The 110,662-nt window shown below is 68.9% G+C and carries 113 protein-coding genes, 3 tRNA genes and 3 pseudogenes (2 of these 119 only partly in view); 46 read left to right on the top strand and 73 right to left on the bottom strand.

All coding sequences use genetic code 11. From position 1 onward, the window contains the following. Positions 1-9, top strand: the 3' end of a protein-coding gene (locus ACWEF2_RS07145) for a hypothetical protein (protein WP_453812704.1). Its footprint begins 888 nt before the window's first position; the window shows 9 of its 897 coding nt (coding positions 889-897); the start codon falls outside the window, past its left edge; the stop codon is at positions 7-9. A 120-nt stretch (positions 10-129) separates the two neighbouring features. Here ACWEF2_RS07145 and ACWEF2_RS07150 read toward each other — a convergent pair whose 3' ends face one another. Then, positions 130-1,221 carry an acyltransferase family protein gene (locus tag ACWEF2_RS07150; RefSeq protein WP_453812706.1) on the bottom strand — a complete coding sequence of 364 codons (1,092 nt, stop codon included), beginning with the start codon at positions 1,219-1,221 and terminating at the stop codon, positions 130-132. A 346-nt stretch (positions 1,222-1,567) separates the two neighbouring features. Here ACWEF2_RS07150 and ACWEF2_RS07155 point away from each other — a divergent pair, with 346 nt between their 5' ends. From ACWEF2_RS07155 to ACWEF2_RS07165, 3 genes are all read left to right on the top strand, one after another. Continuing rightward, entirely contained in the window at positions 1,568-2,473 is a 906-nt protein-coding gene (locus tag ACWEF2_RS07155) for a hypothetical protein (protein ID WP_453812708.1), read from the top strand. Between the two features lie 162 nt (positions 2,474-2,635). Then, entirely contained in the window at positions 2,636-3,388 is a 753-nt protein-coding gene (locus tag ACWEF2_RS07160; RefSeq protein ID WP_453812710.1) for a hypothetical protein, read from the top strand. Positions 3,389-3,393: 5 nt separating this feature from the next. Then, on the top strand, positions 3,394-4,839 hold the full coding sequence (locus tag ACWEF2_RS07165) for an O-antigen ligase family protein (protein WP_453812712.1): 1,446 nt from the start codon (positions 3,394-3,396) through the stop codon (positions 4,837-4,839). Between the two features lie 25 nt (positions 4,840-4,864). On the opposite strand, the gene ACWEF2_RS07170 is transcribed toward ACWEF2_RS07165, so the two are convergent. The 3 genes from ACWEF2_RS07170 to ACWEF2_RS07180 all read right to left on the bottom strand — a co-directional run bounded on the left by ACWEF2_RS07170 (position 4,865) and on the right by ACWEF2_RS07180 (position 8,340). After that, positions 4,865-6,514, bottom strand: a complete 1,650-nt coding sequence (locus ACWEF2_RS07170) for a DUF4082 domain-containing protein (RefSeq protein ID WP_453812714.1) — start codon at positions 6,512-6,514, stop codon at positions 4,865-4,867. Positions 6,515-6,840: 326 nt separating this feature from the next. Then, the gene (locus ACWEF2_RS07175; protein WP_453812716.1) at positions 6,841-7,746 is read right to left on the bottom strand and encodes a right-handed parallel beta-helix repeat-containing protein; all 906 of its coding nucleotides are present in this window, start codon (positions 7,744-7,746) and stop codon (positions 6,841-6,843) included. Between the two features lie 6 nt (positions 7,747-7,752). Further along, a complete protein-coding gene (locus ACWEF2_RS07180) occupies positions 7,753-8,340 on the bottom strand; it encodes a dTDP-4-dehydrorhamnose 3,5-epimerase family protein (RefSeq protein ID WP_453812718.1) in 588 nt (195 codons plus the stop codon). Between the two features lie 37 nt (positions 8,341-8,377). Between ACWEF2_RS07180 and ACWEF2_RS07185 the strand changes: the two genes are divergently transcribed. Next, positions 8,378-9,304 (top strand): glycosyltransferase, encoded by a 927-nt coding sequence (locus ACWEF2_RS07185; RefSeq protein ID WP_453812720.1) that lies wholly within the window; start codon positions 8,378-8,380, stop codon positions 9,302-9,304. Between the two features lie 58 nt (positions 9,305-9,362). Here ACWEF2_RS07185 and ACWEF2_RS07190 read toward each other — a convergent pair whose 3' ends face one another. From ACWEF2_RS07190 to ACWEF2_RS07240, 11 genes are all read right to left on the bottom strand, one after another. After that, a complete protein-coding gene (locus ACWEF2_RS07190) occupies positions 9,363-10,157 on the bottom strand; it encodes a class I SAM-dependent methyltransferase (RefSeq protein WP_453812722.1) in 795 nt (264 codons plus the stop codon). Between the two features lie 77 nt (positions 10,158-10,234). Continuing rightward, positions 10,235-11,413 carry a glycosyltransferase family 4 protein gene (locus tag ACWEF2_RS07195; protein ID WP_453812724.1) on the bottom strand — a complete coding sequence of 393 codons (1,179 nt, stop codon included), beginning with the start codon at positions 11,411-11,413 and terminating at the stop codon, positions 10,235-10,237. Next, positions 11,403-12,719, bottom strand: a complete 1,317-nt coding sequence (locus ACWEF2_RS07200) for a nucleotide sugar dehydrogenase (protein ID WP_355594611.1) — start codon at positions 12,717-12,719, stop codon at positions 11,403-11,405. The genes ACWEF2_RS07195 and ACWEF2_RS07200 overlap by 11 nt, the downstream gene beginning before the upstream one ends. Positions 12,720-12,871: 152 nt before the next feature. Further along, the gene (locus ACWEF2_RS07205) at positions 12,872-13,987 is read right to left on the bottom strand and encodes a GNAT family N-acetyltransferase (protein WP_453812727.1); all 1,116 of its coding nucleotides are present in this window, start codon (positions 13,985-13,987) and stop codon (positions 12,872-12,874) included. Between the two features lie 25 nt (positions 13,988-14,012). Then, on the bottom strand, positions 14,013-14,936 hold the full coding sequence (locus tag ACWEF2_RS07210; RefSeq protein WP_453812729.1) for a glycosyltransferase family 2 protein: 924 nt from the start codon (positions 14,934-14,936) through the stop codon (positions 14,013-14,015). Positions 14,937-15,019: 83 nt separating this feature from the next. Beyond that, positions 15,020-15,685 (bottom strand): polysaccharide deacetylase family protein, encoded by a 666-nt coding sequence (locus ACWEF2_RS07215; RefSeq protein WP_453812731.1) that lies wholly within the window; start codon positions 15,683-15,685, stop codon positions 15,020-15,022. 196 nt (positions 15,686-15,881) lie between these two features. After that, complete coding sequence (locus ACWEF2_RS07220; RefSeq protein WP_453812733.1) at positions 15,882-16,856, bottom strand: NAD-dependent epimerase/dehydratase family protein; 975 nt, start codon at positions 16,854-16,856, stop codon at positions 15,882-15,884. Positions 16,857-17,027: 171 nt separating this feature from the next. Beyond that, positions 17,028-18,077 (bottom strand): 2-oxoacid:ferredoxin oxidoreductase subunit beta, encoded by a 1,050-nt coding sequence (locus ACWEF2_RS07225; RefSeq protein ID WP_453812735.1) that lies wholly within the window; start codon positions 18,075-18,077, stop codon positions 17,028-17,030. Further along, the gene (locus tag ACWEF2_RS07230; RefSeq protein WP_453812737.1) at positions 18,070-19,923 is read right to left on the bottom strand and encodes a 2-oxoacid:acceptor oxidoreductase subunit alpha; all 1,854 of its coding nucleotides are present in this window, start codon (positions 19,921-19,923) and stop codon (positions 18,070-18,072) included. Before ACWEF2_RS07230 ends, ACWEF2_RS07225 begins: the two co-directional genes overlap by 8 nt. A gap of 204 nt (positions 19,924-20,127) precedes the next feature. Next, positions 20,128-20,217, bottom strand: a complete 90-nt coding sequence (locus tag ACWEF2_RS07235; protein WP_355594626.1) for a putative leader peptide — start codon at positions 20,215-20,217, stop codon at positions 20,128-20,130. 202 nt (positions 20,218-20,419) lie between these two features. Next, a complete protein-coding gene (locus tag ACWEF2_RS07240) occupies positions 20,420-21,937 on the bottom strand; it encodes a polysaccharide deacetylase family protein (protein WP_453812740.1) in 1,518 nt (505 codons plus the stop codon). A 234-nt stretch (positions 21,938-22,171) separates the two neighbouring features. On the opposite strand from ACWEF2_RS07240, the gene ACWEF2_RS07245 reads away from it, so the two are divergent. The 5 genes from ACWEF2_RS07245 to ACWEF2_RS07265 all read left to right on the top strand — a co-directional run bounded on the left by ACWEF2_RS07245 (position 22,172) and on the right by ACWEF2_RS07265 (position 25,834). Continuing rightward, complete coding sequence (locus ACWEF2_RS07245; protein WP_355594630.1) at positions 22,172-22,543, top strand: NADH-quinone oxidoreductase subunit A; 372 nt, start codon at positions 22,172-22,174, stop codon at positions 22,541-22,543. 38 nt (positions 22,544-22,581) lie between these two features. Continuing rightward, positions 22,582-23,079, top strand: coding sequence for an NADH-quinone oxidoreductase subunit B (locus tag ACWEF2_RS07250; RefSeq protein WP_453812742.1), 498 nt, complete (start codon positions 22,582-22,584; stop codon positions 23,077-23,079). Further along, complete coding sequence (locus ACWEF2_RS07255; RefSeq protein ID WP_453812744.1) at positions 23,072-23,665, top strand: NADH-quinone oxidoreductase subunit C; 594 nt, start codon at positions 23,072-23,074, stop codon at positions 23,663-23,665. The genes ACWEF2_RS07250 and ACWEF2_RS07255 overlap by 8 nt, the downstream gene beginning before the upstream one ends. A 15-nt stretch (positions 23,666-23,680) precedes the next feature. After that, the gene (gene nuoH, locus ACWEF2_RS07260) at positions 23,681-24,634 is read left to right on the top strand and encodes an NADH-quinone oxidoreductase subunit NuoH (RefSeq protein ID WP_453812746.1); all 954 of its coding nucleotides are present in this window, start codon (positions 23,681-23,683) and stop codon (positions 24,632-24,634) included. Between the two features lie 261 nt (positions 24,635-24,895). Then, on the top strand, positions 24,896-25,834 hold the full coding sequence (locus tag ACWEF2_RS07265) for a hypothetical protein (RefSeq protein WP_453812748.1): 939 nt from the start codon (positions 24,896-24,898) through the stop codon (positions 25,832-25,834). Here the strand turns inward: ACWEF2_RS07265 and ACWEF2_RS07270 are convergent. Then, positions 25,831-27,114, bottom strand: a complete 1,284-nt coding sequence (locus tag ACWEF2_RS07270; RefSeq protein ID WP_453812750.1) for a serine/threonine-protein kinase — start codon at positions 27,112-27,114, stop codon at positions 25,831-25,833. The genes ACWEF2_RS07265 and ACWEF2_RS07270 overlap by 4 nt on opposite strands. Positions 27,115-27,542: 428 nt before the next feature. Here ACWEF2_RS07270 and ACWEF2_RS07275 point away from each other — a divergent pair, with 428 nt between their 5' ends. The 7 genes and pseudogenes from ACWEF2_RS07275 to htpX all read left to right on the top strand — a co-directional run bounded on the left by ACWEF2_RS07275 (position 27,543) and on the right by htpX (position 36,794). Beyond that, positions 27,543-28,832 (top strand): 4Fe-4S binding protein, encoded by a 1,290-nt coding sequence (locus tag ACWEF2_RS07275; protein WP_453812941.1) that lies wholly within the window; start codon positions 27,543-27,545, stop codon positions 28,830-28,832. Then, positions 28,829-29,365, top strand: a complete 537-nt coding sequence (locus ACWEF2_RS07280) for an NADH-quinone oxidoreductase subunit J family protein (protein ID WP_453812751.1) — start codon at positions 28,829-28,831, stop codon at positions 29,363-29,365. The genes ACWEF2_RS07275 and ACWEF2_RS07280 overlap by 4 nt, the downstream gene beginning before the upstream one ends. 1 nt (position 29,366) lies before the next feature. Beyond that, positions 29,367-29,669 (top strand): annotated as a pseudogene (gene nuoK / locus ACWEF2_RS07285) (NADH-quinone oxidoreductase subunit NuoK); the annotation flags it as partial. A 209-nt stretch (positions 29,670-29,878) separates the two neighbouring features. Further along, the gene (locus tag ACWEF2_RS07290) at positions 29,879-31,864 is read left to right on the top strand and encodes an NADH-quinone oxidoreductase subunit 5 family protein (protein ID WP_453812752.1); all 1,986 of its coding nucleotides are present in this window, start codon (positions 29,879-29,881) and stop codon (positions 31,862-31,864) included. Positions 31,865-32,108: 244 nt separating this feature from the next. Further along, positions 32,109-33,737: a complex I subunit 4 family protein gene (locus tag ACWEF2_RS07295; RefSeq protein ID WP_453812754.1), complete on the top strand. Its 1,629-nt coding sequence runs from the start codon at positions 32,109-32,111 to the stop codon at positions 33,735-33,737. A 100-nt stretch (positions 33,738-33,837) separates the two neighbouring features. Next, positions 33,838-35,838: an NADH-quinone oxidoreductase subunit N gene (locus tag ACWEF2_RS07300; RefSeq protein WP_453812756.1), complete on the top strand. Its 2,001-nt coding sequence runs from the start codon at positions 33,838-33,840 to the stop codon at positions 35,836-35,838. Between the two features lie 104 nt (positions 35,839-35,942). After that, on the top strand, positions 35,943-36,794 hold the full coding sequence (gene htpX / locus ACWEF2_RS07305; RefSeq protein WP_453812758.1) for a zinc metalloprotease HtpX: 852 nt from the start codon (positions 35,943-35,945) through the stop codon (positions 36,792-36,794). Positions 36,795-36,909: 115 nt separating this feature from the next. Here the strand turns inward: htpX and ACWEF2_RS07310 are convergent, their stop codons facing one another. Both ACWEF2_RS07310 and ACWEF2_RS07315 read right to left on the bottom strand, forming a co-directional pair. After that, positions 36,910-37,485 (bottom strand): pyridoxamine 5'-phosphate oxidase family protein, encoded by a 576-nt coding sequence (locus ACWEF2_RS07310; protein ID WP_453812760.1) that lies wholly within the window; start codon positions 37,483-37,485, stop codon positions 36,910-36,912. 21 nt (positions 37,486-37,506) lie between these two features. Further along, positions 37,507-38,517, bottom strand: coding sequence for a hypothetical protein (locus ACWEF2_RS07315; protein ID WP_453812762.1), 1,011 nt, complete (start codon positions 38,515-38,517; stop codon positions 37,507-37,509). A 345-nt stretch (positions 38,518-38,862) separates the two neighbouring features. On the opposite strand from ACWEF2_RS07315, the gene ACWEF2_RS07320 reads away from it, so the two are divergent. Continuing rightward, positions 38,863-39,708 carry an alpha/beta fold hydrolase gene (locus tag ACWEF2_RS07320; protein ID WP_453812764.1) on the top strand — a complete coding sequence of 282 codons (846 nt, stop codon included), beginning with the start codon at positions 38,863-38,865 and terminating at the stop codon, positions 39,706-39,708. A 385-nt stretch (positions 39,709-40,093) separates the two neighbouring features. Here ACWEF2_RS07320 and ACWEF2_RS07325 read toward each other — a convergent pair whose 3' ends face one another. After that, positions 40,094-40,588, bottom strand: a complete 495-nt coding sequence (locus ACWEF2_RS07325) for a YajQ family cyclic di-GMP-binding protein (RefSeq protein ID WP_355594658.1) — start codon at positions 40,586-40,588, stop codon at positions 40,094-40,096. A 439-nt stretch (positions 40,589-41,027) separates the two neighbouring features. On the opposite strand from ACWEF2_RS07325, the gene ACWEF2_RS07330 reads away from it, so the two are divergent. Next, a tRNA-Tyr gene (locus tag ACWEF2_RS07330) sits at positions 41,028-41,109 on the top strand. 124 nt (positions 41,110-41,233) lie between these two features. Here the strand turns inward: ACWEF2_RS07330 and ACWEF2_RS07335 are convergent. From ACWEF2_RS07335 to ACWEF2_RS07400, 14 genes are all read right to left on the bottom strand, one after another. Continuing rightward, complete coding sequence (locus tag ACWEF2_RS07335) at positions 41,234-42,616, bottom strand: tyrosine-type recombinase/integrase (protein ID WP_453812767.1); 1,383 nt, start codon at positions 42,614-42,616, stop codon at positions 41,234-41,236. Continuing rightward, complete coding sequence (locus tag ACWEF2_RS07340) at positions 42,616-42,801, bottom strand: helix-turn-helix transcriptional regulator (protein ID WP_453812769.1); 186 nt, start codon at positions 42,799-42,801, stop codon at positions 42,616-42,618. Before ACWEF2_RS07340 ends, ACWEF2_RS07335 begins: the two co-directional genes overlap by 1 nt. Positions 42,802-42,920: 119 nt before the next feature. Next, positions 42,921-44,159: a DUF3631 domain-containing protein gene (locus tag ACWEF2_RS07345; RefSeq protein WP_453812771.1), complete on the bottom strand. Its 1,239-nt coding sequence runs from the start codon at positions 44,157-44,159 to the stop codon at positions 42,921-42,923. A gap of 32 nt (positions 44,160-44,191) precedes the next feature. Next, entirely contained in the window at positions 44,192-45,094 is a 903-nt protein-coding gene (locus ACWEF2_RS07350; RefSeq protein WP_453812772.1) for a bifunctional DNA primase/polymerase, read from the bottom strand. Next, on the bottom strand, positions 45,091-45,813 hold the full coding sequence (locus ACWEF2_RS07355) for a DNA cytosine methyltransferase (RefSeq protein ID WP_453812774.1): 723 nt from the start codon (positions 45,811-45,813) through the stop codon (positions 45,091-45,093). The genes ACWEF2_RS07350 and ACWEF2_RS07355 overlap by 4 nt, the downstream gene beginning before the upstream one ends. A gap of 147 nt (positions 45,814-45,960) precedes the next feature. Next, on the bottom strand, positions 45,961-48,000 hold the full coding sequence (gene traB, locus ACWEF2_RS07360; protein WP_453812776.1) for a plasmid transfer protein TraB: 2,040 nt from the start codon (positions 47,998-48,000) through the stop codon (positions 45,961-45,963). 20 nt (positions 48,001-48,020) lie between these two features. Continuing rightward, the gene (gene traA / locus ACWEF2_RS07365) at positions 48,021-48,473 is read right to left on the bottom strand and encodes a plasmid transfer protein TraA (protein WP_453812778.1); all 453 of its coding nucleotides are present in this window, start codon (positions 48,471-48,473) and stop codon (positions 48,021-48,023) included. Further along, positions 48,466-49,383: a hypothetical protein gene (locus ACWEF2_RS07370; protein ID WP_453812780.1), complete on the bottom strand. Its 918-nt coding sequence runs from the start codon at positions 49,381-49,383 to the stop codon at positions 48,466-48,468. The genes traA and ACWEF2_RS07370 overlap by 8 nt, the downstream gene beginning before the upstream one ends. Further along, positions 49,380-49,766, bottom strand: coding sequence for an RRQRL motif-containing zinc-binding protein (locus ACWEF2_RS07375; RefSeq protein ID WP_453812782.1), 387 nt, complete (start codon positions 49,764-49,766; stop codon positions 49,380-49,382). The genes ACWEF2_RS07370 and ACWEF2_RS07375 overlap by 4 nt, the downstream gene beginning before the upstream one ends. Beyond that, positions 49,766-50,506 (bottom strand): M48 family metalloprotease, encoded by a 741-nt coding sequence (locus ACWEF2_RS07380; protein ID WP_453812784.1) that lies wholly within the window; start codon positions 50,504-50,506, stop codon positions 49,766-49,768. The genes ACWEF2_RS07375 and ACWEF2_RS07380 overlap by 1 nt, the downstream gene beginning before the upstream one ends. A 13-nt stretch (positions 50,507-50,519) precedes the next feature. Then, positions 50,520-50,690 carry a hypothetical protein gene (locus ACWEF2_RS07385; protein WP_453812786.1) on the bottom strand — a complete coding sequence of 57 codons (171 nt, stop codon included), beginning with the start codon at positions 50,688-50,690 and terminating at the stop codon, positions 50,520-50,522. Beyond that, a complete protein-coding gene (locus tag ACWEF2_RS07390; protein WP_453812787.1) occupies positions 50,690-51,013 on the bottom strand; it encodes a WhiB family transcriptional regulator in 324 nt (107 codons plus the stop codon). Before ACWEF2_RS07390 ends, ACWEF2_RS07385 begins: the two co-directional genes overlap by 1 nt. Next, positions 51,010-51,147, bottom strand: a complete 138-nt coding sequence (locus ACWEF2_RS07395) for a hypothetical protein (RefSeq protein ID WP_453812789.1) — start codon at positions 51,145-51,147, stop codon at positions 51,010-51,012. The genes ACWEF2_RS07390 and ACWEF2_RS07395 overlap by 4 nt, the downstream gene beginning before the upstream one ends. Positions 51,148-51,228: 81 nt before the next feature. Next, positions 51,229-51,399, bottom strand: coding sequence for a hypothetical protein (locus ACWEF2_RS07400; RefSeq protein ID WP_453812791.1), 171 nt, complete (start codon positions 51,397-51,399; stop codon positions 51,229-51,231). 113 nt (positions 51,400-51,512) lie between these two features. Between ACWEF2_RS07400 and ACWEF2_RS07405 the strand changes: the two genes are divergently transcribed. From ACWEF2_RS07405 to ACWEF2_RS07415, 3 genes are all read left to right on the top strand, one after another. Then, complete coding sequence (locus tag ACWEF2_RS07405; protein WP_453812793.1) at positions 51,513-51,923, top strand: GntR family transcriptional regulator; 411 nt, start codon at positions 51,513-51,515, stop codon at positions 51,921-51,923. Positions 51,924-52,009: 86 nt separating this feature from the next. Continuing rightward, positions 52,010-53,185: a helix-turn-helix domain-containing protein gene (locus ACWEF2_RS07410; RefSeq protein WP_453812795.1), complete on the top strand. Its 1,176-nt coding sequence runs from the start codon at positions 52,010-52,012 to the stop codon at positions 53,183-53,185. A gap of 4 nt (positions 53,186-53,189) precedes the next feature. Then, on the top strand, positions 53,190-53,750 hold the full coding sequence (locus ACWEF2_RS07415; protein WP_453812797.1) for a cysteine hydrolase: 561 nt from the start codon (positions 53,190-53,192) through the stop codon (positions 53,748-53,750). A gap of 269 nt (positions 53,751-54,019) precedes the next feature. On the opposite strand, the gene ACWEF2_RS07420 is transcribed toward ACWEF2_RS07415, so the two are convergent. The 12 genes from ACWEF2_RS07420 to ACWEF2_RS07475 all read right to left on the bottom strand — a co-directional run bounded on the left by ACWEF2_RS07420 (position 54,020) and on the right by ACWEF2_RS07475 (position 63,457). Then, positions 54,020-54,745 carry a hypothetical protein gene (locus tag ACWEF2_RS07420; RefSeq protein WP_453812799.1) on the bottom strand — a complete coding sequence of 242 codons (726 nt, stop codon included), beginning with the start codon at positions 54,743-54,745 and terminating at the stop codon, positions 54,020-54,022. Positions 54,746-55,433: 688 nt separating this feature from the next. Further along, on the bottom strand, positions 55,434-56,798 hold the full coding sequence (locus ACWEF2_RS07425; protein WP_453812800.1) for a tyrosine-type recombinase/integrase: 1,365 nt from the start codon (positions 56,796-56,798) through the stop codon (positions 55,434-55,436). Beyond that, the gene (locus ACWEF2_RS07430; protein ID WP_453812802.1) at positions 56,795-56,989 is read right to left on the bottom strand and encodes a helix-turn-helix transcriptional regulator; all 195 of its coding nucleotides are present in this window, start codon (positions 56,987-56,989) and stop codon (positions 56,795-56,797) included. Before ACWEF2_RS07430 ends, ACWEF2_RS07425 begins: the two co-directional genes overlap by 4 nt. Continuing rightward, positions 56,986-58,770 carry a replication initiator gene (locus ACWEF2_RS07435; protein ID WP_453812943.1) on the bottom strand — a complete coding sequence of 595 codons (1,785 nt, stop codon included), beginning with the start codon at positions 58,768-58,770 and terminating at the stop codon, positions 56,986-56,988. The genes ACWEF2_RS07430 and ACWEF2_RS07435 overlap by 4 nt, the downstream gene beginning before the upstream one ends. 5 nt (positions 58,771-58,775) lie before the next feature. Next, positions 58,776-58,958, bottom strand: coding sequence for a hypothetical protein (locus ACWEF2_RS07440; RefSeq protein ID WP_453812804.1), 183 nt, complete (start codon positions 58,956-58,958; stop codon positions 58,776-58,778). Beyond that, on the bottom strand, positions 58,958-60,400 hold the full coding sequence (locus ACWEF2_RS07445; RefSeq protein ID WP_453812805.1) for an FtsK/SpoIIIE domain-containing protein: 1,443 nt from the start codon (positions 60,398-60,400) through the stop codon (positions 58,958-58,960). Before ACWEF2_RS07445 ends, ACWEF2_RS07440 begins: the two co-directional genes overlap by 1 nt. An 89-nt stretch (positions 60,401-60,489) precedes the next feature. Next, positions 60,490-60,822: a hypothetical protein gene (locus tag ACWEF2_RS07450; RefSeq protein ID WP_453812807.1), complete on the bottom strand. Its 333-nt coding sequence runs from the start codon at positions 60,820-60,822 to the stop codon at positions 60,490-60,492. Beyond that, positions 60,819-61,280 carry a plasmid replication, integration and excision activator gene (locus tag ACWEF2_RS07455; RefSeq protein ID WP_453812809.1) on the bottom strand — a complete coding sequence of 154 codons (462 nt, stop codon included), beginning with the start codon at positions 61,278-61,280 and terminating at the stop codon, positions 60,819-60,821. The genes ACWEF2_RS07450 and ACWEF2_RS07455 overlap by 4 nt, the downstream gene beginning before the upstream one ends. 151 nt (positions 61,281-61,431) lie before the next feature. After that, positions 61,432-61,920 carry a hypothetical protein gene (locus tag ACWEF2_RS07460; protein ID WP_453812810.1) on the bottom strand — a complete coding sequence of 163 codons (489 nt, stop codon included), beginning with the start codon at positions 61,918-61,920 and terminating at the stop codon, positions 61,432-61,434. 19 nt (positions 61,921-61,939) lie between these two features. Next, entirely contained in the window at positions 61,940-62,656 is a 717-nt protein-coding gene (locus ACWEF2_RS07465; RefSeq protein ID WP_453812812.1) for a GntR family transcriptional regulator, read from the bottom strand. A 91-nt stretch (positions 62,657-62,747) separates the two neighbouring features. Then, entirely contained in the window at positions 62,748-63,050 is a 303-nt protein-coding gene (locus ACWEF2_RS07470) for a hypothetical protein (protein WP_453812814.1), read from the bottom strand. Further along, positions 63,047-63,457, bottom strand: coding sequence for a hypothetical protein (locus ACWEF2_RS07475; protein WP_355599768.1), 411 nt, complete (start codon positions 63,455-63,457; stop codon positions 63,047-63,049). Before ACWEF2_RS07475 ends, ACWEF2_RS07470 begins: the two co-directional genes overlap by 4 nt. A gap of 215 nt (positions 63,458-63,672) precedes the next feature. Here ACWEF2_RS07475 and ACWEF2_RS07480 point away from each other — a divergent pair, with 215 nt between their 5' ends. Then, positions 63,673-64,794, top strand: coding sequence for an XRE family transcriptional regulator (locus ACWEF2_RS07480; protein WP_453812816.1), 1,122 nt, complete (start codon positions 63,673-63,675; stop codon positions 64,792-64,794). Here the strand turns inward: ACWEF2_RS07480 and ACWEF2_RS07485 are convergent. The 5 genes and pseudogenes from ACWEF2_RS07485 to ACWEF2_RS07505 all read right to left on the bottom strand — a co-directional run bounded on the left by ACWEF2_RS07485 (position 64,775) and on the right by ACWEF2_RS07505 (position 70,115). Further along, a complete protein-coding gene (locus ACWEF2_RS07485; RefSeq protein WP_453812818.1) occupies positions 64,775-65,335 on the bottom strand; it encodes an NUDIX hydrolase in 561 nt (186 codons plus the stop codon). The genes ACWEF2_RS07480 and ACWEF2_RS07485 overlap by 20 nt on opposite strands. A gap of 588 nt (positions 65,336-65,923) precedes the next feature. Continuing rightward, on the bottom strand, positions 65,924-66,907 hold the full coding sequence (locus ACWEF2_RS07490; RefSeq protein ID WP_453812820.1) for a hypothetical protein: 984 nt from the start codon (positions 66,905-66,907) through the stop codon (positions 65,924-65,926). A 407-nt stretch (positions 66,908-67,314) separates the two neighbouring features. Next, positions 67,315-68,065: pseudogene (locus ACWEF2_RS07495) on the bottom strand (transposase family protein). A gap of 165 nt (positions 68,066-68,230) precedes the next feature. Beyond that, positions 68,231-68,767: a hypothetical protein gene (locus ACWEF2_RS07500; RefSeq protein ID WP_453812822.1), complete on the bottom strand. Its 537-nt coding sequence runs from the start codon at positions 68,765-68,767 to the stop codon at positions 68,231-68,233. 142 nt (positions 68,768-68,909) lie between these two features. After that, on the bottom strand, positions 68,910-70,115 hold the full coding sequence (locus ACWEF2_RS07505; protein ID WP_453812823.1) for a hypothetical protein: 1,206 nt from the start codon (positions 70,113-70,115) through the stop codon (positions 68,910-68,912). Positions 70,116-70,292: 177 nt separating this feature from the next. Here ACWEF2_RS07505 and ACWEF2_RS07510 point away from each other — a divergent pair. Next, positions 70,293-70,787 (top strand): annotated as a pseudogene (locus ACWEF2_RS07510) (transposase family protein); the annotation flags it as partial. 12 nt (positions 70,788-70,799) lie between these two features. Continuing rightward, positions 70,800-71,051, top strand: a complete 252-nt coding sequence (locus ACWEF2_RS07515; protein ID WP_453812826.1) for a hypothetical protein — start codon at positions 70,800-70,802, stop codon at positions 71,049-71,051. 483 nt (positions 71,052-71,534) lie between these two features. Here the strand turns inward: ACWEF2_RS07515 and ACWEF2_RS07520 are convergent, their stop codons facing one another. Beyond that, positions 71,535-71,768, bottom strand: a complete 234-nt coding sequence (locus ACWEF2_RS07520) for a hypothetical protein (protein WP_453812828.1) — start codon at positions 71,766-71,768, stop codon at positions 71,535-71,537. Positions 71,769-71,806: 38 nt separating this feature from the next. Continuing rightward, positions 71,807-72,478, bottom strand: coding sequence for a DNA alkylation repair protein (locus ACWEF2_RS07525; RefSeq protein ID WP_453812945.1), 672 nt, complete (start codon positions 72,476-72,478; stop codon positions 71,807-71,809). 263 nt (positions 72,479-72,741) lie between these two features. Between ACWEF2_RS07525 and ACWEF2_RS07530 the strand changes: the two genes are divergently transcribed. Beyond that, complete coding sequence (locus ACWEF2_RS07530) at positions 72,742-72,975, top strand: hypothetical protein (protein ID WP_453812830.1); 234 nt, start codon at positions 72,742-72,744, stop codon at positions 72,973-72,975. Between the two features lie 513 nt (positions 72,976-73,488). Here ACWEF2_RS07530 and ACWEF2_RS07535 read toward each other — a convergent pair. From ACWEF2_RS07535 to ACWEF2_RS07560, 6 genes are all read right to left on the bottom strand, one after another. Continuing rightward, positions 73,489-73,968: a pyridoxamine 5'-phosphate oxidase family protein gene (locus ACWEF2_RS07535; protein WP_453812832.1), complete on the bottom strand. Its 480-nt coding sequence runs from the start codon at positions 73,966-73,968 to the stop codon at positions 73,489-73,491. Positions 73,969-74,585: 617 nt separating this feature from the next. Further along, positions 74,586-74,897, bottom strand: coding sequence for a hypothetical protein (locus tag ACWEF2_RS07540; protein ID WP_355594686.1), 312 nt, complete (start codon positions 74,895-74,897; stop codon positions 74,586-74,588). A 188-nt stretch (positions 74,898-75,085) separates the two neighbouring features. Next, on the bottom strand, positions 75,086-75,727 hold the full coding sequence (locus ACWEF2_RS07545; protein WP_453812835.1) for a hemerythrin domain-containing protein: 642 nt from the start codon (positions 75,725-75,727) through the stop codon (positions 75,086-75,088). Positions 75,728-75,869: 142 nt separating this feature from the next. Next, positions 75,870-76,289 (bottom strand): VOC family protein, encoded by a 420-nt coding sequence (locus ACWEF2_RS07550; RefSeq protein ID WP_453812837.1) that lies wholly within the window; start codon positions 76,287-76,289, stop codon positions 75,870-75,872. Between the two features lie 266 nt (positions 76,290-76,555). Continuing rightward, positions 76,556-77,044 carry a DUF6326 family protein gene (locus ACWEF2_RS07555; protein ID WP_453812839.1) on the bottom strand — a complete coding sequence of 163 codons (489 nt, stop codon included), beginning with the start codon at positions 77,042-77,044 and terminating at the stop codon, positions 76,556-76,558. 96 nt (positions 77,045-77,140) lie between these two features. Beyond that, positions 77,141-77,626 (bottom strand): hypothetical protein, encoded by a 486-nt coding sequence (locus ACWEF2_RS07560; RefSeq protein ID WP_453812841.1) that lies wholly within the window; start codon positions 77,624-77,626, stop codon positions 77,141-77,143. A gap of 197 nt (positions 77,627-77,823) precedes the next feature. Here ACWEF2_RS07560 and ACWEF2_RS07565 point away from each other — a divergent pair, with 197 nt between their 5' ends. The 8 genes from ACWEF2_RS07565 (at position 77,824) to ACWEF2_RS07600 (ending at position 81,845) form a co-directional block, all read left to right on the top strand. Beyond that, entirely contained in the window at positions 77,824-78,438 is a 615-nt protein-coding gene (locus ACWEF2_RS07565; RefSeq protein WP_453812843.1) for a TetR/AcrR family transcriptional regulator, read from the top strand. A gap of 130 nt (positions 78,439-78,568) precedes the next feature. Further along, positions 78,569-79,063, top strand: coding sequence for a transposase (locus tag ACWEF2_RS07570; protein WP_453812845.1), 495 nt, complete (start codon positions 78,569-78,571; stop codon positions 79,061-79,063). Between the two features lie 127 nt (positions 79,064-79,190). Continuing rightward, positions 79,191-79,631, top strand: a complete 441-nt coding sequence (locus tag ACWEF2_RS07575) for a hypothetical protein (RefSeq protein WP_453812847.1) — start codon at positions 79,191-79,193, stop codon at positions 79,629-79,631. A 485-nt stretch (positions 79,632-80,116) separates the two neighbouring features. Continuing rightward, positions 80,117-80,189: transfer RNA gene (locus ACWEF2_RS07580), tRNA-Thr, on the top strand. A gap of 202 nt (positions 80,190-80,391) precedes the next feature. Beyond that, positions 80,392-80,465 (top strand) — tRNA-Met (locus ACWEF2_RS07585). A gap of 75 nt (positions 80,466-80,540) precedes the next feature. Further along, on the top strand, positions 80,541-80,705 hold the full coding sequence (rpmG, locus tag ACWEF2_RS07590) for a 50S ribosomal protein L33 (protein WP_030921771.1): 165 nt from the start codon (positions 80,541-80,543) through the stop codon (positions 80,703-80,705). Between the two features lie 263 nt (positions 80,706-80,968). After that, a complete protein-coding gene (locus ACWEF2_RS07595; RefSeq protein WP_355594692.1) occupies positions 80,969-81,415 on the top strand; it encodes a MaoC family dehydratase N-terminal domain-containing protein in 447 nt (148 codons plus the stop codon). A gap of 1 nt (position 81,416) precedes the next feature. After that, a complete protein-coding gene (locus ACWEF2_RS07600) occupies positions 81,417-81,845 on the top strand; it encodes a MaoC family dehydratase (RefSeq protein ID WP_453812850.1) in 429 nt (142 codons plus the stop codon). Positions 81,846-81,957: 112 nt separating this feature from the next. Here the strand turns inward: ACWEF2_RS07600 and ACWEF2_RS07605 are convergent, their stop codons facing one another. From ACWEF2_RS07605 to sigK, 4 genes are all read right to left on the bottom strand, one after another. Beyond that, a complete protein-coding gene (locus tag ACWEF2_RS07605) occupies positions 81,958-82,575 on the bottom strand; it encodes a fasciclin domain-containing protein (RefSeq protein ID WP_453812947.1) in 618 nt (205 codons plus the stop codon). Between the two features lie 61 nt (positions 82,576-82,636). Further along, a complete protein-coding gene (locus ACWEF2_RS07610) occupies positions 82,637-84,343 on the bottom strand; it encodes a molybdopterin-dependent oxidoreductase (protein WP_453812852.1) in 1,707 nt (568 codons plus the stop codon). A gap of 151 nt (positions 84,344-84,494) precedes the next feature. Beyond that, positions 84,495-85,268, bottom strand: coding sequence for an anti-sigma factor (locus ACWEF2_RS07615; protein WP_453812854.1), 774 nt, complete (start codon positions 85,266-85,268; stop codon positions 84,495-84,497). Beyond that, positions 85,265-85,864, bottom strand: coding sequence for an ECF RNA polymerase sigma factor SigK (gene sigK / locus ACWEF2_RS07620; protein WP_453812856.1), 600 nt, complete (start codon positions 85,862-85,864; stop codon positions 85,265-85,267). The genes ACWEF2_RS07615 and sigK overlap by 4 nt, the downstream gene beginning before the upstream one ends. Before the next feature lie 192 nt (positions 85,865-86,056). Here sigK and ACWEF2_RS07625 point away from each other — a divergent pair, with 192 nt between their 5' ends. Then, complete coding sequence (locus ACWEF2_RS07625) at positions 86,057-87,094, top strand: UDP-N-acetylmuramate dehydrogenase (protein ID WP_453812857.1); 1,038 nt, start codon at positions 86,057-86,059, stop codon at positions 87,092-87,094. 276 nt (positions 87,095-87,370) lie between these two features. After that, a complete protein-coding gene (locus tag ACWEF2_RS07630; protein WP_453812859.1) occupies positions 87,371-87,946 on the top strand; it encodes a TMEM165/GDT1 family protein in 576 nt (191 codons plus the stop codon). A gap of 61 nt (positions 87,947-88,007) precedes the next feature. Here the strand turns inward: ACWEF2_RS07630 and ACWEF2_RS07635 are convergent, their stop codons facing one another. After that, positions 88,008-88,250 (bottom strand): glutaredoxin family protein, encoded by a 243-nt coding sequence (locus ACWEF2_RS07635; protein WP_453812862.1) that lies wholly within the window; start codon positions 88,248-88,250, stop codon positions 88,008-88,010. A 128-nt stretch (positions 88,251-88,378) separates the two neighbouring features. Between ACWEF2_RS07635 and ACWEF2_RS07640 the strand changes: the two genes are divergently transcribed. The 5 genes from ACWEF2_RS07640 to ACWEF2_RS07660 are packed head-to-tail and all read left to right on the top strand — an operon-like array spanning position 88,379 to position 95,669. Beyond that, on the top strand, positions 88,379-90,025 hold the full coding sequence (locus ACWEF2_RS07640) for an ABC transporter substrate-binding protein (RefSeq protein ID WP_453812864.1): 1,647 nt from the start codon (positions 88,379-88,381) through the stop codon (positions 90,023-90,025). Next, positions 90,022-92,052 (top strand): alpha/beta hydrolase family protein, encoded by a 2,031-nt coding sequence (locus ACWEF2_RS07645; RefSeq protein WP_453812866.1) that lies wholly within the window; start codon positions 90,022-90,024, stop codon positions 92,050-92,052. Before ACWEF2_RS07640 ends, ACWEF2_RS07645 begins: the two co-directional genes overlap by 4 nt. Continuing rightward, a complete protein-coding gene (locus tag ACWEF2_RS07650; protein WP_453812868.1) occupies positions 92,052-93,014 on the top strand; it encodes an ABC transporter permease in 963 nt (320 codons plus the stop codon). Before ACWEF2_RS07645 ends, ACWEF2_RS07650 begins: the two co-directional genes overlap by 1 nt. Beyond that, positions 93,011-93,823, top strand: coding sequence for an ABC transporter permease (locus ACWEF2_RS07655; RefSeq protein WP_453812870.1), 813 nt, complete (start codon positions 93,011-93,013; stop codon positions 93,821-93,823). Before ACWEF2_RS07650 ends, ACWEF2_RS07655 begins: the two co-directional genes overlap by 4 nt. A 1-nt stretch (position 93,824) precedes the next feature. Continuing rightward, positions 93,825-95,669, top strand: a complete 1,845-nt coding sequence (locus ACWEF2_RS07660; RefSeq protein ID WP_453812872.1) for an ABC transporter ATP-binding protein — start codon at positions 93,825-93,827, stop codon at positions 95,667-95,669. A 28-nt stretch (positions 95,670-95,697) separates the two neighbouring features. Here the strand turns inward: ACWEF2_RS07660 and ACWEF2_RS07665 are convergent, their stop codons facing one another. After that, a complete protein-coding gene (locus ACWEF2_RS07665) occupies positions 95,698-96,027 on the bottom strand; it encodes a hypothetical protein (RefSeq protein WP_453812874.1) in 330 nt (109 codons plus the stop codon). Beyond that, entirely contained in the window at positions 96,024-96,443 is a 420-nt protein-coding gene (locus ACWEF2_RS07670; RefSeq protein WP_453812876.1) for a hypothetical protein, read from the bottom strand. Before ACWEF2_RS07670 ends, ACWEF2_RS07665 begins: the two co-directional genes overlap by 4 nt. Positions 96,444-96,581: 138 nt before the next feature. On the opposite strand from ACWEF2_RS07670, the gene ACWEF2_RS07675 reads away from it, so the two are divergent. Continuing rightward, on the top strand, positions 96,582-97,535 hold the full coding sequence (locus ACWEF2_RS07675) for a helix-turn-helix domain-containing protein (protein ID WP_453812878.1): 954 nt from the start codon (positions 96,582-96,584) through the stop codon (positions 97,533-97,535). Positions 97,536-97,809: 274 nt separating this feature from the next. On the opposite strand, the gene ACWEF2_RS07680 is transcribed toward ACWEF2_RS07675, so the two are convergent. From ACWEF2_RS07680 to ACWEF2_RS07700, 5 genes are all read right to left on the bottom strand, one after another. After that, positions 97,810-98,202: a hypothetical protein gene (locus ACWEF2_RS07680; protein WP_453812880.1), complete on the bottom strand. Its 393-nt coding sequence runs from the start codon at positions 98,200-98,202 to the stop codon at positions 97,810-97,812. Positions 98,203-98,332: 130 nt separating this feature from the next. Continuing rightward, on the bottom strand, positions 98,333-99,586 hold the full coding sequence (locus ACWEF2_RS07685) for a helix-turn-helix domain-containing protein (protein ID WP_453812882.1): 1,254 nt from the start codon (positions 99,584-99,586) through the stop codon (positions 98,333-98,335). Positions 99,587-99,847: 261 nt separating this feature from the next. Then, a complete protein-coding gene (locus tag ACWEF2_RS07690) occupies positions 99,848-100,447 on the bottom strand; it encodes a helix-turn-helix domain-containing protein (RefSeq protein ID WP_453812884.1) in 600 nt (199 codons plus the stop codon). A 44-nt stretch (positions 100,448-100,491) separates the two neighbouring features. Further along, the gene (locus tag ACWEF2_RS07695; protein WP_453812886.1) at positions 100,492-103,362 is read right to left on the bottom strand and encodes a helix-turn-helix transcriptional regulator; all 2,871 of its coding nucleotides are present in this window, start codon (positions 103,360-103,362) and stop codon (positions 100,492-100,494) included. A 118-nt stretch (positions 103,363-103,480) separates the two neighbouring features. Further along, positions 103,481-103,654, bottom strand: a complete 174-nt coding sequence (locus ACWEF2_RS07700) for a hypothetical protein (protein WP_453812888.1) — start codon at positions 103,652-103,654, stop codon at positions 103,481-103,483. A 379-nt stretch (positions 103,655-104,033) separates the two neighbouring features. On the opposite strand from ACWEF2_RS07700, the gene deoC reads away from it, so the two are divergent. The 4 genes from deoC to ACWEF2_RS07720 are packed head-to-tail and all read left to right on the top strand — an operon-like array spanning position 104,034 to position 107,644. Continuing rightward, on the top strand, positions 104,034-105,014 hold the full coding sequence (gene deoC / locus ACWEF2_RS07705) for a deoxyribose-phosphate aldolase (RefSeq protein ID WP_453812890.1): 981 nt from the start codon (positions 104,034-104,036) through the stop codon (positions 105,012-105,014). Between the two features lie 9 nt (positions 105,015-105,023). Beyond that, on the top strand, positions 105,024-106,451 hold the full coding sequence (locus ACWEF2_RS07710; RefSeq protein WP_453812892.1) for an aldehyde dehydrogenase family protein: 1,428 nt from the start codon (positions 105,024-105,026) through the stop codon (positions 106,449-106,451). Then, entirely contained in the window at positions 106,444-106,641 is a 198-nt protein-coding gene (locus ACWEF2_RS07715) for a hypothetical protein (RefSeq protein WP_453812894.1), read from the top strand. The genes ACWEF2_RS07710 and ACWEF2_RS07715 overlap by 8 nt, the downstream gene beginning before the upstream one ends. After that, positions 106,634-107,644, top strand: coding sequence for an aldehyde dehydrogenase family protein (locus ACWEF2_RS07720; protein ID WP_453812896.1), 1,011 nt, complete (start codon positions 106,634-106,636; stop codon positions 107,642-107,644). Before ACWEF2_RS07715 ends, ACWEF2_RS07720 begins: the two co-directional genes overlap by 8 nt. Positions 107,645-107,709: 65 nt before the next feature. Here ACWEF2_RS07720 and ACWEF2_RS07725 read toward each other — a convergent pair whose 3' ends face one another. The 3 genes from ACWEF2_RS07725 to ACWEF2_RS07735 form a co-directional block, all read right to left on the bottom strand. Continuing rightward, positions 107,710-107,907, bottom strand: coding sequence for a hypothetical protein (locus ACWEF2_RS07725; protein ID WP_453812898.1), 198 nt, complete (start codon positions 107,905-107,907; stop codon positions 107,710-107,712). Next, positions 107,900-108,751 (bottom strand): SPFH domain-containing protein, encoded by an 852-nt coding sequence (locus ACWEF2_RS07730; protein WP_453812900.1) that lies wholly within the window; start codon positions 108,749-108,751, stop codon positions 107,900-107,902. The genes ACWEF2_RS07725 and ACWEF2_RS07730 overlap by 8 nt, the downstream gene beginning before the upstream one ends. A 146-nt stretch (positions 108,752-108,897) precedes the next feature. Continuing rightward, positions 108,898-110,662 carry the 3' portion of an ATP-dependent RNA helicase gene (locus ACWEF2_RS07735; protein WP_453812902.1) on the bottom strand. 968 nt of this gene lie beyond the right edge of the window, so only the last 1,765 of its 2,733 coding nucleotides appear in the window; its start codon lies off the right edge, out of view — the gene reads right to left on this strand; it ends in the stop codon at positions 108,898-108,900.

The raw sequence follows: 110,662 nt of genomic DNA on the forward strand, positions 1-110,662 counted from the left end.
CTGGGCTGACGCCCTCCGGCCCCCGCACTCCGCCGGCCCCGCACTCCATGGCGCGGGGCCGCACCTCGAAAACAGGGATTCCGGCGAGGCCGCCGCCGCCGCCCGCGCCCGGTGGCGCGGGGCCGCGGGCTACGGCGCGGGGCGCACCGCCGCGCGCCTCCGGGACAGCCTGGCCCGTGCGGCACCGTGGAGTTCGGGCCAGCTCCGGTACCGCTGGAACGGGAGCTCGAAGACCGCCGCGAACAGCCGCGCGGTGAGCAGGGCCGCCGGTACGGCCAGCGCGAGGACGGCCAGGAACGCCGGCAGCCCGGCGGCCACCCGCGGGGCGACGACCAGCTGGTATATCGCCACCACGATCGGGGCGTGCACCAGGTAGAGCGTGTAGGAGAAGGAGCCCAGGCTCCGGATCGGCCGCAGGTCGAGCAGCCGCACCAGGGGCGCCGGTCGGCCCGTCGCCACCGCCGCCAGCAGCAGGGCCACCGAGGGGCCGAGCGCGATGTCGATCCAGAAGTAGTTCCCCACCGTCCAGACGGAGCCCTGTACGGCGATCACCGCGAACACCGGGACGGCGGCGAGCGGCGCGGCCCAGTGCCAGGGCAGCCGCCGTACCCGCTCCCCGGCGCCGAGCACACCGGCGGCGACCACGCCCAGCGCGAACAGCACGGCGAACTGGGGGGTCAGCCGGATCAGCAGGTGCACCAGGGGCACACCGGGGGCGAGCAGGCCGATCGCCGCCACGACCACGGTGACGGCCCCGAGCATCACGGGCGCGCCCGCCCTGCGCAGGATCAGCAGCAGCAGCGGGAAGGCGAGGTAGAGCTGTGCCTCGACGGCGATGGACCAGAAGGCCCCGTTGGGGCTCGGCGCGCCGAAGAGGTCCTGGAGCAGCAGGCCGTAGACGGCCACCGACTTGACCGTGGGCGGCGCCTCACCCGGCTGGCCGACCAGGGTCCAGGCGACCACCAGGCTGAACGCCAGGGCCGCCCAGTAGGGGGGGAGGATGCGCCAGGCGCGGCGCCGGGCGAAGCGCCTCACGCCGCCCAGCCGCCACCGCGACCTGGCGGGGGACACCGCCAGCGAGAAGCCCGACAGCACGATGAACACGACCACCGCGAAGTGCCCGTAGAGCAGCCAGTGGAGCCAGCCGGGACCGGTGGCGGCCGGATAGCCGGGAAAGGAGAGCAGCCAGCAGTGGTGGACCATGACGAAAAGGGCGGCCACGCCGCGGATTCCGTCCAGTCCCGCCAGCCTGCCACGTGGTTCCCCCGGTGGCGTCGACGGGGGAGTGTTCGTGGGACGATCCAGGACATCCTCACCAGAGGAATCCATCTGTTCAACCCCCGTCTTGGGCCGACGCCGGGCCCTTATATCTGCCATATTTTGGCCTATCGACGGGTCTATCGCTGTATGGTCGCCAGACGTAACATGCCGGAGAGGAGATACCGGCGGTATCTTCTCCCGGCCCGACGATGTAACCGATGTAACGGCAGGCGGGCGCCTGTCGATTGGTAACTGTATTGTCTCGGGGGTTTTGCTGTGCCCCGGCATGAATAGGGGGCGGAGGCGCATGGACTTCTGGAAGACCATTTTCGGCCTCGTCAGGCGGAGAGCGATAGGGCCCCCTCTGGGCGCTCTCGGACTCGCCGCCGCGGCCCTGGTCTTCTTCCTCGTGCCGACCTACTACGTGTCGACCGCGTCCATGGTGCTGACCACCCCGGCGACGGGGGGGACGCTCTCCACCGACCCCACCAGGCCGATCGGGCTGACCAACCCACTGCTGCAGTTCAGTGACGGGCTCCGCGTCACGGCGGGCATCCTCATCCTCTCCATGAACACCCCCGAGGTGCTGGCCGAGCTGGGGGTGGCGGAGAACGGCACCACCAAGGTCACCGTCAACGACGGCCGTACCAACCCGGACCTGCTGGGCATCAGCACCAACGGCCCGTTCGTCTACGTGGAGGTGGAGGGCCGGGACGCCGCCGAGGCCCAGAGCGTCGTGCTGCGGGCCAAGGAGCGCATCCGCAAGGAACTGGCCGACCGCCAGCAGGCGCTCAGGGCGCCCCGCTCCACCTTCATCTCGATCGTCGACGTGGTGCCCTCCTCCGTCCCCACCGCCAAGATGTCCGGCAAGCTGATGGCCGCCGGCGGGGCGCTCTTCCTCGTGCTCCTCGTCGGCCTGGGCATCGCCTACAGCCTGGCCTACCGGCGGGCGGACGGACGGCCGGGCGACCACGCCGGGCCTCCGGAGGCCGAGGAGAGGCGCGGCGACCCGGGCGACGGCGACGTGGTGGCCGGGCCCGAGGGCGCCGCCCCTCCGGCTCCGGCCGGAAAAGGACCGTTCCAAGACGACTCGGCGGAGCTCATCGTGGTGGTGGAGGACGACGACGAGGAGTCGTTCGCGCACGGCGGTGACCACGGGGCGGACACCGTCGTGTTCATGCGCGCCGGTGGGCGGGACGAGCCCGAGAAGTGACCGGCGGGCGGGACGAGTGCCGGAGAGCGAAGGCGGCGGCCCACGGACCACGGGTCCCGACCGGCCGCCGGATGTCGGAGTAACACCCCGCCCGGGTGCGGGCGATGACCATTGGCGGGTTCGGGCCCGGCTGCCCGCCGTACGGCTGGGGGGAGGAAACTCATGGACTTCTGGGGGACGGTCGTCGTCCTGTTCCGGCGTTGGTACGTCGTCGTGCCGGCGTTCGCGCTCTCCCTCGCCGCCGCGGCGGGCGTCTACTCGACGGTGCCCACGACCTACACGTCGGGCGCGGTCCTCGTCCTGACCACGCCGACCACCGGCGGCAGCCTGCCGACCAACCCGCGCATCCCCAACGGCCTGACCAATCCGCTGCTCAACTTCGACCGAGGGCTGAACGTCTCGGCCTCGATCCTCATCGCGGTGATGGGGACGCCGGACATGGCGGCCGAGCTCGGCGCGGTGGAGGGCGGTGACACCTCCTACGCGGTCACCAACGGCGGCAGCAACCTGGAGTCGCTGGCCACGGGGCCGTACCTCTTCATCGAGGGCGAGAGTTCGTCGCCGCAGGCCGCGCGGGACATCGTGACGCGGATCATCGCCCGGGCCAAGCTTGAGCTGGTCAACCGTCAGAGGGCGGTGAAGGCGCCTCCGGCGACCTACATCACCACCTACGAGGCGGTGCCGCCGACCGTCGCGCTGCCGCAGCGCGGCAAGAAGCTGCGCGCCGTCGCCACGGCGGTGGGCATCGGCGTCGCGGCGGGTATCTGCGCGGCCTTCGCCGCCGAGAGCTTCCTCCAGTCCCGCAAGGCCCGGCGCGGTGCCGTCAGGCGCCGGGGCGCGGAGGAGACGCCGCCGGCGCCGGAGCCCGCACTCAACGGCCGGTCGCCGGCCGACAGTCCGGCTGTGAGGCGCTGACGTCCGTGACACCATCCCCATCCCAGGCCCCGTCTCCCGCGGCCCCCTCGGCGTCCGTGCCCCCGGCGGCCCGGGGCGCCGCCCTGCCGGTCCGCAGGCGGGCCGACGGCGCGACCCTGGTCTGCTTCTTCGTCGTGGCCCTGTTGATCATCCCGGCCCGTCTCGTCTTCCGGGCGTTGCCGCTCTCGCTCACCCCGGCCAACTTCGCGGCCCTGGTCGCCACCCTGTGCTGGCTGTGCGCGCACTTCACCGTCACGCTGGGCATGGCGAAGGGCCGCACACCGGTGCGGACCGCGCTGTTCGTCTTCCTGACCGCGATGATGGCCACCTTCGGCTACGCCACCTACGGTTACCTGCCCGCCGACGAGCTCAACCTCGCCGACCACGCCCTCATCCTGCTGGTGGCCGGCGCCGGGCTCGCGCTCATGGTGTGCGACGGGGTCCGCGGTGTCGACCGCCTGGACTTCGTGCTCAAGGTCGTCGTGCTGGCCGGCGCGGCCATCGCGGTGATCGGGGCCTGCCAGTTCCTGTTCGAGCTGGACCTCACCCGCTACCTGGCGCTGCCCGGCCTCCGCTACACCTCGGAGGACGGGTTCATCAGCGCGAGGTCGGACTTCCGCCGGGTCGCCGCGACGACCGGCCACGCCATCGAGTTCGGCGTCGTGTGCGCGATGCTCCTGCCGCTCGCCGCCCACTACGGCTTCAAGGCCCGCGAACGCGGGGAGCCCGCCCTGCGCTGGTGGCTCTGCGCCGGTCTGATCGGGATGGGGCTGATGTTCTCGGTCTCCCGATCGGCGGTGCTGAGCCTGGGCGGCGTGGCGATCGTGCTGTTCCTCGGCTGGCCGGCGCGCCGGCGGATCCAGGCGCTGAGCGTCACGGTCGGGTTCCTGGTGCTGATGCGGATCATGGTGCCGGGGCTCATCGGCGCCTTCTACAGCCTGTTCGCGAACGTCGGCACCGACGACAGCGTCCGCTACCGCACGCACGACTACGAGGTCGCCGCCTACGAGGTCGCCAAGCATCTGTGGCTGGGACGCGGAGCCGGCACGTGGTACGCCCCCAAACACCAGGTCTTCGACAACCAGTACCTTCTCTCCGCGGTGGAGACCGGCCTGGTCGGCATCACCGCGATCGTCGCGATGTTCGTGTGCGGGATCTACTCCGGGCTCCGGGTCCGCCGTCTGAGCGCCGACCCCGGCACGCGCGACCTCGGGCTCACCCTGGCCGCCTGCCTGGTGGTCCCGCTGATCGGCGCGGCCACCTTCGACCTGCTCTCCTTCGCCACCGTCACGGGCCTGTCGTTCCTGCTGATCGGCGCCGCCGGGTCGCTGCTGAGGAGCACGGTCGCGGTGGCCGCCGAGCGGCCCCGTGAACCCGCGGCCCCCTGGCGGGCCCGGGTCGGCACCGCGACCAGGGGGTTGTTCCGCAGGCCCGGCGGGGCGGGCGGCTGACGCGCCACCCGCCCCGCCGGGGTCGTCACTTGCAGGGCAGCGGGCCGACGGTCGAGGTGATGCGGTAGTTCTTGTCGATCGTGACCAGCGTGTTTCCGGCCCAGTCGATCTTGGCGCAGTCGGACTCGACCGGCGCGTACTCCCAGGACTTGTCGACCAGTCTGTTGTCGCGCACGACCAGCTTCCCTCGGCCGTTCCTCAGCTGGATGCTGTAGGTGCCGCCCATGATGAGGTTGTTGGTGACGCTGGCGTTCACGATCTGGCTGTCGGTCAGGAAGATCGGCGCGGTGATGTCCTTGGCGTCGCGCTGGTCGACGGTGTTGTGGTCGAAGATCAGGTTTTCGCCGGTGTGGTAGGTCTGGATGCCGTCGGAGTGGTCGTCGGGGTTGGAGCACAGGTGGACGTAGGAGTCCCGGATGACCACGTCGTCTCCGGCGGCCCGGAAGCCGTCCCCGTGGTTGCGGATGTGCACGCGGAGCGCGGTGTACTTGTCCTGCCCGATGCCCGGCAGGGTCTCGCAGCCGGTGGGCGGTCCGACGGTCGAGTCGGTGATGGTGAACCGGAAGGTCTTGGGCCCGTTCGCGTTGATCACGGTGCCGTCGATCCGGCTGTTTCTGATCGTGACGTTGTCGGCGTGGATGAGCAGGTCACCCCGGATGTGCTTGCCGTCCAGCACGGCCCCCGGGCTGGTGACGCGGTAGGCGGCGTTGTCCTCGTTCAAGGCCAGCTCGGCGAGCTTCACGCCCGGCGGCACGCCGGTGCAGGCCGGAGTCGGATAGGCGCAGGCGCCGTCGTCCGGGATCGGGGAGTGCGAGGGGTCGACCGTCAGCGTCGGCAGGGGGGTGCTCCGGGTGGGTGTCGGAGAGGCTGTGGGCGTCGGGGGGACGGGGGGCGGGGTGCGCGTGACGGTCGGGCTGGGAGCCGGGGTGGCCGTCTCACTCGGGGTCGTGCTCGGCGTCGGCTCGGGGCTGCCGGGCAGGCTCGGCGTCGGCTCGATGGTGCTCGGACCCGGGGTGGCCTCGGGTTCCTGGCTCTCGCTCGTGGTCGCCGAGGGGGAGGGCGGCGGTTCCGGTGACGGGGTGTTGTGTCCCGGCGGGCGGTGGTGCCAGCGGAAGATGACGTCCACCCAGTAGTTGTAGCCCTTGGGGTTCGAGCGCCGGGGGAAGACGCTGCCGCCGTATCCGAACACCCCGGGGGTGCGGGTCGCCGTGGTCAGCGGGCCCGAGCGGGTGGCGCCGAAGCCCCGGCTGCCCACGTAGGTGCCGTTCTCGCTGTGGTAGGAGACCGTGTAGACCCGGGTGGCCTCCAGCCGTACCGGGGAGGCGAAGCGGGCCTCCTGCCAGCCCGAGGGCCTCTCCCCGGCGAACGAGACCTGTGCCAGGCGTCGTCCGCGGCTGTCCCAGAGGCTTCCGGTGTGCCTGCCCTTCTCTCCGCGCGCCTTGTAGAACCGCACTCCGGTCACCCAGCCGCCCTGGGCCGGGGTGAAGCGCATGCCCAGCTCTATGGGCGTGCGGTCGGCGTGCGCCGGCGCCTTCACCGTGGTGGCGGCCGACCAGAAACCGGTCTCCTTCGGTGCGCCGAGCTCCGAGCCGGACTCGGGCCGGGCCGCGGACGCCTGCCTCACCGTGACCTCGCCACGGTTGAGCAGCCAGACGGCCGGGACGGATATCGCCACAAGGGCAACGATCAGGATTGCTACCAGGCCTGGCTGCGACCTTCGACGGACGGGGTGGTCACCCGTACGTTTCTCGTCGCCGTGTGGGGGGTGCGTACTGGCCATTTCTCTGACCTCCGCGCCGATCGACGATCGGCTTGACGATGTGTCGTTCTGGTCCTCGTACGGAGGCCATTGTTGCGACTGAGGTCGTGGCCGGGCAGGGGTTTCGCGACTATTTCCCTGCAAGTGATATTAAATGACGATTGTCCTACTATGTCGCGACTTGCCTATTCGGTTGGGAGAAAAGCAACGGCCGGGCGCCGAAAAGGATTCGAATATGAAGATCAGCCTACACAGTTCAGCGGGCCGACGGTCGAGGTGACGCGGTACTTCTCGTCGATCGTCACCAGCGTGTTTCCGGCCCAGTCGATGGACGCGCAGTCGGCCGCGACCGGTCCGTAAGCCCAGGACTTGTCGACCAGTCTGTTGTCGCGCACCACGAGTCTTCCCCGCCCGTTCTGCACCTGAATGCTGTAGGTGCCGCCCATGACGAGGTTGTTGGTGACGCTGGCGTTCACGATCTGGCTGTCGGTCAGGAAGATCGGCGCGGTGATGTCCTTGGCGTCGCGCTGGTCGACGGTGTTGTGGTCGAAGATCAGATTTTTGCCGGTGTGGTAGGTCTGGATGCCGTCGGAGTGGTCGCCGGGGTTGGAGCACAGGTGGACGTAGGAGTCCCGGATGACCACGTCGTCTCCGGCGGCCCGGAAGCCGTCCCCGTGGCCGCGGACGTGCACGCGGAGCGCGGTGTACTTGTCCTGCCCGATGCCCGGCAGGGTCTGGCAGGTGTCGGCGCGGCCGACGGTCGAGTCGACGATGGTGAACCGGAAGGTCTTGGGTCCGGCGGCGTTGACGACCAGGCCGTCGATCCGGCTGTTCTTGATTGTGACGTCGTCGGCGTGGACGAGCAGGTCACCCGGGATGTGCACGCCGTCCAGCACGGTCCCCGGGGTCCTGACGCGGTAGGCGGCGTTGTCCTCGTTCAAGGCCAGCTCGGTGAGTTTCACGCCGGGTGGCACGCCGGTGCAGTCGGGGGCCGGATAGGCGGGACACCGCGCGGCGCCGGCCGCGGGGCCGCCTGTGGATCCGGCGGGGGGACCCTCCGCCGGACCTCCGGCGGAGGAGGCGGCGCATCCCGCCGCGAGCGTCATGGCGGCCGTCGAGAGGGCGGCGAGCAGTCTGGCCCATCGCATCGTCGTTCACTCCATCGCAGTCGGAATCGCAGGTGTCGTCGTATCGGTACCGCGGAGCCGCTCCCGCAATCGTGCCCACGATCCGGCCGACAGATCCCGCCCGCTGATCGCGGACACCGGCAGCGGCCAGTCGATCCGCAGTTCGGGGTCGTCGTAGCGGACCGACAGGTCCTCGGCCGGGTCGTGCTCGCGGTCGATGCGGTAACAGACGTCGGTCTGCTCGGTCAGCGCCTGGAAGCCGTGCAGCATGCCGGGGGGCACGTAGAGGGTGGTGAACGTCTCGTCGTCGAGCAGCACGGACGTCCGCTCGCCGAAGGTGGGCGAATCCGGGCGCGCGTCGATCAGCACGTCGTGCACCGCGCCGCGCGCGCAGCGCACCAGCTTCGCCTCGCCCCGGCCGGAGCGGCCGTGCATTCCGCGGATCGTGCCCCGCCGGGAGCGGGACTGGCTGTCCTGCACGAAACTCGCCGGGTCCAGCCCGAACCTCTCGGCGGTGACCCGGTCGAAGGTCCGGGTGAACAGCCCCCGGTCATCACGGTGCGGCGTCGGTATGAATAACAACACCCCGTCTATTCCGGTTCGTTCTACTCTCATGTCGTCAATCCTTCAGAGGTGATCGGGAGGCGTTCCGGTGAACGGCCCTGTGGATGAGGACGGCCCCGCGGACGAGGGCATTCCGGTGTCCGCCGCGAGTTCCGGCGGGCGACGGCCGGTCGTCGGCGTGGTCGTGCCGGCCCACAACGAGGAGGCCGTGATCGCGGGCGGTCTCGACCGGCTGCTCGCCGGCACCGCGCCCGGCGAGTTCGACGTGGTGGTGGTCGCCAACGCCTGCTCCGACCGGACGGCACAGGCCGCCAGGCGGGCCGGGGTGCGCGTCCTGGAGACACCCGTGCCGGGCAAGGCCAACGCGCTGCGGCTCGGCGACGAGGTCTGCCGGACCTTTCCGAGGGTGTACCTGGACGCCGACGTCGAGCTGGACGCCGGGGCGGTACGCGCGCTGGCCGCCGCGGCGGGCAGGCCCGGCGTGCTCGCCTGCGCCCCGGACTCGGTGCTGAACCTGGACGGGGTCGGCCGGATCGCCCGCCGCGTGCACACCGTGCAGGACCTGCTGGTCGCCCCGTTCCGCGCGCTGGCCGGGGTCGGGGTCTACGTCCTCACCGAGGAGGGGCACGCCAGGGTCTTCCCCATGCCGTCCGACGTGATCTCCGACGACGGCTGGGTGCACGGCAGCTTCGCCCCGCACGAGCGGGTCGTGGTGCCCGAGGCCCGCTCCGTGGTGCGCCCGCCCAAGACCGTCTCGGCGCACCTGAGGCGGCGGGTGAGGGTGCGCCTGGGCAACCGGCAGCTCGCCGTCCTGGGCCGGTCCGCGCCCGAGGGCCGCCTGCGGCTGAGCTCCCTGGGCGCCCTGGTGGCCGGGCGGCGGGTGAGCCCGCTCGACGCGGGCTGCTATCTCGCCGTCATGCTCCTGGACCGGGCGCTGACCCGGATACGCGCCTTCCGCGGGGGCGGGGTCCAGTGGGGCATGGACGTCGGCAGCCGGTCCCGCGCGGGCGGGTGACCCACCCGGCCCCGCCCCGCCGGGCCGTACGGCGCCGCCGGGCGGAAGCCGGGTCCGCTCAGGCACCGGCCCGCTCGGAGACGGTGTATATCCGGATCCAGTCGAACGGGCTGTCCGGCCGGGCCTTGCGCTTCGCCTTCAGCGTGCGCACGTGGTGGAAGCGGCCGGTGCTCAGCAGGAGGTCCTCCTCCGTCGGGTTGAGGTAGATCACCGTGACCGGGCGCGGGTTCCGGTCCACGGTCGCCAGCAGTCTCGTGATCACGGTGGCGAACGTCTCACCCCGGAAGGGGTTGTTGAGGAAGACCACGCTGACGTCCTCGGGGATCTCGTAGTCGAGCACGTCCGACTGGACGAGCTCGACGTTCTCGCAGCGGAGCCGGAGACGGGTGCCGATGATGTTCTGCCGGGCGATGTCGTTCAGCTCCCCGGACAGCTCGACCCCGATCACCTTCTTGAACGGGTACCGCCACGCGGCCTCCAGCACCATGCGTCCCATGCCGGAGCCCAGGTCGATGAAGACGTCGTTCTCGCCGACGGCACGCCTGGGCAGCGTGCGCCGCAGCAGCTGCCAGCTGGCCGCCACGTAGTCGACCCGCTCCTCACCGGCGAGCCCGAGCCGCGCGAGGCTCACCGTGTCCGAGGTCCGCACGCCGTACCGGCGCTCGAACAGCAGGCGGACGGCGCCGCTGCGCAGCCATCGATAGGGGCGCTGGAGCGGTCCCAGCACCGTGCCCACCGCAGTCGCCACGACCTCCACGGCCACTTCCAGCACGGTCGCGACGAGCTCCGCGGCCGTCTCCACGGCGGGTGTGATCTCTCCGCCGACGGCGACGGCCTGGAGAAGTGGGCCCATGGCAACCACCTTTCTCTGATCGGATGGGACGACCGGCCGGTTCTCTCCTCCCGGCGTCCCGTGAACTCTCTCCGGTCCTACCGGCTCACGGCCGCGTAGGCGGCCAGCAGCGCGCTCCTGGAACGCTCCCAGGACAGCGGGCCGCTGACGCGGGCCCGGCCGATCTCCCCCATCCGGTGACGCTCGTCGGGGTCGTCGAGCAGGCGGGCGATCAGCTTGGCGAACTCCGACTCGTCGTTGGCCGGCGCGTACACCGCGGCGTTCCCGGCCGAGACCCTGGCCTCCTTCAGGTCGAAGGAGACGATCGGACGGGACATCGCCATGTACTCCATGATCTTGTTCATGGTGGAGACGTCGTTGAGGGGGTTGAGCGGGTCGGGCGCCAGGCAGATGTCCGCCGCCGACAGGTAGCGCACCAGGTCCTTGTCCGGGATCCGGCCGGTGAACTCGACGCGGTCGGAGAGCCCCAGCCGGCGGGAGAGCGCGACCATGTCCTCGAAGGTGTCCCCGCTGCCGACGAACACCGCGTGCCAGTCCGTACGGCTCAGCTCGTCGCGGAGTCTGGCCAGTGAGCGCAGCGCGTAGTCCACGCCGTCCTGCGGGCCCATCACGCCCAGGTAGCACAGCAGGTGCGGCTTGCCCCGCCTGAGCGACTCCTCGACGGGAACCTGGTGGAAGCGCTCGACCGCGGGCGCGCTGCGCACCACGAACACCTCCTCGGGCTTCTTGCCGCCCCGGTTGACCGCGACGTCGCGGTAGCTCTCGTTGGTCGCGATGACCACGTCGGCCACCCGGTAGGTGAGCTGTTCGAGCCGGCACACGGCCCGGTAGAGGAGGTCCTTGCCCCGGTCGAAGCGGGACAGGTAGAGCTCGGGAACGAGGTCGTGCTGGTCGAACACGAACCGCGCGCCGTGCCGCTTGAGCATCAGCGCCACCAGGAACAGCAGATCCGGCGGGTTGCAGGCGTGCACGACGTCCACGGGGCCGATCCGCCGGGCCAGCCGGAAGGTGTGCCAGAGCGCCGAGCCGTACTCCCGCAGATAGCCGAGCGGCCCGCCGGTCGCGGCCCGCAGGGGATAGCGATAGATCTTCACCCCGTCTATCTCGATCCGCGGCTCGGTGTCCCGCTTGGTGCCGAGAGGGCAGATGACGTGCACCTCCCATCCGGCGTCGCGCAGCGTGGTGCTCTCCTGCCACACCCGCCGGTCGAACGGGACGGAGAGGTTCTCGACGAGAATGAGTGCTTTACCAGCCAAGGCCCACGTATCCAGGGTGTGCCCGGCGCGTGTCGGCGTCGGGGAGTCGGACGAGATCGATGATTGTGCGGTCTTCCGCGCCGTCGAGCGCGCTCAGCACGGCCGGATCCTGGCAGCCGACGACGCAGACGTCGGCGTGCGCGAGCACGTCGTCGGCGGAGTTGGTCAGCAGGTCGCCCAGGTGCGGCAACCTGCTCTCCATGTAGTCCCTGTTGGCTCCCATCAAGCGTGACAGGGTGACGTTGGCGTCGTAGATGCGCAGGTCGAAGCCCTTGCCGAGCAGGCGCTCCGCCAGCTCCACCAGCGGGCTCTCCCGCAGGTCGTCGGTGCCCGGCTTGAACGACAGCCCGAACAGCCCGACCTTGCGGCTGCCCGCCGCGGCCACCAGCTCGAAGGCGCGCCGCAGGTGGTCCTCGTTGGACGGCAGGACGTGCGAGAGCAGCGGCACCGAGACGTCGGCCTGCCGGGCCGCGTAGACCAGGCCCCTGAGATCCTTGGGCAGGCACGAGCCGCCGAAGGCGAACCCGGGGCGCAGGTAGGCCGTGCTGATGTTGAGCTTGCGGTCGGCGAGGAAGACGTCCATGACCCGGTGCGAGTCCAGGCCGAGCGCCTGGCAGATCGCCCCGATCTCGTTCGCGAAGCCGATCTTCAGGCCGTGGAAGGCGTTGTCGGCGTACTTCGTCATCTCGGCCACCGCCACCGGCACCCGGAAGACCTCGCCGGGCAGCCCCTCGTACAGCGCGGCGACCGGGTCGCCGCTCGCCGCGTCGAACTCGCCGATGACCGTCTTGGGCGGCTCGAAGAAGTCGCGCACGCTCGTGCCCTCGCGGAGGAACTCCGGGTTCACCGCCACGCCGAACCCGGTTCCGGCGGTCAGCCCCGACGCCCGCTCAAGGATCGGGACGAGCAGGTCGGTGCAGGTGCCGGGGAGCATGGTGCTGCGGAAGACGACCGTGTGCCGCCCCTCCTTGGCCGCCAGCGCCCGGCCGATCTCCTCGGCCACCCGCTCCAGGTAGACGGTGGACAGGCTGCCGTTCGAGGCGGACGGCGTGCCCACGCAGACCAGGGAGATCTCGGTCGCGCCGACGGCCTCGGCGACGTCGGTGGTGGCCCGCAGCGCGCCGCTCCGCACCACCTCGGAGGTCAGCTCGCCGATCCGCTCCTCAACGACGGGCGCCTGCCCGCGGGCGATGAGTTCGACCTTGAGCGGATTGACGTCTACCCCGATCACCTCGTGCCCGCTGGCCGCAAGACAGGCCGCGGAAACGCAGCCGACATAGCCGAGCCCGAACACGCTGATTCTCATTTGTGTTTTGCCTCCGTCGCGTCACGTGCCGTTTGGTCGTGAGGCAGGAGGAACGCTTTCTCAAGCCTCGTCTGACTCATCCGCCGGCCGGATGACTTATTGTGATCACTGCGATTTCGAGAAGCAATTATCGCCGGAAATTCCGGATGCGATCAACGGTTCAACATCCGGAATCCACGGGCAATCCTTCGCAGGGCGGGGCCGAGCGCGGACGACTTGGCCGCGTCGATCACGGAGGTGCGAGCGCGCCGTAGTGCCTGCAAGGCGGAGCTGCGCGTCACGATTCCCTGGCACACCAGCGTTTCGCCGGTCTTGGCGCGTCGTTTGTATTCGTCCTCACCCCGGCCGAGGTCGATGCGGGTGATTCCGAGGGCGGGAGCGGCGGCGACGAGTTCGCGCAGCAGCATCCACCCGGGGGAAAGATTCGCGAAGGCGGGATCGTAGACCGGAAACCACCAGTGCAGCACCTTTCCGGAACGTAATCCGAAATGCGCCGCGATCAGATGCGGACCGGCGTGCAGAGTGGACAGCACACCGCCGAAGGCGGAGTCGCGGGTGTGCAGCAGTCGCGTCAGCAGTTCACGGCGATCCGGTTCGGCGAAATAGTCCCTGGCCCCGGTGGCGGCGTACTGCCCGCGTTTGAGCTCCACCACCCGGGCCAGTGCCTCCCGGTCGAGTGAGTCGGCGACGAACCGCACCGTGCCGTGGGTCCGCTCCGTCTTCGCGATACGGCGGCGGGCCTGCCCCATGTTGTCCTTGCCGCTCCGTGACACGCGGCCCAGATATCCCTCCAGGCCGCCGGAGACGTCCAGGAACGGCGACGGGCGGCGCGACTCCACCCACGGCTCGAAGCCGGGGTGGCCCTCGATGAGATGGTCGAACGCGAAGCCGCGGACCCCGCCGGTGAGCAGGCTCAGCGGGGAGAAGGAGGAGCCGGGGGCCAGTACCGGCCCCTGGAAGTCCGCCGCGGGCCAGCCCGCGGGCCTGATCAGCGACCGCTCACGGTGATGGGGCAGCAGGGCCAGCACCCGGCCCGCCCGGTCCCTGCCCACCGCGACCCGCACCCGGCGCCCACTGGCGTGCACGGCCGCGGCGAAGCCGGGGTGGAAGTAGGGGCTGTCCAGCAGCGGATTGGCCGCCCGCAGCAGATGCCAGGCGTCGAGTTCCTCCGTGCCGAGCGCCTCGAACCCGACCGTCCTCATCGCCGTGGGCCGGTCGGGTTCACCGGCACCCGGCTCGCCGACCGTCTCGCTCGCGGGCATGCTCATCGTTGTCCCTCCTCGGGAGGCCGGGTCAGTCCGCGAGCTTCTGGAGCCGGCGTGACGGCCGCAGGAGCGCCATGACCGAGGCTCTTGAGGTGCGGCGCCCCGCGAGCGCGCGTACCGTCTCGCCGAGCATGACCGCGAGATAGTAGGCGAACGAGGCGAGAGTGCCCCGGCGCCGGTGGAAAAGCGCCACCTTGTTGACGGTGAGCAGCGCGGCGAGGGTGGGATTGACGCCGGAGTCGCCGCCGATGTGCTCGACCAGCGCCGTCGGCTCGTACCAGAACATCCAGCCGTGGTCTCTGGCGCGCAGCGCGAACTCGGTCTCCTCGCTGTAGAGCAGGAAGGACTCGTCCCACGCGCCGATCTCCTTGATGGTCTTGGTCGAGACGAGCATGGCCGCGCCGGTCGCCCAGGCCACGAAACCGGCTCTGCCGTACTCGCGAGGGTCGGTGACCATCTCTCCCAGGGTGCCGATCCGGCCCGCGAGGTTCCCGCCGATCACCGCCTCGGCCAGCGCCCTGCCCACGGTGGGCATCCTGCGCAGCGAGGGCTGCAGGCTGCCGTCGGGGTTGAGCAGCCGGGGCGCGGCGATGCCGCACCCCGGCCGCCGCAGCGCCTCGGCGAGCGGGAGGATCGAGCCCGGCCGCAGCCTGCAGTCGGGGTTGATCACCATGACGGCGTCGAGGTCCTCGATGTCCAGGACGTCGATGCCGGCGTTGACCGCCGCGGCGTAGCCGGCGTTCCGCCCCACCTGGACGATCCGCATCGGAAGGCCGGTCGCCTCCCCGGCGAGCTTGAGCGACTCGTCCTTCGAGGCGTTGTCGGCTACCACGACGTGCGCGAGATGGACGCCCCGTGCTCCGTCCCCCAGGGAGCGCAGACACCCTTCGAGCACCTGCGCGCTGTTGTAGGTGACGATCACTATGGCGATCCGGGGGGTACCAGGCGTCATATACCGGTCATCCTCATATGCGGGTCATCTCCGACGGCAGGGGGCTGTTACCTCGTTCCAAAGCGTGGTCGTGACTCCGGCCCTCAGCCACGGACACGCTTGAACGCCCTCGCGGCGAGCCGCCGGGCGCGCAGGGACAGAGAGGGGGCACCGTTCAGGACGTCCGAGATCCAGGCGGCGTCAAGGTCACGGCGGAGGCTGTCACGCGACTGCAGCCAGGTGCCCGGCTGGGCGCGACCGCCGTCGCTGGTGTAGGCGCACGTCACCCGCGCCCGGCGCATCATGCCGAGCACGCGTCTGTCGTAGGAGCCGAAGGGGATGGCCACCCTCGACACCTGCCGTCCGGTGAGCTCGCTGAGGAGCCGGTGGGAGTCGGTGAACTCCTGGTCCACCTGCTCAGGGGTCAGCTTCCGCCAGTCACGGTGCGCCCAGCCGTGCGAGCCGACCCGCATACCCGCGCCCACCAGCTCCCTGACCCCGTCCGAGTCCAGCCTGCCCGGCTCACCGAGCAGTCCGGCCGGCACGAAGAACTCCGCGGTGAGACCGCGTTCCAGCAGCCGGGGGAGGGCGATCTCCACATCCGACGAGTTGCCGTCGTCGAAGGTGATGTGGACGTCCTGGCGGCCCACCACCGCGTCGAGCACCTGCTCGAACTGCTCCACGCCGACCCAGAAGTCGCCCTCGCCCGGGTCCAGCTCGTGGCTGATCGGACCGATCCCGTGCACCGTGAGATTGACGACCGACTGCACCAGCACCCTCGTTTCTGGTCCGGCACTCCGACGGAGGGAGTGGTGCCCGCACGATGTCTGATTCCCGATTGATATCGGGTTCCAGAGCGTCTCGTTACAGGCTTTTTCCCGTAAAGACGGTTGATCGCCTCGGAACCGTCGCGCCGGAGGTCGTCCGGGCACTTCGCCGCACGAGGAGCGGCCCCGGACGGCTCGGCTAACCCGCCGGGTGCGTCCCGAGCCGGTCGGCGTACCAGGCCGCGGTGAGCCGGAGCCCCTCCTCCAGCCCGACCTCGGGACACCAGCCGAGCGTCTCGGCGGCGGACGTGATGTCGGCGATCCGCGCGCTGTCCAGCGGCCGGTCGGAGATCGCGCCGTACCGGGGGCGAGGCGAACCGCCGACGATCCGGCTCAGCAGCTCCACGGTGTCCCGGATGGACGTCCGCGTCCCCGTGCCGATGTCGAAGCTCCGCCCGGCCGCCTGAGGGGTCGTGCCCGCGGCGAGGAAGGCGTCGACCACGTCGTCGACGTAGACCCAGTCCAGCTGGCGTGTCCCGCTGCTGAGACGGGGCTCCTCACCGCGGAGCAGCGCGAGCGTCACGTACGGCACCAGCTTCGTGATGTCCTGCTGGCCCGGCCCGTAGACCATGCCGATCCGCAGGGTGGTCACCGAGACGTCCCACAGCTCGTGGAACATCCGCGCGTAGCCGCCGGCGGCCCATTTGGCGACCGCGTAGGGCGAGGACGGGGTCGTCTCACCGTCACCCGGCCGCGGCTCCTCAAGCGAGCCGGCGAGCACCACCCGGGTGCCCGGCATGTCGGTGACGGTGGTCAGCAGGTTGACCACGCCGGCGAGGTTGCTCTCCAGCATCGGCCGGACGAGCCGGGGGTCCCGGGCGCCGGCGACCTCGCTGGCGAGGTGGAACACGACGGCGGGCCGGGTGGAAAGGAGGAGGCGTTCGATCGCCTCGGGGTCGCTGACGTCGGCGACGTGCCAGGTCTCCCCGGGGCCGCCTCCCTCCCTGGGGCTGCGGCTGACCGCGTGCACCAGCGCGCCGAGCGCGCCCAGACGCCGCACCAGGTGGGCCCCTATGAAGCCGGTGGCGCCCGTCACCAGCACGGATGCTCCATGCCAGCCGTGCCCCTCCTGACGCCGGACGAGGGTTTCGGTGGATGCCGGCGCGGTAAGCATGGGCGTTCTCCTCGTGGGTGTGACGAGTTCCGTCGGATGCTCTGGTCGGCGGCTCCCGGCTGGCAGGTCCGCGCGTGTCATAGCTTGTCGGACCAATAGCCATGGATCGTGTTAATTTCCCGAAAAAGCAACGGGGCCGCTCGGATGAGCGGCCCCGTGGTCTTCGTGTGATCAGTCGATGCGCCAGGTGTCTCCGGCCAGCAGCAGGTCGTCCAGGTCACCGGGGCCGCCCCGGTCGACGGCCTCCGTCAGCTGCCCGGCCATCAGCTCGTCGTAGGAGGGGCGTTCGACGGAGCGGAAGACGCCGATCGGGACGTGCTCGAAGGCGGGCTCGTCCAGGCGGGAGAGCGCGAAGGCCAGGGAGGGGTCGGGGCGGTGGGCGTCGTGGAGGAGGATCTCGTCCTCGCCCACCGTGGAGCGCGGGACGACCTCGATGCCGCCGTCGGCGGCGCGCCGTACCGCCTTGGAGGCCGAGACGATCGGCCGGCCGTGCTCCAGGCGCAGGGTGACGTCGTCGCGCTGCTCGGGGTCCTTCAGCGGGTCGAAGGCGTTGTCGTTGAAGATGTTGCAGTTCTGGTAGATCTCGACCAGGGAGGTGCCGCGGTGGGCGGCGGCCTCGCGCAGCACCGACTGCAGGTGCTTGCGGTCGGAGTCGATGGTCCTGGCCACGAAGGAGGCCTCGGCGCCGATCGCCAGTGAGATCGGGTTGAACGGCCTGTCCAGCGAGCCCATCGGGGTGGACTTGGTGATCTTGCCGATCTCGGAGGTGGGGGAGTACTGACCCTTGGTCAGGCCGTAGATGCGGTTGTTGAACAGCAGGATGTTCAGGTTGACGTTGCGGCGCAGCGCGTGGATCAGGTGGTTGCCGCCGATGGAGAGCGCGTCGCCGTCACCGGTGATCACCCAGACCGACAGGTCGGGGCGGGAGGCGGCCAGGCCGGTGGCGATCGCCGGGGCGCGGCCGTGGATGGAGTGGAACCCGTAGGTGTTCATGTAGTACGGGAACCGGGACGAGCAGCCGATGCCCGAGACGAACACCATGTTCTCGCGCTTGAGGCCGAGCTCGGGGACGAACGACTGGACCGCGGCCAGGATGGCGTAGTCGCCGCAGCCGGGGCACCAGCGGACCTCCTGGTCGGACTTGAAGTCCTTCATCCCCAGCTTGACGTCGGTCTTCGGGACCAGGGACAGCCCCCGGCCGTTGCCGATGGTCTCACTCACTGTCGATCACGTCCTGGATCACGCCGGCCAGCTCCTCGGCCTTGAACGGAAGACCGCGCACGCGGTTGTAGCTGATGATGTCGACCAGGAAGCGGGCGCGGAGCAGCAGCGCGAGCTGGCCGAGGTTGATCTCGGGGAGCAGCACCCTGTCGTAGGAGCGCAGCACCTCGCCGGTGTTGGCCGGCAGCGGGTTGAGGTGACGCAGGTGGGCCTGGGCGACCTTGCCGCCGGCCTTCCTGATCCGCCGTACCGCGGCCGCGATCGGGCCGTAGGTGGAGCCCCAGCCGATGACCAGCACGCGGGCGTCCCCGTCGAGGTCGTCCACCTCCAGCGGCGGGATGTCCCGGGCGATCCCGTCGATCTTGGCCTGGCGGAGCCGGACCATCCGGTCGTGGTTGCCGGGGTCGTAGGAGATGTTGCCGGTGCCCTCGGCCTTCTCGATGCCGCCGATCCGGTGCTCCAGGCCCGCGGTGCCCGGGATGGCCCAGGGCCGGGCGAGGGTCTCGGCGTCCCGCTTGAACGGCAGGAAGGTCACCCCGTCCTCGCCGTTCGGCGCGTCGGCGAACGCGGTGGTGATGTCCGGCAGATCGGCCGCGCCGGGCACCCGCCACGGCTCGGAGCCGTTGGCCAGGTAGCCGTCGGAGAGCAGCATGACCGGGGTGCGGTACTTCACCGCGATCCGGGCCGCCTCGATGGCCGCGTCGAAGCAGTCGGACGGGGTGGACGGCGCCACGATCGGCACCGGCGACTCGCCGTTGCGGCCGTACATGGCCATCAGCAGGTCGGTCTGCTCGGTCTTGGTGGGCATGCCGGTGCTCGGCCCGGCCCGCTGCACGTCCACCACGATCAGCGGCAGCTCGGTGGTCACCGCCAGGCCGACGGTCTCGGCCTTGAGCGCGACCCCGGGGCCACTGGTGGTGGTGACGCCCAGCGCGCCGCCGAAGGCCGCCCCCAGGGCGGCGCCGACGCCCGCGATCTCGTCTTCGGCCTGGAAGGTGCGGATGCCGAACCGCTTGTGCCTGGAGAGCTCGTGCAGGATGTCGGAGGCCGGGGTGATCGGGTAGGAGCCGAGGAAGAGCGGCAGCCTCGACTGCACGGAGGCGGCGATCAGGCCGTAGGCGAGCGCCTGGTTCCCGGAGATGTTCCGGTAGACGCCGGGGAGGAGCCTGGCCGGCTTGACCTCGTAGGAGACCGAGAAGGACTCGGTGGTCTCGCCGTAGTTCCAGCCCGCCTGGAAGGCCGCGATGTTGGCCTTGGCGATGTCCGGGCTCTTGGCGAACTTGTTCTCCAGGAACTTGATCGTCGCCTCGGTCGGCCGGTGGTAGAGCCAGCTCAGCAGGCCGAGGGCGAACATGTTCTTGGAGCGCTCGGCGTCCTTCTTGGAGAGGGCGAAGCCCTCCAGGGCCCTGACCGTCAGCGAGGTCAGCGGCACCCGGTGCACCCGCCACTCGGCGAGCGAGTCGTCCTCAAGCGGGTCGCCCTCGTAGCCCACCTTCTGCAGGTTGCGCCGGGTGAACTCGTCGGTGTTGGCGATGATGTCGGCCCCGCGCGGCAGGTCGCCGAGGTTGGCCTTCAGCGCGGCGGGGTTCATGGCGACCAGGACGTTGGGGGCGTCGCCGGGGGTGAGGATGTCGTGGTCGGCGAAGTGGAGCTGGAAGCTCGACACGCCGGGCAGGGTCCCCGCGGGGGCGCGGATCTCGGCGGGGAAGTTGGGAAGGGTCGACAGGTCGTTGCCGAACTCCGCCGTCCCGGCCGTGAATCGATCACCGGTCAGCTGCATGCCGTCGCCGGAGTCGCCGGCGAACCGGATGATCACGCGGTCGAGTTGCTGAACCTGCTTGGTCACAGCTCAGTCCTCCTCGACGCGACTGGGCGCCGTTGATGTTGGCACGTTCTCAGTTCCATGCTAGATCCCTCGGAGTAACGCGTGGTCTTTCGCGTTCCACTCGGCGGAAGAGTGTGACGTAAGTCGCAGATCCTCGGCGGCCGCTGAGTTGGAGTGTGGGGCGGGCGGTGCGAGCCGCGGCCGGATGACATGGCCGCTGCGGGGTCACGATCGCGAGCGGTTGGCCCAACACAGAGCGGCGGCGAGCCGGCACAGGTCCACGTGCAGACGGCCGAAGAGGACGGTTAGGGTCACGTTGCCTAACTATATGTCCCGCCGGGCGGCCAGGTTCATCGGCTCGGGCCATGTGCTCATAACTCCTGGCCACGACAGTCCCGGCCCCCGGCCCCCGGCCACGGCACCGTCGGCTCCCGATCACGGCTCTCCCGGTCACGGCGCTGCCGGCTTCCGATCACGGCTCTCCCGGTCATGGCGCCGCCGGCCGCGGAGGCGCCGGCTAGGGCCTCGCCGGTCTGCCCGGTGCCGCGGGGCCGCCCTCGGAGCCGTAGATCCCGCCGGCCCGCATCCCCTGCGAGCCGTACAGCTCGGGGACGGTCACGAAGGTGTAGCCCTTGCGTCCCAGACGTCGCAGGATGTCCGGGGTCGCCTCGACGGCCGAGTCGCGGACGTCGTGCAGCAGGATGACCGATCCCCGTCCGGCCCCGGCGACGGCCCGGTCGGCGACGGTCCTCGCGTCCGCGCCGCGCTCGTCCCCGGTGTCCACGCTCCAGCCGACCAGCGTCAGGCCCAGCCTGCCCGCGACGGAGGCGGTCCGGCCGTCGGTCACGCCGTACGGCGGGCGCAGCAGGCCGGGCGCCTGCCCGATCGCCCGGGTGATCGCGCACTGGGCCCGGTCGATCTGGTCGGTGGCCTTGCTGTCGGTGAGGGCGGTCAGGTCGCGGTGGGACCAGGTGTGGTTGCCCACCAGGTGTCCCTCCCGCATCATCCGCCTGAGCAGCTCGGGGTGGGCGGAGGCGTTGGTGCCGGTGCTGAAGAAGGTGGCCCTGGCGCGGTGTCCGCCGAGGATGTCCAGCAGCCGTCCGGTGCCCGGCCCCGGCCCGTCGTCGTAGGTGAGCGCCACGCACTTGGCCTTGGCGCAGTCCACGCTGCCCGCCTGCGAGCTCTCCGCCCGGGGCCTGGGGGCCGACGTCTCCCTGATGGTCCGCTGCGGGGAGACGGCGCCCATCCCGGCCACCGCCTTCACGGCCGCCCGCTGCGCCCGCACCCCGGTCGCCGACAGCAGCGGCCCGACCTCGGAGGCGGGTACGGCCACCGCCACCCGGCCGTGGGAGGCCGAGGCCACCTGGTGGTCGTCGAACTCCACGACGAGGTCGCCGCGCGGGTTGAAGGCCAGGGAGTCGAACAGCTCCGCCTCAGGCCCGATCGCGCCCGGGTTCACCTCGGGCCTTGAGCCGGCCAGCCGCCCCTTGACGAGCACGGCCAGCTCGGCCAGCTCGGGACGGCCCCGGAGCAGGGCGTCGGAGTCCAGGGCGCGCCTGTCCACCCGGTCGTACCAGACGGTGGTGCGGGACTCCACCCAGTCGGCCCCGGCCGACCGGCCGATGCGCAGCCGTACCCCGATCACCTGGCTGGACACGGCGGCGAGCTGCCAGTCGACGTTGAACTCGGGGTGGGCGGGGGAGACGGTCTCCCAGGCCTTCTCCCCGGGGGCGTTTCCCAGGATGCCGTGGTTGAACCGGTCGAGCCATTCGGCCACCGTACGCTGGAGTTTCCCGGTGAGGCGGGGGGCGCCTTCGAGCGAGGGGTACACGGCGTGCACACGCTGGTCACCGGGGCCGCCTCCGGTTACGGTATGTACATTCAGCCCGTTCACCTGGGATGGATCCCCATAGTTGATCATCGTGGGTTCCGACGGGACGAGGTCTTCCGCACTGGAGGACGCGGTGGTCGGGCCGCACCCGGCGACCGTGGCGGCGAAGATCGCGATTCCTCCGGCGAATCGCATAATGGGCATAGATGTAACGCTATATGTGATATAGCACACTTTACTGCCCCTTGGGACGAAAGGTGCGGAGGTTTGGACTATGTCGGGTTTGGCGGTTCCGCTGGGTGACGGAGACGGCGGATTCCGCTACGGCTGGTGCGAGGGAGGCTCAGGCGAAGAGACCTCCGGGCCCTCGGCGCCGCCGGCCCGTCCGGCCCCTTCGACACATCCAGCGCGTTCGATACGCCCGGCGGCGGAGGGCCCGTGAACGGATACTTCGGCTCCTACGCGGTGGTCCTCGCCCTGTTCGCGCTCGGGGTGGCGATCGTGGCCGGGATGCTGTTCGCCAACCGGATGCTCCGCCCCACCCATTCGACCCCCGACAAGCTGCTCACCTACGAGTGCGGCGTCGACCCGGTCGGCGCCGGGTGGGCCCAGTCGCAGGTCCGCTACTACGTCTTCACCTACCTCTACGTGGTGTTCGCGGTGGACGCCGTCTTCCTCTTCCCCTGGGCCCTGGTCTTCGACGCCCCCGGGTTCGGGACGACCACCCTGGTGGAGATGTTCGTCTTCCTGGGCTTCATCGCCCTCGGCATCCTGTACGCCTGGCGCAAACGCGTGCTCGTCTGGACCTGACGGCCGACTTCGGAGGAGACGGGAGGAGAATGGGTGTCATGGCAGACCTTCCGATGCCCACTCTGGGGCCGGTCTCCCGGCTGGCCCCCAAGCCCATGCGCTTCATCCTCAACTGGGGGCGGCGCTACTCGTTGTGGGCGTTCAACTTCGGCCTGGCCTGCTGCGCGATCGAGTTCATCGCGACCTCGATGAGCCGGCACGACTTCATCAGGTTCGGGGTCATCCCGTTCGCCAACGGCCCCCGTCAGGCCGACCTGATGATCGTCTCCGGCACGGTGACCGACAAGATGGCCCCCGCGGTCAAGCGGCTGTACGAGCAGATGCCCGACCCGAAGTACGTGATCTCCTTCGGCGCCTGCTCCAACTCCGGCGGACCCTACTGGGACTCCTACTGCGTGACCAAGGGCGTCGACCAGATCATTCCGGTGGACGTCTACGTCCCCGGCTGCCCGCCCCGGCCCGAGGCCCTGCTCCACGGCATCATGATGCTCCAGGAGAAGATCGCCGCGGAGAACCTGGGGGAGCGGTATGCCTGACCTCGCGGACGGCCGGGCGCGAGACCGGCAGGCGGTCGTCGCCGCGATCCGGGAACGGTACGGCACGCGCGCCGAGGTGTCGGAGTCGTTCGGGGAGACCACCGCGACCGTCCAGGCCGGCGACTGGATCGACCTGCTGACCTTCGCCCGCTCCCGGGGGTACGAGTTCTTCGACTGGCTGACCGCGGTGGACGACCCGCCGGACGGGTTCGGGGTCGTCGCCCACGTGTTCGACCCCGTCTCACACGGACGTCTGCTGCTGCGCACCCGGGTGCCGCGCGCCGAGCCCCGGCTGCCCAGCGCCGTCGGCGTCTTCCGGGGCGCCGACTGGCACGAGCGTGAGACCTTCGAGATGTTCGGCGTGATCTTCGAGGGGCACCCGAACCTGGTCCCGCTGCTGCTGCCGGAGGGCTTCGAGGGTTTTCCGCTGCGCAAGGACTTCGTGCTGGCCGCCCGGGTCGCCAAGGCGTGGCCCGGGGCCAAGGAGCCCGGCGAGTCCGACCACGGCTCGCCGAGCCGCCGTAAGACGCTCCCGCCGGGTGTGCCCGCCGACTGGGGCCGTGACGACGGCCGGGACGCCCGCTGATCGGAGGATGTGATCATGGCCGAGGTGCTCGACGTCGCCGTCCGGCTCGTTGTGATCGTCGCGGCCTTCCTGGTGCTGCCGCTGATCGCCGGGCAGGCCGAGCACAAGGTCATGGCCCACATGCAGGGACGCCTCGGCCCGATGTACGCCGGGGGCTTCCACGGCTGGGCCCAGCTGATCGCCGACGGGGTCAAGTTCGCCCAGAAGGAGGACGTGGTGCCGGCCGCCGCCGACCGGCGGGTCTTCGTCCTCGCGCCGGGCGTGGCGCTGATCCCCTACCTCGTGGTGATGGTGGTCATCCCCGTCGGTCCCGGCCTGGCCGGGGTGGACCTGGACGCCGGGCTGTTCTTCATCCTGGCCGTGATGGGGGTCGGCGTGCTCGGCTCGATCATGGCCGGGTGGTCGTCGGGCAACAAGTACTCCCTGCTGGGCGGGGTGCGTTCGGCCGCCCAGCTCATGGCCTACGAGCTGCCACTGGTCCTCGCCGCCTCCAGCGTCGCGATGGCGGCGGGCACGCTCTCCCTGCAGGGCATCGTGGAGTCCTGGCAGTGGTGGTGGCTGCCCTGGCAGGCGATCGGCGGCGTGGTCTTCTTCACCGCGGGGCTCGCCGAGCTGCGCCGCCCGCCGTTCGACATGCCGATCGCGGACTCCGAGATCATCATGGGCCCGATGACCGAGTACACCGGGATCAGGTTCGCCCTGTTCATGCTGGCCGAGTACGCCGGGATCATCGTGATCGCCGCGCTCACCGCCACGCTGTTCCTGGGCGGCTGGCACGGCCCTCTCCTGCCGGGACCCGCGTGGATGCTCGTCAAGGTGTTCCTCCTGGTGTTCGTGGTGATCTGGGTCCGGGTGAGCTACCCCCGGCTCCGTGAGGACCAGCTCCAGAAGCTCGCCTGGGTCGGCCTGGTGCCGCTGGCGCTGGTCCAGCTCGCGCTGACCGGAGTCGTCAAGGTCCTCACCGGGTGACCCGTCCGGGGGGCGGATGCGGCCTGACCGGAGTCCGTATCGGCCGGTCGGCCGATGTTCGAAGCGCGCGCACCGGGCATGGAGGACGAGGAGAGGTGCGGTGACCACGTACCTTTGCCGGGAAGCGGGAAAGTGGCCTGTTCGCCGCGCCGGTGTGGCGAGTGGTGCCGCCGACCCGACCGGCGCCGGTGAACCACACGCGGCCCGGTGAACACTCGTGGTCACCGCACCGGGTGACATCGGCGGCCAAGGACGGAACACATGACCCTCACGCTTGCCGTGGACAACGGCGACCTGGTCGTCGAGGTGCCGGAACATCCACCGGCACGGCTGCCCCTCGCCGGCCCGGACAGGGCGAGCACGCTGCTCTTCTTCGGTTACCCCGGCCGGGGCAGGACGAGGTACGGCCTGGCGGTGCTGGACGACTCCGGCCTGGTGATGCTGGAGGCGCCGGGCTCCCGCTCGCGCCGCGAGGTGGAGGCGTTCGCCACCGGCAGCGGCCTGACGTTCGAGCTCCGGCGGTTCGCCACCGGGGAGGAGGCCAGGACGGCGCTCGCCCGCAGATCGCCCGCCTGGCGCGCGGTGACCTGGCGCCGGTCGCCCTCCGCCCTGCCCCGGCTGCGGGTGCCCGGGGTGCGGAGCCTGCGGCCGCCCAGGGGGTCGCCGAGGGTCTGGTGGCGCGAGCAGCTGCTCTACGGGCTCATGTGGCTGGTGCTCGCCTACGGCGTCGCCTTCGTGACGCTGGTCGTTCTGAACATGAGGAACCCCGGCGGTGACGTCAGCCGGGGGATGGGCGTGCTCGGGGTCGCCGCCCTGGTGCTGGCCGGGCTGACCGTCCTGGGCGCCGGTGTCGTGGTCGGGATCGGCCGGAGGCGGGCCCGTCACCGGTCCGCCGACGGCCGCGTGCTCGGACGGCGGGGCGAGCCCCACTGCCGCCTGGTGGCCGTGCACGGCCGGTTGCTGCTGGAGACCGCGCGCCGGACCCGCGAGATCGACGCGTCCAGGCTGCTGCTCTACTCGGCCGACCCCGGAATGACCGGCCTGGTGGTCGGGGACGGCCTGCTCCACCTGCCGGGGCACTGGGACCACGAGGAGACGGACCGCTTCGCCGTACGGAACGGGCTGGAGCTGGAGACCCGGACGCTGACCCGTCAGGAGTATCTCGACCTGACGGCCCGGGTGAGGGACGCGGTGCCCTAATGCACGATCCGCAGCATGATGTCGGCGGCCGTGGGCCGGTTGCCGGGGTGCTTGTCCAGGCACGCGGCGGCCAGTGGGCGCAGTGACGGGGGCAGGGCCGTCAGGTCGGGGTGGTGATTGATCACACGGTTGAGGATCGCGGGAATGGTGTCGTCACCGAAGGCGGCACGGCCGGAGGCCGAGAAGATCATGGTGGCCGCCCAGCTGAACACGTCGGTCTCCGGGCCGATCGCACCTCCGCCGAGCTGTTCGGGGGACATGTAGGCGGGGGTGCCCATGATGTTGCCCGAGGTCGCGGTGACCTGGTCGAGCGCGCGGGCGATGCCGAAGTCGATCACGCGTGGCCCGTCGGCGCCGATCAGCACGTTGGCCGGTTTGAAATCCCGGTGCACCACGCCCGCTCGGTGGATCGCGGCCAGCGCGCCCGCCGTGGACAGCGCCAGCCGGGTCAGGCCGTCCTCGTCGCGCGGCCCCTGGTCGCGGACGAGCTGCTCCAGTGAGACGCCGTCCACGTACTCGCTGACGATGTACGCCTGGTCGTCGGTGATGTTCACGTCGAGCACCCGGGCGGTGGAGAAGGTCGCCACCTTGCGCGTCGCCTCCACCTCCCGCAGGAATCGCTCCCGGACCACCCGGTTGCCGGTGAGGTGCTGGTGCAGGACCTTGATCGCCACTTTCCGCCCCTGCGGGGTGAGGGCCAGGTGGACCGTGCCCTGACCGCCCTTCCCCAGGTTGCCGATCAGCCGGTACGGCCCCAGCCAGTCCTGGGGCGTATGCGACGACCGGGTGTGGCCGGGGTGGGCGGGAGCCGGTGGGTGGCCCGCCGGCGCGTGGGTCGCCTGCGTGTGCCGGGGGCGGTTCCAGGTGTGGTGGGGCTGGTGCGTGTTCGAGGGGAGGGTGGGGGCGGTCGGGTACGGCGCGGCCTGAGACGCGGCGGGGACGGGGAAGGGGCCCTGGAGGGGGTGCTGCCCGGGGAAGGGCGGCGGTCCCTGGAACACCGGCGTGTCCTGCCGGAACACCGCGCCCCTGATGATCAGCGCGTGGCCCAGCCCGCCGAGCCAGCTGCCGAACAGCCCGATCATCATGACGGTGTCCAGCCAGACCGGGATCCGGTCGGAGTCGCCGTAGACCCCGGCGCCGACGACGAACACCCCGGCGCTGAGGCCGTAGAGGACGGTGGCGAGGGCCAGCATCGGGCTCCGCAGCCGACGGGCCGCGTGGCCCATGATGAACGGCGTCCCCAGACCGCAGGTGAACAGCGGGACCAATGTCCACGCCACGCTCAATCCCGTGTTGGATCGCTGGGGCGGCCGGCTCTGCCAGGCGGGACCGTACTGGTGGGACATGTGGCGAAGAATACGTATTTCTAGGGTTTCCTGCAGTCACCTTCGCGGGTGATTCCGTTGCCGAGGGCGGAACTCGAACACACAGACTGTGGATAAGTGTTGTGGATAACTTGGGGATTTCGGGATCGTTCCTGTCCGGAACCCACTTCACGGGACCGCCGCATTCCCGGAGGGGCACCCATGCGCCATTATGTTGAGTTGTGGCACGGATACCAGGAGTGGGGTTGGCGAAAGGGCTCTCCGTCACCCTTCGCCACATGCTGAGCAGATCGGTGACTCAGCGGTACCCCGAAGTCCAGCCCGAACTGCCCCCGCGGAGCCGGGGGGTGATCGGCCTGGTCGAGGAGAACTGCACGGTGTGCATGCTCTGTGCCCGGGAGTGCCCCGACTGGTGCATCTACATCGACTCCCACAAGGAGACCGTCCCGGCGCCCGAGGGGGGCCGCCCCCGCGCCCGCAACATGCTCGACCGTTTCGCGATCGACTTCTCCCTCTGCATGTACTGCGGGATCTGCATCGAGGTCTGCCCGTTCGACGCCCTGTTCTGGTCCCCGGAGTTCGAGTACGCCGAGGGGGACATCCGAAACCTTCTCCATGAGAAGGACAGACTGACCGAGTGGGCCCGGACCGTCCCCCCGCCCCCGGCCCACGAGCCCGGCGCCGATCCCCCCAAGGAGTTCGCGGCGACCTCCCGCCCCACCCGCCCCGCTCCTCCTCCGGGTCCCCTCTCCGTTCCCGCCGGGACGGTCCGCCCCGCGCCCCGCCCCGCCGACGCCCCCTCCACCGCCTCTCCGGCCTCCCCGCCTGGAGTTTCGCCGGCCGGACTCTCCGGCCCGCCTGAAGACGGAACCGACACGGCGGGCCGGATAACCGCAGGCCCTGGCGCCGCAGGCCCCGACGCGGCGGGTCCCGACACGGCAGGCCGGGCGACCGGCGCCGATGCAACGAGCGGCACGATCGGTACGTCCGGTACGTCCGACAGCGCGCCCGCCGGATCCGGCGCGGCAGGCCGCGTGGCAGATGGCGCGAGTGGGACGAACGGTTCCGGTACGGAGGAGGGTCCGAGGGGGACGGATGCCTCTACTCCGAGGAGGACGGATGCCTCTACGGAGGAGAGTCCGAGAGGGACGGATACCTCCGAATCCGGTGGCGGGATCGAGGCTTCCTCCGGGACACCCGGTCACCCGCCCGCCCCCCCGAGCACCGACGCCCCCGACGTCTCCTCTGGCGCTGCCGCCCCGCAGTCCGCGACAGACGGTTCCGGCGCGGGGGACAGAGCCGATACGACGGGAACGGGTGGGTCCGCTGCCACGGGCAGGCCGGATGCGGCGGGGGCGCGGTCCGGCCGGAGACCGGAGCGACCGGCACGGCGAGCCTCGGTCGGCCACGCGAGCGTCCGGGCCATCCGGCCGCCGGGAGCCCTCCCCAAGAAGAACGATCCACCCGCGGAGAGTCCCCTGGCCGACACGTCGTCCACGGACGGTCCGCCGGACGGCACACCCACGGATGGGGCATCCGCCGACGACTTATCCACAGGCGGGCCGTCTGCCGAGAAGTTATCCACAGGTGAGGGTGGCGTGTCCCCGGCAGGGGCCACATCGGAGCAGACTTCTGCCACGTACCCGAACGGAGAGTCCGAGGAGGAGACGTGACCGAGGCGCCGTCCTATCTGTCACCGACCGGGCAGGAGATCGTCTTCCTGCTGCTGGGCGCTGTGGCCGTCGGGTCGGCGCTGCTCGTGGTGACCACCAGACAACTCGTCCACGCCGCTCTCTGGCTGGTGGTCTGCTTCGGCGCCCTCGCCGGGGGCTATCTGGTCCTCACGGCCGAGTTCGTCGCCTGGGTCCAGGTGCTGATCTATGTCGGGGCGATCGTGGTCCTGCTGCTGTTCGGCATCATGCTCACCCGTGCCCCGATCGGCAGGGCCGCCGACCTCGACAGCCGGAACCGGCCGGCCGCCGCGGTCGTGGCGACCGCCACCGCCGTCGTGCTGGTCACCGTCGTCATCGACGGCTTCCGCACGGCCTACATCCCTCTGGAACCGGGTGGTGGATCGGCCAAGGAGCTCGGCTCCAGCGTCTTCCGTAACTGGGTGCTCCCCTTCGAGGCACTCTCGGTCCTCCTGCTGGCCGCCCTGATCGGCGCGATCGTCCTGTCCCGCACCGACATTCGCGGGAGGCGATGACGTGCACGTCGTCTACCCGGCGGTCGTCTCGGCGCTCCTGTTCTCCATCGGCGTGTACGGCGTGCTCGCCCGCCGTAACACCATTCTCGTCCTGATGTCCGTGGAGCTCATGCTCAACGCGGTCAACCTCAACCTGGTCGCGTTCGACATGTGGTTGCGCGACCGGTTGCACAGCGGTCAGGTTCTCACCCTGTTCGTCATCGTGATCGCCGCGGCCGAGGTCGGCCTCGGTCTCGCGATCATTCTCGCTCTGTACCGCAACCGTCAGACCGTGGACCTCGACCGGCTCCGTGACCTGGCCGAGCTTGCCGCGCCCGCCGACACCGGCGGACAGAGCGGCGCCACCGGCGCCACCGGTGAAACCGCCCCCCGGCCCATCACCGATGACGGAGACCGGCCCCAGGTCCGGATTTCCCAGACTTCCCGGGCCTCCGCCGGATCGGCCGACGTCGCCACCGGCCCGGCGCGGCCCGGAATCGTGGCCGGACCGGCCAACAGGACGGTTGACACCCCATGATCACCGTCGCCGCCCTGGTCATCCTGCTGCCGTTCGTCGCGGCCGCCGCCGGGCTGCTGGGGTCACGCCTCCCCCGGGGTCTTCGCGGTGGAGCCGCCGACCTGGTCGCGAACAGCAGGGCCGCCTGGATCGCGGTCCTCCCCACCGCGATCTCCACGGCACTCGCCATCTGGCTGGTCTACGCCGACCGGACCGGCACGGGCGGCGGACAGGGCAATCCCCTCCTGCCCCCCGCCGGATCCACCGGCTCGCACGGGACGGACGGTGTCACCGGGACCCTCGACATCATCGACACCGGATCCCTGCCGGTCTCGGTCGGGCTCTCCGTGAACGGCCTCGCCGCCTCGATCGCGGTGCTGGTGACCGTGGTCGCGCTGGCCGTGCAGATCTATTCGATCGGTTACATGAGCGGCGACCGGCGCTATCCGTCCTACAGCGCCTTCATCAGCCTGTTCACCAGCGCCATGCTCCTGGTCGTCTACGCGGCCGATCTCCTCGTCCTCTACGTGGGCTGGGAGATCATGGGACTCTGCTCCTACCTGCTGATCGGACACTGGTGGGAAGACCGCGCCAACTCCCGCGCCGCGGTCAAGGCGTTCCTGATCACCCGGCTCGGCGACGTCGGCTTCCTCTTCGGCCTCTTCGCCCTCGGCGCCGCGGCCGACAGCTTCAGAATCGCCGACGTCATCGCGAAGGTTCCGGAGATGTCCTCCGGCACGACCGTCGCCGCGACCATGCTGCTGCTCGCCGGGGTCGCCGGGAAAAGCGCTCAGGTTCCGCTGCACACCTGGCTCCCCGACGCGATGGCCGGTCCGACCCCGATCAGTGCCCTCATCCACGCGGCCACCATGGTCGCAGCCGGGATCTTCCTCGTCGCCCGCCTCTACCCTGTCTTCCTCGTCTCCCACCCCACCCTGGACGTGCTCGCGGTCATCGCCGCGCTCGGCATGCTCGGCGCCGCACTGGCCGCCCTGGCACAGCAGGACCTCAAACGGGTCCTCGCCTACTCCACGATCAGCCAGCTCGCCTACATGGCCGGTGCGCTGGCCGCGGGGTCCGAGAGCGCGGCGATCTTCCATCTGATCACCCACGGTGCCTTCAAGGCGCTGCTCTTCCTCTGTGCCGGAGCCGTGATGCACGTGGTCGGCTCCAACCTCATGAGCGCGATGGGCGGCCTCCGCGGGGAGCTTCCCATCACCTTCGTCGCGATGACGATCGGCTTCGCCGCCCTGATGGGTCTCCCCCCGACCAGCGGCTTCTTCAGCAAGGACGAGGTGCTGGCGACGATGGAGCGGGCCTTGAGCGCCGGACCGCTCACCGGCGCGGCGGCCCTGCTGCTGTACGGCTGCGCGCTGGCCACGGTCGCGGTGACCGGTGCCTACGCCACCCGCGCGTGGCTGCGCACCTTCTTCGGGGAACGCTCCATAGCGGCTTCCCCCCATCCTCACCCCGCACCCGAGCCCGCCACACCTCACATCGCCGACATCCGGCCCGCGTCTGGCGCGGCCCACGTCCCCGACGTTCACGGGGTTCCCGCCACCATGCGCCGGCCGATCGTGTTCCTCGCCGTGCCCGCCCTGCTCCTGGGTTTCGCCAGCGCCGCCGATCTTCAGTGGGGCGCGGCCGTCCTCAGCCTCGTGCTGGCGCTGTTCGGCGCCGGCCTGGTGTATGTCGTGTGGCGAGGCGACCCTCTCAGCGATCCGGCCCGCATGCTCGGCCCGTTCCGGACGCCCTGTGAGCAGGCTTTCTCCATTGATTCCGGCTACCGCATACTGTTCGTCCGGCCGGTGCTGAGCCTCGCCCGCCTGGTGGTCCGCACCGACGACTGTGTGGTGGACGGTGCGGTGCGCGGCTCGGGCCGGGTGACCCTGGACATGGCGGGTCTGCTGCGCCTGGCGCAGAACGGCAACGTCCAGCTCTACATCACCGGTCTCCTCGCGGGCACCCTCCTCCTCGCGGTGGGGGCGGTGATCTTCGGATGAGCCTCCCGATCCCTCAGGTAACCCGTCTCGTCCCGACCTTTTGGGGGACGATCCCCGGGAGAACGCGCGTCGTCCCGACTCTCCAGATAGCCCGCGCCGTCTCGACTCCATGGGGAGTTCGCGCCGTCCCGTCGGCTCTCCACGCTCACCCAGGTGGCGGCGTGCGGACGGGTGAGATCCGGATCCCGGCGCCCGGCTACGGCGGTCGAGGCCCGGCCTCCACACGGGACGGGGTGGTCCAGCCGTGAACTGGGTGCTGATCGCGCTGCTCGGGGTGCCGCTGACCGGGGCCGCCGTGCTGCTCGTGCCGTTCCGGATGGGCACCGCCGCCGCGGGACGCCTGCTCCGGGCACACGGTCTCGCGGTGTCCGGGGTCACGTTCGGGCTCTCCCTGGTGCTGGTCGCCGGGTTCGGCTACGGCGACACGGCCGGGATGCGGTTCTCGACGGACCTGGCCTGGGTCCCCGGACTGGACATCAGGTTCCATCTCGGCGTGGACGGGATCTCGCTGCCGCTGGTCGTGCTGACCACACTGCTGACCTTCCTCTGTTTCGTCTATCTCTGCTGGGGGCGTGCCGACGGACCCGGGCAACTGCTCTGCCCCGAGCCCGGAGGCGGCCGTCCCCGAGCCCTGGTGTTCACACTTCTCATCCTCGAAACCGGCATGATCGGCACGTTCCTCGCGCTCGACCTGCTGCTGTTCTTCCTGTTCTTCGAGATCGTCCTCATCCCGATGTACTTCGTGATCGCCGTCTGGGGCGGGCGAGCCAGGCGGGCGGCGGCGATCAAGTTCATCCTCTACACGTTGCTCGGCTCGGTCGTCCTCCTGCTCGGACTGCTGTTCATCTGGGCACAGACCGGCACCCTGGACATGGTGGCTCTCGCCCGGGCCCACGGGGCGGGGATGGCCGGCCCGGTGCAGATCGCGGCCTTCGTGGCCGTCGGCATCGGCCTGGCGGTCAAGACCCCGATGTGGCCGTTGCACACGTGGCTGCCCGCCGCTCATACCGAGGCGCCCACCGTCGGCTCGGTGCTCCTGGCGGGTGTCCTGCTCAAGATGGGCACCTACGGTTTCGCTCGCATCGCCATCCCCATCCTGCCGGAGGGGGCCGCCGCCGTGGCCCCCTGGCTCGGGGCCTTCGCGGTGATCGGCATCGTCTACGGCTCCCTCGCCTGTCTTGCCCAGCGCGACCTCAAGCGGATGATCGCCTACTCCTCGATCGGGCACATGGGCTTCGTGCTCCTGGGTTTCGCCACGCTCACCCCGGTCGGCGTCAACGCCGCCCTGTTCGGCAACATCGCCCACGGTCTGATCACCGCGCTGCTCTTCTTCGTGGTCGGAGCGATCAAGGAGCGCTACGGCACCTCCGACATACCGGCGCTCGGCGGTGGCATGCTGTCGCGGCTGCCGCACCTCGGCTCCCTGCTCACCTTCGCCTGCGTCGCGTCCCTCGGGCTGCCGGGTCTGGCGGGCTTCTGGGGCGAGATGCTCGCCCTCCTCGGCGCGTTCGACCCCGCTCCGGGCCTGTCCCGCCCGCTCTACCTGACCTTCATGGCCGTCGGTGGTCTCGGCACTGTCCTGACCGCCGCCTACTTCCTGGTCATGCTCTCCCGCGTCACCCATGGCAGGCACACCGAGACCGTCTACGCCCCCGTCCTCACCATGGCAGGCGAGGGAGGCGGGGAGGGCCGGACGACGGCCGTCGCGAGGAGCCGGAGCGAGCGCATGAGAGAGCGCATGAGAGACGTCGCCGGTTACGAACTGGCCGCCTGGGTGCCGCTGATCGGTCTGATCCTGCTGTTCGGCCTCTGGCCGAAGGCGCTGCTGTCTCTCACCGGCCCCGTGGTCCAGACCTTCGTGGGGGCACCGTGATCCGGCGTTGGAGCACGCGGATCCAGTGTGCGAGCACCGTGAGCCGGCGCGGGAGCATCATGATCCAGTGCGGGAGCGTCGTGATCAGCCTGGGGGCGCCGTGATCCAGTCGATCGACTACTACGCGGTCGCGCCGCTGCTGCTGCTCGTGCTCACCGCCGGGCTCGTGCTGCTCCTGGACGCCTTCCTGCCACGCAGGCCGTATGTCCGCCCCCTGCTCGGCGCGGTCACCCTGGCCGGAGTGCTCGGCGCTCTGGGGGTGGTGCTCTCACAGGCGTTGCGCCTCCAAGGGCCGATGCGGACCTTCTGCGTCCCCGGCGGGTTACGGAGCCCCGCCACCACCGGTCTCGGCACGCTTGGCCTCCCTTCCGGAGCCGTCCCCGCCCCACCCCTCGGAGCGACCCCCGGCCCGGCCTCGATGATCTTCTCCGGCCTGCCTCCTGGCGTGACTCCCAGCCCAATCTCCGGAATCGCCCCCGGTTCGGTCTTCGAAGTGACCTCCGGATCGGTCTCCGCGATCGCCCCCGGCCTGCCCCCCGGGGTGGCCCCAGGGCCGGGCTCCGAGCCCCTCTTCGGCCCGGCGTCCGGAGCGGTCACGGGATCCGGGCCGGGTGGTGGCGACGTGGTTCTGTGCTCGTTCGTGGTCGACCACTTCACCCTGGTCTTCGCCGGGCTCGCGCTAGCCGCCGGCATCGTCGTGGTGCTGCTGTCGATGGCGGAGCTCTCCTCCGGAGAGATCCCCGTCGGCGAGTGGTACTTCCTGCTGCTGTGCACGCTGGCCGGTGCCGTCGCCCTCCCCGCCTCCCGAGACCTGGTCATGCTGGTGGTCGCCTTGGAGCTGGTCTCGCTGCCGGTCTTCGCGCTTACCGCGCTCAAACGCTACGACGGCCGGAGTTCGGAGGCGGCGGTCAAGCTTTTCCTGGTCTCCGTGGTCTCCACGGCGGTGATGCTTTTCGGGGTCTCCCTGCTGTACGGCGCGACCGGGACCGTCTACCTCGATCGGCTGGCCCGGAGCCTGTCCTGGCACATCGCCGGGTTCGCCGGAGGCCCCGGCTCAGCCACCCCGGTGTCCTCCGGTGCCGGAGCGTCCCTTGGCGCCCACGCCTCCTCGCTCCAGATCCCCCCTGATCTGTCTCCCGTGCTCACCGTGGCCACTGTTCTGGTGCTCGCCGGATTCGCCTTCAAGGTCGCGGCGGTGCCGTTCCACGCGTGGGCGGGCGACGTCTACCAGGGGGCTCCGGTCCCGGTCGCGGCGCTGCTCTCAGTGATCTCCAAGGCGGCCGGGTTCGCCGGGCTGATCCTCATCCTGGTTCTGGCCCTCCGAAGTCGGGCGGACACCTGGGTTCCGCTGATCGCGATCATCGCCGCGCTGACCATGACGGTCGGCAACCTCCTGGCCCTGCGCCAGCGCCACGCCGTACGTCTGCTCGCCTGGTCCTCGGTCGCCCAGTCGGGTTACATTCTCGCCCCCCTCGGGGTCCGCGACGACGAGGCGATGAGCGCGTCGATCGCCTACCTGGTGTTCTACGCGGCGATGAACCTGGGGGCGTTCGCCGTGGTCATGCTGGTGTCGCGGCGTCGTCCCCGCAACGAGCTGGACGACTACCGAGGACTGGCGTTCCGCAGTCCGGCGGCCGGACTCGCACTGGCCTTCTTCCTCATCTGCCTGGCCGGTCTGCCGCCGGGACTGGCCGGGATGTTCGCCAAGATCGTGGTGTTCCGGGAGCTCGTCGACGGTGGTGGAGTCTGGCCGGCCGCGGTGATGGCCGTCAACACGGTCATCGGTCTCTACTACTACGTCGTGTGGACCACGCGAATCCTCACCCCGGGCCCCAGCCTGGCCACATCCTCAGCCCCCGGCCCCACCCTGTCCCCAACTCCCGTCTCCATCTCGGCCCCAGCCCCGTCCCCAGCCTTGGTCTCGGCCGGGGGCTCCGTGGAGAGTGGCGCGGCTGTGTTCCCCGAGACGGACGGTGACCGTACCGGATGGGTGCCGGTGGCCGTCGCGATCACACTGGCAGTGGTCATCGCGGTGGTGTTCTCCGTCGCCCCGCAGACCGTGCTCGGCCCGCTGCCGACGACCTTCATCGCGCCGGGCTGAACACTCCCGGGAACGTTCGACCTGGCCGGAGTCGTTGGCACTGGTGAACCGGCATCAACCGACCCGGCATCAACCGACCCGGCATCAACCGACAGGGGGGGGCAGTGCACCACAACGGTCTGCGTACCGCGGTCCTTCTCGGCGCGCTGTCCGCGATGATCGTCGCGGCGGGGGCGTGGCTGGGCGGCGGCACCGGGGTGCAGATCGCGGTTCTGGTCGCCCTGGCGACCAACGGCGCCGCCTACTTCTTCTCCGACCGGATCGCCCTGTCCGCGATGCGCGCCCGGCCGGTGGGCGAGGTCGAGCAACCGGTCCTCTACCGGATCGTGCGTGAGCTCTCCACCGAGGCCCGCCAGCCGATGCCCCGGCTGTACGTCTCGCCGACCATGCAGCCCAACGCCTTCGCCACCGGCCGGAACCCTCGCAACGCCGCGATCTGCGTCACCTACGGCATCACCCAGCTCCTCGACGAGTCCGAGCTGCGCGGGGTTGTCGGCCACGAGCTGTCCCACGTCTACAACCGGGACATTCTGGTCTCGTCGGTGGTGGGCGCGCTCGCCACGATGATCACTTATCTCGGTTACGTCGGCCTGTTCTTCGGCGGGGGAGACGATGACGAGGGTCCGGGCTTCATCGGTGCCCTGCTCATGATGGTGCTCGGCCCGGTCGCCGCCGGGATGATCCAGATGGCCGTCTCCCGCTCCCGCGAGTATCAGGCGGACGAGTCCGGGGCGCGGCTGACCGGTGACCCGCTGGCTCTCGCCTCCGCGCTGCGGAAGATAGAGATGGGTGCCCGGCAGTTGCCGCTCCCGGAGAACGCCCGCATCGTCTCCACCGCCCATCTCATGATCGCCAACCCTTTCCGGGGGGCAGGACTCGGCAGGTTGTTCTCCACACACCCGCCGACCGCCGACCGCGTCGCCCGGCTGGAACGGATGGCCGGCTACCGCCGTTGACGAGGCGCCCACGTTGACGAGGCGCTCCGGCGGGGCGCCCGGGCAGGCCGGTGACACATCGCGCGCCCGTCACCAACCGGCGGAGGTGAGAGGCGACGAGAATTGGGGCCCGCCGTCAGGAACGGTGGGTGACCGGGTCGGTCTCCTCAGGAAGGAGTCCGGGGACGCCGTCGATGCTCTCCCGGTTGTTCTTGGCGCGGTAGGCCCGCCTCTGCTGGACGTCCTTACGTTCCGCCCACTCGTCGAGCAGGGGCCGGTCCCTGTCGAAGGACATGAACGGCACCGAGAAGCCGCAGGAGTCGGAGATGCGATCACAGTCGACGACGATGATCGACCGGACTCCGGGGTGCGGGCCGAACCTCTTGATCAGTTCGGCGAAGCCGGGGCTCTCCGGGACGAGAACCCGGCCGGTGCCGTACAGGCGGAGGATGTTGGGGGGACCGGAGAAGGCACAGAACATGATCGTGATGCGACCGTTCTGGCGGACGTGGGAAATGGTCTCGACACCGCTGCCGTCCAGGTCGAGGTAGGCCACCGTGGTGTCGTCGAGAACGGCGAAGGTGTCGGGGTACCCCTTCGGGGAGACGTTGACGTGCCCGCCCTGCTCGGGAGCGGTCGCGACGAAGTAGACCGGCTGCGCCTCGATGAACTCACGCAGCCGGTCATTGATCTTGTCATGAATTTTCCCCATGAAGGGGACGATAAGTGGTTGTCACTCGCCGGGCAGCCACCAGGTCCACGGGTCGCTCCTGATCTTGAAGGAGTCCAGCTTGCGGGTGGATCCGGTCTCGGCGTTCACCGTCCGCTTCACCGCGGAGGTGGGGTTGCTCTCGTCGCCGCTGTCCCGGCCCGTCCAGAGGGTGAGCGTGCCGGCCGGGTCCCAGTAGAGCCGCTGCGCGTTCTCGTTCTTGGGGATGCCGAGCCGAATCGCCTCGGAGACGGTGTCCGACGTCAGGTCGTAGGTGCGCAGACGAGGCTTGTTCGACGGGCCCGTGATGATCAGTGCCACCGTGGATCCGTCGTCGGCCAGCGCGATCGGCGAGTTGTTGGAGACGATCTGCGGGACGATCTGGCTCGCGGTCTGCCGGCCGTCGGCGTCGAAGACCGCGAACTCGGTGATGTTGTCGTCCGTGAACCGGCCGGTGAGCATGTGCTGCCCGTCGGGGCTGAAGCTCAGCACGTTGTTCTTCGACGGCAGCTTGATGGTCTTACCGGTCTTGAGGTTCGCCACCAGGCTCGGCAGCTTCTCGGCGCTGTCGAAGTAGTCGACCACGACGATTGAGCCGTCGGGGGAGAACATGGTGTCCAGGTCGTTCTGGCCGATCCCCTTGGGCAGGGTGGCGGCCTTGCCGGGAAGCGGACGGACCTTTCCGCTGCTCACGTCGCGGACGACCAGCTTGTCGCCCCTGAAGTAGTTCACGAACCGGCCGTTGCCGCTGACCGCGAACATGGTGGTGACCTCCCTGTCCACCTTTCCATTGGCCTGGCGGGGGTGGATCCGCGCGTCGGCCAGCTTGACGGACTTGCCGCTGCGCAGCGTCAGAGTCCACTTGCCGCAGGGAATCCTGTCGTCCTTCTTGGCACAGCTCTTGATCCATGCGTACCGCACCGAGTCGTCGGATGCGGCTCCCGTCTTCGCCTCCGCCGGGGTCACGATCATGGTCACGGCGGTGGCCGCCGCGGCGGCGAGCGCGAGTGCTGCGAATCCACGTGGGGGGATCATCGAGATTCCTTTCGTCACCTGGATAGATGCGGCTCCGGTATGAAAGGTTGCATCACGAATCAGCCACACCCGATGGGATACAGCCTCTCTGCTGTCATAAGGAAGGCCGTATCCCATTGAAGATGATCGGTGCACCTGGCACCGTCGTCCAACGGTCCTGCGGAACCACCCCGAGAAGCCGGCCGCCGACCGGACACCTCGCCCGCGCTTCAGACTCGCCGCCCCGACTCGCGGCGGGAAGACATCGGCCGCCCGCGTGCCTGAAATGGGCGGAGAGAACATCCGATAACGATCTTTCGATCATTGGCCAGGCCGCCGGCCCGTCTGGGGGGCAGACTGACCGACATGGAGAAGACGGTGTGGACGGAGGACGGCGTCCGGCTCTGGGCGGTCCGCGGCGGCGAGGGTCACTCCGTGGTCTTCTGCCACGGCGGTCCCGGCCTGTGGGACACCCTGGGGGAAGTGGCCGGGCTGCTCGCCGGAGTGGCGGCCGTACACCGCTGGGACCAGCGGGGCTGCGGCCGTTCCCAGCGGTGCGGGCCGTACTCGGTTGCCCGGTCGCTGGCGGACCTGGACGCCGTCCGCCGGCATTTCGGGTTGGAGAGGATGGCGTTACTGGGACATTCGTGGGGCGCACAACTGGCGTTGCGGTACGCGTTGGACCATCCCGACCGCGTCAGTGGGCTGGTCTACGTCTCAGGAACGGGGATCGATCGCGACGCCGACTGGCACGGCGAGTACGCACGTAATCTCCGGAGCAGGCTGGGTGACCACCTGAGGCGCTGGGAGACGCTGCGGGAGCGGGAGCGCACGGACGCCGAGGACCGGGAGTTCTCGGTGCTGCAATGGTCGGTCGACTTCGCCGACCGGGACCGAGCGCTGGAGCACGCCGAGCACATGGCCACTCCATGGCTCGGCGTCAACTTCGAGTGCAACGCCGCCCTCAACGCAGAGGACAGGCACCACTGGGGCACGCCGAAGCTGCGGGCGCGGTGCGAGGCGCTGAACGTCCCGGTACTGATCGTGGACGGGGCAGAGGACATCCGCCCCCGCAGGGCGGTGGATTCGCTGGAACGGGCCCTGCCTCTGGCATCCCGGGTGACGCTGAACGGGGCCGGGCACCTGCCGTGGATCGAGGATCCGGACGGCTTCCAGTCGGCGGTAGGCGGCTTCCTGCTCGGGCTCCGGTAGCCGGCCTCTTCGAGCACGCGGAGAACGGCCTCGAAGAGCACTCGAAGGTCAGAAGATGACCGGCCGACAACCCGCGGCAGGCCGGGATCCCCCGTGAAGGGGCGGCTCCATCGCCGACGAATGCCGTGGAGACCGCAGGAGTGGCCGGGACACAGGCGAAGGCAGACGCCTTCGACCATGTGCCCCGGATATGCCCTCCGCGCCGAGATGCCCCTGAAACCGCAAGCTCGGAGCCTCGACCGTGCGTTCGCCAGGGACGGCCCGGTGCCTCCGTGGTCTGTTCGCCGGCCTCGCTTTCCGCACGTGCGACGTTGTCGCAGGTTGGACACTATGTAAGATCCAGCACTGCGGGTGGTCGTCCCAGGTAAACCGGGGTCACGCGGGGCTAGCGGTAGTTGGTGAACTGAAGGGCGATCTCCAGGTCCTTCCCCTTGAGCAGGGCGATGACCTCCTGGAGCTCGTCCCTCTTCTTGGAGCTCACCCGCAGTTCCTCACCCTGGATCTGAGCCTTGACCCCCTTGGGGCCCTCATCCCTGATGATCTTCGAGATCTTCCTGGCGTTCTCCTGGTCGATGCCCTCCTTGAGGGTGACCACGAGACGGTACTCCTTGCCGGACAGCTTGGGCTCATCCGCGTCCAGGACCTTGAGCGAGAGTCCCCGCTTGATCAGCTTGTCCTTGAACACGTCAAGGACGGCGTTGGCGCGTTCCTCGCTGTTGGCTCTGATCTCGACGGCCTTCTGCCCCCCCGACCAGGCAATGCTCGCGCCGGTGCCCTTGAAGTCGAATCGGTGCCCGACCTCCTTGACCGTCTGGTTCAGCGCGTTGTCGGCCTCCTGGTGGTCGATCTTGCTGACGATGTCAAAACTGCTGTCGGCCATGCGTCGACTATCCTCTCTAGCTCTCTTGTCGACCCTAGCGCTTCACCTGTCGGCACAGGATGAACGTGACCGCCAACACCCAGACGACGGTGTCGAAGAAGGGCGGGGAGCCATTGCGGATCTCCGTCGGCCCATGCGTCGACCTTCGTCATCCCGCGCGCCGACCTTCGCGGCCCCGTGCGTCCGGCACAGAACGATGATCACGTCTGTCTGTTTCAACCGCCGTGCCAGCCCCCACCTGCGAGGCTGAAACCCCGGTCCTCCACTCTCAAATCCCCGATCCCACAGGTCTTCCCTCTCACAGAAGCACCGTGAGGACCGAGGCGCAGACCACGAATCCCCGGTACCACGGCCTGTTCGCAGACCACCTCCGCCGATGTCACGTCACACCCGGAAGTCCGCTATTCTTCTTCCTGTCACCGCTTCGAGCGGATGGCGCGGCAGGTTGCCCGAGTGGTCAAAGGGAGCGGTCTGTAAAACCGTCGGCTCAGCCTACGCAGGTTCAAGTCCTGCACCTGCCACACCAGCAGAAACAGCCCCCTCGCCAGCGGAAACGCGGTGTGGGGGCTGTTCTCGTATGTCCGGCTGTATCCGGTTGTCAACGGCGCTCTACGGCTGATCGTTCCCAATGCGTTCCCACGGGGATCAACCCTTGGTTGCCTCCGAAATCCGCCGCATGGCCTCACCATCCTGGCCGTGGATGCACTTGGCATAGACCCGATGGAGCACATCCACGCTGTGTCCCGCCCACTCGGCGACCTGGGGCGCCGGCACCCCCGCGTTGAGCCAGGTGGACACCGCCGCGTGCCGGAGCGCATACGGCACATCCATGAGCGGCGACATGGCCTCTTCTACGGTGAACGCCTTCTCTCTGGCCTCATGGAAGACCTTCAGGTAAGCTCGATCGGTCATCAGCCCGCCGCGAGGGCCGATGAAGACCCGCCTGTCCGGGCCGGTGCCGAACTCCTTGAGGTGCGCTCGCAGCAGAGCCACGAGTTCGGGGTGGACAGGTACCCGCCGAGTGTCTCCTTCGGCACGATGCTTGAGCCCGCGGCGCTCGCGTGGTCGGCCGTTGTTGGTCCACCGGCTTCCAGCGCGCGGTTCGGCATTGGTGAGCCGCATCTCTCCCCATCCTTCTTCCGGCAGGATTACGAGGTGTTCTAGGCGCAGATCTACGACTTCTTCAGGACGCAGGGCGGCGTAGTACATGCAGCCGAAGAACGCCTTCATCCGCTTCCCGCGGTTGCTGTTGGCTTCGACCTCAGCGAGGAATCGCCGGGCCTGGTTGATGTTGATGACGTTGCGCGGGTCCACGGTGGTCAGGGTCCGGGGCTTGGTCCACTTCACGGTCTTGAACGGGTTGGTCGTGAGTACACCAATCTCCTGACCAAACTCCATCGCGCTGTTGAGCACCATCCGCTTGCGATTGGCCGTGTTCGCGGCAGCGGGCTTGTCCTCCAATGTCTTGCTGATCCTGTTAAGGATCCCTCGGGCCAGCGCAGCGCCTCCGCCCTGCTCGTTGAAGGCGGCCATGGGGACGGTGTTCTCATCGAGCCAGCGAATGACTTTCTCCAGCTCTACGGGAGGCTTCCTGTCGTCGCGAATGCGGGTGCTGTAGGCCCAGCGGAGTGCGGCGCGGCGCATGTCACGAGAAGGAATCCCTGCCTCGGTGCTCAGCGCTGCCTCGGTCGCGTCGATCAGCGCTTCGGCGATGCCACGGCGATGATTCGGCGAGGCGTACGCCCATTTCGCATCCACGAAGGCCAGCGTGAAGCCGTACCAGCTCAGCGCGGTCTCCTCTCGCTTCCACGAGATCGGACGGCCTGTGGTCGTGCTGAATGCCTCGCCACGGCGGGCAGCGGTCATCAGCTCGGACCGGAAGGCATCGGCCTGTGCGGCGTTGGCGTATGGCTCCCTCCAGATCTTCCCGCCGACCTTCCACATGACGCGATAGGAGGTGATCACACCAACGGCGTTCTTCCGTTTCTCGGTTTTGTAGACGCGGACGTCGTAGGTGATGTCCTTCATCAGGAGGCGTCCTCCAGGCCGGCCAGCCAGCGGTCATAGTCGGCACGGCGGATACGGAGGTCTCCGTTGGGGAGCCTCATGCACTTGGGCGCGCGGCCCTTCTGGCGCCAGTCGTAGAAGGTGGACCGGCTGATGTCGAGGTCTTCGCAGATGTCGGTGATGGTGAGCTTTTCGGCCCTGGGCATGGGGGTGACTCCTTGTGGGTCCGTAGTTGGTCGGAGCGGTTCGAGGGGGGTAGCCGTACCAGCCGTACCAGCCTCGTTTTGGCTGCTCAGGGCTGGTACGGCTTTTCCGGTGGTACGGCTCAAGCCGTACCAAGATCCTTCGGTGGTACGGCTTGAGCCGTACCAGGCTGCAAGCCGTACCGCGTCTGACCTGCACTGTTGAGGCTGGTACGGCTGGTACGGCCACCCCCGGGGAAGGGGAGCACCTCGCGGGTCTCGGCGGTCGGTGAAGCGCTGTTGCCGGTGTTCTCCGGGGCGGGGCAGTACCGCGCCCAGGCGTCGACGAAGTCGGTGCGCAGGTACCCCTTGGCCTGTCCGGTGGGCGGGGGAAAGCGCGTGGTGGTGGATCGGATGTCGTACTCGCGCAGGATCGCGCCGAGTTTCATCGGGGTCAGCCCGTTCGGTCCGTAGTCGGCCCAGGGGGCTTCGGAGTCGGCCTTGAGCCGCTCCAGCAGGGTCGCGGTGGGTAGGGCGGTGTCGGTGCCGAACGCGGTGCGGCAGTCGGCCAGCAGCCGGACCCGGTTCGAGGTCTCGCCGTTGTCGTCGGCTTCGGCAGTGAGCGCGAGCACGGCGGCGCGGGCGCGTTCGGGCCAGTGGCCTCCGGCGTGGTCGGCGACGGCGACCAGGGGTTCCCAGGTGTCGGCGGCGCGGTCTTCCACCGGCATCGCCGGTTCGGCCTGCTCCAAGGTGGGCAGGTCGGCGCGCAACCACGCGGACAGGTCTTCGGCGAGCCGGCGCAGCGCGGGCCGATCCCGGCGGTGCCGGTACGGGGCCACTGACTCACCCGGGCCGCGGCGGCGCATGCGGACCACGACGGCGCGGTCTTCGATGGTGTCGGGCATCGCGCCGATTCCGGCGAGTGCGGCCATGGCGAAGGTGGGGATGGATTCCACCCGGTTGGCGTTGGCGTCGTAGCGCTTGGCCGGGCGGTTGCGCTGGTGTCCGGCGTTGAGCAGCCCGCGCAGGTCCTCGTTCCCGTCGGCCTTGGGGCCGAAGATGGTGTCGGCTTCGTCCACGAGCATGGTCGGCGGGTCTTCACTGATGGACCGGTAGACCGCAGCAGAGGAAGAGTTGACGGTGATGAACGGGTTGTGGCAGGTGGCCTCGACCACGTCCAGCAGCCGGGACTTGCCGCACCGCTTTTCCGGAGCGCGGATCACCAATCGAGGGGCGTGCGCCCACGCGGGTTGGGCGTGACTGGCGGCGATCCACAACACCACCGCATCCGCGGCCTCGGGGGTCGGCAGGATCACGTAGCGGGTCAGGGCGGCCAGCAGGGCGTCAAGCAACATCGCGCCGTGACTGATGGGTTCGGACATGGATTCAGCTCCGGGGTGAGTGGGTGAGGTGGTCACGCGGCGACCGTTCGGGGGCGCTTGGCACCGGCTTTCAGGCCGGAGGCGATGGTGTGGACGGTTTCGGCGCGGCTCAGCCCGGCATCGACCCCTTGTTGTTCCAGCAGGGTTGACACCTCGCTTTCGGCGAGCGCGCCCCCGGCGACGAGTTGGCCCAGGGCGATGGCGGCCAGGTAGAGCGAGCCGTTGCGCTGCCCCTGCGGGGCGGAGGCGACGCGGTCCAGTTCGCGGGTGATCGCGGCGTGTAGGTAGGCGCCGTGCCGGGTGTCGGGCAGGGCCAGGCGCACCGGTTGCGGTACGGGTCGGGGCGGGGGTGAGAGCTGCTGGAACAACCAGGGGGGCAGCGGGGCCGGGGTCGTGTTGTGAATTACCTCGTAGGTTCCGGTGCCGTCCGGAAGATCCACGAAGCTGCCAGGCCCGAGGACGTAGCCACCGTTCGCGCGGGTGTCGATCAGCCACCCCAGCCCGTTGCCCTTGTCGCTCTCGGTGTTGCGCAGGGCCGACCCATCCGGCGCGGCGAAATACAGGTGCAGCCCGCCGCGGCGGGTGCGGACGGTGAAGGTTTCGAACGGCAGGGGTTGCCCGGCGCGCTCGCACAGCATGGCCAGCACGTCGGCACCCTCGTTGACCCCCGGCAGGTCCCAGGAAGGCGGCGGGCGAAGCCCGTCCTTTCGGGTGTCCAGGTCGACCACCACGAGTTCAGAGGGGCCGGTGGCGATGCCGATGTTGTACGGCTTGCTCGACCAGACGCGGCGGATCAGGTCGGGGTCGGTGGTGGCGTTGGTCTCCCAGTCGGTGAAGCCCCGGGCGGGGGGCTTGTCGGCGACGGCGACGGGGAAGACGTGCCAGCCGCGGGCGGCGGCGGCCAGGGCGTAGCGGAGCCGATCGGTTCTGCTCATGCCGCCTGCCCGGTTCGCGCGGACCGTAGAGCGGTGAGGATGGCGCGGCCGATGTGGTGGGTGTAGGCGGGCGGGATGGCCTCGGCCAGTTCACGGCGTACGTCGGTCCAGCCGATGCCCATCGCGGTCTGCCACTCGGTGATCGAGCCCTTGCCGCCGCCGTCGCCGTAGACCGCGACCATGTCGCCGTCGTAGTACCGGCCGTGTCGCCACCCGCGCACCCGGTGCCCGTGGTGGCCGGGCTCGATCGGCTGGGGGACGGTCAGGCCGTGCAGTTCGAACTGTCGGTGTCGAAACACCTTCAGGTCGGGGAACATCAGCCCGCACAGCAGTAGGTCGCGGCGCATCGGCGCCTTGCCGACGGGGTTTTCGATGATCCACGGTTTGCCGGTGGACAGGAGCGCGGCGCGGGTCTCGGTCGTGAGGCTGCGGTGGTTGGCCCTGCCCCGGTTGGTGCCGGCCGACAGGGTGCAGTCGGCCTGACAGGGCGGACAGGCGTTGACGACGTCGAAGGTGTGGCCGTGCTCGCGGACGAAGGCGATGGCGTCGCCCTGCACGAACGCGAACGGGTAGTTGGGTTGTGGGGCGATGTCGACGCCGGTGACGTCGAAACCGGCCAGGTGGTAGCCCATCGAGGCGCCGCCGGCGCAGCAGAACAGGTCCAGCAGTCGGGGCCTGTTGGCCTCTCGTTCCGGGCGGGTGGTGGGCGGGGTGGACATGACGAGGCTCGCTTTCGCTGTGCGGGTGAGTGGCGATCAAGGGGTGTCAGCGCAGGTGTCAGGAGGGGTGTCAGTCGGTGTCTGACACCCCTCGCGGGTGCGCGTTACCTGGGAAAATGGGGCGGTGGCGTCAGACGGTGTCTGACGTCAGACACCGGCCAGAACCGGCTGACTCTGCGGGACGATGCGGTAGCGGCCGGCTCGGTCGGTCTCGCGGAGTCGGCCGGTCAAGACCATGGCGGAGACCTGCCCGGAGACCCATCCGCGGGTGCGTCCGAAGCGGTCGCAGTGGTCCATGAAGTCCTTCGGCCCGACCTCGACCATCCCGGCGGCCTCGAACTCGTCCAGCAGATCGGCCATCGCTTGGCGGGCCTCATCCGGCCCTACCGGGCGGCGGGGGCTCTGGTCGCGGGTGCCGAAGTGCAGCACGGTCCTCGCCGGTGCCAAAGGCTGCTCAGGGTCGATGCCCTCGAACTCCTCGGCCTCGACGTCGTCATGGTCGTGGTCGTCGGTGTCGTGCATGGGGTGGCCCTCCTCGGTGAGCCGGGCCGTGGTGGTGTGGGGGGAGCCTGTGAGGGGGTGGCGGGTGCGGTCGGTGAACGCGGCCCCGGCGGCTTGGCGGGCGGCCTGCCCGGTGACCGCGTCCACGTCGGCGCGGACGTCGGCGAATGCGGCGGCGACCTGGGTGAGCTGGTCGCGGCTGGTGAGGTAGGAGCGGGCCGGGGTGGCCCACAGCTGCTCGGGCACACCGTTGGCGGCCAGGTAGTTGTAGCCGGGCTTCTTGTCGCGCCAGGCGTGCGGTGCGGCCCCGGCGTCCAGCGCCTCATCGGGCAGGGCGAACCCGGCGTCGATCTCGCCGCGCACCCCGAAGCACCATGAAGAGCCCAGCGAGGCGCGGGTGTCGGTCGAGATCTGGGTGCCGGAGGCGCGTTGCAGGGAGACCACCAGGGAGATTCCGGCGGATCGGGCTTCTTGGCCGATGCCGGTGAAGACGTCTTCGTCGGTCTCGCGGATGGTCTTGGCCGCTTCCTCGAACCAGCACACGAGGTAGGGCATGCCGGGTGAGCCGTCGGCCTGGGTTTCGGCGCAGGCCGCCTCCCACTGCTTGTAGCCGTACTTGGCCAGCCACTTGGTGCGTGCCGGGATCGCCGCGGTGATGGCCTCGATCATCGCGGTGGTCGAGGGCATGTCGAGGGCGGCCCAGTCCAGGGCGGGCAGCAGCGGCCCCAACGTCTGATCGGCCTTGGCAGGGTCGGAGGCCCACACCACCACGTCGCGCCGGGAGGCGATCTCGGCGAGCGCGGTCAGTCCGCCCTCGGACTTGCCGGAGCCGGTCATGCCCATGATCAGCAGGTGCATGGCGTTGCGCGCCTGCTTGGGGTCGCCGGGGAAGTACAGGACCGCCGGAGTGCCGTCCTCATATACGCCGACCACCACCGGCTCAGCGATCGACCCGCCGGGGGCTGAGGGGCCGGGCCACGGTGTGGTGGTCTTGAGCAGGTCCCGCGGCACGATGGTGATCTGCGCGCGGGCGTGGGAGTCGGGGTCGGGGTGCACCCGCACTGCGGTAGGCGAGACGTCCAGGGCGGACGCCAGGCGCGGCGCGGCCTTGGACACATCATCGGCGGTCAGCTCCCCCGGGGGGAGTTGCAGTTGGAAGGTGGCCTTGTTCGGCGCGACGGTCGAGCCGACCACCATGGTCTTGGCCAAGCCGACCTTCTCCAGCAGTCCGCCGGAACCCTGGCCGTCGTTCTGCGGGTCGGTGTTGGTGCGCAGCAGGTGGCGGATGTTCCAGGACGCGGCCAGCGCTGAACCGCCGATCAGGTACAGGCCCTGCAGTGGGCCGGTGGTCGGTCCGGCCAGCGCTGCGGCGGTCAGCCACGAGGTGGCCAGCCCAACCGTGACGGTGGAGTGCAGGCGCCGTTGTGCGGTGGTGGCCTTGCCCGCCCACCACGTGGTGGCGGTCAGCGCGGCCGAAGCCAGGGTCAGCCCGGCAGAGGCAGCGGCCGAGTCAGCCCACAGGTGGTGGGCGGGCAGCGACAAGACGCCGGTTCCGGCGCACAGCAGCCACGGCGGCAGATACGGGGTGGCGCGCTGCAACAGGTAGCCACCCACTACACCACCACTACCACCGCGGTGGCGACCGTACTCGTACGGCAGCATCGGCAGGTCACGCTTGGAAGGCATGATGTTCTCCTTTCCGGGGTTCAAAGGCCGAAGTCGAAGCGGCGCCGCGCGGGGGCCGGGCGGGTCCGGCGAGTCGAGGACAGCTCGGGGTCGTACTCGCGCTGGAAGGCGGCGTAGGTGCGGGCGGCGTTCTTGGCCGCGTCGAGGGCGTCGTCGGCGGTCTTCTTCAGGTGGCGAGCCACCCGGCGGGCGCGCATCTGGGAGCCGAACAGCCGCGCCTCGGGGTCGGGTACCTCTTTGAGGACGGCCCGCAGGATTTCGGCGGCCATGGCCACCTCGAACGACAGCCGCAGGAACTCCCCGCGGGCGCGCTCGCAGTAGTTGCGGATGTCGGCGTTGGTGAAGAACTCCGGGTCGGCCAGCGGGGAGTAGGAGGTGCCGGCGTAGGGGTGGCTACCGGCCTTGCCTCCCGCGGTGTGCTGGCCGGTGCCAGGACGGTCGGCCCCGGCGAAGGGGTCTTTGCGGTCAGGCATGGATGTCTCCCGAAGTGGTCGCGGCGGGCTCGGTGGTGGCGGTCAGGGGGTGCGGTCGGTCCGCCGGGTCTGCGGCGGTCGGGGCGGAGTCGGCCGGGGGGTCGGTCCGCAGCCGGGCAAGGAGTCGTCCGGCGCGGTCGGTCGAGATCGACTGTCCGCTCTGGCGGACCGCGTCCTTGAGCCGGTCACGGGTCAGCGTGATGCCGCGCGATTCGTGGTCGGCGGCGATGCGCCATCCCAGCGGCATCAACTCATCCACATCCGCCGCAGCGGTAGCCACCCGGTGGGGTCGAGTCGCCGGACCGGTCTTGCCCGCCCGGGGCTTGGCCGGACCGACCGCCTTGGGCGCGTGGACCGGCGCCGGGGCCAGTGAGAGCGCGGGCACGTCGGACGGGGGGATGGGGGCTGGTCCGGGAGCGGTCGGCGCCGGGGGCGTGGCATCGTTCATCTGCCGGTGCAGCCGGTCGGTGGTGGCAGCGATCCCGCGCTGAACGGACGCGGCGGCCTCAGCGACCACCAGCAGCAGCACCGGTCCGCAGGAGTGGATCAGTACCCCGACCGCATCCACCCCGCCGGGCGCCAGGGCCGGACCGGCGACGTTCAGCGACCAGGTCATCAGACCGGCGGTCCAGCGCAGCACGGTCAGCCACCCGGCGCGCACCCCGTAGCGGTCCAGCGCCCGACCGCCGACCAACGCGACGATCAGGCCCAGGTCCACCATCGGCGACAGCATCCATGCGATCGCGGCGTGCACCCCGTGGGAGACCAGCAGCCCGGTCACGTTGCCCGCGCCGTAGACCATCACCCCGACCGCGACCCCCCACACCGCGCGGTTAACGGTGCGGCTGGTGCGCTGCAACCCCTCCAGCTCAGCGAGGACTTCGGCACGGGTCATCGCAGCGGCGCTCATGCGGCCACCTCTCCCGCGCCGTTGCAGTCCAGGCAGGTGCCCAGATGGCGCGGCAGCACATACCCGGCATCCCGTCCGCAGGTGGGGCAGGTGCGGCGGGCGGCGTTGGCCTTGGCCAGCGCCTCCAACTGCCGGGCGGTGGCGGTCCGCTTAGGCAGCGCGAACCGCACGTCATACAGGTAGGCCACGCGCACACCCGGCGCGCCGTGGCGACGCGAGGCCCACAGGATCTGTGCCTGCACGCCCTGCCCGCCGGGCCGAAGCCCGGCGGCGGCCAGCTGGCGCAGCGTGAGCAGGTGGGCCGGGGACATGCGCCACGGGTAGGTGGGGATGCCGTACTTGGCGCCGGTGGGGTCCCAGAAGCGGGCGCGGATGCGGCTCATCACGCGCTCACCTCCGCACCGTCCGGGCAGCCCAGCCCGCACGCGGTGCAGGAGAAGCCGGGCGTGGTGGTCGGGGTGGGGGCGCTTTGCCATAGCAGTGCCCAGCGCAGGCGGCGGGCCGGTCGGCCGGTGGCCAGGGTGCGGCGCCGGGCGCGTGCACTGGGGTGGCCATCGAACGCCCAGCCGATCAGCCGGTAGCCGGGAGGCGCGTCGATCACGTCGGCCAGCGCCGCGGCGACCAGGCGGCGGCCGGGCAGTCCGACCGCGTCCAGCAGCCGTACGGCGTGGGTGTCGGCGTCGTACTCCTGTAGCCGCTCGCGCCGCGCGTCGGCCAGCTCCGCGGCCAGCACGACGCAGACCAGGACGGCCAGGGCCGGTAGGGGCAGGCGCAAGACCAACCCGCCCAGCAGCGCGGCCTTGGCCAGCCACGCCGGGTTACACCAAAACGCCCGGGTGCGGCCGTGGTCGAGGGCGTGGTGGGCGATCTCGTGAGCCAGCACCCCGTACAGCGCCAACGAGTCCGGCCCCCGCAGCAGATCGGCGCCCAGGTTGACGCGCGGGGCACGGTCGCAGCGGCTGCCCACGGCTTCGGCGTTTCCGTCGAGGTCGGGGGTGATGCGGATCAGCAGGCCGGGCAGCTGGGCACAGTGGCGCAGCGCGCACACCAGCTCAGCCAAGCCCGGCAGGTCGGCAGGCGTGTCATTGGGGGCGGTGGGGATGGGGGTGGGGGCGATGGTCATGGTTCACCTCCTGTTAAAGGCCGGACTGAGAGCGGGTGAGGGTGCGGCAGGCGCCGCATCTGCGGACGGGGCGGGCGCCGTGGGAGCGGCAGACCTCCACCTGGGCGCGCGGCGTACGGCAGCGCGGGCAGGACACGGCTGTGCCGTGCTCGTGCTCGCAGTCCAGGCACTGAAAGCGGCTCATCACGCCACCTCCCGCTCGTCGGCCTCAGGCGCGGGCCACAGGGACAGGGCGCGGATCTCCTCGACCGACAACCCCGCCCACACACCCTCGGTGGGGCGAATGTCCAGGGCGTAGGCAAGGCACTGCGAGCGGGCCGGGCAGGTGAGGCAGATCCGCTTGGCCGCAGCCTCGCGGTCCCGGCGGACGGTGAGCCGCTCGGGTTCGAAGACGTCGGGGGCGGTGAACAGATCGGCGTCGGCGCCGGTGCAGGCCGGTCCGGCGGCGAACATCGCCTCACGTAGCTGCTCACGCCGCTTGAGGTAGGCGCGGCGCAGGCTGTTCATCGGGCCGCCTTGCTCGCGCCGGTCGGGCGGCAGAAGGGGCAGGGGTAGGGGCCGGAACCGGGGTTCCAGATCTGGCCGTTGCGGCAGTCCGACGTGCACACGTCGGACTTGGCCACGATGAGCAGGCGGGTCATGATGGTTGTGCTCCTTTGCGGGAGTGAAGGGGCGGCCCTGGGTCTTGGCGGATTGGGGGTCGCCCCGTTTGCGTGGATTGATCAGCCGAAGCTGGAGGCGAAGGTCACCAGCGAGTCAGCCGCGGCCATCAGGCCGTTGACGGCGTGCGTTGCGAGGACCGCAGCTTTGGCCGGTTCCCGGATGACGAAGAACAGGGCTAGAGCAGCGAGCAGGATCAGCAGGAAGCGGCGGGGGTTGCGGTCGGAGTACACGGTGATCCCTTCGAGATGAGTGTCTTGAGACGCTCTATCTGTCTTAAGACAGTAATTAGAAGCGGGTAGCCCGTCAAGCCTTCTGTCGTAAGACGGTTAAGTACGCTTGATCCGTGGAGAAGCAGAGTCCTCGCGAGGACGCGGACCGCCATGCGAGCAAGAAGCTCGCCGCGGTTCTGCGCACTGACATTGCAGAGGGGCGGTTGGCCCCCGGTGCTCGACTGCCCTCCTATCGGCAGCTCGCCGAGAGGTACGGAGTCGTGGTCAACACCGCTCAAGCGGCTGTTCGGCTGCTTCAAGCCGAAGGTCGGGTGACGATCCGGCCGGGCAGTGGCACCGTTGTTCGATCGGAGCCGGACGCTCTGCCGGAAGATCTGAGGGGCGAGTTGGAAGAGGTGCGTGGACAGCTGCGACAGACTCGGGAAGCTCTGTCCGCAGCCGAGAAGGCTGTGACAACCCTCCTGGAACGACTCCCTGCCACAGCTTCTGCGGAGACTCGGCGGGAGCCGGGCGATCCCGGCTGATCTGGCGTTTTCTTTCACACCTCAAGAGTTGCTGTGACGTCCGGTAAGCAGTAGACGACGCGAATAGACGCGAAAGGACATCCCCCATGTCCGGAGAGAGCGCACGTGCCGGCAGTAAGCAATTCGCCCCGAACAACGTCCTGGTCGCCAAACGCCAGGCGCTCGGATGGAGTCGCAACCGGGCAGCGCGGGAGCTTGAACGGGCTGGTAGGGATCGAGGGCTAAGCGTTCCGGAGCTTGGGACGATCGAAAAAGCCCTATATCGACACGAAACGGGCCGTGCTGCTTGCCGAGATCCGCTCTATGTCGAGCTGTACTGCCTTGTCTACGAGGCAACGATTCAGGACCTTTTTGGGGAAATTGAACCGACTTCTCCCGCTAATGGCGAAGATTTCGGGGTCCGTTCTCATAAGTTCGTTGCGGCTTACATCGGCGCTGAACAGGTTGATTCGCTTGTCGCCGGGGGAGTGGTCGCCGAGCATCCTCCCCAATGTGATCTTGAATGCCATGCGGCAGAAATAGTGCACGTAGAGGGAGAATGTCGCCTCTACGTCTGGCCATTCGGCGTCGCTATCTTCCATGTCGTCGAGGAACTCGAACTTCCTAACATCGCACGCTTGGCCGTATGGCGCAGAAAGACGTACGCCAGAGAGTTGGAATGGGCCTCAAGTCATCTTTCCGGCCTGACAGGGGCGTTAGTCGAGGCATCCTACGTACTGAGCACCTATTGGCTTCACCAGCCGTCATGGCCAGGGCATGAGATAGATGCGGCGCTCCGCATCATGTGTGCGCCACGAGTGCTTTTAGAAAGAGACTCAGAGGCTACAGAGACGTCACTCGCGCATGCGGAACTAGTTGAACGCTCCTTGCTGGCCGAAGGGTACGAGCCAGCGGAAATGATCCCCTTTGGAATCAAGGGGATATCGATCGGATATGCCTCTTGGTCTGGAGTCGTGTACTGCCCTACCGCCCCCCGGCGGGCGCTGGCCGAAGACGAACTTGTCACCATTGAGCTGGCCACCCAAGCCATGTGGGCGTACTGCGAATACATCAATCGACAGGTAGAGCAGGGTATGGACCCTGAAGTGCCTGAACCGTACAGCTGGCGCTTCCTGCGGGGCGTCCGTTCTCGACTGACGAACGCCCGTCCACAAGAGACCGGGCAACATAGGTCTATGCGTACTGCGATCCTGGACACGAGCGGCCTTATCGGCCACCTTTCCCAGGCAATCGACATTCTCAGAGAAACCAGCGAAAGGTAATCCTGTGTTCAACAGTTCCGCAGTTCTGGTCGTGGTAGATGTCCAGAACGGATTTGTGCGGGAACAGTCGGCCCACGTGGTTCCAGTCATCGTAGACGTAGTGAGTCGCTGGCAGAGCGCGGGCGGCGACGTGGTTTTCACTCGATACTTCAACTATGCGGGAAGCAACTTCGAGCGGCTGTTCAAGTGGTCCAAACTCATGGAATCACCCGAAACGGATATTATTCCTGAGCTTGTTCCTTACGCGAATAAGGCAACGGCTGTAGTCGATAAGACCGTATACAGCTTCTTCAACGAAGAGGGGATAGCTCTCTTACGCAGTCACGGATGGACTGACATCTATGTCTGTGGAATCGCGACGGAAAGCTGTGTCCTCAAGACCGCGGTTGACGCGTTCGACCATGGAGACCACCTGACCCCATGGCTCATCGAAGATGCGTCGGCAAGCCATGCGGGTCAGGTGGCCCACGACGCCGGGGTCTTGGTGGCATCCCGGTTCATCGGCCCCGACCAGATCATCAAGACTGCTGACATTCCGTGGACCAAGCTTACGGCGGCAGTATGACCAAAGCTCCTCAACCCCGAAGCGGCAGAGTGACGCCAGCTCTCTCGGTCATGCTGTCGGGGCGCACAAAACTTGATCATCATGAATGTGTCCGTAAGTTCGACCTGCAAGCGTCGTGAATCGGGCTAAGTACCAGGGCGCAGGGTCTATAGGGTGCGGATCGCTTCACCCCGTAAAAGGGTTCAGGAACGTCACAGGATGGTCCGTACTAGGGATCTCTAAAACATCGCAAGTCAGAGGATATTTCTCATGCCTGCGGTACGGTTATTCTACTTAACGAACCATCCTTGCCATAACCCGGCAACGCTAGCAATGGCAGCGCCTACTATAGCGGCGCCAACAGCCACTAGGATATTGCTTTTAGTCTGAGATCTAATTCTTCGGTCTTCGCTTCTCCATACCGGCTCAACCTTTACGCTTCCATATGCATATAAAGTATAGAGGCGAGATTCGAGCGCAAAAAGAAAAGAAGCGATGACCGTTCCATAGGCTACGTAATTAGTGTAATTAGTGAGAGCCTCTTTTTCTCCGTCCCATAGACTGTATGCAAGAAGTGTTATGAATAAAGCTGGCATAAAAATGTCCGACAGGCGGAATATGTGAAATATGGGATTGATTCTTCTACTGTCTACAAAGTCTGCAATTCCATCTGCGAAAGCCCTGGAAGGCAAGTCCTCGGAATCAACTACTACCTCTGCATGGCGATTCCACAGGTCGACGGAGATTCGAGGGAACCGAGAAATTATAGATACCCTCTGAAGCTCTTCTTGGGTGGCGTCCTTTAGGTCTTCTGGAGAATCAGCGACGGCGTTTCCGGCGACTATTTGAACGGGTTTCAATTTCGAGTCTTCGTTGGTATCTGTGGACTTATTATGAGTAAAGTCCGTGACTGCGTCGAAAATATCGCGGACATCATCTAGGCATACTATTGCGGGGCCTAATTTCTTTCGATAGCTGCTAATATTTGGTTTTATTTCCCGTTTTAAGGCGTTCATCATCGCTCTTTACTTGGGGTCTAGGGAAGCTCCTTGGAGCCCTCTTGTGGCTATGAGGATCGCTCTATATCTTTCGGCTGAAAGGCCGTGAGCGTTACAGTGCTCTTGGTTGGGTGCCCTACCTCCCGGGGCGGGTCGGTCCGCTGAGGTACGGCATGATCCCATCCGATGTGGCGAATCCGAGACAGGCCAACGCCAGCTACGCCTGTCGCTGAGTAGTCCTCATTGCTCCTGTGAGGGGTCTCAACCCGCACAGTTCCGACAGCTCCCGCAGGTCACCGACTCCTCGTCGCCTCTGCGAGGGGTCGCAACTGCGAGAGGTAGGGGCTCAGTAATTCCCGATGCGTTCCTACTGAGAGAGGTGGATCTTTAAAGATGCAGTTCAGAGCGTTTTCGTGGTTGGACTGTAAAACCGTCGGCTCAGCCTACGCAGGTTCAAGTCCTGCACCTGCCACCAGCCAAAACGGCAGCTCAGAGGCCCTTCGGGGCCTCTTTTGCGTTTCGGGGTCATGCGGCCGTATGCCGCCCTGAGCGCCTGTGTGTCGGTGGTCGCGCAATATACGCGCAATGATCTTGACAGCGTTTTCCCAGGTCAAGCCCGGCTTCCAAGGGTGGCTGAGTGCGGACCGGTCCGGAAACGCCGAAGGGCCCCGGGGGAGTCCGGGACCCTGATCGTACGGCGTGCCTTTCACATGGTCAGCGCTTCGCTGATTCGCCTGTTGGCGATCTCCTTGTGCCCGTCGAGGCACTTGGCGTAGACCCGCAGCAGGACGTCCACACCATGCCCCGCTCGCTCGGCCACGTCGGGAGCCGGAACGCCCGAGTTGAGCCACAGGGACACCGCCGCGTGCCGCAGGTCGTACGGCCTACGCGCCAGGGGAGAGACGACCTGGGCAGGAGTGAGGGCGAGGATGCGCGCGTCCTGCCAGACCTCGCTGTAGGCCGTCGAGGCGATCACCCCACCGCGCTCGCTCCGGAAGACACGGCCGTCCTCACCGGTGCCGTACTCCTCGATGTGCCGCCGGAGGATCGCCACGAGTTCAGGAGGGATCGGCACCGGCCGCACGTCGGCCCGGCCCCGATGCTTGAGGCCCCGTTCCTCGTGCGCGTTCCCGCTGTCGGTCCATCGAGTGTTCACCTCGGGCCGGGAGACGTCGATTGTCAGCCGCCCCCACCCCTCGGCGGGCAGATGGCAGTCCTGAAGCCGCAGGCCCACCGCCTCGGCCGGACGCAGGGCCGCGTAGTACATGCAGGCGAACAGCGCCATGAGCCGGCGGCCCCGTCCGCGACCGCCCACGTAGGTGACCATGGTCAGAAGCTCCTGAGCCTGCCGGGGGTTGACGACCACGCGCGGGTCGACGGTCTCGGTGGTCTTGGGAGGCTTCCATCTCACCTTGTGCAGCGGATTGGCGGCCAGCTCCTCCAACTCCACCGCGTATTCGAGAACGGCGTGCAGAACGGCTCGCTTACGGGCGATCGTGTTCGGCGCCGCGGCCTTGCCGTCGAGCCGGAGGGCGAGCGCGTCCAGCGCCAGCCGTACGACCTTGGTCTCTCCGAGGTCGGCCAGGTCCAACGACGCCCCCTCAAGCCACCGGATCGCCCGAGCCATCTCGCTCGGGGTCTCCGGTCTCTTCCCATTGGGAAGGAGCGCGTACTTACGGAGCGCGGCCCGGAGGATCTCGGCGTCGGGACGCCCCGGCCGGTCCTTGGTCAGCGCGGGGAGAATCGTCGACAGCGCGTCGGACATGCCGTCCCGGCTCTTGGCCGCAGCGTGGGGCCACTTCATGTCGATGTAGGCCCGAGCGAACTCGAAGACCGTCCGGGCGCTCTTGGCGTGAAGCATGGAGAGCGGGAGCCCGGTCTCCATGTCAAAGGGCTCGCCACGCCTGGCCGCCTGCCGCAGGTCCGACAGGAAACTCTCGGCGAGAGCCTTGGTCCGCAGGGTCTTCGACTTCTGGCGACCGCCGACCTTCCACCGGACCACGTATGAAGGGGTCTTGCTCGTCTCGTTCCGGCGGATTTCCCAGAACTTCACGTCGTAGGAGGTGATCACGCGGCCTCCCGGAGGGATTCCAGCCAGGTCGTGAACTCGCTGCGCCAGATGCGGATCTCCCCGTTGGGGAGCTTGAGGCCCTGGGGAGCGTGGCCGATCTCGCGCCAGCGATAGAAGGTCCGGCGGGACACCCCGCCGAGCTCGTCGAGGATCTCCGGCACGGTCATGAGCTCGTCACGGTTCTTCTTCACGCCGCCTCCCTCCGTGCTGTGGTTGCCGAAAGATCTGGGGTGGGTCTGCCGTCGGCTCTGGCCCGTAGCTCGTCGAGCCGGGCGCGGGTTCGGTGGCGGTTGGCCACTCCGCGCAGCAGCCGCACCGGCAGCGGAGTTCGGGTCGGGTCCTTGGTGGAGACCGGCCGCCAGATGTAGCGGTGCGGGTCGGTGGCGGTGTCGTCGCCGGGCAGGTTGAGCATGTCGAGAACCCAGGCCCGGCGGTCGGCCTTGTGATCGCGCAGGGTCTTGTTCGACCACTTGCGGGAGACCAGAACGCGGCGTCCGGCGTAGCCGAGGTGTTCGGGCTTGTGTGCCTTGCTCTTGCATCGGCCGGGCGTCATGCCCGCCTTGGCGCTCTTGGGCTGGATTCCGTACCGCAGCCAGTTGGCGCAGGTGGGCGAGCAGGGTTCGTAGCGCAGCGCCTCGACCAGCCGGGCCGCGTGATCCCGGCGAGCCCGGTTGATCGCGGTGCGGGCAGGGCTGGCAGCCGAGTCCTCCTCGCCCTTGTCGTCGTCCAGGTCGAGGGTGTCGCCCAGGCTCTTGGTGAGGTATTTGGTCAGGTAGCCGATGCGCTTATGTGCGTCCGGCGAACCGGCCAAGAGGCCCTGGACGTCGACCTGAGCGCCGAAGCGCATGATGTGCAAGGGTTCGGCCTCGTCGTCCTGGTCGAGCCGATCGAGGGCCTCGTTCCAGATGGGCAGCAACTCGCCGGTGGCGGGATCGAGGTAGTCGCCGGCCTGCCCGTCCGCATACGGCTCGGCCTGCTCATCCCGCTCCGTCCAGACCGGCAGGTGGTCGCCCTCGAAGCGGACTTCGTCGACGGATGGCCACCACACCTGGTGGTAGGTGGCGGCAGCGATGGCCTTGATCTCGGCACGGGGCAGGGTCCCGCGGATCGCCATGTGCAGATGCGGCGCGAACCGCTTCTGGGGTTCGACGGTGGCGAAGTACTGCACGTCATACCCGGCGACCCGGCGGAGGTTCTGCACGAACCGGTCGACGAGCTTGGAGAAGTGCAGCGCGTCCCGGGCGGCGCGGGCGTAGTCGTAGCTGGACGGGTCGACCGGCACGCCGTGGCCGGTGCGGATCTTGCCGTAGGACGGCAGGGTCAGGGTGACGAACAGCGAGGGCCGGAACACCGTGCCGTCCGGGGCGACGAAGGTCCGGCCCAGAGTGGTGTTCTGCCGGGAGCGGCGGGGCAGGTCCGGGGCGTCCTGACGGCGCCGGGTGGAGCGGGACCGGCGGGGAGTGGTCCGGCCGCCGACGACGTTGCCGCGCATTCCGGCGGCGTTGATCTCGGCGTCGATGCCCGCGATGGCCTCGTCCCAGTCGGCCACGTCATCGCCGTCGCGTTCGGCTGCGTCCCGTCTGGCCTGCACATCGGCCCGGAACTCGATCAGCCATCGTTGGTCGGTGGTGCTGGGGTGGGGTTCGGCGACGGGTTCGGCCTCCAGGTGCCAGCCCTCACGGCACTGAGCTTTGCGCAGCTGCTTGTTGCGGGTGGCGCAGGGCGGGCATTTGGCCTCGTTGGTGGTGCCGCATGGGATGTCGAAGGGTTCGCTGCGGCCGGTGTGGGTGTCGAAGCGGCGCAGTTCGATGGGGCGGATGCAGACGCCGTTGAGCTTGGCGACCTCCACCGCCACATCGAGGGCCAGGGGCAGGGTGTCGCGGACGGTGCGGGGAAGGGTGCGGTCGGCGCCGTTGGGGCCGTGGCCGCCGGCCGTGGAGAGCAGCGGCTGGGGGGTGGACGGGTGGGCGATGTCGGTCACGGGGCCTCCTTCCAATGTGGGTCGAGGACGTCGGCGTGCAGCCGGTAGGCGTCGCTGTAGGGGTCCTTGAAGAGCTGGAGGTTGACCAGCACGAGACGCGGCTGGATCTCGGCCTCATCCAGGTCGAGTAGCCCGGAGGCGCTCAGCTCGGCCCAGGTGGCGCAGATGACGACGCGCATCAGGCCACCTTCCCGGGCAGGGGCAGCGTGTCGGCGGTGAACACGGCGACCATGTCGCGGATGTCGGTGTCGGAGACGTAGGCGGCGCGGGCCCGAATCGGGTCGGGCGAGGTCTCCAACCGCACGTAGGCGATGCCCGCCCCCTGCTCAGGGCGAGGCGAGATGAGGTCGGCCAGGGCTCCCCGGTCGCGGGCGCCGTCACCGAGCACCATGTCCACCTGTTCCGACTCATCCAGCCGGAGGGCGATCTTGTCGGGGAACAGGTTGCGGATGGTGAGCACGTCTTTTCGGGGGTCTTGGAGTGCGGCCATCACGCCGACGCCGACCGCGCGGCCCTGGGTGGTGAGGGTGGCCAGGGCGGCGATGGTGCGGACCCGAAGGACCTTGTCGGGCTGGTAGGCGGTCAGGAACGCCACCTCGTCCACCACCACCAGGACGAACGGGTCCTGCGAGGTGGGGGTGTGGTTGCGGCGGACCCCGGCGAAGCGGCCGGCGCGTTCCTGCATGACCTTGACCGCGGCCTCCAGCAGCTCAACGCAGGCGGCGGGGTCGGCGGCGTAGTGGTCGCCGAACAGCTCCCGGCCGAAGCTCAGTTCCATGAGTTTGGGGTCCAGCGCCCAGATCTCGGCCAGCCCGGCGCTGACGGCGGGCAGCAGGCCCCGGATCGTGGACCAGATCACCGACCCCTTGCCCGCCCCGGTGGCCCCGGCGACCAGGACATGGGTGCCGTGGACCTTCAATCGCCAGGGGGCGCCGTCCTCGCAGCGGCCGATCTCCACCGGCCCCACCGACGCCGTCACGGGGATCGGGGCGGCGGGCAGCGGAACGGCTAACGGGTCACGGCGCGGGAAGGTCAGCAGCAGGCGGCCGGAGCGGGTGACGGTGATCTGGCAGGAGGCGGCGCCGAACCCGTGCGCCAGCTGCTCGGTGCGGTCGGCCCAGTCGGTGACGGCCTGGCCGGTGAGGATCTTCACGGTGACCAGGTCGGCCCACGAGGTGCACGAGACGGACAGGAGGCGGGGCAGGTAGTCGCGTCCGCCCACCTGTCGGGCCAGGCCGGAGATGAGCATCACCGGCTGCCAGTGCCGCCGGTAGACCCACACGAGCCGCCAGAAGGCCAGCAGGCTCCATCCCATCCAGTGATTGAACGAGGCGCGGTGCACCAGCGCCCACAGCGACGGGACGGCCGGCAGCAGGGTGACGACGCCGAGGCCGTACGGCCAGCCGTACCGGGTCCAGATCACCCCGGGGACGGCGACGACGGCCGAGGCGATGGGGTGGCGCCACAGCAGCCTCAGGAGTCCGGCGACCGTACGCCAGGCGAAGATGACCAGCGTCACCACGGCCGGGGTGGTGACAACGGCCGGGCGGAACACCACGGCGGTGTCAGGGGTGGTGGAGACGAGACGCTGCGCCTCGTCGCCGGGCAGTTTCTTGAACATTAGGCTGGAGACCTCTTCCTTGAATTCGTGTCTGGGGAGAACCGAGGGGCCGCCGGAAGTAGCCGCTTCCAGCGGCCCCGCTTACGTGGTCAGGCCGGGTCGTCGTCCCGGTCCGGCGAGGGCGAGGGAACGGCCGCCTGCGCGGTGTGCAGGCGCTCGCATTCGTCCCGGTAGCGGGCGGCGGCGTCGGCGATCTCCCGGGCCAGGTCCACGTCCTGTGCGGTGACCGGGCCGCCTCCGGTGGTGGAGATCGACAGCTGGCCCTCGGCGCTGCCGATGCACAGGCAGGGCCGGACGCCGCGGATGTTCATCGCGATGACCGACAGGTCGGCGGTGTGGAAGGAGACGCCGAGCCGGGTGTTTCCGTCGAGGATCGTCGCGGTGACGTAGGTGTAGGGCTGGTGGTCGTCGAGGGTGTTCATGCTGCGATCTCCTTGCTGGTCGTGGCGTCCTTGGCAGAGGCCGACGCCGAGGTGGTGGTGTGCTTGGTCGAGGTGGCAACGGTGCGGGGAGCGCGCATCGCCCGCGCCCGCAGCGAGTAGGCCAGCCGTCCGGAGTCCTGGCCGACATACGGGGTGACGGTCATGGCGTCGAACTCCACCGGGGTGAACGGCAGGCCCGGCAGCGGCGGCGGGGGAACCGGCTGGACTTCGGTGAGGATCTTGACGGTGACCGACTTCTGGGAGGCCTTGGCCTCGGGGTCGGCGTCGACCACGGAGACCTGCCAGACCGGCAGGCCGGTGGTCTTGTCCTTGGCGTAGACGGTGCGGCCGTTGGTGGACGCGTCGAAGTCCTTGACCTGCTGCACCTCCCCCACCAGGTAGCAGCCGTGCGGGAAGACCTGGTCGAAGCCGATCGAGATCGGGCCCTGGATGGCCATGGTGATTGTTCCTTCCTTCAAGAGAGACCGATGTTCGGTCGTCCACTTGTCCGATTGAGTTGAGAGTAGCTCCTTCAACTCGTCCGCACAAGTGATTGAGCTTGGTGGGCCGGAGAAGTCTCAGCTCACCCGGCAGGCAGCCTCGGCCAGGTCAGTGACAGCGGATGTCCATACCGGCGTCCGTGCTGCTGTTCAGCTCCACGATCACTGTCCGGCTGCGGTAGGCGGCACCTTCCGAAGGGTGCCGCACCCACACGGTGATGGCCGATCGACCTCCCTCGATTCCCGCGATGTTCGCCTGGTTGTAGTAGGCCGCGAGCTCGTCGATGGTCAGGTCCGTCGTAAGGGTGAACCGGGCACGGTAGTCACAGTGGTTGCCGTTGCCGCGAAGCGCGATGGACCCCTCGCCGCCGTAGTCGGACCAGCCGGTCTTGGGCGGCAGGGGGTGATCCTCGAACCGGCTGATCATGTCCGCCAGCTTTCCGTCATTGACCCACATGGGGATCTTGAAGAGGAGTACGAGGAGAGCCAGCCCGATCAGCGGCAGGAGGGCGACCACGAGGCAGCCGCCCTTTGAGCTGCGCCAGAACGACGCCTTCTTGGGCGGGTCTTCGCCGGTGGCAGGGGGAACGTCTCGCACGGCACCATCCGACGTCGGTTTATGTCACGGGGTAGACATCCTGCAACTCATGGAGATCACCCGGCAAGGCCGCCTCCATCACCATCAGCACAACTCCCGCCGCGTCGTGCACGGTGGCCAGCACGCCGAGGACGGGCTTGGAGTTGCCGAGCAGCTCGGCCTCCTCTTTCCTGGGGCTGCGAGCCGTGAGGCGTTCGGTGATGTGGTCGAACCGCAGGTGTTTGACCGTCTGGAGATGCCGGCGCACTCCCTGTCGAAGTGGTTCGGGCTTGTCCAGGTCGGTGCCGAGGGCGATCTCCAGCGGAAACCACAGGGTCTCCACCGCCGAGAGACATCCACCCCGCTGTGCCGTCCGCCGACGTGCGATCACCGGCGTCTTCTCGTCGACACCCAGGAGGCGGGCGATGTGACGGGGAGCCGGAACGCGCCGGACATCGGTGACGCTCTCGGGACTCTCCGGCTGCTCGGTCACGGCCAGGCCCGGCCGTACGCGATCCGGTGAGCTCTCCGGGCGCCCCTTCACGAACGAGCCCCGCCCGTGCTCCCGCTCGATCCAGCCCTGCATCGCCAGCATCTGCAACGCCCGCACCACGGTCGTACGGCCCACGCCGAACTCCCGGACAAGCTGCGTCTCAGACGGCAGCATGGCACCCGGGGCGTATTCACCGGCCTCGATCCGCTGCTGAATCGCCCCCATCACCTGGGCATACTTCGGCGGGGCGAAGTCCATGCTCATGTTAACCGCCCGATCGGTCTTCCACTTGTCTGCATAAGCACAGTACTGGTTAAGGCGGAGCCTGTCAGGACTCTGCCGACCAGGAAAGCGCCTAACGCGCTCTACCCGCCAGCAGAGCCGCCCAGACGACCTGCGCCTCCCCGTGCGGCCACGCGTCGCTTTCGGAGACAATCCGTCTGCCCCTGCTCACGACGGTCCGGCGGATGAAGGCCAGGCCGCCCACCTCGCACAGTTCGTAGGAGGTGAGCCGATGCTCGTAACACGTCCATGCCCTCACCCGCGCACGCTCGAAGCGATACAGCGGACGCCAGATGAGGATGCGGTGCTCGTCCTGTAAGGGAAGAGGGTGCGGTGTCAAGCACAACGACCCGTCGACGATCGTCCGTACCCTCATGACGCGACCCTCTCGAAGCGCACCGACCCCGCCGGGTCCACGGCCGCCCGGAAGATCACCCGACGCGACCAGTCGTCCGGCACGGTGCCGAAGTCGTAGATCCGGTGCGTGATCCGCCCCCACACCGCCGCGTTCGAGCTCATCCGCGCCAGCGTCGTACGCAGCGTGTCCATGGCCGTGGCCTGACCCGAGCTGATCCCGCACGGCCCGAGCTGGTCGGTCCCCTCCGAGGTGACGAACACCTCCCACTCGAACATCTCGACGAGCTGCCTCTGCCCCTCGCAGAAGAGGCAGTCCTCCTGCGCCGACTGTTCCATGTACATGCTCGCCGCGGCGATGCATCCACGGCGGGTGACGATCTTCCAACCCCGCCCGTCGCATTCCGCGCACTTAACCGGCTCTGTCATGCCGGAAAGAATGTCCGGGCGAGCCTTTCACTCCTATTTCACGTGGATATACCGTCGTGAGATATAGGCTCCGACCTGTAGTGATACAGCAGCTCAGGGATCATTGACCTGGGGGTGAAATGCACGGAAATGCTTTCGATCCGATCGAAATCCCCGCATGGATCTGGGATCGAAATGAAAGTCAGGAAATCCTCAAAAATCGTGACGTAGCGGGATTGTTTAATCTAGCTGTCAAATACAACGGTGCGAGCCAGATCCGCATCAGCACGGCCACCGGCATCACCCAGGGCCGCGTCAGCCAGATCATCCACCGCAAGCGCCAGGTCACCGACCTGGAGGTCTACGAGCGCATCGCCACCGGTCTCGGCCTGCCCGACCACGCCCGCATGCTCTTCGGCCTGGCCCCGCTCGACCTCGCCTCACCCACCGGCGACCACGGCGACCACCACCGGGAGCAGACCGAGGAACTGACCGCCCGCCTCGAAGCCGCAGCCGCCGTCGACCCCGCCATGGTCATGATCCTCACGACCGACACCAACAACCTGCGCCTGCTGGACCGCCGCCTCGGGGGAGTCGCCATCGCCGACAAGATGCGCGCCCAGATCGCCCAGGTGGAACGCGCCCACCGCCACACCGTACGGCCCGGCATCCGCGCCAAGCTCGCCCGCGTCCTCGCCGAAACCTCGTCCCTGGCCGGATGGCAGGCCATCCACACCGGCGCCCTCAACGACGCCTGGAACCACTACGAACACGCCAAGGCCGCAGCCCGCGAAGCCGACAACCCCGCCGTGCTCGCCTACGTCTCCGGCGAACAGGCCTACGTCCTGCTGGAACTGGGGCAGCCGGCTCAAGCCACCGAGCTTCTCCAACACATCCACACCACCCACCGCGACCACGTCCCCGCCCGCCTCCGAACGTGGCTGTTCGCGGCCGAGGCCGAAGCCGCCGCGATTCTCGGCGACGAGGCCACATGCCGCACGGCCCTCGACCAGGCCGCCGTACTCCTCCCCGGCGGAGCGGCCGACCCCGACATGCCCTACCTGTCCCTGGACTCCCACCATCTGGCCCGCTGGCGAGGCAACTGCCTGGTGCGCTTCGGCGACCCCGGAACCATCGAAGACCTGCGCTCAGCCCTGGCCGGGATGGACGGCACCTACAACCGCGCCGAATCAGGAGTCCGCTGCGACCTGGCCCACGCCCTCCTTGCCCAAGGCGAGGCCGAAGCCGCCCGGCCGCACATCCAACGCGCCCAGCAACTGGCGACCATGACCGGCTCACGCCGCCAGCGCCTGCGCATCGAAGAACTCGCCAAAGCCGTCAAGCGCGCCCTGAACTAAGCCGATCCCGAGCGGCATACAGGCCGATCAGCGTCCCCGACGTCCAGATATCCCCGCGGGCGATGATGTCCGGGATCCGCGCCATCGGAATCCACTCGATGAGATCCGCCTCGACCTCACCCGTAGGACCGCCGACCAACTCGGCCCCACGGGCCAGGAACAGGTTGTGTTCCGAATCGACCATGCCCGCCATCGGCTGGTAGGTGATCAGGTGCTCGATCTCCCTGACCCGATACCCGGTCTCCTCCTCCACCTCGCGGGCCGCCGTGGTGATCGCGTCCTCACCCGCGTCGATCAGGCCGCCGGGCAACTCCCAGCCCCACCGATCGAACAGAAACCGGTGCCGCCACATCATCAGCACCCGATCCCGCTCGTCGACCACCACCGCGATCGCCGCCCGATCCAGGTGCACCGCGTGATGCTCGAACCGCTCCCCATCCGGGATCTCGACATCAACGAGCCCGAGCCGGATCCACCGGTTGTCATAGACCAGGCGCTCACCGTGCACGACCCACCGCGACCGCTCTTCGTTGGTAGCCACACCGCGAAACTACCGCCCACATCCCCGGCGTACACGGCCATCACGACAGAGCACACACCCCAACACGGAACACTGCCGAATTGTTCTCATGGGTATCAAGGCGGCGGCGCGGCGCGCCGCCGCACGGCCCGCCGCCCGAACGCCGCCCGAGCGTGCGGCGTGGGCGCCGGTCTCGGCCGGCGGCGGGACTGCGGGCCGCTCGCCGTACCACGTACCCGCCGCATTAAGCGCTTAGCTGTCGCATCGGAGCCGCGCCACCTCCAAATACAGACTGGCAGGTTCGCTGATGCTTCTGCCTTAGGTCTCGGAAAGTTGCGCCCGACGATCGCCTGATGACGGCTGATCTTGGTTCAGGGCTGGGGGCGATCGACGACCCGGGACTTCGTACCTCAGCCCCGGCTCAACGAGCAACTGGCTAACGTCAGACCTGTAGCTCAAGGTTTAACTTGCTATGCTCGCGTAAATATTAATTTACACCTTAAGAATATGGCGATTAAGTCATGAAGATAATTGATGCAAAATGCGGCTGATCTATGCATTTAGGGGCAAGTAAGGAGGAGTGATAATTCCAGTATCAGAGTCAGCTACTTATAGGCCGACATGTTTTATCGCCAAAACCGAGATGGAGTTTTCGTCCACCACGACTAGCGCATCATAGTTTCCACTCTGGTTGTAATTCTGCTCGCCGAGCCAATTGATTGCTTTTACGGTAGCTGCATAACTTCCAGACACATGTACAATTCCAGTTTTTTTGTCGAAATTCTGTTCGGCATTCAATAGGGGATTTCCCTGTAAGTACCATTGCGCCTTCTCTGCCACAGGGGTGAGACTTGTCGAGGGACACTGTGGAGGCATAGGGGAAAACTGAGCCAAAAAACAGTTTTCCAAAGCTGACCGCACCGCCCCTACGATATCAACAGACCCTAACGGTATGCCACTCTTCGCTATTCCAGAGGGCGCTTTTTCTAGCGCAATCAACCTGATTAAACTAGTTTTTTCGTCACGAAAATCAACTTCAGCCTTATAGGGTATTTCAAGTATCTTTAAATGTTCTCCCGTGAAGTCATAGTAATGAACGCTCATCACTGCTAGCCCTAGAACGTGAAATTTCCCTCCACCGTATGCAATCATGGCCCCATCTTCCGGCGCTCCATGTAGGCGCCATTTCACCTTAGAAGGGCTAGGTGTACTTAGGACGGTTTGGGGACAGTTCAGCGGCTGCAGAACGACTTCCTTTGCGCAGGATCGCAGCTTTTGTGCAACAGGACTAACTATCAACGCGCGATTGGCGAGCGGTGGCCAACGATCACTTTTCTCGGGAAATCCGGCAGTCTCATCAGGAGGAAAGAGTATTGCACCTAGCATAATAAGGGCAAACGCTGAGATGCCGATTATTAGCTTTAAGCGTTTTTTCTCACGTAAAGCTTGTGTCGTGCCCTCGGTGTCGGAATCTTCAGAATCAGATGAAGAGGTGTAGATTTTAGTAACTGGTCCGTAGTTGATGTCCCCATTCCCGCTATGGGAAATATTTGGACCACTATCATTTTCTTGACGAGATGGTTCCTGTGGCATCTGATTCCCCGCCTCAAAGAATTTCAGAAGATGCCAAGTTATGTGCGATAATTTATGTCGCCATCTCCACTGTGGGAGATATTGGGCCCCGACTGGTTACTTTGATGCGGGTGAGGGTTTCGCGTAATGAGCGAAGGGCCATTTTGGGTGGATGTATTAGGATTGGGTTTCCTGTCACCCGAAGGCCAAATGGCAAATACGAAACTAGCAAGTGCTAGAGGTGCCGAAAATATAGCGGCAGCCCAGCTTATCTCTTCTAGTCCGTTTGCGTGAAGTGCGACTGCTATGATCCCTATGCCGACTGCTGTAGCACCTATTATCGTAGCGGTAGCGGCACGTTTCGAGAGCGTCACCTCTCTAGTATCAACCACGACGAGCATCTTCGCCACGAGAAGTCCAGATTGCTGTCATGAACGCTTTTCATCCTGAGTGTGGTCCTCTTCGACGAGCTGCGGGACAAGAACGGCCTGCACGATCGCGGTCGCTCGATGGGCAGCAACGTAGCCTGGTCAGCAGCCTCCAGGCCTTGAAGGTCGCGACAGCACGCTCACCGATAGCGCGGATCCGGGCATGGGCGCGGTTGACCGACCTCTGGTGGTGCGACAGACGTGGCCAATGTCAGCAGCGCTTGAACGGCGTGCCGATCACACCTCCGGCCCCCTGACACCCCCGGTCGGCGAAGACCTGAACACCGATGCGGGTAAGCGCGTCGCAGGCCGACCTGCCACGCTGTGGTCAGGCACTGCTCCGGGCAGTGCGCTGAGGTCCACACCAGACGCCCGGCAGGATCGGCGAGGACTTGAACGTTCACCCCATGACGGTGGTTTTCCGGAGTAGTAGGACCGCTCATCGGCCAGTCGGTCGATGCCGATGAGCATGCCATCAAGGATGACGTAGGAGGCGGGACGCTTTCCGTGCGGCGACGTGCAGGTCGTCGGCCAGAACGGCCAACAGGTTGAGGGTTTTGCGCACATAACGCCAAGCGCAAGCGGTGGTGGTGCCGATGGCGAACCCACTGGCCAGACGAGTGTAGGTATCGCCATTGCGCAGGTGTGCCAAAACCAGGAGAGCCTGTCGGCCGGGGTTAAGGCGTCGCCATCGGGAGCGCCGTTTGGCGTGGTGGGCTCGGATCAGGTCGGCCAGGCGATGTTGGGGCATCGGATCTTGGTTTACTGCTGTCTTACCTGGAACTTCATCTCATCCACCACCATCTTCCGCAAGCCCGCCGTGGCCTGGGTCATCAGGATGGGAAAGTCTCACCGTTCTCCAGGCCTAGCCGCGCCTGTTGTGCTCATTGGCGCCCGGGGGAGATGCATCATGCGGTTAGCTCGATGGGAGTCCGGCCCATGCTAGGTGCCGCTCTGCGACAAAGGCTCCTTGGCGTCGGCGACCCCTCATAACTCCAACCCGTGTCCGACCCTCTAGGACCTGGAGACCGTGTTCTGGTGGATCGAGCAGCATCCGGTCGATCAAGATCGGCCATCGCTTCCAGGTCCCGTGCGTTTCCCAGCACTCAGCGACACCCATATGGATTCCGCGGTTTCGCACACGCACCCAATGGCCGGGGTCGACCGCGTACGCCTCGATGCAGTCGCCGTCAGACGCTCCCGTCGGCATCACCATGAATTCCTCGACTGGAACTGCCGTGACTTCCCACCTCACAGTGGAGAGGTCGATGTTCCCGTAGTCACGAAGAAAGGCGCCGTTGTCTGCGTGGTCGTAGAGAAACTGCTCGACGACGTCAGCCGGCCACCGGAGCGAGCTAACCATGGCGCTCGTACGGAAGCCTTCGAAACCCATGGCGTTCTCGCGGCAAGACAACGCCAGTCCCGCAAGGTCGGCAAGCTTCATGGTGTCCATCGTAGGGCCCGATGCCTTAGGGTCCATATTGCTTGAAGTGCGGCTTGGTCGATCATGGGAGTCACTTGGCTTAACGCGTGGTGTGGGTCTCAAGCTAGTTGGGCCACAGCGGAGTGAGCTGCAGGTACTGAAGCTGACCTGGTTAGAACGGCGGGCTATAGGGCCCGCATTTGGCGTTGTTCCAGCCCCGCAATGCGTCTTTCAGACTGGAGAAGATGCTTGAATCGAAGGAAACCAACTCTGCAGGGCATTCCATATAACCGCCCCATGCCGTGATCTCCTCATCGGACGCGTGGTGGATGCAGTGTAGATAACGGTTGTAAGGCGGAGGATCGTTGTCAATAAACCAGAAGTAAGCGAACTGCTTCATCGTGCGTTCTGCGGCAGTGGCCAACGCGCCGGTCGCCGTGTCAGAGAAATACTTGTCAGTTGCCGCATCTAGCAGATTGGTGGCCTCGCGCATGAAGCTTGCCACCGTATGCGCCAGGTAGAGAGAGGCCAGAAGGATCGCCTCATCGGAGTAAGGCTGCCGTGCTCCGACCGTGGTCCCACCGTGGTAGATGTTGCTGTTGGCCCGCAGGTTCCGGGCAGCGTTATGGGTGGGATGCAGAAACTGGCCGAGAAACGTGTAGTGTGCGTCTACCCGCAGGCTCGCTGCCTTGTCGAGGATGCCGTTCAGTTCCAGGCTCTGGATGAGAGAATCGTAGGAGAGGTAGAACCGGTAGACGCGGGCGGCCTGTGCTTGATGCTGCCGGAGGATTTTCTTCGTGCCCGGCTCGAGTTCGTAATATTCGAAATAGTCGTCGTGTCGGAACCTCATCACCTCCGGGCGGAAGTTTTCGAACTCGAAGTAGTGCACGGGCACGAGAATGCTTTCGGTGGAGTCACCCTTGAGCCCTTCGTATACGTACATGATGTGACGTGTCGCCCTGGGGAATTTTTTGACCTCCAGGCACGTCGCGGTTCCGTCTTCCTGGGCGAATTTAAGCGCTACCTGCTCCTCTTTCAGCTTGACTTTGAATTCAGGTTCCGAAAGCGATGAGTGGTCGGCAAGCCGATAATATTTGGTGCCCCGGCACATCAGCGTAAACAGCAAGTAGTTCTCCAGAAGCGACCGGTTGAGTCCGAGTGCCCCCGAGATGCGGCCTGCCTTAATGAGGGCGAGGCAGTCCTGGGCCGTTTCCATACGAAAGTTGCAGAAGTCAAGTAGGTCGCTGTAAAAGGCGAAATGAACTTCGCCCCATTGGATCCGCTCACCCCAGACTGCATATTCGTGCAGCATCTGCTCGATCGCACCTAGGACACGCTGGATCTCGGCATCCATCTTGGCATCGGAGCCGACGCTCATCTTCTTCACCTTTCCGGGAGCGGTTACGAAGCGGAGGCCCGACTATAAGGCTTCACCTGCTCGCCCGGCTCTCTGTCGAATAGGATACTGACAGAGCTGTCGTTTTTTGCCACTCATTTCCGGCTGTCTCAGGGCTCGGCCGCACCAGAGCATGTCCATAGGTGAAGGTCGACCCTGGTGAAGAGAGTCTCTCGCCTGGCCTACGTCATCCTCGACGGCATGCTCATCCCGATCGACCGCCTGGCCGATGATGAGCCGTACTACTCCGGCAAGCACGACCTGCATAGAGTGAACATCCAGTTCCTCGCCGATCCGGTGGGCCAGCTGGTGTAAGCCTCGCACGCACTGCCCAGGCGGTGCACGGATCTGACTGCGGTCCGGCGGACTGGTCTAATCGATGGGCTCACCGGTGTCGGTGTCCGGGTCTTCGCCGACCAGGGTTCCTAGGCTGCGGACAGCACGATCCGCACCCCGTTCAAGCGCCACAACCGGCCAGGCTTGTCGCGCCGCAAAAAGCCGTCAACCGCCCCCACGTCCGCATCCGAGCGATTGGGGAACGCGCCGCCGCGACCCTGAAGGCTTGGAAGGTGCTTTCCCGGGCGCCGTGCCACTGCGATTGTCCACACCACCGTCGTGCTGCAGGCTTTCGAAGTCGACCGTTACTCAGGATGAAAAGACTCCATCTTGCCGGAGGACTCGCCCTACCGGGAGGGGCCGGGCATTCAGGAGCTGTCGGTGAACGGGCGTGACCTGCTTGCCGATGCCGACGACGCACGCCTACCGGCGTTGATGGAGTGCTGGGCGGAGATCGAGGAACTTTCGTCCTTCACCTCGGCCGACATGGAGTACCTGCTGTCGGTGGCTGAGGACCTTGTCGGGCTGTCCTGTCGTGCGAAGGAGCAGGGCCAGCTGCTCTACTGCTGGATGTGCCCCTGACCGGGGTGGTCGCCGCTGGATGGGCCAGGGTGGTTGATCGGCTGGTGCAGGGAGCGGTGAGAGCGTGATCGATCGCTGGATGGATCTCCGGCCCTGTTTGCCGTGACGTGCAATATGCGTGCAATGATCATGATGATGGGGGAGCGATGAACGTGCTAGGCACCAGGTCAGCGGCCATGTCACTCGAAGAACGGTCACGAGCTGTAAAACCGTCGGCTCAGCCTACGCAGGTTCAAGTCCTGCACCTGCCACACTGGATCTTCCCAGCTCAGAGCCCCGTTAGGGGCTCTTTTGCTTTTCTGGGACATGCAGCCGAACGCGGCCAGGAACAGCCGCATGTCACCGCTCCACCAATATGCATTCAGTGATCTTGAAGGCGTTTCCCCAGGTAGAGCTTGGGTTTCCGAGTCGCTTGCGGGAGCCGGTCTCCAGGAGGCCGAAGGACCCCGGGGGTTCCGGGGTCTTGGTCGTACGGCATGCGCCTCACGCGGTCGGCTCGTCGTCGATCCGCTCGTTGGCCACGTCCTTGTGCCCGCCGCAGAGTCTCGGCGCCGGGGCGGCCGGACGTTCCTTGGTCGACGAGGGGAGGATCGTCGTGAGCGCGTCGGACATGCCGTCCCTGGTCTTGGCCGTCGTGTGGGGCCATCTCATCTCGGTGAAGGCCATGACGAACTCCAGAGCGGTCCGGGCGTCCTTTGCCCTCGCCGGGCGGACCACTTCGCACCCTTCGTCGCCATCGCCGCCGCCCGCATCCGCTACCGCCGACTCACCAACTGAGTCACTGTCTTGTCGTGCTGTCGGCGCACCATCTCGGTGATCCAGATGGGCGCGAACGGAGACGTGCAGCCCGGGGAAGTCGGGTAGTCCTTGAGCACCTCCAGGCGCTCACCGATGTCGATCGCACGGGTGCGGTGCTCGGCGTGCTCGATCCCGATCTGAGCCAGGCAGTGGTTCATCGCCCACTGCAGGCGATCCGGGGCGTTTTTCATCTCCGCCTCGATGACGTCGAGCAGTCCTGCGAGGTCGAGGCCCTCGGGTTTCTTCGCCACGCGTTCGGTGGTCAGCGCCCAGCCGGCACTCGCGACCACTGGATCCGGATCGGCGGACCAGGCCAGGCGCAGATCCTCGGAGTGCGGGTTCTTCTTCACCACGTAGTTCACGAGCCAGTCGTGCACCTTGGGCGTGCGCGCCTCACGCAACATGGCGTCCAGCTCGTCACGCTCGAACGCCTTCGGGCGGCAGATCAGGATCGCCAGCAGTCTCGCCGCGGTGTCATCCGTCTCCCAGAGCCGGCACGCGAGTTCCTGCTGCGTCTTCAGCCGCTTCGCGAGCGCGCGCAGCCTGCTGAGGTTCACACCGTGGTCGTCACCGTGTTTCTCGTTCACCTCGCGTGCCTTCGGGTCCTCGAACTCGGCCAGCTCGGCCATCACCTCGGCCACCGTCGTCTCGGCCACCTCAGCCTCCTGTCCTCACGCGCGAGATTCAGCCTACGACGGAAGTCGCTCTCCTTGCCGTACACGCCGGTTCGGCGGCGGCCACCGACACGAAATCCCGTGTTCTCACAAATTTGCAGCAGTTCTCGGCGCTGACCCTCGCCTTTACTCCGAGCAGCCATCCAACTCCTGGCCAACCCGGTTGGAAGAGTGATTGGCTCGGCCGCGCACCACCGGTCCGTCCGGGAGATTCGGGAATGGTTCGCGCGCCTTTTCTGCCCGGCACAGTCCATGACCTGCTGCCGTCGTGGCTCGCCCGCGCCATGGTCGAGCTGATCAAGATTCGGGCCCTCGCCGAGGCCGGGGTCCCGCCGGCGCGGGTGCGGGAGCTGCTACAGGCCGACTTACCAGCTGATTGGCGGTATGAGACCCTTCTGGCCTGGAGCAGACCGGATCGCAGGATCGCGTACCGAAATCGGCCGAGCTGGTGATGTGGCGCCGACCTGGTGGCGCCCTCACGGTCGGCTGTCGGTGGCTGATCTTTTCTCGGGCCGGGACCGATCGGCGGGCCAGGACTTTGTCCCCAATGACAGGGCGGATGTGTTCCCCGATCCGGTCGGAGGTGCCGGATCCCTACTTCGTCTCAGGGGCCGAGACCTTCTCGCTGTGGCCGGGGCGCGGCCGGATGAGGGATGCGCCCGGCGGGGTAGACCGTGGACTACGCCCGTCTGTGCGGGCCGTATCCCTTTCAGGCGTTGGTGAGCGGTGAGCTCTGGACAGGACCGGGGCCTGTGCGGGGCGCCGGGGTCACGGACGGCTCAATCGCGGAGGCGGTCACGCTGCCCGCGCGACGCGACGCGGCTTGAGCGGAGTGGTCCCGGCCTGGAGAGACGGCGGTTGGACGGCGCGCCACCGGTTCTTGGCGGAGCCCCGCCTTGGCGGCCGGACGTCTTCGGGTGCGATGACTCAGGCCGCCAGAGGCGGCGCCGGTCACCCGGACGGGCTCAGTATCGCTTGAACCGCCGCAGACCTCGGTTCTCCCGCCACAGCTCGATGACGAGGTGGTCGGCCGAATCGCCGACCTTGGTCAGGACGACCTCGTGGATGTCGGCGCGGAACAGATGGGACTGGCCGCTGGGTGAGGGGGCGAGCCGTTTGGCCTGGGCGGAGTCGGTGATCTCCACCGCCAGGCCGGAGAGCTTGGCGTCGCCCGGCCATTTCGACGGATCGTCGTCGTCGGGCGTGGTGGACGCGCTGTGCAGGGCGAACCGCGGATCACGCTGGAGGTCGTGCGCCTTGCGGGAGCCGAACATCATGCCCAGCCAGAGGTCGCCGCCGACGAAGTCCACCTCGACGGCGCTGATACGGGGGGACCCGTCTTTGCGCAGCGTCGCGAGCAACTTGTTTCTGTGAGCGTCGAAGAGTGTTTGCACCACGGCGGCGAACTCGGGTGCCGAGTGGATCACGTCATTCCAAGCAGCCACTGAAGCCTCCATTCTGGTGGGTGCGAGGGCGTACTCTCATGTGTCGGCGACGGAATTTCTTATAGCTCGCAGTGCTGTTCGACACGCAAATAAGAAAGGTTCTTTTTTATTTTCCGTGGCTCGGTGTTCAGGGCTTGGGGTGCGGGCCGGGGCGGGGGAGGAGCGGGGTGGCCGCATGGGTGCTGACGTGTTGGTTCCGTACGGCGAGGCGCCGTCGGGCGGTCCGCCGGCCGGTGTCGTCGACCTTCTTCCGCGGTCCGGGGGGCGTTCTACGATCAGGCGGTGGCCCGCGAGCGGAGGGGGCGTCGCCGGGCCTCCTCGGTGGGGAAGAGCCGGGCGCGGCCTCCGGCTCTGAGTTCCCGGGGGTGAGTGGCCTTTCACGGTACGATCATTGTATGCATCACCGCCATATATCCCACGTTTAGTGTTATTTCGATCATATCGGTCGTCGTCTTATCAGGCCTGTCCGAAAGCGGACAGTGAATTAATCGGCGAAAGATTCGCCTGGTCGACCGCCGGCCCGGGTGCCGTGGTCACGGCGGGTTCGAGAGCCGCGGGTGGGGGTTCGGTTGTGAGGGCCCCGGCGGACGCGTGTGCTCCACCCGCTCCGGGCACGCTCATCCGCCCAGCGCCTCCCACAGGGTGGCGAACTCCTCGACGGTCAGCGGACGCAGGCCGAAGTCGTCCGGATAGATCGGCCCCTCGGCCAGGAAGCCGTGCTCGTCGTCGATGTGATCCCACGAATACCGTCGGGCCAGGCCGTCCGAGCCCAGTTCGGCGTGCTTCACCGGCCAGTACTCCCCGCCGTCGTCGATGACGGTCTCGAAGAGCCACACGTGACCGTCGTCGTCCACCCCGTGCCAGTACAGGTGCGGCCTGCCACTCTCGTCGAGCGCGCGGATCGCCGCTCTCCGCCGGTCCTGCAGCATTGTGCTCCTCGAAGTCGTCCGGCCGCCCCCCGGAGGTTGCCTCACCGGAGGCTCTCGCTCGGAGGCGGTGCGGGGCACGTACGCCGATGCCCTGCGGTGGGACAGTCTCCCTCACCGAGCCCCTCCTGTCGGGGTTCAGGCGTCCACGGGGAGGGACGGGGCTCAGGCTCCCATGAGGGGGATGGGACTCAGGCGTCCACGAGGGAGCCGAAGACGAGCCGGCAGCGCCGCCGGTAACCGCCGCGGAACAGCGACAGCATCACCGTCAGCGCGGGACCGGCCAGTTTGCGCAGCCGGGCGAGCTCCTCGGGCCTGGCGTACACCTCGAACCTCGGCAGGTCGACCTTGACGTCGGTCCCCTTGCGGGCGGCGTCCTCGACCCGCTTCCAGTCGGCGACGGACACGTACGCGGTGATGACGGGGAAGATCAGCCGCTCCTCCTCCTCGATGTGCGCGTCGAGCATCTCGGCGAGCCTGGTGAGCGAGGTGGCGAGCGCGGAGGCGTCCCTGGTGGAGGAGAACACCACCGCCTGGCCGTTGATCTCGGCCAGCAGCGGGTCCAGCGCGGAGTGGTCGTCGCTCAGCTCGCGCAGGTCGACCACGGCTCCGGCGGATCGCTCGATGACGGGCCAGAGCACCTCGTCCTCCATCGTGTGGTGATGGTGGATGCCCGCGCACAGCGCCGTGATGAATCCGGTGATGGCCTTGGCGCGGGTCGTGTCGGCGGACTGCCGTCCCTCGGCCAGCTCCGTCGCGAGGACGGCCAGGCGGCGGGCCTCGCCCCGCATGGCGCGGTGGGCGATCTGGAATCCCAGCAGTTCGGGGGTCATCGGGGGTCTCTCCTCGGTCGGTGTGCGGTGTCCACCCGACCACGATGCGACAGTTCACTTGTCGCCCACTTGGGGACCACTTGGTGTGGTTCTCCAGGACGGAGAGACCGGGGGGAGACGGCCGGGCGACGGCGGACGTCGCTCAGCGAGCCGTGGCACCCGGCGCGAGGTACATCTCCAGCTGGATGTCGTCCGGATCCCGGAACGCGATCAGCGTGAAGCCCGTCGCCGGTGTGACCTTGATTCCGGAATGCGTGACACCGGCGTCGGTCAGCCGGGCGACCCACGCCTCCAGCTCGGCCTCCGTCTCCACCGCGAACGCCAGGTGGTCGAGCCCCGTCCGGCGTTCACTGAACTCCGCGTCGGCGTCCGCGTGCCTGTGCTTCGTCAGCCCGATGACGACTCCGCTCGGGTGGCGCATGATGCGTCTTTCGAAGCCGTCGGTGTCCCAGGGGAACAGCGGCGAGAAGCCCAGGACGTCGCCGTACCAGCGCGCGGAGGTGTCAAGGTCGCGCACGTTCAGCGCGATGTGGTGAATTCCGGAGAAGTTCGCTTCCGACACGTGTTACGCCTCTCATCGCCGTCTCGCCCGCCCGAGTACGTTCGCACCCTTAGAGTGCGTTAAGCGAGCTAATGCCTATTTCGTCGTTGCGGTTGGTTGGATGAGGTCTGCTGGTCGGTCAGCCGCCGTTCGGCCTACGGGCGCGGCTGGCGCGGACACCGGACCGCTCGTGAGCAGGTTCTCTGCGTATACCGCGACTGAGCTGGTCACGGTCGGCCCGGTGTCCGCGGCGGCGGGCTTCACGCCGTAGGGCTTTACACGGACACCTACTGTCGAAGGTCCTGCCGAAGGTCGGTCGTCGCGGGACCGGCTGGGACGGCGGGGGTTCGAGGCCATGTCCAGGCGGAGCGCAGGATGAAGGCCAGGAGCAGCACCTCGATTCCGATGGAGAGGCCGTAGAAGAAGGCCCAGTCCCAGGACTCCCCAACCGCGTTGACTACCGAGTAGGGGATGTAGAGCGATGCAACGACGAGGTTCGTGGCGCGGTTCACCCGGGCGGGCAGCGTCATGGAGAGCATCACCATCAGGGCCGGGATCGCCACGGACGCGAGCATCGTGGTCAACAACGTCGGGCTGATGTCGAACTCAAAGACGACGCCAGCGCGGAGGTTGTCGATGACGCCGGGCTTGTGGAGGTGGAAGTAGTCGACGTAGATGTAGAGGAACATGAAGCTGGTCCATGCGGCGGCGAGCTTGGCCTGCACGGGGATCGGCGGGTTGTCGAGCAGGTTCGGGGTGTTCGTTCGGATGGTCATCGGTTCTTCTTTCGAGAGGAGCGGTCCGTCCGCCGGAGTGGCGGCAGGTTGGGGCGTGCATACGCACGGGTTGGGTCGTTCTCGTCGGTCCGGTCGTCAGACGGTGACGACGACCTTCCCTCGGGTGTGGCCGGCCGCGACGTAGCGGAGGGCGGCGGCTGCTCCGTCGAGGTTGCGGGTGCTGCACACACCCGTCTCCTCGGCGCCAAACGCCTTGGCGATCTGTACGGCGAAGGAGCCCACGCCGCCCGACGTGCCCGTGACCAGCACCGTCTGGCCCGGTCGAACGTTCGTGATCTTGCGCAATGCCTGCAACGCCGCCATGGCCGAGGCGGGCACCGCTGGCGCGTCCACGACCGACAGGTTGGCGGGCACGGACAAGAGGTTGTCCGCCGGGACGCAGGCGGACTCCGCGAGCGTTCCAGCGGTGCTCCGGCCGAACACCTCGTCGCCGGGGCGGAGAGCGGTAGCCCGACCTCGGACGACTCGAGCACTGAGGGCGGCCCGCATCGTCGTCGCCCCGGCCGGACTCGCCCCCGGCACCAGGCGTGCTCCGGCATTCGATCGCTGTTCGATTCCCACGGAAGCCTCCTCACGTCCGAGCTACGACCCTCGCTGATTCGTACATCGTACGTCGTACGCTGTACTACGAGTAGTACGCTGTACCATGACCGTACGCTGAACGATTGTCAAGCCGTTCGAGGGAGCGAGGAGACCCGTTGTCTGCAAGGGAACGACGCCAGGTCGCGTCAGATGCGGGGCTGAGCAAGAAGCGGGTGGTGGTCGAGGCGGTCCAGCTCGCCGACCGCGAGGGGGTCGGCGAGCTGAGCATGCGCCAGCTGGCTCGCGCGCTCGGCGCGGGCGCGATGTCGCTCTACCACTACGTAGCCAGCAAAGAGGACTTGCTGGACGCCATGATCGACGTCGTGTTCGAGGAGATCGAGCTCCCGCCTGAAGAGACCGACTGGCAGTCAGCGATGCGACGTCGGGCGGTATCCGCCCGACAGGTTCTCGCACGCCACCCGTGGGCGATCGGCCTGATGGAGTCGCGAACATCGCCGGGGCCTGCGAACCTCCGCCACCGCGAAGCGGTCACCGCCTGCCTGCGGAGGGCTGGCTTCCCGGTCTTGATGGCGACGCACGCCAACTGGTTGCTCGACAGCTATGTATACGGTTTCGCCCTGCAGGAAGCCAGCCTGCCGTTCGACACCGCCGATGAGTTCGCGGACATGGCCGAGGACGTCTTCCTGCCCCAGCTTCCTCCTGACGAGTTCCCCTACCTCAACGAGTCCGCCGCGGTGCTCGCCGCTGCCGGCTACGACCCGGCGGAGGAGTTCACCTTCGGCCTCGACCTCGTCCTAGCCGCCCTCGAGCCCCTGAGAGTGCCTACGTGAGCCTCCATCGGTGATGTCGTTATGTGATCGTGTGGATTTGTAGTGTTACCGCCAGTCTGCGGGTCCGGTTGTGCTGGGATGGCGCGGTGACTGAGCGCAAGCCGTACCCGAGCGACTTAACCGACGCTCAGTGGGCGTTGATCGAACCGGTCCCACGGCATGGAAGGCCGCGCACCCCTCGGTCAGCGGCCACGAAGGCAACCATGCGCTGCGGGAGATCGTCAACGCGATCCACTACCAGGGACGAACCAGCGTCCAATGGGACTGTCTCCCGCACGATCCGCCGCCCAAGGGCGCGACGTACTACTACTTCGCCAAATGGCGCGACGATGGCACCGACAAGACGATCCATGACCTGCTGCGCTGGCACCTGCGCGAGAAGAAGGGCCGATTAGCCGACCCGAGACTGGTCGTACTGGACACCCAAAGCGTCCACGTCGCGGTCGGCGTCCCCGCCACCACGACCGGCCGGGACGTCGCCAAGAAGGTGCCGGGACGCGAGCGAGGCCTGGCCGTAGACGTGCTGGGCCTGGTCATCGCGGTCGTCGTGCTCGCGGCCTCAGCCCACGAGAATTTGTGCCCCAGCCAAAACGATGGGTCGTCGAGCAGACCTACGGAATCTTGATGTTCCACCGGCGCCTGATCCGCGACTACGAGCACCGTCCAGCCAGTTCTGAATCACGGGTGTATTGGGCGATGACGGACGTGATGTCCCGGCGCCTGACCTCCGCGACCCCGTCCTGGCGGTGGACATGACCAGGCCCGATACCCGCCCGCCCGATCCCGGAACCTGGCTTCTGGACCGCCTCGATACCCGCGAACAGGCCCTGACCCGCCAGATCGAGCAGACCCAGACCGACATCGACTCCCTGACCGCGCGGCTCAGTGAACTCAGCCAGGAGGCCGAGCATCTGCGGATCAGCCGCAAGACGCTCCTGTCCCTCGCTGAAGCGGCCCCCGCTCCGGCCGAACCGGACGCGCCGCCGCTGGTCGGCTTCGATCATCCCGACTACCAGCGGATCCTCACCGTCTTCAGCGAGACCGGCGGCTCGCTGCGCGCCCGCGACCTGGCTCTGGCGATGGACCTGCCCCTGACGCCCAACGGCATCCAAAACGTCCGCGCCAAGCTCAAACGCCTGACCAGCCGCGGCATCCTCATCGAAACCGAGCCCGGTTTGTTCACTCAGCCGTGACGACAGACCGAGCGGCGACCCATCGACCAGCAGACCTCATCCAACCGCAACGACGAAAAGGGCGTCAGCTCACGTAACGCACTCTTACCTCGAAGGCGTCTCCCCGCCGGGGAGTCCCGCCGGCGGAACGGCCGTGTGGACGGGTGCCTGTGGACGCCGTTCGGCCGCTGGACCGGGGGCCGTGCCTCGTCGGCCGGCGTGAGCGCCGGTGACGCCGTGGGAGGCCGTCGACGGTGCCGCGGGAGCGTCGGTCGACGGTGCCGCGGAGTGCCCGGTGAACGGTGCCGCGGGAGCGTCCGGGGGCGCTGTGGCGAGTGCCGTCAACGGCGTTCCCGTGGCGCGGGAACCCGGCTGTCAACGGGGCTGTCAGCGGTGTCCCCGTGGGGAAGGTGTGGTGATCCGGGTGGTCCTCGATTGATTTCGCATCGCGCTGCCGAGGCGTGTATGGTTACTCCTGTCCGCAGGGCGAAAGCCAAGCCGGACAGGCCCCTTTAGCTCAGTCGGCAGAGCGTCTCCATGGTAAGGAGAAGGTCTACGGTTCGATTCCGTAAAGGGGCTCGACAGCCTCAAGGCCCTGACCATCCGGTTGGGGCTTTTGGCTTGGGTGGGCCTCTGGAGCCACCCGCGACCCCCCAAGATTCCCGGCGCACGGGCGGGCATACCGGGGAAACCCGGAAGCGATGGCCCTGACCTGCGCAAGTACGCAGTCACTCTGCGGGTCGGGTATCCTTGCGGGGGCCGTCAGTTTTGTCGGCCGCAAGGCGGAGTAGCTCAGTCAGGCAGAGCAAACGGCTCATAATCGTTGTGTCGCCGGTTCAAGTCCGGCCTCCGCTACTACCCTCCCGGGTCCTTCTTCATGGGGAGTCGGCGTGGGTTGTCCCAGTCCCAAACGTAGAAAGGCACTCCCAAGTGGCTGCCACCGACGTTAGGCCGAAGATCACGCTGGCCTGCCAGGAGTGCAAGCACCGCAACTACATCACGCGGAAGAACCGGCGTAATGACCCGGACCGGCTTGAGCTGAAGAAGTACTGCCCCAACTGCAAGACGCATCAGGCGCACCGCGAGACCCGCTAAGTCTCTGCGAAGCCTCCCGGTCTCCCCGGGAGATGGGTACCTTCAGCAGCACTCTCATACTCGAACACAGACCGGCGCCCTCCGTGAGGGCGCCGGTCTGTCGTATCCGCACAGCTTTTCCGTCCGGGTGTTGACCGTGCTCGACAGCCGGACTCCGGCGCGGACCGGGCTACCGTTTTCCGGGGGGCGTCCGGGAGGACGATCCCCGGAATCTTGTTCTGTTACTGTCGGCCTCACCAGCTCGGTATCCGCAAAGGAGCACGATGGCTCTGAACCGTGATTTCGTCGGGCGGGCGTCCGCGCCCTCCCCGCCCTACGAGGTCAGCCGTGTGAAGATCAAAGAGTTCGCGACGGCGATCGGCGACGACAACCCGATCTACCGGGACCGCGAGGCCGCCCAGGCCGCCGGTCACCCGGACCTGATCGCCCCGCCGACCTTCCCCATCGTGTTCAGCCTGGCAGGCGGCTCGATCCTGGAGGACCCCGAGCTCGGCCTGAACTTCGCCATGGTGGTCCATGGCGAGCAGCGGTTTGAGTATCGGCGTCCGATCCACGCCGGCGACGAGCTGGTCACCGTCTCGACGGTGACCGACATCCGCAGCGTCGGCCGCAACGAGTTCATCACCGTGAAGAGCGACGTCACCACCGTCGAGGGCGAGCTCGTCTGCACGACCTACAACACCATCGTCGAGCGTGGAGGGGCGGGCTGAGATGGCCGCGACTGTCAAGTACGACGATGTCCAGACGGGTCAGGAGATTCCCGCCGTCGACTATCCGGTCCGCCGGGTCAACCTGGTGATGTACGCCGGGGCCTCCGGCGACTTCAACCCCATCCACTGGAACGAGCGTTTCGCCAAGACCGTCGGCCTGCCCGACGTCATCGCGCACGGCATGTACACCATGGCGCAGGCCGGCCGGTTCGTCACCGACTGGGCGGGCGACCCGGGCGCGATCGTCGACTACGGCGTGCGGTTCTCCTCCATGGTGGTCGTCCCGGACGACGAGCAGGGCACCGTCATCACGGTGAGCGGCGTCGTCGAGCAGAAGCTTGAGGACAAGCGCGTGGTGATCGCGCTGACCGCCAGGTCCGGCGACTCCCGGGTGCTCTCCAAGGCCCGCGCGGTGGTCCAGCTGGCTTAGGGGTCTGCGGTGAGGTCCGGGACGGGGTCCACCCGGCCTGCCCGGGGTAGGCGCGGCCGGAGTCGCCCGCCGTACCGTCCGGGGGTGCGGTGCCGGTACGGCGGGCCTGGGATCAGCTCTTGGGCATCAGGACGGTGTCGATGATGTAGACGGTGGCGTTGCGGGTGGGCACGTTGCCGCAGACCACGGCCGCGTCGTTGGCTCTGAGGTCCTCGCCCGAGCCCGTGGTGGTCACCTTGCCGCCCTGCAGGGTGGCGAAGGAGCCGTTCTCCAGGTCGGCCGGGGTCTTACGCCCCTGCACGACGTGGTAGGTGAGGATGTCGGTGAGGGTCTTCTTGTCGGCCAGGACCTTCGTGAGGGTCTCCTTGGGGATCTTGGCGAAGGCGTCGTTGGTGGGCGCGAAGACGGTGATGTCCTCGGCGGCGTTGAGCGTGTCGCCCAGCCCGGCCTTCTGCACCGCGGTGACCAGGGTGGACAGCACCGGGTTGTTGGAGGCGGCGGTGGCCACCGGGTCATCGGCCATCCCCGTGAAGCTGCCCTCGCCGGAGGCCGGGACGGCCGAGCAGGCGGCGCCGAACGGCATGGCCGCGGGCGACGCCGAGTCGGAGGCCATCGCCGGCGTGGGTGCGGCGCCGCTCGTAGCCGGAGAGGAGGCGGTGTCGCCGCCACATGCCGCGGTCAGCGACATGGCCATGGCCAGGACCGGCGGAGCGAGAAAACGAGCCTTCATGACCTTCATGATGATTTTCCTCTGTGTGTGATCGGACGGAGTGGAGTGTGGTCAGGGGTGGTCATCGGACGGTCACCAGGACCGAATGCCAGCCGGTGGCGCCATCGGGGAAGGGCGGCACTCGCTGTTGCGGCTGGGTGTGGCCGGCGGCGTCGGTGGCACGGACCTCCAGGCGGTGGTCACCGGGGGTGGCCTGCCAGTCCAGGTGCCACTGGCGCCAGGTGTCCGGGCTGGGAGAGGGCGCCAGCCGGGCCTGCCGCCAGGGGCCGCCGTCCACCCGGACCTCGACGGCGGCCACCCCGCGATGCTGGGCCCAGGCGGTCCCGGCGATGGTGGCCGGCCCCGCGACCAGCCGGGTGAAGGGCTTGGGCACCTCGATGCGCGAGGCGGTCTTGACGGGGGCGTGCCCGGCCCAGCCACGGATGGACCAGTAGGCGCGTTCGTCGGCGAAACGGGTGAGCTTGATCTCGGTCACCCATTTGGTGGCCGAGACATACCCGTACAGGCCGGGAACGATCATCCGGGCGGGGAAGCCGTGCGCCGGGGGCAGGACCTCGCCGTTCATGCCGACGGCCAGCAGCGCGTCCCGGCCGTCCAGTACGGCCTGCACCGGGGTGCCGCAGGTCCAGCCGTCCGCCGAGCGCGACAGAATCTGGTCCGCGTCCGCCTGTACCCCGGCCTGGCGGAGCAGGTCGGCCAGGTCGACGCCGAGCCAGCGCGCGTGGCCGACGTAGGGGCCGCCGACCTCGTTGGACACGCACGTCAAGGTGATGTCCCGCTCCGTCAGCGGCCGGGCGAGAAGGTCGTCGAAGGTCAGCTCGACCGGCCGGTCGACCAGGCCGTGAACGCGCAGCAGCCAGTCCTGGCGCGGCACACGTGGAATGACCAGGGCGGTGTCCACCCGGTAGAAGTCGCTGTTCGCGGTGGTGAAAGGGCCCAGGCCCGGAAGGCGCAGGTCACTGCCCACGGGCAGCGGCGGCGCCGGCCGGGCCGGTCGGGGCAGCACCAGCCGCGCCCCGTCGGCGGCGGTGTCCCGGGCGGCGCTCACCGCCCGCCCCAGACCGCCGGTGACCGCGGCGAACCCCAGCACCGTGGCCGCGGTGCGTAGCAGTGCCCGCCGATCGGCCGTCCGGCCGGCCGTGGCCGGGCCGGGCGCCCGGGCGGGATCGGCGGTGGCCGGTGTGGTCGCGGCGATCTCGCCGCCGGTGGCCTCCTGTGCGGTCGCCGGGTATGTCGTGGTCGCGGGGGAGGGAGACGGTTGTCCTTCCGGTGCCGGTTCGCCGGGTGGGGCGGGGCGTTCGGTGTTCGGGCGCGAGGTGAGGGCGCGGAGCCAGGCGCGGCGCATCAGGTGCAGCGCCGTCGCCCCGGTGGCGGCGGCCAGCACGGAGGGCAGCACGTCGAGGGGGACCGCGCTGGGCCGTGACAGCGCCGCCGCGGCGGCGACCAGGCCAAGCGAGATCAGCCCGCCGCCGGCCAGACGGGGATGCCGGGGCACGGCCAGGCCGACGGCGACCGCGAACGCTGCCACCACGGACGTCAGGGTCAGCAGCAGGACGTTCTTGTCGTCGTCGCCGAAGGCGCGGATCGCGAAGTCCTTCAGCCATGCGGGGGTGAGATCGACGAACGCCGAACCCACCGCGAGCAGCGGGCCGGCCTGTGGCCGTGACAGGGCCGCCGCCAGCTCCGCGGCACCCAGGGCCGCCCCCGCCGCGAGCAGACCGCAGGCTGCCGCCGTGATGCTGGAGTTGGCTGGTTTCTTGACCGTCACATCAGGGTTTCGGAGTCATGGCGCGGAAGGATTGGCCGCGTCGGCGGTTTTCCCCCGCCATCGCGTCAAGGACCACCGCCGTGCCCCCCGAGGTACGGCTCAGGCCCCCACCCTGATCGGGGCCGGGGCCTGACGTGGGGAAGGACGCGGATCAGGTGGCCGGCACGTCCAGCAGGAGCAGCGGCACGGTGGTGGGCTGGGCTGAACCACCGGCGGGCTCGACGGTCACTCCCACCTTCGTGACGCCGGCGTCCGGCGCGGTCACCACCGGCACCGTGTGGCCGCCGGCGTCGGGGCGCAGCAGCCCCGCCGACCGGATCCGCCCCGGCGCGAGCTGCCACAGCTGGTAGGTCCGGCTCTCGGGCAGGGCGGCCAGCCCCGAGGCCAGGAACACCAGACCGCCCCGCGACCGTGAAATGATCACGGTGCCGCTGCCGCCTCGTTCAGCCGGGGCGGTGGTGGTTCGCGCGTCCGGCGCCGCGATCACCATGGCGATGTCACGGTTGGCCTGCCGCGCCCGCTCCAGCTGGTCCTGAGCCCGGATCGCGACGGTACCCGCCGCCACCGCGGCCACCGAGGCGGCGACGGCGACCACCGCGACCAGCCGGGGCCACCACCTCGATCCTCCCGCCCGGTCATGCCGGGAAACGGCTGCCGGTGGGAGGGCCGGAGGCACCGGGGGGAGCTGACGGACCTGGCCGATCTCGGCCATGACCCGCTCCCTCAACAGCGGCGGAGGCTCCACGGCGGCGGCCAGCCCCATCCGGGCGACCGTCTCGGTGAGCCCCCGTATCTCCTGGGCGCACTCGGAGCACCGGCCCATGTGCTCTTCGAAACGCCGCCGCTCCAGCTCGTCGTCGATGGCGTCCAGCGCGTAGGCGCCCGCCAGTGTGTGCGGGTCCTGCCCGCCGGCCGTGGCGTTCATCGTTCCACCCCCAGGCAGTCGCGAAGGCGGATCAGCCCGTCACGCATCCGGGTCTTCACCGTCGGCAACGGCACCTTCAGCAACTCGGCGACCTCACGATAGGAGTATCCGCCGTAATAAGCGGAGGTAACCGATTCTCGTTGCAACGGTGTCAGCCCCTCCACGCACCGGCGCAGCCGGTCGCGCTCCAGCCGGCCCTCCACCGACTCGGCCACCTCGTCGAAGGGGCGGTGGACGTCCAGCCGTGCCGCACGTTCCTCTCGGTCGGTACCGGCCTGAGCCGAGCGCACCCGGTCGATCGCACGGCGGTGCGCGATCGTCATCACCCAGGCCAGCGCCGAACCCCGGTCCGGGTCGTACCGGGCGGCGCCGCGCCATATCTCCACCAGGACCTCCTGCGCGACCTCCTCGCTCTGCGCCCTGTCACGCACCACCCGCAGCACCAGGCCGTACACCCGCGGCGCCACCAGCTCGTACACCCGCTCAAAAACCGCGCGATCACCCCGGGCGACCGAGCTCAGCAGTTCCTCCAGTTCCGGCGGCCGGTGATCGCCGCGGTGGTCGACATCCGGGTGCGATTCGCGTTTCGGTCTCATGTACCTTCCTTCGCCGTCGAACGCCGACGCGTACACATCCCCTTCGGAGCGGGGCCCTTCACGGACTGCCGGGGCGCGCGTCCGTTCCGGCCATCGTGGCCGGGAGTCCCGCCGGACCCGCGGCCGTGTGCCGGGGCCGGTCCGCGCCACGTAGGCTGGTCGCCGGATTTCGCACCGGGGGTGGAGACGGGTATGACTGAACGGGTCGCGGGGGTACGGCTGGCGCCGTACACGACGTTGGGGCTGGGCGGACCGGCCAGGGCGTTCGTGGCGGCCGGGTCGGCGGAGGAGATCGTCGAGCTGGTGGCCGAGGCGGACCGGTCGGGGGAGCCCGTGCTCGTGCTCGGCGGGGGCAGCAACCTGGTCGTGGCGGATGAGGGGTTCGACGGACTGGTCGTGCACGTCGCCTCGCGGGGGATCGAGATCGACGGGGACCGGGTGACCGCGCAGGCGGGGGAGGACTGGGACGCGCTGGTCGCCCTCGCGACGGCGGAGGGGCGGTCCGGGGTCGAGTGCCTGTCCGGGATCCCGGGGCTGGTCGGGTCCACGCCGATCCAGAACGTCGGCGCCTACGGGCAGGACGTGTCGCAGACGGTCACCGGGGTGCGGGTCTACGACCGCGGGACCGGTGAGGTGCGCGACCTCGCCGCGGGGGAGTGCGGGTTCGCCTACCGGCACAGCGCGTTCAAGGAGGAGCCGGGCCGGTACGTCGTCCTGGCGGTCACCTACGAGCTGGCCGGGGACACGATGTCCGGCCCGATCGCCTACCGGGAGCTGGCCGCCCGGCTGGGTGTCGCGCTGGGCGGGCGGGTGCCGCTGGCGCGGGCCAGGGAGGCCGTGCTGGAGTTGCGCAGGGGCAAGGGGATGGTGCTCGACGGGGCTGACCCCGACACCCGGAGCGCCGGTTCGTTCTTCACCAACCCCGTCCTCACCGCGCGGCAGGCGGCCGAGCTGGAGCTGCGCGTTCCCGGTTTTCCCCGCTGGGACATGCCCGGGGGCGCCCTGAAGGTTCCCGCGGCCTGGCTGATCGAGAACGCCGGGTTCCCGAAGGGCTACCGGCGCGGCCCCGCGCGGATCTCCACCAAGCACACCCTCGCCATGACCAATCCCGAGCTGTCGGCGACGACCGCCGACCTCCTCGACCTGGCCCGTGAGGTCAGGGACGGGGTCTGGGAGAAGTTCGGCGTCACGCTCGTCAACGAGCCCGTGATGGTCGGCGCCCAACTCTGACCCGCGACTCAGACCTGTTCCCTCCCTCCTCGGCGGACGCCTCCGGCCGGCGGGGCTCCCACGCCTGTTACAGTCGGAGGGAAACACCCGAAGGGGAGTAGTCCCAATCGCGTGATCGACATGCTGGCGCCTCCGGGCGCCCGGTCGCGCGGGCCTCGAAACGAGGCGGACGAGACCTTCGGCCTGGCAGGCACAAGATGGATGCCGCCGGGCCGAAGTCGTGCCCGAGACTCCCCGAGGGCTCCTTCCGGCCCGGCCGCGCGGAAGGGCACCTCGTTGGAAGCGTTCTGGATCAGTCTCGCCGTGATCTTCGTCGCCGAACTCGGTGACAAAAGCCAGCTCATGGCGATGACCTTCGCGACCCGGTTCAGGCCGTGGCCGGTCCTGGCCGGCATCACCGTGGCCACCGCCGTCGTTCACCTGGTCAGTGTCGGCGTGGGCCGGCTGGCGGGCGACCTGATTCCCACCACGGCGATCACGGTCGTCGCGGGCGTCGCCTTCCTCGGTTTCGCCGCGTGGACGCTGCGCGGGGACGAACTGACCGAGGAGGAGGCGCGGAAGGCGGAGCGCACCACCCGGTCGGCGCTCATCGCGGTGACCGTGGCCTTCCTCCTCGCCGAGCTCGGTGACAAGACCATGCTGGCCACCATCACGCTGGCCACGCAGTACGGCTGGTTCGGCACCTGGCTCGGCTCGACGGTCGGCATGGTCGCCGCCGACGCGCTGGCCATCGCGGTCGGCCGGATGCTCGGCAGGCACCTGCCCGAGAAGGCCGTCCGGTACGGCGCCGCCGCGGCGTTCGCCGTCTTCGGCGTGCTTCTGCTGGTCGAGCCCCTGCTCGGCCGATCGTAGGAGGACCCGGGCGCGTGCCGGGGTCCTCCTACGACGACCTCGCCCGATCGAACGCCGGCGGTCAGGGCCGGGGCAGGCGTTCCCGGATCTCCTGAACGCCGGGGTTGACCAGGCCGGACCCGTCGGGGAGGACCACGGTCGGGATCATCCAGGAGCCGCCGCCGATCTCGGTGATGATCTCGACGGCTCCCGGCGTCCGATCGACGTCCACCTCGACGAAGGGGATGTCCGCGCGGGTGAGCGCGGCCTTCAGGCGGTGGCAGTGGCCGCACCAGGGAGCGCTGTAGACGGTAAGGGAGTCCATGTAATTCCCCATTCGAAAGGTGGGATTGACCCGGATGCCATCTAGCGAATACTCTCCTGAGCCAACTGGATAGTAATGGTAGACGCAGCAGCTAGATAGGCTGACTGGTCGCACGAAAGTAGGTCCCCGTGGCCGATCTCCCCAACGCCGCCCTCACCCGGCGCTCCCTCCTGAGGTCCATGGCCATCGTGGGTGGCCTGGCGGTGGTGCCCGGCCTGACCACCGCCTGCGGCTCGACCGGACAGGCCGACCCGGCCGAGAGCCCCGGCGGGGCGGCGGGCTCCCTCGACCTCCTCAGGGTCGCGCTGCCCTCCTCCATCAGCTCGCTGGACGCGAGCAAGGAGGCGGGCATCATGAACTACGTCGTCGCCCTCCTGTGCCAGGAGGCGCTCGTCGGGGTCGGCCGGGACGGCAGCCTCCAGCCCGCTCTCGCCGAGTCGTGGGAGAGGAGAAACCCCACGACCTACGTCTACAAGATCCGTGGCGGTGTGACCTTCGCGGACGGGACCCCGCTGACCGCCGACGACATCGTGGCCAGCCTCGACCTGCACGCGAAGAAGGGCTCCACCTCGGCCTTCGCCTACGCCTACGCCAACGTGGACAAGATCGAGGCCAGTGGTCCCGCCGAGGTCACGATCAGGCTGAAGCAGGGCGACGCCTCCTTCGCCTGGACCCCCTCGCCGGGGACCCTGCTCGTCACGAGCAGGAAGTTCATCGACGCCACCGGCAAGGACATCGGCACCCCCACCGGGAAGATCCTCGGGACCGGTCCGTACAGGGTGACCGAGTTCGCACCCGACTCGCACGTGACGATGGAGCGCAACGACGCCTGGTGGGGTGGCAAGGCGCCGTACCGCCAGATCAGGCTGGACTTCATCCCCGAGGAGTCCACCCGGTTGCTCGCCATGAGCGGCGGCTCGGTGGACGTCGCGCTGAACGTCCCCGCCGAGCAGATCGACCAGTGGAAGGCGATCTCCGGAGTCGAGCTGAAGACGGCCAGCGACCGTTCCCTGGTCACGCTCGCCTTCAACACCGCCAAGAAGCCGTGGAACGACGTTCACGTCCGCAGGGCGGTGGCCCACGCGGTCGACCGGGAGGGCATCGTGCGCAGCGTCCTGCGTGGCCACGGCCAGGTCGCCACCACCGTTCCCGACCCCGCCCAGTGGGGCGGCGTGCTCGGTGAGGCCGAGGTCAAGAGCCTGTACGCGAGCATCCCGCAGTACGGGTTCGACCTCGCCAAGGCACGTGCCGAACTCGCCCTGTCGTCGGTTCCGAACGGTTTCAGTGACGTGCTGACCTATCCGGGCAGCGGACCGCAGCTCGGCCGGGCCGCGCTCACCCTCGCCGAGAACCTCAAGACCATCGGGATCACCCTGGAGGTCAAGGAGATCCCGCTCGAACAGTGGATCGCCGAGCTCGGCAAGCACGCCTCCGGCGTCTACCTCGGCTGGTACTTCGCCACCACGGGCGATCCCTCGGAGTACATCCAGCAGCTTCTCAACGGCGCCTTCGCCGGTGAGAACGGTTCCAACATCGCCGAATACGCCAACACCGAGGTGACCGGCCTGCTCGACGCGGCCAAGAAGGGGACCGACGACGCGGCCCGGGGCAAGCTCCTCGGGGAGGCGCTGGTGAGGGCCGCGGCCGACGTTCCCTACCAGCCGCTCTGGTGGGGCGAGGCGGCGACCGCCTTCGGGCCGAAGGTCGGCGCCGGAGAGTTCGGACCCTACTTCTTCGTCGGCCCCTGGGCCACCAAGCTCTCAGCGCGCTCATGACCCGGTCGTCACGGACGGCACTGCTGGAGGCGCACACGGCGCTGGCCGCCCTGCGGGTGCCCGACGCCGTGGCCCTGCATCCCTCGGGCGATCGCGTCGCCTGCGTCCTGCCGCCCCCCGTCCCCGATGTCCCCGGTGTTCCCGGCGTCTCCGGCTCGGGACCCGTGGCGCACGTGCTCGACCTCGCCGGAGGCGGCGTTCCGGTTCCGGTGCCCGAGACCCCGGGACGGTGGCACGCCCTCACCCGCTGGCTGCCGGACGGGCGGTTGCTGCTCGCCTCCGGTGCCGGAGCGGACCTCGACCACGTCGAGGTCCGCTCCGGAGACGACCCCGTCCCCACCTGGCGGGTCCGGGCGGACGGGGAGATCGAGGACCTGGTCGCGGGCGACGACGGGACCGTGCTCGTACGGAGCGCGGACCCCGGCAGTGAGCGCGACGGCAGCCACCTCGGACTCCGGGTGCACGACCGCTCCGACCCCTTCGTCCGGACCCCCGGCGGACGGCTGCGGCGGCTCGCCTGGGCCGAGGTCGGCGCCCCGTCCCTGCGGCCGATCCCGCTGAAGGACCTGACCGTGTGGGACGCGGACTGGCGTGGCGGTGTCGCGCTGGCCGTGACCTCGGTGGACGAGACACCCGCCGGGTACTACCGGCCCAGGCTCGACCTGATCGACCCCGAGACCGGCGGAACCAGGACCCTGCTGCGCACCTCCTGGCAGCTCAACCGCCCCCGGCTGGCACCCGGTGGACGTGCCGCCGTCGTGATCGAGGGGCTGTCCATCGTCTCCGGGCGGATCGTCCACATCGACCTGGTCACCGGCGAGGTGACCCGGCTGCCCGCCGTCGACGACGTCACCGACCTCGGCTGGCTGGACGGGCGCACCCTGTGGTTCACCGGATGGTCGGGCACCGGGACCCACGGCGGCACGGTGAGCGCCGACGGCCGTGTGCTGAGCCGCTGGACCGCCTGGGGCACCCTGGGCGGGCGTGACGGGCAGCCGTCTCTCTCGGTCGACCGCGCCGGCGGGTTCGCCGCGGCCGTCTGGGAGACGGCCGAACGGCCGCCGGAGATCGCGGTCGCCGGGGTGGCGGAGGGCGACTGGCGCCAGGTCACCGGCCTCAACGACGATCTGGCCCGGCTGGCCGTACACCAGGAGGAGGTGACCTGGACCGGCCCCGGCGGGCTCACCGTCCAGGGGCTCCTGCTGACGCGCCGGACGGCCAAGCCGCCGGACCGGGCGTCCGAGGAGGCGCCCAGGGACGCGTTCGGGGAGGTGACCGGGGAGAGGTTCGGGGAGGCTCTGAGGGAGACGTCCGGGGAGGCCCGGCCGCTTGTCGTGATCGCGCACGGCGGCCCGACCTGGCTCTGGTCCAGTGCCTTCGCGCCGGCCGAGTCCGGGCAGCTCGCTCTGCCGCTCGCGCACGCGGGCGCCGCCGTACTGTTGCCCAACCCCCGGGGCAGTAGCGGGCGAGGCCAGGACTACGCGCGCCGCGTCATCGGGTGCGTCGGCCAGGAGGACCTGGGCGACGTCCTCGCCGGGGTGGACCACCTCGTCGGGCGCGGGGTGGCCGATCCGGAACGGCTGGCCGTGCTCGGGCTGAGCTACGGCGGCTATCTCAGCGCGTGGGCGGTGACCCGTACGGACCGGTTCCGGGCGGCGGTGGTGATGTCCGGGGTCGCCGACTGGCTCAGCTTCGCCACCGGCAGCAACCTCGCCGGCGGCTACGACCCGCTCTACCACCGCGAGGCCGACGTGGCCACCCCCGAGGGCAGGGAGTTCCTCGCCGCCCGCTCACCGGTCTGCCACGCCGCCGACGTCACCACCCCGACGCTGATCCTGCACGGAGCCGAGGATCGCACCACCCCGCTCGGCCAGGCGGAACAGCTCTATCGTGCCTGGTCGGCGGCGGGTGTCCGCACTCAGCTGGTCGTCTACCCTCGGGAGGGCCACGAGCTGACCGAGCCGGAGCACCGCCGGGACGCGGCGGAGCGGGTGGCCTCCTGGCTGGCGGGGAACGGGGTGCTGTGATGGGAAGGCGAAGCTGGGCCGCCTTCCTGCTGCGCAGGCTCGCGGGCACCGCCGCCGTCGTCGCGCTGCTGTCGATCGGTGTGTTCGGTCTGCTCTACCTCGCCCCGGGGTCGATCCAGCAGACCCTGCTCGGCACCCGCCCCGCCACACCGGAGACCATCGCCGCCATTCAGGCCCGTTACCACCTGAACGACCCGCTGCCCGTGCGGTATCTCAGCTGGCTCGGCGGTGTCCTCAGGGGAGACCTCGGCGTCTCCATCAGGACCGGGATGCCGGTCTCCGACATGCTCGGGCAGCGACTCCCGCTCACCCTGGCGCTCACCGGGTACGGCACGCTGCTGTCGCTGCTCGTCGGCATCCCGCTGGGCGTGGTGGGCGCGCTGCGCCGAGGGCGGGCCGTCGACCGCCTGGTGGTCACCGCGGGAGTGGTGGGGCTGAGTGCGCCGCCGTTCGCCGTCGGCCTGCTGCTGCTCGTGGTGTTCGCCGCCTGGCTCGGCTGGTTTCCCGTGTACGGCACCGGTGAGAGCCTGGCCGATCAGCTCTGGCACCTGACGCTGCCCGCCGCCGCGCTGGCCGTCGGCGCCGCAGGCATGCTCGTCCGTTTCAGCCGGGCCGCGCTCATCCGCGAGCTGGACCAGGACTACGTGGTGTTCGCCCGCGCGCGCGGCCTGAGCGGCCCCGCCGTCCTCGGCTACGCGCTGCGTAACTCGCTGGTCCCGATCCTCACCGCCGCCGGGCTCATCGTGACCGGCATGCTGGCCGGAACCGTACTGGTCGAGGTCACCTTCGCGCTGCCCGGTCTCGGCTCCCTGCTCGTCGACTCGGTCACGTTCAAGGACGTGCCGGTCGTCCAGGCGCTCGCGCTGCTGCTCACCCTGCTCATCGCCGCCGTCAACCTCCTGGTCGACGTCGGCTACTCGGCCGTGGACCCGAGGGTCCGGCTCGACGGGAGGCCGTCGTGAGGCGCCCGCCGGTGAGCGTGGTCGCCGCGCTGGCCGTCCTCCTCGCGGTCGCGGTCGCCGCCGCGTTCGCCCCCTGGCTCGTGCCGGGAGCCACCGGCCAGGACCTGATGCTGGGCATCACCCGGCCGGGCCCCGGTCATCCGCTCGGCACCGACGACCTCGGCCGTGACGTGCTGGAACTGCTGGTCGCGGGCGCCCGTACGGCGGTGCCCGGCGCGTTGTGCGTCGCCGCCGGGTCCATGCTGATCGGCAACCTCGTGGGACTGCCCGCCGGATACCTCGGCGGCTGGGCCGACGCGCTGGCCATGCGCTGGGCCGACCTGATGTTCTCCCTGCCCGCGCTCCTGGTGGCCATCGTCGTCGCCGGTGTGCTGGGCGGCGGGTACGGTCTGGCGATCGCCGTGCTGGTCGTGCTGTTCGCGCCCACCGACACGCGGGTGGTGCGCGGGGCCGTACTGGAGCAGCGGTACCGGCCCTACGTGGAGGCCGCGCGGCTGAAGAACCTCTCCGCCTGGCGGATCATGATCAGGCACGTCTGGCCGAACATCGCCCCGGTCGCGCTGGCCAACGCCTTCCTCAACTTCGCCTACGCGCTGGTGTCGCTGGCGTCGCTGTCCTTCCTCGGCCTGGGGGTGCCCGCGGGTTCGCCCGACTGGGGGCGCACACTGTCCGACAACCGTACCCAGATCCTTGCCAACCCCTGGGCCGTGATCGCTCCCGGCCTGGCCATCATCGCCACCGCCGCCGCGCTCAACATCGTGGGCGACTGGCTCTACGAGCGCGTCGACCGGCGCGGAAGGGCACGCTGAGATGGGAATCGGAGCCGAGGGGCCCGGGGGCGAGAAGTCCAGAACCACGGAGTCCGGGTCGGGCGCGTTCGGCGGGAAACGGCCTGATGCCGGAGGTCTGCGGGTCGAGGGCCTCGCCGTACACCAGCCGGCCACCGGGCGGACCCTCCTGTCGGAGGTCTCCTTCGAGGTCGCGCCCGGTGAGTCCGTGGCGATCGTGGGCGAGTCCGGATCGGGGAAGTCGCTCACCGTCCGGGCCGTGCTCGGCCTGCTGCCCCGCGGCCTGGAGGCCACCGGGCGGGTCCGCATCGCGGGTGAGCGGGTGGACGACGATCCGCGTGCCCGCGCACGGCAGCGCGGCGGAGTGGTCTCCCTCCTCATGCAGGACCCGTTCACCCTGCTCAACCCGTTGCGCAAGGCCGGACGGCAGATCGCTGACGGGCTGCCGGGGGGAGCCGACGCGGCGGTCGAGGTGCCCCGGCTGCTGGCCGAGGTCGGCCTGCCCGGGGACGTGGCCGGGCGCTATCCCTTCCAGCTCTCCGGAGGCATGCGGCAGCGCGTCGGGCTGGCGGCCGCGCTCGCGGGCGGCCCCCGGGTGCTGGTGGCCGACGAGCCGACGACCGCGCTCGACGCCACCACCCAGCGCGAGGTGCTCGCCCTCGTCCGGCGCGTTCAGCGCGAACGGGACATGGCGTTCGTGCTCATCACCCACGACCTGCGGCTGGCCTTCTCCACCTGCGACCGGGTGGTGGTGATGTACGCGGGCCGGATCATGGAGACCGGTGGCGCCTCGGCCGTACGGGACGAGCAGCTCCACCCCTACACCCGGGCGCTGCTGGCCGCCGAGCCGCCCGCGGACCGGCGGCTCGCCGTCATCCCCGCCGTGCCGGGCTCCGTGCCCGCCCACGACGCGGTGACGGACCGGTGCGCCTTCGCCGACCGCTGCGCCCTCGCCGTGACCGAGTGCCGCACCGGGACGCCCAGGCCGCGTGCCGTACGGCGGGGCCGCGAGTCCGCCTGCCTGCGGGCCGGCGAGCTTCCCGCGCAGCCCGCTCCCGGACCGGGTGTCGCGCCGTCGCCGCCGGTCACCGCCGACCCGGTGCTCCAGGTGCGTGAGCTGCGCAGGACCTTCGCCGGAGCCGCCCGCCCGGCCCTCGCCGGGGTGAGCGTCTCCGTCGCCCCCGGCGAGGTCGTCGGGGTGGTCGGAGAGTCGGGGTCGGGCAAGACCACGCTCGCCCGCTGCGTCGCCGGCCTGGAACGCCCCGACGCGGGCACGATCGTGCTCGGCGGCGCCGACTGCTCCGACTACGGCCGGATGAGCCGTACGGCGGTGCGCCAGGCCCGGCGCACCGCACAGATGATCTTCCAGGACCCCTACTCGACGCTCAACCCCGCCCGGACCGTCGGGTCGGCCCTGACGGAGGCGCTCCGGGCCGACCGCCGTCCCGCCGCGCCGGGCGACGTCGCCCGGCTGCTGGAGTCGGTCGGCCTGAGCCGGGACATGGCCGGGATGCGTCCGGCGGGACTGTCCGGCGGTGAGCGTCAGCGGGTGGCGATAGCCCGCGCCGTGGCCGGTGAGCCCCGGCTGCTGATCTGCGACGAGCCGGTGTCGGCCCTCGACGTCTCGGTCCAGGCGCAGATCCTCGGCCTCCTGGCCGAGCTGCGGGAACGGCTCTCCATGGCGATGCTGTTCATCACCCACGACCTGGCCGTGGTGCGGCAGATCGCCGACCGGCTCTACGTGCTGGAGTCCGGCCGGTGCGTGGAGTCCGGCCCGGCCGGTCAGGTGCTCGACGCCCCGGCACACCCCTACACCCAGGCCCTCCTGGCCAGCGTCCCCGACGGCTCCCCGGCCTGGCTGTCCTGATGGAGCCGCCGAGGCTCGTCGGCCCGGTTCACACCGGGTCCGCGCGGAGGGGCTGCGGGTGGGGGTAGGGGTGCTGGGCGCGGAGCCGGGTGTGGTGGCGGGCCACCCGGTCGGCGGCCTGGTCCGGTTCGCTCGCCCGGTGGGAGGCGTCGATCGGCCGGTGCCGCCGGGTGTCCCAGCCCGCGCACCACCAGAGGCGGTCGCCGTTGGACCAGACCACCAGGCCCGCCCAGACCGAGACCAGCGCGAGTCCGTACCCGCCGTGCACGTCCGCCGCGATCCCGTGGCGCGTCAGCGCGTGCCGCAGCCTCTCGGCCGCCCGCACCGCCGGGCACGGGCCGGGAACCGGCGCCGTCACACCGTCACCTCCGGACCGGCCACCAGGATCAGCTCCACCACCTTCTCCGGCCGCTCCTCCCCGACCGTCCGAGGCCCGGGGGCATCGCGCAGGCAGACCAGGTAACAGCCCGAACGCGGCCCGATCGTCACCGTGGCCTCCCCCCGGCTTGGGGGACCGGTCACGATCAGCTCGGGCGGATACCGCTCCAGCCAGGACCGCAGGGCGGGCCGGTCGGGCCAGACCACGCCGTCCATCCGGTTGGCGTGGAGCCGGAGGCCGATCGTGTGGTGACACCGTGAACGGATTCCCCGCTCCTGGAGAAGCCGCTGCACCACGGCCAACGCCCTGTCCTGTTTTTCCGCCGTGGCCTCAGTGACCGTCTCGTCCTGTTTGGTGGTTAATTGCTTATCTATTTTGGCGGTGCGCTGCCTCATTCCATCCTCCCGGACTGGACCCGTGTGTTCTTTCAATGCTTCAATGTTTCCGTTAGGCGTCAATGGATCGCAATGGTGGGTGGCGGAAGAATAGTTGACGTTGAACGTCAATCCCTATGACGTGGGGCGGAAAGTGAAATGAGGGGAAGAGTTTCCGGGACGCGCCGTAAGGAGATCGAGAGGTCGGCTAAAGAGATCTACTTCGAGGGCATTCGACGCGGTTGGGCCACCGAGGAGACCGCCGACCGCATCCTGGTGGCCCTGCCGGAGGTTCTGCCGCTGGAGGCGTGGCGTTTCGCGAACGGCTGGACCCGCGCGGAGATCAGTGCCCGGCTGGACGCGCTCTACCAGGCCGACGGTCTTGCCGGGCCGGGACTCGACGGTGCGACCCTGTGCCGCTGGGAACACGGCGAGCGGCGGCCGTCCGATGAACGGATCGACTATCTGTGCCGTCTTTACCGGACGCGGCCGGACCGTCTTGGTTTCGGAGCCGATCACAGTCCCGGTGACGTGGACAGGTTGAGCCGGGCGGGGATCATTGACGCCTTCCCTCACACCAGCCGCGAGTCGGAGGAGGATCTGATTCGACGCATCTCGAACGCACGGCAACGTGTCAACCTGTTCGGTCTCACCAGAAATTTCTACGGGAACGACATGACGCTGCCGCATCTTGAGGCCAAGGCCGCTGCCGTTCCGATTCAGATCTTCGTGATGGACCCTCTCTGTCCCTCTCGTGAGGACAGGTACCGCATCGAACCGGCCGAAGCCGCGATGGAGGACCCGGAGCGGTATGTAAGGGAAATCCTGCGGCCCCTCCATCAGGTCACGCTCCGCCGCCCCAAGCTGCGGGTTTTCCTGTACAACTTCCCGTGCTCATTCGGCATCGAGGAGATCGACGACGTCTGCCGGGTCATGCTCTACGGTCACGGGAAACGCGGTACCCAGGGGCCGATCATGACATTCTCCGGCGGCGGTCCGGCGCACACGTACTTCGTCGACCAGATCAGGTGGCTGGAACGTTGCGCGAACAGTGAGGTCACACCGGAACCGTGGGCCGGCAAGGGCGTTCGGGTAAGACCTCTGGAACTGTAGGTGACATCGAGCCGGCTTGACCAGACGGAACGGTCTTGGTCAACTCCCCGTTGGAGTCTCTGTATTCCCTGGTCAGGCGCCTGCTCGGATCGTCCTTGCCCCTGAGGTCCGCCCGTTGGGTGCCCGGCGGCCTCGCCTTTTCCGTCACCGCGGTGGGTCTGGTCGGCGGGGTGGGCGTCGGTCGCTCTGCCGGAGGTGCCCGCCTCACGGGTGGGTTGTGGACGGCTCGCCTGGCGCTGTCGGCCATCGGTGCCGCCTCCGGAAGAGGCCTCCCTTACTCCGGATCGGCGGCCAGGATCAGGTCCACGACCTTCTCCGGCTGCTCGGGCTCGACCGCCTGGACACCGGGATCGTTGCAGAGGGACACCAGGTAGCAGCCGGAACGCGCGTCCACGGTCACCGTCGCCTCGCAGTGGTCCTGGGACGCGAGCACGGTCAGTTCCGGCGGGTACCGGCCCGTCCACGATCGGGGCGGGGTCTGATCAGGCCAGGTGACGCCGTCCACCCGGTTGGCGTAGAGCCGGAGGCCGATCGTGTGATGACAGCGGGCCCGGATCCCCCGTTCCTGGAGAAGCCGCTGCACGACGGCCAGTGCTCTGTCCTGGCTCTCCGCCGTGGCCTCGTCGATCGCCTCCTGAGGTTCAGTCTGTGCCGCGTGACCTGTCAACCGTCCTCCCGGATCGGAGTCGTCGGATTGGGGCGGCGAATGCCCTGGCACCCGCTCCTCCTCCTATTCTAGGAATCGCGGAGAGGGTTTATTTTCACACTTTTGGTGAAAGATCATGTCAGGAGAGTTCTTAGAGGGACATGCGGTTTTCGAGTCGTCTCAGGGATTCGGGAATGATTCGGTAATGGGAGGAGAGTTGCCGGACGGTTCTTCTCGCGGTGGCATGAAATCGGATCATCTCGGGGGCGACTTTTTCGGCCATGAAAAGTCGTTTCAGTGCCCTGTCCGCCCTGCCGACCTGGGTGAGGGCCCGTGCCATGTCGATCTCGTGGTGCGCCCGCCGAGCCGCACTCAGAGGGGGGGAGAAAACAAGTCTCTCGTCCATTTTGATTGCTTGATCGTAGTCGCCCATTTCTATGGCGACGGTGCATCCGTGTATCTGGACATTGGAGGTGTTCGCCTGGAGCCCGTAGGGGTCGCCGCGGTGGCCGCCGGGGATTCGGAGGACCGCCTCGGCCGCCAGGGCGTGGTGCTCCCACGCGTCCCCGCCGTGAGCGGCCAGGGCGGCGGCGACGGCGCCGCGCAGGTGTACGGCGGTGAGCACGTGCAAGGCCCCTGGACGGCTCTGGTCGATCCTGCCCGCCGTCTGTTTCATCAGCCGGGAGGCCAGGGGCCAGGAGCCGACGGTGAAAAGCTGCAGGGCGCGCGACAGGTCGGCGATGTGGGGCAGGTTGGGGTCGTCGCCGAGGCCGGCGGCGTGTGAGGCCCGTTCGAGCGCGACCTGTCCCAGGTCGTGGTAGCCGAGCCTTCTGGACAGCGCGAACGCCAGGGAGAGCATGTTGCTCAGCAGCCGCCAGGCGCGGGGGTCCCCCGTCTCCGCGACATGGGCGGTCAGCTCCTCGATGGAGGCGGGCAGCAGCGCGCCGAGTCGCGCGTGGGCGGCGTCGCCCAGGAACACGCGCGCCCGGTTCCGCTCGGCGGTCAGCTCGTCCAGTGAACGCGGGGGAACCTCCGGTTCGGGGGCCATGTCGATGCAGGCGATGACACGGCGGATCTCCGGGATCGCCAGGTGGGCCGCGTCCGGACGCTGCTCCCCGCCCCGGCGGGGGCGCCCGTCGAGTTTGGCCCTGTCCTCGGAGAGCGCACGGGCCACGGCGGCGACGAGGGCGGCGGAGGCCACTTTATGGCCGGATTCGACTTTAGATAGAAGGCTGTAAGAAATCTTAGCCTTTGCCGCTAAAGCCTGTTGACTGAGTCCCCGATGCTTCCGAACTCTGGCAATACGCTGTCCGGTGTGCTCTCCGAAGTCACTACCAAGATCAGGGTCCCAGTCGTTCCCTGTCATGTCTGTGCCTTCCTCGCGGCTGCGCGGCATCTCCACCATAACCGCCCGGCCATGCCGGTGACATGAACATTGTTTTACCCGTTCTCATGCGCTCGCGGATGACGCGCGACGGCGAGGGCGGTGGCCTGGCCTTTTCCGCGGGTGGCCGTTGACTCTGACGTGGGAGAACGATTACAGGGCTGTTCGGGCCGTTGGTCACAATTGGCGCGGGTCGAGGGTCTCCTCCGCCCGGACATCCCGGTGGGGATCGAGGCGGTCGCCGCGGGTCCTCGAACCTCCGGGGCCGCGCGCCCTCCCCGTTCAGTCCTCGGAGAAGGAGATCAGCGTCAGCACCCGGCAGGGAACGGGGCCGGTGGCGTAGACGTGGTCGGACTCGGAGGTGAACCGCAGGGCGTCGCCCGCGGCGAGGGTCACCGACCACTCGCCGGTCTCGACGGTCACCTCGCCCGACACGACGTAGGCGTGTTCCACCGAGCCCCGGCCGTGCGAGCTCTTGGCGCTTCGGGTGTCCGCCGGGATGTCGCCCTCGGCCAGCTCGAAGCGGCGCCGGTCCGGGGCGGCGAACAGGGTGCGGATCGTGCTGCCGCCGACCGGCAGCGGGACGCCGTCACTCCGGCGGATCACTTCCGGGCCCACCAGGTGGATCCGGGTCAGCTCGCCGAAGGTCAGTTCAAGGGTGGTCGCCAGCCGGGACAGCACCTCGACCGTGGGGTTGGCGACGCCGCGTTCCACCTGGGAGATCAGTGCCTTGCTCACCCCGGTCAGCTCGGCCAGCTCTCGGACGCTGAGACCGCGGGCCAGCCGGGTGCGGCGCAGGTTGGCCGCGATCGCCCCGCGCACCCCCGCCGCCTCCGAAGGGGCGGGGGTCATGCCGACGGCGATGCCGCTCTCGCTCCGCACGTGCTTCCCCTCTCCCACCCTGGCCGACTCCCATGATGCGGGAATCAGCCGATCAGGGCGAGGCGGTGGGCCGCGGCCGCGGCCTCGCCCCGGGTCGAGACGTTGAGTTTACCCAGGATGTTCGAGACGTGGACGCTGACGGTCTTGGCCGAGATGAACAGCTCGGCGGCGATGGCGCGGTTCGACCGCCCCAGGGCGACCAGCCGGAGCACCTCGTGCTCGCGCGGCGTGAGCAGGGGTTCGGCGCAGGCGGTCTCCTTCTCCGTCAGGGAGACCCCGACCCGGCGGGCCAGGGCCTCGATCTCCGTGACCAGTGGCCGGGCCGACAGGCCGAGGGCGATCGGATAGGCCGTGCGCAGCCGTTCGGAGGCGCTCTCGCGGTCACCCGCGCCGGCCGCGGCCCGCCCCGAGTGGAGCAGTGACGCGGCGCGTGGCAGGGGACGGCTCAGCCGCTCCCAGGCGGTGGCCGCGCCGTCGTGGTCACGGTTGACGCAGAGCCGGTACGCCGCGGCGACCGGGTTGTGCACCTTCATCGTGGCAGCCGTCTCCTCCACCCGGCGGCGCAGCGCCGTCGCGCGTCTGGGCGCGAACGCCTCGGTGACCTCGCAGACCCCGGCCAGCAGGGCGAGCGTCCGCCAGCCGAGCACGGTCCTGCGGGTGTTCCTGGCCTCCAGGAGGGTCTGCTCGACCGCCTCCAGCGCGGCCAGAGGCTCGCCGTCGAGCATGTGCAGGCCGACCCTGAGCCGGGCGTTGGTCGTCCACTCCTGGGTGAACTCCTCCTGCGCCGTGAAGGCGTCCACCTCGTTCAGCACCGACCTGACCACATCGGTCTCCCCGCGCGCGATCGCCACGCTGGCGCGGATCCGGCGCAGGTGGTGCCGGGTGCGCAGGGTCGGATCCATGGTGAGCGCCTGTTCGGCCAGCTGGGCCGCCTCGTCGAGGCGGCCCAGCGCCTCCAGCGCCTCGGCCCGGTTGTTGGCGATGAACGTCCCCGAGACGCGGTAGCGGCCGTACTTCCTGGCCAGCCGCTCGCCTTCGAGCGCCAGCTCGACCGCCTCGGCCGATCGGCCCATGCTGTTGAGCGCGTCCACGTTGTTGGCCAGGGCGCGGAGGACGACGCTGTCGGAGCCTCTGCGCTCGCCGATCGCCTGGGCGGCCGAGTTGACGGCGATCGTGGCTTCGTGGCACCCCTCGATCGAGTGGCCCAGGGCGAGGTTGAGCAGCAGATCGGCCTCCAGGCGCTCGTCACCGTGCTCGCGGACGATCCGCAGCGCCTCCTCGGTGAGCGCGGTGCCCTCGGCCACCTCGCCGTTGAACATGAGATAGGAGCCCAGCCTGGACAGCACGTGCGCCCGGTCCAGCCCGGGGTGGGGGACCAGTCGTTCGGCGTAGCGCAGGTCGTCGAGGGCTCCGGGCTTGCGCTTGGCCAGCTTGAACTGCGACAGCCGTACGACCAGCCCGGCCACCCGCTCGGGTTCGGCCTTCTCGTCCAGCTCGGCCAGCGCGGCCTTGACGAACTTCATGCCCCGGTCGCTCTCACCGCAGGCGTGGGCGGCCTCCGACGCCTGCTCCAGCACCGTGGTGTGGTCCACGCCGATCCGGGCCGAGGCGTCGGGAACCTTGCTCCACAGCGTGAGCACCCGCTCCAGCAGCTGCATCTTCTCGTTGTAGGCGGAGGTCTTCGCGGCCTTGCCGGCCGCCTCCCAGGCGGAGACGAGGGCCCAGAGGTCGTCGCGGGCGGCGTACCAGTGGTGGGCGATCTCGATGGCGGCCCGGCCGTGCGGGACCAGGGTGCGGTCCCTGCCGATCTCCTCGGCGAAGCGGGCGTGCAGCCGTACGTGCTCGCCGGGCAGGAGTTCGTCGTGTACGGCCTCGCGGATCAGGGCGTGCCGGAAGGCGTAGGCCCGGCCGTCGGCGACCTGCAGCACGTTGGCCGCGACGGCGGGCCGCAGCGCGTCCTCCAGGTCCGTGTCGGAGAGCCCGCTGACCGCGGCGAGCAGGTCGTGGCCGATCCGGATCCCACCGGCGGCGGCCGTGCGCAGCATGCGCTGGGTCTCGTCGGGGAGCTGCTCGATGGTGCCGATCATCAGGTCGTGGAGCGAGTCGGGGAAGGAGGAGTCGCCCCCGCACTCGACCAGCGCCTCGACGAACAGCGGGATGCCCTCGCTGCGCTCGAAGACCTTGCCGACCCGCGCGAACTCCGGGGGCCTGCCGAGGATGCCGGCCATCTGGGCGGCCACCTCGTCCCGGGTGAGCCGGGGCAGGTCCAGCCTGAGAACCCCGTCCAGGCGGCCGAGTTCGGCGAGCACCGGCCGGAGCGGGTGCTGGCGGTGCAGTTCGTCGGAGCGGTAGGTGAGGACCATCAGGACCGGTGCGGCGCGCAGGTTCCGGCTGAGGAAGGCGATCAGGTCTCTACTGGACCGGTCGGCCCAGTGGATGTCCTCGATGATCAGGACCACCGGCCGGCGTTCCGCCAGCCGTTCCAGCAGGGTGAGGATCTGCTCGAAGAGCCGGGCCCTGGCGGTGTCGCTCTTCACGTCTCCGCTCGGCTCCCCGAACTCGGGCAGCAGTCTGGCCAGGTCGCGTGCCGCGCCCTCGGGCAGCAGGGCGGCGACCTCCTCCGCGCCGGACTCGCGCACGAGCTGGCGGATCACCGCGGTGAACGGAGCGTAGGCGAGACCTTCGGTGGACAGTTCCACGCAGCCCCCGACGAGCACGTGGGCGCCGTCCTTGGCGGCGCGTTCGGCGAAGCAGCCGGTCAGCCGTGTCTTGCCGACCCCGGCCTCGCCGCCGAGCAGAACGGCCGCGGCCGTGTTGTTCCGTGCCTGCTCAAGAGCCTCCCCCAAGCCCGCGAGCTCGGCCTCTCGCCCTACAAAAACGGGACTTACCGCCCGACCGATCATGTCTTCCAGCATTTCATGCCTTATGTAGCGACATCTTCTTATTTATCGCCCAGCGGAAGACGGGAGGGCTCTTATGGGGGCTGAGAGGCCCGGCCGGGCCTCGGGATGCGGCCGGGCTCTCGTGACACGGTCATGCGGGGATGATCCTGCTGAAGAGACCCCGGCGGCGCTCACCGCCGGAGCCGTTCTTCGCGGCCTTCTCGTTGGCCTTCCGCGCCTCGCGGGCGAGACGGTGCTCGTCCGCCGCCTTGCGGAGCTCGGCGGTGCGCTGGGACATCATCTGACGGTGGAACTCGGGAAGCATCTCTGCTCTCTCCTTGGGGAGTTGGTGCCGGTTGGTGCGACTTCCTTACACACTCAAGATTCGTCCTAAGGTCCCCCTCGCCACATCGGACGGATGCCCTATCTCCGCGCGGCCGGCGCGCCGGGACTACCTAGGGCGGGGCGGCCCGACTTAGACACGCCGCGGAGAAGGGGGCGCGAGCCCGGCGGAAAGGGGCGCACAGCGGGCACAGCGGAGGGAGAAGGGGCACCCGGGACGGGACGGCGGGCGGGAGAGGGAAGAGCGGAGAGGTGCCCCGCCGTACCCCGCCGCTGAACTCGGCGAATGTTGACGAAAACGAGTGGAGGGACTGGGTGGTGTCCAGTTTGGAACTAATCACACCAGTCGGCATGCTGGAGAGGTGTCAACTACGACGTCGCTCGCCGACCTGGCCACCTCCAACGTCGCGCTGCGAAACCTCCTCCACGGCCTGCCGGGTGTCGACCGTGTGGGCGCCGACCAGCGGGCCGCGATGCTCGGTACCCGATCGATCAAGACGACCGCCAAGGCCGAGGCCATCGACCTGGCCATCCGCATGGTGGACCTGACCACCCTCGAAGGCGCCGACACGCCGGGTAAGGTCCGCGCGATGTGCGCCAAGGCGGTCCGTCCCGACCCGGGCGACCCCTCCGTGCCCAAGGTGGCCGCCGTGTGCGTCTACCCCGACCTGGTCGCCGAGGCGGTGAGCGCGCTCGGCGGCTCCGGTGTGAAGGTGGCCAGCGTCGCGACCGCGTTCCCCAGCGGACGCTCGCCGCTGGACGTCAAGGTCGCCGAGACCGCGTTCGCGGTGGCCGCCGGAGCCGACGAGATCGACATGGTGATCGACCGGGGAGCCTTCCTCTCCGGCGACTATCTCAAGGTCTTCGAGGAGATCGCCGCGGTCAAGGCGGCCTGCGGCCGAACCGGGGCGCGGGGAGAGCCGGGAGGCGGGCACGGCGCGCACCTGAAGGTGATCCTGGAGACCGGTGAGCTGTCGACCTACGACAACGTACGTCGGGCGTCCTGGCTGGCCATGCTGGCCGGGGGCGACTTCATCAAGACCTCGACGGGAAAGGTGCAGCCCGCCGCGACCCTCCCGGTGACGCTGGTCATGCTGGAGGCGGTCCGCGACTTCCTGGCGGTGACCGGCCGCAAGGTCGGGGTGAAGCCCGCGGGCGGCATCAAGACCACCAAGGACGCCGTCAAGATGCTCGTCCTGGTCAACGAGACCGTCGGCGAGGGCTGGCTGGACCCCGACTGGTTCCGCCTCGGCGCCTCCAGCGTCCTCAACGACCTGCTGATGCAGCGCCAGAAGATGGCCACCGGCCGGTACGCGGGCCCCGACTACTTCACCCTCGACTAAGGCGTCCACATGTTTGAATATGCACCGGCGCCCGAGGCGCGTGACGTCGTCGACATCAAGCCGTCCCACCGGCTGTTCATCGGCGGCGAGTGGGTCGACTCCCAGGGCGAGGAGCTGCACAAGACCGTCAACCCCGCGTCCGAGGAGGTCCTGGCGGAGGTCGCCTGGGCCACCGAGGCGGACGTCGACCGGGCCGTTCAGACCGCGGGGAGGGCCTTCGTCACCTGGTCGGCGATGCCGGGCTCCGAGCGGGCCAAGTATCTGTTCAGGATCGCCCGCATCATCCAGGAGCGCTCCCGCGAGCTGGCCGTGCTGGAGTCCCTGGACAACGGCAAGCCGATCCGCGAGTCCCGCGACGTGGACCTGCCGCTGGTCGCGGCGCACTTCTTCTACTACGCCGGCTGGGCCGACAAACTCGGCCACGCCGGGTACGGCCCCGACCCCAGGCCGCTCGGCGTGGCGGGTCAGGTCATCCCGTGGAACTTCCCGCTGCTCATGCTGGCCTGGAAGATCGCTCCCGCGCTGGCCTGCGGCAACACGGTCGTTCTCAAGCCGGCCGAGACCACCCCGCTGACCGCTCTGCTGTTCGCGGAGATCTGCCTGCAGGCCGACCTCCCGCCGGGCGTGGTCAACATCGTGACCGGTGCCGGTGAGACCGGCGCCGCCCTGGTCAACCACCCGGGCGTCGACAAGGTCGCCTTCACCGGCTCCACCGAGGTGGGGCGCCTGATCGCCCGGTCCGTCGCCGGGTCCGGCAAGAAGGTCACCTTGGAGCTCGGCGGCAAGGCCGCCAACATCGTGTTCGACGACGCCGCGCTCGACCAGGCGGTCGAGGGCGTCGTCAACGGGATCTTCTTCAACCAGGGGCACGTCTGCTGCGCGGGCTCCCGGCTGCTGGTCCAGGAGTCCGTCGCCACCGAACTGCTCGACGCGCTGAAGCGGCGGATCACCACGCTCCGCCTGGGTGATCCGCTGGACAAGAACACCGACATCGGCGCGATCAACTCCGCGGCCCAGCTCGCCAAGATCCGCGAACTCTCCGACCTCGGAGAGGTGGAGGGGGCCGAGCGCTGGTCTCCGGTCTGCCCGCTGCCCGACAGGGGCTTCTGGTTCCCGCCGACGATCTTCACCGGTGTCGCCCAGTCGCACCGGATCGCCCGGGAGGAGGTCTTCGGGCCGGTGCTGTCCGTGCTGACCTTCCGGACCCCGGCCGAGGCCGTGGAGAAGGCCAACAACACCCCGTTCGGCCTGTCGGCGGGGGTGTGGACCGAGAAGGGGTCGCGCATCCTGTGGATGGCGGACCGGCTGCGCGCGGGGGTCGTGTGGGCCAACACCTTCAACCGATTCGACCCCGCCTCCCCGTTCGGGGGGTACAAGGAGTCCGGATACGGCAGAGAGGGCGGACGTCACGGGCTGGAGGCGTATCTCGATGTGTGACCATCCCCGGAGGCGGCGCCGTTCCCGCCGGGTCCGGGCCACCCAGGGCCACGACCTCGCCCGTGTGGGCCGTCCCGTGCTGCGGGGCTGGTTCGCCCACCGGTGCGGGGTGAGCCGCTGCGGTCAGATCTTCGTGCCGGCGCGGCTGGCGCAACAGGAGAGCATGTGGAGAGGGCAGGGAGATGAGTAGGGCCGAATCCGTGCGGCTGGCCGTGCGCAAGACGTACAAGCTGTACATCGGCGGGGCGTTCCCTCGTTCGGAGAGCGGAAGGTCCTACGTGGTGACCTCCTCCAAGGGTGACTTCCTGGCCAACGCGTCCAAGGCGTCCCGCAAGGACGCCCGTGACGCGGTGTCCGCCGCGCGCAGGGCCTTCGCGGGCTGGTCGGGCGCGACCCCGTACAACCGGGGGCAGGTCCTCTACCGGGTGGCCGAGATGCTGGAGGGCCGCCGGGCGCAGTTCGTCGCCGAACTGACCGAGGCGGGCACCAGGAGGGCCGGGGACGCCCGGGACGTCGTGGACGCGGCCGTCGACCGGCTGGTCTGGTACGCGGGCTGGTCCGACAAGATCGCCGCGGTGGCCGGGTCCGCCAACCCGGTCGCCGGGCCGTACTTCAACGTCTCCTCGCCGGAGCCGACCGGCGTGGTCGCGGTGATCGCCCCGGACGATCCGCTGCTCGGGCTCGTCTCCGTGATCGCCCCGGTGATCGTCACGGGCAACACCTGCGTCGTGGTCGCCAGCGAGCGGGCACCGCTGCCGTCGATCACCCTGGCCGAGGTGCTCGCCACCTCCGACCTGCCGGGCGGTGTGGTCAACATCCTCACCGGCTCGGTCGGGGAGATCGCCCCCTGGCTGGCCTCGCACATGGACGTCAACGCCGTCGACCTGACCGGCGTCGCCGACGGGGACCTGGCGATCGCGTGCGAGGAGGCCGCGGCGGAGAACCTCAAACGCGTCTTCCGGCCGGCCGGGGGCGGCAGGACCTCCAGGGCTCCGGGAGCCTCCGGGGGTACCGACGGGGTTTCCGAGGGGCCGCAGGGGGTCAAGGGTGCCGGGGAGGCGGCGCGCCCGGGGCGCGCGGGAGCCTCCGCGACCCCGGCGGTCTCGGGGACCGACTGGTTCGCCGACCCCGGGACCAGGCGGCTGACGGCCTTCCTGGAGACCAAGACCGTCTGGCACCCCACCGGGATCTGATCTCCCGGCGTCTCCCCCCTCGGTGTCTGACCTGCGGGGGGAGGCGCCGGGGGAGGCGCGTCACCTCAATCGGAGGTCTGGTCCGGTTCGCCGGCGTTGTCCCGCTCGGGCCGCCTGAGGCCGCGGCCCGCTCCCTTGAGCGCCAGGCGGAGGGCGTACTCCAGCTGGGCGTTGACGCTCCGCAGGTCGTCGGCCGCCCATCTGGCGATCGCCTCGTAGACGGCCGGATCGAGCCTGAGCAGGATCTTTTTCCGCTCAGGCATACAGGCTGCCGGCGTTGACCACCGGCTGGATCGCCCGGTCTCCGCACAGGACGACCAGGAGGTTGGACACCATCTGAGCCTTGCGCTCCTCGTCGAGCTCCACGACGCCCTCCTCGGCCAGCCGGTTCAGTGCCAGCTGGACCATACCAACAGCGCCGGCCACGATCTGGGTGCGCGCCGCGACCACCTGGGCCGCCTGCTGGCGGACCAGCATCGCCTGGGCTATCTCGGGCGCGTAGGCCAGGTGGGTGATCCGCGCCTCCAGCACCTCCACGCCCGCCAGCTCGGTGCGGTCGCTCAGCTCGGTGGTGAGCTCGGCGGCCACCTCGGCGCCGTCACGCAGGCTGGTGCGGCCCTCGTCGTGGGCGTCGTAGGGGTGGCTGGTGGCCAGATGCCGCACGGCGGCCTCGGACTGGATCGCCACGTACTCCTCGTAGTCGTCCACGGAGAACGCGGCCTTGGCGCTGTCGGTCACCCGGTAGACGACGACGGCCCCGATCTCCACGGGGTTGCCGTCGGCGTCGTTCACCTTGAGCTTGGCCGTCTCGAAGTTGCGCACCCGGAGGGTGATCCGCCGTTTGGTGGTGAACGGCGGTACCCACTGGAATCCCGCGTCGCTCACGGAGCCGACGTAGCGGCCGAGGAACTGCACGACCTTCGCCTCGTTCGGATTGATCACCACGAACCCGCTGGCCGCGACGGCCGCCACGATCACCCACGCGACGGCGGCGCCGATGAGAGCCGGGACCCCCGCTGCCCAGCCCGCCCCGGCCATGACGACGCCGAGAACCAGCAGCCCGACCAGAACGGCGAAACCGTTGACCCGGAAGGCACGTCGCTCCATGTACTCCACCTTTGCTATCGAAGTGATATCACCAAGATAGCGCACCATCATCGGACATATAACCGCATATTTCTCTTACCGCTTGTCCCGGGGATGGGTGTCCGCGGGCGGGGGCCCGCCTCGACGGGGTGAGGGCGCCCGCCGGCTCAGCGGCGGGGGTTGGTACGGCGGGTGGCCACGGCGGATAGCGGGTCCTCGGGCCACGGATGCCTGGGGTAGCGCCCCCGGAGCTCGGCGCGGACCGAGCGGTAGCCGTCGCCGCGCCAGAAGGAGGCCAGGTCGGCGGTGACCGCCGCCGGCCGTCCCGCCGGGGAGAGCAGATGGATCACCAGCGGCACCCCCGCCACGCGCGGCGCCCCGTCCCAGCCGAACAGCTCCTGCAGCTTGGCGGCCAGGACCGGCCGGTCACCCGAGTAGTCCACCCTGATCCGAGAGCCGCTCGGGACCTCGATCCGCTCCGGGGCGGTCTCCTCCAGGCGCGCGCTCCACGGAACCAGGCGGTGCAGCGCCGAGACCACGTCGAGGCGCTCCAGGTCGGACCGGCGGCGGGCGCGGGACAGTTCCGGTTCCAGCCACCGGTCGGCCGCCTCCACCAGGGCGTCGTCGTCCGTCGCCGGCCACGGATCGCCGAGCGCGCGGTGACAGAAGGCCAGGCGCTCCCGCAGGGCGACGGCCTCGGGGGTCCACCGCAGGATCGACAGGCCCTCGGTGCGCAGGCCGTCCAGGATCGCGGGCCTGACGTCGGCGTCGCGGAGCCGTACCGAGGACAGCTCGACGGCGCCCAGGCGCTCCACCCGGCGCGCCGAGACGTCGCCGCGCCGTTCGCCCGGCGGGACCCGCCACACGACCTCCTCGTCGGAGCCGTACAGCGGGGCCGCGGCGAGTCTGGCGATCTCCTCGTCGATCACGACGGCCTGCCTGACGCGGGCCGTCGCCGACCCCGAGGGCCGGTCGGCGACCGCGATCGCCAGCCACTCCGCACTGCTCAGCCGGGAGCCCCGGGGAAGGTCCGCCGCCGTCCCCGACGCCATCAGATAGGAGCCGCCACGCCGCCTGGCCACCCGCTCCGGATAGGCCAGCGCCACGACCAGCCCGGCCACGGTGTCGTCGCCCGGCTCCGGTTCCCGGTCCCGGCCGGTCCCTGAGGTCCGGTCGGGTGAGGGGGCGGCCCGGCCGAGACGCCGTGTCTCCCGGCGCCAGCGGGCCGAGAAGCCGTCGCCGCCCCGCCGGGCGGCCCGCCAGATCGCCACCAGGTCGTCGCCCGCGTCCCTGGGAAGCTGCTCGGACAGCAGCGCCACCACCTCGGCCGCCCCGGGCCCGGCGTCGAGCAGGGCCCTGGCCAGCCGGGGATGGACTCCGGCCCCGGCCATCCGGCGGCCCCTGGCCGTGACCCGGCCGTCCTGGGAGTCCAGCGCATCGAGGGCGTGCAGGGTCCGCCGGGCGGCGTCCATCGCGGCGGGCGGGGGCGGATCGAGCAGGGCCAGACCGGTGGCGGCGGGGTCGCCCCAGCAGGCGGCCTGGAGCGCGAAGCCGGTCAGGTCCGCGAGGGCGATCTCGGGCTGGGCGTGGTCGGGGAGCCGGTCGTGCTCCGCCGGCGACCAGCATCGGTACACCACGCCGGGGGCCTCGCGCCCGGCCCGGCCGGCCCGCTGGACGGCCGAGGCCCTGGAGGCGCGGACGGTGGTCAGCGAGCCGAGCCCGCGGGCGTGGTCGGTCCGGGGTTCACGGGCCAGGCCGGAGTCGACCACGATCCGGACACCCGGCACCGTCAGGCTCGACTCGGCGACCGAGGTGGCCAGCACGACCCGCCGGTTCGCGCCGGGTGAGAGTACGGCGTCCTGGACATGGGCGGGGGCCTGGCCGTGCACCTGGAGCACCTCCGCCATCCGGAGCGCCCCGCCCTCCTGAGGC

The sequence above is a fragment of the Streptosporangium sp. NPDC004631 genome, from assembly GCF_053601935.1.

What these genes read in the sequence shown, in the direction of transcription:
- ACWEF2_RS07155 (WP_453812708.1), top strand. Translation starts at nt 1,568, where the DNA reads ATGGACTTCTGGAAGACCATTTTCGGCCTCGTCAGGCGGAGAGCGATA.
- ACWEF2_RS07160 (WP_453812710.1), top strand. Translation starts at nt 2,636, where the DNA reads ATGGACTTCTGGGGGACGGTCGTCGTCCTGTTCCGGCGTTGGTACGTC.
- ACWEF2_RS07175 (WP_453812716.1), bottom strand. Translation starts at nt 7,746, where the DNA reads ATGCGATGGGCCAGACTGCTCGCCGCCCTCTCGACGGCCGCCATGACG.
- ACWEF2_RS07180 (WP_453812718.1), bottom strand. Translation starts at nt 8,340, where the DNA reads ATGAGAGTAGAACGAACCGGAATAGACGGGGTGTTGTTATTCATACCG.
- ACWEF2_RS07190 (WP_453812722.1), bottom strand. Translation starts at nt 10,157, where the DNA reads ATGGGCCCACTTCTCCAGGCCGTCGCCGTCGGCGGAGAGATCACACCC.
- ACWEF2_RS07200 (WP_355594611.1), bottom strand. Translation starts at nt 12,719, where the DNA reads ATGAGAATCAGCGTGTTCGGGCTCGGCTATGTCGGCTGCGTTTCCGCG.
- ACWEF2_RS07205 (WP_453812727.1), bottom strand. Translation starts at nt 13,987, where the DNA reads ATGAGCATGCCCGCGAGCGAGACGGTCGGCGAGCCGGGTGCCGGTGAA.
- ACWEF2_RS07210 (WP_453812729.1), bottom strand. Translation starts at nt 14,936, where the DNA reads ATGACGCCTGGTACCCCCCGGATCGCCATAGTGATCGTCACCTACAAC.
- ACWEF2_RS07220 (WP_453812733.1), bottom strand. Translation starts at nt 16,856, where the DNA reads ATGCTTACCGCGCCGGCATCCACCGAAACCCTCGTCCGGCGTCAGGAG.
- ACWEF2_RS07240 (WP_453812740.1), bottom strand. Translation starts at nt 21,937, where the DNA reads ATGCCCATTATGCGATTCGCCGGAGGAATCGCGATCTTCGCCGCCACG.
- ACWEF2_RS07250 (WP_453812742.1), top strand. Translation starts at nt 22,582, where the DNA reads ATGGCAGACCTTCCGATGCCCACTCTGGGGCCGGTCTCCCGGCTGGCC.
- ACWEF2_RS07255 (WP_453812744.1), top strand. Translation starts at nt 23,072, where the DNA reads ATGCCTGACCTCGCGGACGGCCGGGCGCGAGACCGGCAGGCGGTCGTC.
- nuoH (WP_453812746.1), top strand. Translation starts at nt 23,681, where the DNA reads ATGGCCGAGGTGCTCGACGTCGCCGTCCGGCTCGTTGTGATCGTCGCG.
- ACWEF2_RS07265 (WP_453812748.1), top strand. Translation starts at nt 24,896, where the DNA reads ATGACCCTCACGCTTGCCGTGGACAACGGCGACCTGGTCGTCGAGGTG.
- ACWEF2_RS07275 (WP_453812941.1), top strand. Translation starts at nt 27,543, where the DNA reads ATGCTCTGTGCCCGGGAGTGCCCCGACTGGTGCATCTACATCGACTCC.
- ACWEF2_RS07290 (WP_453812752.1), top strand. Translation starts at nt 29,879, where the DNA reads ATGATCACCGTCGCCGCCCTGGTCATCCTGCTGCCGTTCGTCGCGGCC.
- ACWEF2_RS07310 (WP_453812760.1), bottom strand. Translation starts at nt 37,485, where the DNA reads ATGGGGAAAATTCATGACAAGATCAATGACCGGCTGCGTGAGTTCATC.
- ACWEF2_RS07315 (WP_453812762.1), bottom strand. Translation starts at nt 38,517, where the DNA reads ATGATCCCCCCACGTGGATTCGCAGCACTCGCGCTCGCCGCCGCGGCG.
- ACWEF2_RS07320 (WP_453812764.1), top strand. Translation starts at nt 38,863, where the DNA reads ATGGAGAAGACGGTGTGGACGGAGGACGGCGTCCGGCTCTGGGCGGTC.
- ACWEF2_RS07325 (WP_355594658.1), bottom strand. Translation starts at nt 40,588, where the DNA reads ATGGCCGACAGCAGTTTTGACATCGTCAGCAAGATCGACCACCAGGAG.
- ACWEF2_RS07335 (WP_453812767.1), bottom strand. Translation starts at nt 42,616, where the DNA reads ATGAAGGACATCACCTACGACGTCCGCGTCTACAAAACCGAGAAACGG.
- ACWEF2_RS07340 (WP_453812769.1), bottom strand. Translation starts at nt 42,801, where the DNA reads ATGCCCAGGGCCGAAAAGCTCACCATCACCGACATCTGCGAAGACCTC.
- ACWEF2_RS07345 (WP_453812771.1), bottom strand. Translation starts at nt 44,159, where the DNA reads ATGTCCGAACCCATCAGTCACGGCGCGATGTTGCTTGACGCCCTGCTG.
- ACWEF2_RS07350 (WP_453812772.1), bottom strand. Translation starts at nt 45,094, where the DNA reads ATGAGCAGAACCGATCGGCTCCGCTACGCCCTGGCCGCCGCCGCCCGC.
- ACWEF2_RS07355 (WP_453812774.1), bottom strand. Translation starts at nt 45,813, where the DNA reads ATGTCCACCCCGCCCACCACCCGCCCGGAACGAGAGGCCAACAGGCCC.
- traB (WP_453812776.1), bottom strand. Translation starts at nt 48,000, where the DNA reads ATGCCTTCCAAGCGTGACCTGCCGATGCTGCCGTACGAGTACGGTCGC.
- traA (WP_453812778.1), bottom strand. Translation starts at nt 48,473, where the DNA reads ATGCCTGACCGCAAAGACCCCTTCGCCGGGGCCGACCGTCCTGGCACC.
- ACWEF2_RS07370 (WP_453812780.1), bottom strand. Translation starts at nt 49,383, where the DNA reads ATGAGCGCCGCTGCGATGACCCGTGCCGAAGTCCTCGCTGAGCTGGAG.
- ACWEF2_RS07375 (WP_453812782.1), bottom strand. Translation starts at nt 49,766, where the DNA reads ATGAGCCGCATCCGCGCCCGCTTCTGGGACCCCACCGGCGCCAAGTAC.
- ACWEF2_RS07380 (WP_453812784.1), bottom strand. Translation starts at nt 50,506, where the DNA reads ATGACCATCGCCCCCACCCCCATCCCCACCGCCCCCAATGACACGCCT.
- ACWEF2_RS07385 (WP_453812786.1), bottom strand. Translation starts at nt 50,690, where the DNA reads ATGAGCCGCTTTCAGTGCCTGGACTGCGAGCACGAGCACGGCACAGCC.
- ACWEF2_RS07390 (WP_453812787.1), bottom strand. Translation starts at nt 51,013, where the DNA reads ATGAACAGCCTGCGCCGCGCCTACCTCAAGCGGCGTGAGCAGCTACGT.
- ACWEF2_RS07395 (WP_453812789.1), bottom strand. Translation starts at nt 51,147, where the DNA reads ATGACCCGCCTGCTCATCGTGGCCAAGTCCGACGTGTGCACGTCGGAC.
- ACWEF2_RS07410 (WP_453812795.1), top strand. Translation starts at nt 52,010, where the DNA reads ATGTCCGGAGAGAGCGCACGTGCCGGCAGTAAGCAATTCGCCCCGAAC.
- ACWEF2_RS07420 (WP_453812799.1), bottom strand. Translation starts at nt 54,745, where the DNA reads ATGAACGCCTTAAAACGGGAAATAAAACCAAATATTAGCAGCTATCGA.
- ACWEF2_RS07440 (WP_453812804.1), bottom strand. Translation starts at nt 58,958, where the DNA reads ATGCGCGTCGTCATCTGCGCCACCTGGGCCGAGCTGAGCGCCTCCGGG.
- ACWEF2_RS07445 (WP_453812805.1), bottom strand. Translation starts at nt 60,400, where the DNA reads ATGTTCAAGAAACTGCCCGGCGACGAGGCGCAGCGTCTCGTCTCCACC.
- ACWEF2_RS07450 (WP_453812807.1), bottom strand. Translation starts at nt 60,822, where the DNA reads ATGAACACCCTCGACGACCACCAGCCCTACACCTACGTCACCGCGACG.
- ACWEF2_RS07455 (WP_453812809.1), bottom strand. Translation starts at nt 61,280, where the DNA reads ATGGCCATCCAGGGCCCGATCTCGATCGGCTTCGACCAGGTCTTCCCG.
- ACWEF2_RS07465 (WP_453812812.1), bottom strand. Translation starts at nt 62,656, where the DNA reads ATGAGCATGGACTTCGCCCCGCCGAAGTATGCCCAGGTGATGGGGGCG.
- ACWEF2_RS07470 (WP_453812814.1), bottom strand. Translation starts at nt 63,050, where the DNA reads ATGAGGGTACGGACGATCGTCGACGGGTCGTTGTGCTTGACACCGCAC.
- ACWEF2_RS07475 (WP_355599768.1), bottom strand. Translation starts at nt 63,457, where the DNA reads ATGACAGAGCCGGTTAAGTGCGCGGAATGCGACGGGCGGGGTTGGAAG.
- ACWEF2_RS07490 (WP_453812820.1), bottom strand. Translation starts at nt 66,907, where the DNA reads ATGCCACAGGAACCATCTCGTCAAGAAAATGATAGTGGTCCAAATATT.
- ACWEF2_RS07500 (WP_453812822.1), bottom strand. Translation starts at nt 68,767, where the DNA reads ATGGACACCATGAAGCTTGCCGACCTTGCGGGACTGGCGTTGTCTTGC.
- ACWEF2_RS07505 (WP_453812823.1), bottom strand. Translation starts at nt 70,115, where the DNA reads ATGAGCGTCGGCTCCGATGCCAAGATGGATGCCGAGATCCAGCGTGTC.
- ACWEF2_RS07525 (WP_453812945.1), bottom strand. Translation starts at nt 72,478, where the DNA reads ATGGCCGAGCTGGCCGAGTTCGAGGACCCGAAGGCACGCGAGGTGAAC.
- ACWEF2_RS07530 (WP_453812830.1), top strand. Translation starts at nt 72,742, where the DNA reads ATGGTTCGCGCGCCTTTTCTGCCCGGCACAGTCCATGACCTGCTGCCG.
- ACWEF2_RS07540 (WP_355594686.1), bottom strand. Translation starts at nt 74,897, where the DNA reads ATGCTGCAGGACCGGCGGAGAGCGGCGATCCGCGCGCTCGACGAGAGT.
- ACWEF2_RS07545 (WP_453812835.1), bottom strand. Translation starts at nt 75,727, where the DNA reads ATGACCCCCGAACTGCTGGGATTCCAGATCGCCCACCGCGCCATGCGG.
- ACWEF2_RS07555 (WP_453812839.1), bottom strand. Translation starts at nt 77,044, where the DNA reads ATGACCATCCGAACGAACACCCCGAACCTGCTCGACAACCCGCCGATC.
- ACWEF2_RS07575 (WP_453812847.1), top strand. Translation starts at nt 79,191, where the DNA reads ATGACCAGGCCCGATACCCGCCCGCCCGATCCCGGAACCTGGCTTCTG.
- ACWEF2_RS07595 (WP_355594692.1), top strand. Translation starts at nt 80,969, where the DNA reads ATGGCTCTGAACCGTGATTTCGTCGGGCGGGCGTCCGCGCCCTCCCCG.
- ACWEF2_RS07600 (WP_453812850.1), top strand. Translation starts at nt 81,417, where the DNA reads ATGGCCGCGACTGTCAAGTACGACGATGTCCAGACGGGTCAGGAGATT.
- ACWEF2_RS07605 (WP_453812947.1), bottom strand. Translation starts at nt 82,575, where the DNA reads ATGAAGGCTCGTTTTCTCGCTCCGCCGGTCCTGGCCATGGCCATGTCG.
- ACWEF2_RS07615 (WP_453812854.1), bottom strand. Translation starts at nt 85,268, where the DNA reads ATGAACGCCACGGCCGGCGGGCAGGACCCGCACACACTGGCGGGCGCC.
- sigK (WP_453812856.1), bottom strand. Translation starts at nt 85,864, where the DNA reads ATGAGACCGAAACGCGAATCGCACCCGGATGTCGACCACCGCGGCGAT.
- ACWEF2_RS07625 (WP_453812857.1), top strand. Translation starts at nt 86,057, where the DNA reads ATGACTGAACGGGTCGCGGGGGTACGGCTGGCGCCGTACACGACGTTG.
- ACWEF2_RS07635 (WP_453812862.1), bottom strand. Translation starts at nt 88,250, where the DNA reads ATGGACTCCCTTACCGTCTACAGCGCTCCCTGGTGCGGCCACTGCCAC.
- ACWEF2_RS07645 (WP_453812866.1), top strand. Translation starts at nt 90,022, where the DNA reads ATGACCCGGTCGTCACGGACGGCACTGCTGGAGGCGCACACGGCGCTG.
- ACWEF2_RS07650 (WP_453812868.1), top strand. Translation starts at nt 92,052, where the DNA reads ATGGGAAGGCGAAGCTGGGCCGCCTTCCTGCTGCGCAGGCTCGCGGGC.
- ACWEF2_RS07660 (WP_453812872.1), top strand. Translation starts at nt 93,825, where the DNA reads ATGGGAATCGGAGCCGAGGGGCCCGGGGGCGAGAAGTCCAGAACCACG.
- ACWEF2_RS07670 (WP_453812876.1), bottom strand. Translation starts at nt 96,443, where the DNA reads ATGAGGCAGCGCACCGCCAAAATAGATAAGCAATTAACCACCAAACAG.
- ACWEF2_RS07675 (WP_453812878.1), top strand. Translation starts at nt 96,582, where the DNA reads ATGAGGGGAAGAGTTTCCGGGACGCGCCGTAAGGAGATCGAGAGGTCG.
- ACWEF2_RS07685 (WP_453812882.1), bottom strand. Translation starts at nt 99,586, where the DNA reads ATGGTGGAGATGCCGCGCAGCCGCGAGGAAGGCACAGACATGACAGGG.
- ACWEF2_RS07695 (WP_453812886.1), bottom strand. Translation starts at nt 103,362, where the DNA reads ATGCTGGAAGACATGATCGGTCGGGCGGTAAGTCCCGTTTTTGTAGGG.
- ACWEF2_RS07700 (WP_453812888.1), bottom strand. Translation starts at nt 103,654, where the DNA reads ATGCTTCCCGAGTTCCACCGTCAGATGATGTCCCAGCGCACCGCCGAG.
- ACWEF2_RS07710 (WP_453812892.1), top strand. Translation starts at nt 105,024, where the DNA reads ATGTTTGAATATGCACCGGCGCCCGAGGCGCGTGACGTCGTCGACATC.
- ACWEF2_RS07715 (WP_453812894.1), top strand. Translation starts at nt 106,444, where the DNA reads ATGTGTGACCATCCCCGGAGGCGGCGCCGTTCCCGCCGGGTCCGGGCC.
- ACWEF2_RS07720 (WP_453812896.1), top strand. Translation starts at nt 106,634, where the DNA reads ATGAGTAGGGCCGAATCCGTGCGGCTGGCCGTGCGCAAGACGTACAAG.
- ACWEF2_RS07725 (WP_453812898.1), bottom strand. Translation starts at nt 107,907, where the DNA reads ATGCCTGAGCGGAAAAAGATCCTGCTCAGGCTCGATCCGGCCGTCTAC.
- ACWEF2_RS07730 (WP_453812900.1), bottom strand. Translation starts at nt 108,751, where the DNA reads ATGGAGCGACGTGCCTTCCGGGTCAACGGTTTCGCCGTTCTGGTCGGG.